Consider the following 115,343-nt stretch of genomic DNA (forward strand, 5'->3'; position numbering starts at 1 on the left):
TCAGCTCTGATGAAACTCAGCTTCAGAAGAAAAGCTACTCTCCGGAGGAGACAACTGCAGACTATATGCTTAAGGATATGATGCAGCGGATGAACAGCCAGCAGACAGATTCGCAGAACCGGGTCAGTCTGCTTCCTGAAGGAGTACAGATGAATTACAGTGTAGAAGAGGACGTGCTGGTGGTCAACTTTAACAGTCAGTACAGCAGCATGAGCCGCGCCAGGGAATTACTTGTGCGGACAGGTGTTGTGAAGACTTTCCTTCAGGTTCCGGGGATCAATTCTGTGCGTTTTACAATAGAAAATGAAGATCTGACAGATTCCAGGGGACAGGCTGTGGGAAATATGACTGCAGATACCTTTGCCGAGTTCACAGGAACTGAACCGGATGCCTATTGCAGCAATACCTTTACGCTTTATTTTACTGATAAGAGTGGTCAGAAGCTGGTAAAAGAACAGCGTACTGTGCGGTATAAACGCAGTATCCCCAAAGAGAGGATCGTTCTGGAACAGTTAATGAAGGGACCGCTGGAAAAAGGGCATTACCCCACAATTCCGGAGAATACGGAGGTTCTGAATGTGACCATAGCAGACAGGATCTGCTATGTGGCATTTGACGGAGTATTTTCTTCCTATGCGCTGGATGTATCGGAGAAAATACCGGTATATTCTGTGGTAAATTCGCTGCTGGATGCGCTGGATGCAGACAAAGTGCAGATTACGGTCGGCGGGAAGGACAGGCTGGATACCTTTGGTAAGAAGATGGAGCTGTATCATTTTTATGAAAGAAATGATAAGCTGGTAGTCAAGGAAAAAGAGTGATATTCATAAACGAAGAGGAGGCACAAAAGTGAGGAGACGCCCTGTGTGTATCCTGTGCATGCTTCTGGTTGTTTTTCTGTGTGTGACAGACTGGCTGGGATTTTCCCTGATAAGGGGGAATCCACTGCCACAGTCTGTGCAGACATGGATCAGAAAGCATCCGGAATCCACCATCTGCGGGGAGGTGGTCAGGTGCCGGGAGAATGAAGATTTTCAATCTGTATATCTTAGAAATACTTATCTTATTTACAATTCTGAAAAAGTTTCCATTGATAATATAAAGGTTTATTTAAAACAAAAAAAGAATCATAGCGGTAACAGTGATGTTGATAAACTTCTGGCAGGAAGTCTTGTTCTGGTGTCCGGAAAACTGGAAGAGGTGCAAAGCCCCACGAATCCGGGAGAGTTTGACAGTAAAGCATACTATGGCTGCCAGAGGATCTATTATGTGATGAAGAAAGGAAAGATAAAGAAGCAGTCGCAGAGTCATTCTGTATATGGGCAGTTCCTGATCGATATGCAGCAGAAATTTGCAGGTATTCTGGAGAAGACCTGTGGAATGGAAGCTGGAGCGTTTGAAGCAATCGTGCTGGGAGATAAAACAAATCTGGATCCGGAGTTGAAAATGCGTTATCAGATGGCAGGAATTATACATATCCTGGCGATTTCGGGGCTCCATATCAGTCTTCTTGGAATGGGACTGTATAATCTGCTGAAAAAAATCGGTCTGGGTATCTGGCCGGCAGGCCTGCTGGCGCTGGTGATCATGCTTCAGTATGGGATGATGACCGGAGGGACTGTTTCAACCATGCGGGCAGTATGTATGTTTTTACTTTCTGTAGGTGCAAAGATCGCAGGACGGATTTATGATATGCCTACAGGAATGGCGGCTGCGGCGATCCTGATCCTTATGGAAAATCCGGCGTATCTGCTTGATGGAGGTTTTCTGCTGTCTTTTGGATCGGTGATTGGGATTGGCTGTGTCTGGCCATTAGTGCAGGAGGGGATGGATGTATTAAACCGGAAAAAACGAAGTAAGGTTAATGAGAAGGGAAAAATCAGAAATAAACTTCTGATGTCATTTCTGGCATCCGGAGTTGTGCAGCTTACCACACTTCCCATAGTGCTGTGGCTTTACGGAGAAGTGTCGATGCTGGGGATTTTTCTGAATCTGCTGGTGCTTCCTACTGTGGGGATTGTACTGGGAAGCGGAACTGCCGGTGCATTACTTGGATTAGTCACTGTCAGAGGAGCGTTTCTGGCTGTTGTTCCGGGCAGGATTATTCTGAGAGGATATGAGTTCCTGACAGTGCTGTTGGGGCGACTTTCGTTTTGTACATGGATCGGCGGAAAGCCGGAAGTGTGGCAGATCGTTGGATATTATCTGGTTCTGGCAACAGCGGTGTGGATGTACAGAGCGGGTGTGAAGAAAAGTGAAAATGGTAAGATCTTTGCGTGGAAAATCCGGGCTGTATATGCAGGTATGGTATGCTTTGCAATTCTGCTGATCAGTTACAGACCGTATGAAGATTTCCGTATCGCCTGTCTGGATGTGGGACAGGGAGACGGAATTGTGGTGGAAATAGAAAACAGATGGAATATCCTGATCGACGGGGGCAGTACGAATAAGAATGAACTGGGAAAATATCAGCTGCTCCCATACTTGAAGAGCAGAGGGATTTCCAGACTGGACGGAATTTATGTTTCTCACACAGATGAAGATCATATCAGCGGGGTGCGGGAACTTCTGGAATTTGTTGAGAAAGATCTGACTTCTCTGCGCATAGAGAATCTGATCCTGCCCAAATGGAGCGATATTCAGGAGAATAAAAATTATCGGGAGCTGACAGAGCTGGCAGAGTCAGCGGGAGTCCGGGTGCTTACTATGAAAGCAGGAGATGAGATCAGATATGGAACTGTCAGACTGAAGGTTCTGTGGCCGGAGTCCACAGCATCAGGGAAGGAAGTAAATGAAGATGCGATGGTTCTGGAAATGATAAGCAAAGATTTCAAAGGGCTTTTTACCGGAGATATCGGAATGGTGACAGAAGAAAAACTGATACAGAATGGGTGTCTTGAAGATGTGGACTTCCTGAAAACTGCTCATCACGGTTCCAGATATTCTACAGGAGCAGAGTTTCTGGAAATCGTCAGACCGGAACTGGCTGTTGTTTCCTGTTCTGCAACAAACACATACGGGCATCCGTCGCCGGATACGCTGGAACGGCTGAAGAAGAGTGGAAGCAGAGTGCTGATCACCAGAGACTGTGGGGCGGTTACAATAGTCAATGGAAAATCTGTTTCTGCCTTTAACCGAATCAAGTAAGCCCCCTGTGGAGATGTGAAAAGCAATAAGCAGTAGGATTTTCAAAGTGGTTACGTTCACAGTAACTCAAAGCAAACAATGTTGTCATAATTATATACAGGTGTCTTGACACCTATATATCCGGGGAGTATAATTGCACAGACAAACGAAAATCAGGCATGATGTGAGGAAAGAAAGATGAAAGAACATTATGATGTCATTATTGTGGGAACAGGGGCAGCCGGACTGTACTGTGCGCTGAACCTTCCGGAGAAAATGAAAATCCTGCTTATCACCAAGCAGGAGGCAGACCAGTCAGATTCATTCCTGGCACAGGGCGGAATCTGTATGCTGCGCGGCGAAGATGACTATGAAAATTATTTTGAAGATACCATGCGGGCAGGACATTATGAGAATAATAAACGGGCAGTAGATCTGATGATCCGCAGCTCCAATGATATTATCAGAGATCTTCTGCGTTATCATGTGGATTTTGCAAGGGATGGTCTGGGAAATCTGGCATTTACCAGAGAGGGAGCACATTCCCAGCCAAGAATTCTTTTTCATGAGGATATTACAGGAAAAGAAATCACACAGACTCTCTTAACTGCTGCAAAAATAAAAGAAAATATTGAAATTTGTGAATATATGACTATGGTAGACCTGATCTCCAAAGACAATACAGTCTGCGGAATCATTGCAATGGACCGGAATGACCAGGCATTTCCTGTTTATTCTCAGTATGTGGTTCTTGCCTGCGGCGGAATCGGCGGGCTTTTTAAAAACTCTACCAACTTTTCGCATATTGCGGGAGATGGTGTGGGAATTGCAATGAAGCACCATGTGGAAATGGAAAATCTGGACTATATCCAGATTCATCCGACAACTCTCTATTCAAAGAAACCCGGACGGCGTTTCCTGGTTTCAGAATCAGTCAGAGGAGAAGGTGCTCTTCTGTATGATAAGAACGGACAGCGTTTTACAAACGAATTACAGCCGAGAGATCTGCTGAGCCAGAAGATTTTTGCCCAGATGGAAAAGGATGGAACAGAGTTTGTATGGGAAGATATGCGCCCTCTGGGAGAGAAAACAATTCTGGAACATTTTCCTCATATTTATGAACAATGCGTGGAAGAAGGTTTTGATCCGAGAAAAGAGCCAATCCCGGTTGTTCCGGCACAGCATTATTTTATGGGTGGGATCAAGGTAAATCTGGGAAGCAAAACTTCCATGAAGGGACTTTATGCGTGTGGAGAGACAAGTTGTAATGGTGTTCATGGAAGAAACCGTCTGGCAAGTAATTCTCTTTTGGAATCTCTGGTCTTTGCAAGAAAGGCTGCAGATGATATGATATTTGGACAGACACCGGAATATGTGCGGGCAGATGCAATTGATATGAATATGTATGAAAGCAGAGAAGAACTGCTTAATGCCTGCCACGAAACCGTATTAAAAGAAATTGAAAGGATGAAAAAGAGTCATGAATAGTATTACAATGAAAATGCAGGCAGACAAGCTGATCCGTATGGCGCTTCAGGAGGACATTACCAGTGAGGATGTTTCCACGAATGCAGTGATGCGAAGCGCAGTAAAAGGAACCGTAGATTTGATCGCAAAGGAAGACGGAATCATTGCCGGACTGGATGTATATGCGAGAGTATTCCAGATCCTGGATGAGAAAACAGAGATCAGTTTCAACTTTAAAGACGGTGATGCAGTAAAGAAGGGCGATCTTCTTGGAACAGTAACAGGAGATATCCGGGTGCTTCTTTCCGGAGAGAGAGTTGCCCTGAATTATCTCCAGAGAATGAGTGGTATCGCTACTTATACAAAACAGGTTTCAAAGCTTCTGGAAGGAAGTAAGGTAACACTTCTGGACACCAGAAAGACAACTCCGAACTGCCGTGTTTTTGAAAAATATGCTGTACGCATAGGCGGCGGATGCAACCACAGATATAATCTTTCTGACGGCGTACTGCTTAAGGATAATCATATCGGAGCAGCCGGAAGCGTAGCGAAAGCAGTAGCCATGGCAAAAGAATATGCACCATTTGTCCGTAAGATCGAGATTGAAGTAGAGACTATGGAACAGGTAAAAGAAGCAGTAGAAGCAGGAGCAGATATTATTATGCTTGACAATATGACACCGGAAATGATGAAAGAAGCAGTAGAGCTTATCGCAGGCCGGGCACAGACAGAATGCTCCGGAAATATCACAAAGGAAAATATCGCCAAAATCCTGGAAACAGGTGTGGATTTTGTTTCCAGCGGTGCACTGACACATTCTGCTCCAATCCTTGACATTTCCATGAAGAATCTTCATGCAATATAATAACATGGCAGCGAAGCTGTTTTGCAGCGGATAATTTGCTATAGGATTATATCGTGGAGAAAGGATGGGAAAGTATGAATACTGCTCAGAGAAGAACTGAAATTTTAAAGCTCCTTCAGCAGGAAGAAAAACCTGTGGCTGCCAGGGCGATGGCATCACAGTTCGGAGTAAGCAGACAGGTGATCGTGCAGGATATGGCTGTGATACGTGCATCTACACCGGGAATCCTGTCAACGACCAGAGGATATGTGTTGCAGCATGATAAAGATATTGCATGCACCAGGGAATTTAAAGTACGCCATGGGCAGGAGCATGCAGCGGAGGAACTGAATCTGATCGTGGACTGTGGCGGGCGGGTGAAAAATATCAGCATCAGCCACAGGGTTTATGGCCGTGTCACTGCAGAAATGGATATTCGTTCCAGACAGGATGTGAATGAATTTGTCCAGGCGATCAACAACAGCCATTCCAGTGTATTAAGCAGTGCTACTTCCGGGTATCACTATCATCTGATAGAAGCATCCAGCCAGGAAAGGCTGGATCTGATCGGAGAACAGCTGAAGAAAGCAGGTTTCCTTGCGCCACTTCAGCCCTGGGAAAAGGAAAAACATCATAACATATAAGTAAGAAAGGATTCAGAAGATGACAATAGCAGAAATTCAGCAGGAAATCCTGCGAATGAAAAAAGAACAGGATATCTGTATTCTTGCACACGCATATCAGGGTCAGGAGATTCTGGAAGTAGCAGACTATACAGGAGATTCCTATGGCCTGAGTGTACAGGCGTCCAAAAGAGACTGCAGCGGTGTGATCATGTGCGGCGTTCGTTTTATGGCAGAAACCTGCAAGATTTTAAGCCCGAAGAAGAGAGTATGGCTTGCTAATCCTGTAGCCGGATGTCCCATGGCAGAGCAGTTGGATCTGGAAGGTCTGCGTGAATTAAAAGCACAGTATCCGGATTATGCAGTTGTCGCCTATATTAATACAACTTCAGAACTGAAAACAGAATGTGACGTATGTGTTACGTCCTCATCAGCAGTTGAAATCTGCAAAAAGCTGGAGCAGGATAAGATTTTATTTATTCCGGATCCGAACCTGGGACACTACGTGGCAGAGAAGCTCCCGGAGAAAACTTTTGCATTTTATAAGGGCGGATGTCCGAGACATATCGTGGTCAGCGCAAAAGATGTAGAAAAAGCCCGCGCAGCACATCCGGATGCACTTTTCCTGGTACACCCGGAATGCCGTCAGGAAGTAGCAGAGCAAGCTGATTATGTAGGATCCACTACAGGAATCATGGAATTTGCAAAGAAATCTGAACATAAAGAATTTATCATCGGAACAGAAAACAGCATTGTAGAGCATCTTCAGTTTGAATGTCCTGATAAGAAATTTTACCCGGTTGCAGTACAGCTTACATGCATGAATATGAAGGTTACCACCTTAATGGACATCTACAACTGCCTGAAAGGACAGGGCGGGGAAGAAATCTTCCTTCCGGAAAATATCATGGAAGGCGCCGGAAGATGCATTCACAGAATGGTGGAGCTGGGCGGCTGAATAATAATCTGAAATTTTCTGCTGGCTATTATGTCATGGAATTGATACAATAAAAGTAACGTTACTGAGAACAGTAACAAAGTAACTGCTCTGCAGTCTGATATCTTGGTATCTGTGAATAGAACAACAGATTGCTGAACAGTTACAGACAAAACAGCCTCAGGAGTAGAAAATTGAAAAACATACAGGCAGACATTAAATCAGGAAATTTTAAACAGGTGTATCTTCTCTATGGAGAGGAAGCATATCTGAAACAACAGTATAAACAGAATCTGGTAAAGGCACTGAATCCGGATGGTGATACTATGAACTTCAATCACTATGAAGGCAAGGGGATTGATGTAAAACAGTTGATCGACCTCTGTGAAACCATGCCATTTTTCGCAGAGCGCAGAGTTGTTTTGCTGGAAGATACAGGTTTTTTCAAAAATAAGTGTGAGGAACTGGCAGATTATATGAAAGAGCTGCCGGACTATCTGTATCTGGTTTTTGCAGAAACGGAAGTAGACAAGAGAAACCGCATGTACAAAGCAGTAAAAGCCTGCGGAAGTATTGCGGAATTTATCAGACAGGATGAAAAAACTCTGATGCGCTGGGCAGCAGGGATCCTGGGGAAAGCCGGGAAAAAGATCACCCAGAGAGATATGGAACTTCTGCTGACCAAAACAGGAACTGATATGGGGAATCTCAGGATGGAGATGGAGAAGCTTATCAGTTATACAGAAGGCAGGGATGTGGTGACTGCAGAGGATATTGAAGAAATCTGCACCACCCAGACAACCAACAGAATTTTTGATATGGTGCGTGCAGTAACAGAGAAAAATCAGAAGCGTGCACTGGAACTTTATTATGATCTGCTGACATTGAAAGAGCCACCGATGAGGATCCTGTTTCTTCTTGCGAAGCAGTATCGCCAGCTGCTGTTGGCAAAACAGTTTGCGGCAGCAGGACTTGCGCAGACAGAAATAGCTTCGAAACTGGGAGTTCCCGGATTTGTTGTGAGAAACATTACAACATGTGCCAGAGCCTATACTATATCAGAACTGGAACAGGCAGTAAAAGATTTTGTGGATGCAGAAGAATCAGTAAAAACAGGACGACTGGAAGATAAGCTGAGCGTAGAATTACTGATCATTAAGTACAGCAGTAAAGTAAAATAAGAAAAACGGTAACTGCCGGATATTCTGGCAGTTACAAAAGATAATAACAAAAAAGACAGCCACATGACGGTGATGGCTGTCCTTTTTAATCATAAGCTTATAATTAAAAATTCAATCTATAATTAGTCAATGCTGTTAACAGCTTTAGCTAAACGGGCAACTTTTCTTGCACAGTTGTTTTTATGATAAACACCTTTGGATGTAGCTTTGCTGATTGTGGAAACAGCATCCTTTAATGCTACTTCTGCAGCTGCCTTATCTTTATTTGCTACTGCTGCTTCAACTTTCTTCATAGAAGTTTTAACTGCAGATTTGATTGCTTTGTTTCTTGCTGCTTTAGTTCTGTTTACTAAAATTCTTTTCTTAGCAGATTTAATGTTAGCCAATTCGTACACCTCCAATTTAATTCGATAAAATATTATTATACTCCTGTCATAGAAACAGACACGGGCGCTCCTATGAACATGCTTATATATATTATCTCAAATAATCTTCCTTGTCAATACATATTTCCATAAAAAAAGCTAAAAATAGATATAAAAGATTGTTATAAGAACGGAGCAAACAGTAACAAATATTGAATGAAGTACGGAGGGAAAAGAGATGTTGGATAATTACGGAATAAGAACAGACCTGGCGCTGGAGGCAACCGAACGGTTTACAGAGGAAAACGTAGAAGTCCGGGGAGTGGAGATCCACGAAGATTATAACGAAGAGAAAGATATCCGTACCACTGTGGTAAAGATCACCACAGAAAACGGTGCCCGAACAATGGGACGGCCCCAGGGAAGCTATATTACGATAGAAGCTCCGGGGCTTTCTGTACATGATGAGGATTATCACAGAGAAATTTCCCTGGAAATCGCCCGTCATTTACAGAATGTGATCAATCTGGAGCGTGAGCTGTCCATTCTGGTAGTAGGTCTGGGAAATTCAGCGATCACAGCCGATTCCCTGGGGCCTCATGTGGTAGAAAATCTTCATATAACGAGACATATGATAAGAGAGTATGGCCTGCAGAGTCTTGGAAAAGAAAAAATGCACCGTATCAGCGGAATTATCCCGGGAGTAATGGCGCAGACAGGGATGGAGACATCTGAAATCATACAGGGAATCGTGGCAGAGACAAAGCCGGACATAGTGATTGCCATTGATGCGCTGGCAGCAAGAAGCACCAGACGCCTGAACCGTACAATTCAGATCACAGATACAGGAATCAACCCGGGTTCCGGTGTAGGCAATCACAGAGTGGGGCTTACAGAAGAAAATCTGCAGGTAAAAGTGATCGGGATCGGAGTACCCACCGTAGTAGATGCGGCAACTATCGTCCATGATTCCATGGCACACCTTCTGGAAGCTCTGGAAGAGGCAGAACAGAAAGAATTTCTGGAAGAAATGATATCTCCTCATCTTCACACCATGTTTGTAACTCCCAAAGATGTGGATGAGACAGTAAAATACCTGAGCTTCACAATCTCAGAAGGACTGAACATGGCGTTTGAGGAAATAGGCGGCTGACCGGAAAATTGTTCCGTCAGTGTGAACAGGGTATAAATGGGAAAACATGGACATAGGATAAGTCAAGAGGTGATCCATGTGACAAACGTTCAGAAAGCGTTCTGCATTCTGCTTAGCATGTGCTTTTTTGCCACTCTGGCAGTATTGCCGGGGACATTTTTTACAGGAGAAAATGTGTACAGGCATCTGCCTCTGTACCGCTTTCTGGAAAAAAGAGCTCATACGAGTTCCTGTGAAGATCTTGAAACCTATAAAAAAATAGCAGGAGAAAACGGAAAATATCTGGGAGAGCGTGCACAGTCCGAACAATTGCTGGCAGAAAAAAACGAATCTGAAGAATTACAGACACCAGAATCTACACCGGTACCGAAAGAAACAGCAATTCCTTCGAAAATAGTAAAATCAGCGAAAATATCAGAGTCAGCGAAAATATCAGAATCAGAACAAACTTCAAAAAAATCAGACAAGACACCTAAACCGAAAAAGATAACTGCGTCACCGGAAAATCATGAAACGGACAAATCACAGAAGCCGCAAGAGTCAGCAGCGCAGAATGACCAAAATATTCAGAACAGCACAGAAACCATTGCTGCTGCAGTTCCTCATCCAATGATTGACCTGTCCCCCGAAAAACTGGCAGATTATAATTATCTTCTGGGACAATTCTATATCGTAGATTCCAACACAGAAGCAGATGCCGTACAGATCAATGCCGAAGATTTTCTGAAACAGGACTTAAAAATCACCAAAGAAACCGATACTCCTCAGATCCTGATCTATCACAGCCATTCTCAGGAAACCTTCGCAGATTCCAGAGAAGGAGAAGAATCCGACACGATTGTAGGAGTAGGAGATTATCTGACACAGCTTCTCACAGAAAACTACAGTTATCAGGTAGTCCATCTCAAAGAGCAGTTCGACATGGCAGGAGGTGAACTGGACCGCAGCGCCGCTTACGATTATGCCCGCGATTATCTGGAACCTTATCTTCAGGAAAACCCGGATATCCAGGTGATCATAGACCTACACCGGGACGGCATCCCCGAAGACCGCCATCTTGTAACAGAAATCAATGGAAAACCCACAGCCCAGATCCTTTTTTACAATGGACTGAGTTATACGACATCCAAAGGTTCCCTGGACTATCTGCCAAATCCCTACATACAGCAAAACCTGGCATTTTCCTTCCAGCTGGAATATCAGGCAGCCCAATACTATCCTCAATTTTACCGGGGAATTTACCTTGCAGGTTACCGTTACAATCTCCACCTCCGTCCCCGCTCCCTTCTTCTGGAAGCCGGAGCCCAGACCAACACTGTTCAGGAAGTAAAAAATGCCATGGAACCATTTGCCGACATCTTAGACAAGGTACTGCAGGGCTGAATTCCAATTACTAGTACATCGTTTTCGAAATAACTATACCACTCACTTGTCTGCGAATCCGATTGCACAGGTCTAAAAGCCTCAGCGTAGCCCGCTACGCCTGCGTTTTTATACCAGCACACTCGAATCCGCATCCTACGCGATTGGTATAGTTATTTACGAAACGATGTACTAGGATGTTTCTGGTTACTGTTCATATCTACTATCCCGCGAGGTGTGTGAACAGTAACAACAGTAACTGTTTCTGTGCGTCCAATGTAGATAAATAGATGACAAACCCTTCCCCCATATGTTATAATACAAAATTAGCAAACCCATCAATTACAGTATATAAGAAAGAACTCAGGAGGGAATTCCTTAATGATAGACCAGAGCAAAATCAGAAATTTCTGTATTATTGCACACATAGACCACGGCAAATCCACTCTTGCCGACCGAATCATCGAAATGACCGGCACTCTGACAGAACGTGAAATGCAGTCACAGGTACTGGATAACATGGAACTCGAAAGAGAACGTGGAATCACCATTAAATCTCAGGCAGTGCGAATCGTATACAAAGCCAAAGACGGCGAAGAATACATCTTCAACCTGATCGACACCCCCGGCCATGTAGACTTCAATTACGAAGTATCCCGAAGCCTTGCAGCCTGCGACGGTGCAATCCTGGTAGTAGATGCAGCTCAGGGAATCGAAGCCCAGACACTGGCAAATGTATATCTTGCCCTTGACCATGACCTGGATGTCCTTCCGGTCATCAACAAAATCGACCTGCCAAGTGCAGAACCGGATCGTGTGGTAAATGAAATCGAAGATGTCATCGGCCTTGAAGCCCATGACGCACCAAGGATTTCTGCCAAAACAGGACTTAATGTAGAAGAAGTCCTGGAACAGATCGTAACAAAGATCCCGGCACCTCATGGCGATGTAGATGCACCATTAAAAGCCCTGATCTTTGACTCCATTTATGATGCATACAAAGGCGTTATCGTATTCTGCCGTGTCATGGATGGCCGTGTGAAAAGAGGCACCCAGATCCATATGATGGCAACTGGCTTCACCACAGAAGTTGTGGAAGTCGGATATTTTGGTGCAGGTCAGTTTATTCCATGTGAGGAACTGACAGCAGGCATGGTAGGATACATCACTGCGAGTATTAAAAACCTTGGTGACACTCGTGTAGGTGATACAGTTACAGATAAGGAAAGACCATGTGCAGAAGCACTTCCGGGCTATAAGAAAGTAAACCCTATGGTATACTGCGGATTATACCCGGCAGACGGTGCCAAATACGGTGATCTGAGAGATGCTCTTGAGAAGCTTCAGCTCAATGATGCCTCTCTGTTCTATGAACCGGAGACATCCGTAGCCCTTGGCTTTGGTTTCCGATGTGGTTTTCTGGGATTGCTCCATCTTGAGATTATTCAGGAGCGTCTGGAAAGAGAATACAACCTTGATCTTGTGACCACAGCTCCCGGTGTTATTTATAAAGTATACAAAACTAACGGCGAAGTTATCAATCTGACAAACCCAAGCAATCTGCCGGATCCATCAGAGATTGAATACATGGAAGAACCAATGGTAAATGCCGAGATCATGGTAACAACTGAATTTATCGGTGCAATTATGGATCTTTGCCAGGAACGAAGAGGGCAGTATCTGGGAATGGATTATATGGAAGAAACACGTGCGCTTCTGAAATATAAGCTGCCGTTAAATGAGATTATCTATGATTTCTTTGATGCCCTCAAATCCCGCTCCAGAGGCTATGCTTCTCTGGATTACGAACTCTGCGGATATGAGCGCAGCGAGCTTGTGAAACTGGATATTCTGGTAAACAAAGAAGAAGTGGATGCTCTTTCCTTTATCGTACATGCAGATACAGCATATGAGAGAGGCCGTAAGATGTGCGAGAAATTAAAAGACGAGATTCCCCGCCAGCTTTTTGAGATTCCGATCCAGGCAGCTGTCGGAAGCAAGATTATTGCCAGAGAGACAGTCAGAGCCATGCGTAAGGATGTACTTGCCAAATGTTACGGCGGTGATATTTCCCGTAAGAAGAAACTTCTGGAGAAACAGAAGGAAGGTAAGAAACGTATGCGTCAGGTAGGCAATGTGGAGATTCCGCAGAAAGCATTTATGAGTGTATTGAAACTGGATGATAAATAAAGTATGAATGGTAACTATTCGGCAGCCTGCTGTCCACATAACTGTGAAGGTACTGAACAGTTATCTGTGAATAGTGCTCATCTCAACAGAAGGTTAAAATATTGAAGAAAATGATTAAGCGAAAAACAGTTATACTATGTATGTTATTGCTTGGAATTTCTGTCTCCGGATGTGGGAAAACCAGGGAGGTAGATGAAGCGTCCTCCAAAGTGATCCAGATCAGTGTTGCGCCGGAAGAGACAAGTCCCACTCCGGCACCGGATCAGGTAGCTTCCGCAGCAGTTACCACCAATGGTAATCTAACAATGGTAAATACGTATCTGGCAGAGCAGGATGCAGCAGGTATCTCATCTGCGGAAAGTTCAGACAGCCAAAGTGATGCCGACAGTACAGATAACAGTGTCGACTCAGCAGATAACAATGAGCAAGACAGCAGTACATCAGATACTGAGGAATAGAAAACAGGTCATAACAGGAGCAGATTACAATGGAGAGAAGGAATATCACAGATTCTCCCATGGAAATCTATATCCACATTCCATTTTGCGTAAAAAAATGTGATTACTGTGATTTCCTTTCCGGTCCGTCAGGTCCAAAGGAGCAGGCTGATTATGTAGATGCTCTGCTTGAAGAAATCAATGCAGCAGAAGAAGGAAAAGGAAGGAGTGTATCCTCTGTATTTATTGGAGGGGGCACTCCTTCTGTTTTGGATGAGAGATTCATAGGAGAAATTTTAAATCATATAAGACGAAAATTTCAGATTGCGGATCATGCTGAGATCACCATAGAAGTAAACCCGGGGACTGCAGACAGAAACAAACTGCAGGCATACAGAACATATGGAATCAACCGCCTGAGCATAGGTTTACAGTCGCCGGATGACAGAGAACTGAAGATCCTTGGAAGAATCCACAATTATGAGCAGTTTCTGGAGACTTACAGAAGTGCAAGAGAGGCAGGGTTCGACAATATCAATATTGATCTGATGAGTGCGATCCCGGATCAGACTTATGAAGGATGGATCCACAATCTTCGCACTGTTGCAGGACTGGATCCGGAACATATTTCCGCATACAGCCTGATCATTGAGGAGGGCACACCTTTTGCATCGCGGACGCTGAATTTGCCGGATGAAGATGCGGAGTACAATATGTATGAGGCAACAGCACAGATTCTGAGAGAATATGGCTTTGAGCAGTATGAGATTTCCAATTACGCAAAGAAAGGCAGAGAATGCAGGCATAACGTGGGCTATTGGATCCGACAGGATTATCTGGGGTTTGGCCTGGGAGCTTCCTCTCTTTATGGAAAGGAACGTTTTGCCAATACACAGGATATGAAAAAATATCTGGAAAACAGCAGAACTCCGGAAAAAATAAGAGAAAAAGAGCCGCCCCTCACCAGAGAGGATGAGATGGCGGAGTTCATGTTTCTGGGACTTCGTATGACCAGAGGAATCGCAAAAGCTGAGTTTGAGCGGCAGTTTGGCAGTGAAATAGATGCAATATACGGGGATGTTCTGAGAAAATATAAGTCAATGGGACTGCTTTTGGAAGAAAACGGAAGGATTTTTCTGAGCAGAGAAGGAATCCATGTAAGCAATTCCGTTATGGCGGATTTTTTGCCGTAAACGCCTTGACGAACAAATGTTCCTGTATTATACTGATGCCATGAGGATTGCGGGGCAGCGAAACTGCGCACAATCCATGAATATCATAACATACGAAAAAGGTGTAACTGTCAAGGTAAGAAACAGTTATTATTTATAAATGAGAAACAGGAGGCCCACAATGGCAGCAGATACAACGAAGAAGCACTTTATCAGGATCAGAGGTGCCAATGTTAATAATCTTAAGAATTTAAGTGTGGATATTCCCAGAGACAAGTTTGTGGTATTTACAGGACTGAGTGGCTCCGGTAAATCTTCACTGGCTTTTGATACCATCTATGCAGAGGGACAGCGCCGTTATATGGAATCTCTCTCTTCCTATGCAAGACAGTTCCTGGGACAGATGGAGAAGCCGGATGTGGAGAGCATCGAAGGTCTGCCGCCGGCCATTTCCATTGATCAGAAATCTACCAACCGCAATCCCCGTTCCACAGTAGGAACAGTGACAGAAATCTATGATTATTTCCGACTTCTGTATGCCAGAGTGGGAATCCCTCATTGTCCGAAGTGCGGAAGAGAGATTAAGAAGCAGACAGTTGACCAGATGGTAGACAGTATCATGTCTTTTCCGGAGAGAACGAAGATCCAGCTTCTGGCGCCTGTTGTGCGGGGGCGCAAGGGAACTCATGCAAAGCTTCTGGAGCAGGCAAAGAGAAGCGGATATGTACGTGTGCAGATTGACGGAAACCTGTATGAGCTTTCCGAGGAGATCAGTCTGGACAAGAATATCAAGCATAATATAGAGATTGTGGTAGACCGTCTGATCGTGAAGCCCGGGATTGAGAAAAGACTCTCAGATTCCATTGAGACAGTGCTGGATCTGGCAGAGGGCCTTCTGATGGTAGATACTATGGATGGAAATATTCACAATTTCAGCCAGAGTTTCTCCTGTCCTGACTGTGGTATCAGTGTAGATGAGATCGAACCGAGAAGCTTTTCTTTCAATAATCCTTTTGGTGCCTGCCCGGATTGTCTGGGACTTGGGTATAAAATGGAATTTGATATTGATCTGATGATCCCGGATAGATCTCTGAGTATCCTGGATGGTGCCATTGTGGTCACAGGATGGCAGTCCTGCACAAATGAGGGAAGCTTTTCCAGGGCAATCCTGGATGCTCTTGCCAGAGAATATGATTTCAGCCTGGCAACACCTTTTGAGGAGTATCCGGAGAAGATACAGGACATTCTGATCAACGGAACTAATGGACATTCTGTAAAGGTTTACTATAAAGGGCAGCGCGGAGAGGGCGTTTACGATGTGGCGTTTCCGGGGCTGATCCGAAATGTGGAGCAGCGTTACAGAGAGACAGGCTCTGATGCCATGAAGCAGGAGTATGAATCTTTCATGCGCATTACTCCGTGCAAAACCTGTAAAGGTCAGAGGCTGAAGAAGGAATCACTGGCTGTGACTGTGGCGGATAAGAATATTTATGAGGTCACCAATCTTTCTATAGAGAAGCTGAAAGCCTTTCTGGCGGATATGCAGCTCTCCGAGCAGCAGCAGCTTATCGGCAGACAGATTCTGAAGGAAATCAGGGCAAGGGTAAGTTTCCTGTCAGATGTAGGACTGGATTATCTTTCATTGGGACGTGCGACAGGAACTCTTTCCGGCGGCGAGGCGCAGAGAATCCGTCTGGCTACCCAGATTGGTTCCGGGCTGGTAGGAGTTGCCTATATTCTGGATGAACCGAGTATCGGACTTCACCAGAGGGATAATGACAGACTTCTTGGTTCTCTGATGAAACTGCGTGATCTTGGAAACAGCCTGATCGTTGTGGAGCATGATGAAGATACCATGCGTGCCGCAGACTGTATTGTAGATATAGGTCCCGGTGCAGGGGAGCATGGCGGACAACTAGTTGCCATGGGAACTGCAGAGGATTTGATGAAGAACGAGGATTCCATCACAGGAGCTTATCTGAGCGGAAAATTAAAAATTCCGGTACCTTTGGAGAGACGGAAGCCAACCGGTTTTCTTACTGTCAAGGGGGCGGCAGAGAATAATCTCAAGAATATCGATGTGAAGATACCTCTTGGGATCATGACCTGTATCACAGGAGTTTCGGGCTCAGGTAAGAGCTCTCTGATCAATGAGATTCTTTATAAACGCCTGGCAAGAGATCTGAACCGGGCAAGAGTGATTCCGGGAAAACATAAGGACATTCTGGGAACAGACCAACTGGATAAGGTTATCAATATTGACCAGTCACCTATTGGCCGTACTCCACGTTCCAATCCTGCGACTTATACCGGGGTATTTGACCAGATCAGAGATCTTTTTGCAGCAACAGCAGATGCCAAGGCAAAAGGATATAAGAAAGGACGATTCAGTTTTAATGTAAAGGGCGGAAGATGTGAGGCATGCAGCGGTGACGGTATTATCAAAATTGAGATGCATTTCCTTCCGGACGTATATGTACCATGCGAGGTCTGCAAAGGTAAGAGATATAACAGAGAAACCCTAGAAGTAAAGTATAAGGATAAGAATATTTACGATGTGCTGAATATGACGGTGGAGGAAGCACTGACTTTTTTTGAGAATGTTCCTTCTATTAAAAGAAAGATACAGACTCTTTATGATGTAGGACTTTCCTATATCCGGTTGGGACAGCCTTCCACAGAGCTTTCCGGAGGAGAGGCACAGAGGATCAAGCTTGCCACAGAGCTGAGCAAGCGCAGCACAGGTAAGACTATCTACATTCTGGATGAGCCTACCACAGGTCTGCATTTTGCGGATGTGCATAAGCTGGTGGAGATTCTGAAACGATTATCGGAGGGCGGTAATACAGTAGTTGTGATCGAGCATAATCTGGATGTGATTAAGACCGCAGATTATATCATTGATATCGGACCGGAGGGCGGAGACAAAGGAGGTACCGTAGTTGCTCAGGGAACTCCTGAGGAGGTGGCACAGTCACCGGTTTCCTATACCGGAAAATATGTAAAGAAATATCTGAAATAATCTTGAAATCATATTGCAGGACTTTCTTTTTAAATGGAAGTTGTATATAATAGAAGAGATTATTTATAGCAATTCTCGTAAATAATATATTTTGATCCGGCTTATCAGGATGTGAAGCCCTGTTGGACTGTTTTGATCGCATTATTTTATGGAGTTGTTATAACTAAACCGGATAAGTCCCCGGTAGAGACTGTAAAAAGTAATGATCAGTTGAAGGGGATGAGGAGAACGTAAGAACAGAAAGGGGATTTCCATGCCGACAAGTGATATTGGAATTGACCTGGGAACCAGGAACAGTCTGGCTTATTCTACAGGAAAGGGGCTTGTGCTAAATGAGCCTTCGATCGTAGTTTATGATAAAAATACAGAGAAGATACGTGCAATCGGTGAAGAAGCCCGTCTGATGGAAGGGCGCATTACTTCAGATATGGAGATCATCCGTCCCATCAGACAGGGCGTGATCGTTGATTATACAGTTACAGAGAAGATGTTGAAATACTTTATATCCAGAGCAATAGGAAGAAGAGCTTTCCGCAAGCCCAGGATCAGTATCTGTGTTCCCAGTGGAATTACAGAGATTGAGAAAAAGGCAGTGGAGGAAGCAACCTATCAGGCTGGTGCCAGAGATGTCTATATGGTGGAGGAACCTATAGCTGCGGCAATCGGAGCCGGGGTGGATGTGACCAAGCCCTTTGGAAATCTGGTCGTAGACATTGGAGCCGGAACTTCGGATGTTGCGGTTATCTCTCTTGCGGGGGTTGTGGTTTCCGCTTCTGTGAAAGTTGCAGGGGACACTTTTAATCAGGCTATACTGAACTATGTGAGAAAGAATCATGGACTTTTTATCGGAGAAGATATGGCAGAGAAGATCAAAATTCAGATTGGTACGGCTATAGAGGAATCAAATCCGAGAACAATGGAAGTAAAGGGGAGAAATGTGATCACCGGTCTGCCGAAGACAGTGACACTTACCTCAGAAGAAATACGTGTGGCGTTAAAGGATGCTACAAGCCAGATTGTGGAGACTGTTCATGGAATTCTGGAAAAGACACCGCCGGAACTGGCTGCGGATATTGTAGACAGAGGAATCGTACTTACAGGCGGCGGTGCCCTTCTTCATGGGATGGATACACTGATCGAGCAGAGAACCGGGGTAAGTACACTGACTGTGCAGGATGCAATGAGCGTGGTCGCAGTGGGAACCGGTAAGTATGCAGAGGTAATGGCACGTTTTGACGGATAAAGCAGGAGGTACTGCACAGTGCAGTGCCTTTTTGCGTTGTCAGAGGCTCAAAGAAGCAGGAGGTGTGGAGAAAAGCACATGAGTGAAACTGTCACAGGATACATAGATCATGTTATTTTCAGAAATGAAGATAACGGATATACAGTTATGGTACTGAAAGGTACAAAAAAAGAGGAAGAGCTGACCTGCGTGGGAAGTTTCCCTGCGATCACACAGGGGGCATCTATTGAAGCAACCGGAGTATATATCCATCATCCGGTATATGGCAAACAGTTTCAGATCAGTTCTTTTACAGAGAAGATGCCGGAGGATACATATGGAATAGAACGTTATCTGGGTTCGGGCGCCATCAGGGGAATCGGTGCTGCACTGGCTGCCAGGATCGTGCGGAAGTTTGGAGATGACACACTCCGTATCGTAGAAGAAGAGCCGGAGCGGCTTGCAGAGGTAAAGGGGATCAGTGAGAAAAAAGCCCGGGAGATCGCTGCGCAGGTAAGTGAGAAGGCAGAGATGCGAAAAGTAATGATCTTTCTGCAGAAATATGGGATTTCCCTGAACCTGGGCGCAAAGATTTATCAGAAATATAAGGAATCTGTCTATACGATCCTTCAGGAGAATCCTTACAGACTTGCGGAAGATATTTCCGGTGTGGGATTTAAGATTGCTGATGAGATTGCTGCCAGAGTCGGTATTCACGCAGACTCAGATTACAGAATCCGCAGCGGAATGCTGTATACTCTTCTGCAGGCTTCGGGAGAAGGACATACTTATCTTCCGAGGGAACAGTTATTTACAAGATGTGCCAGACTTCTGGGAGTAGATGAATCCTATATGGAGAAACATCTTATGGATATGGTTATTGACAGGAAGCTGGTGCTGAAAGAAAAAAGCGGAGAAACTATCGTTTATCCGGCACAGTATTATTATCTGGAACTGAACACTGCCAGGATGCTTAATGAACTGAATATTGTGTGTCCTGAGGATAAAGAGCTTGTCAGGCACAGAATTGAGCTGATCGAGAAAGAGACAGGAACTGTTCTGGATGAAATGCAGAAGAAAGCAATCACTGAAGCAGCGGATCATGGACTCTTTATTCTTACAGGAGGCCCCGGTACAGGTAAAACGACAACGATCAATGCGATCATCCGCTTTTTTGAGGGAGAAGGTGCAGAGATTCGGCTGGCTGCACCTACCGGACGTGCTGCAAAGAGAATGACAGAGACTACCGGATATGAGGCGCAGACAATTCACCGTCTGCTGGAACTGAATGGAATGCCGGAAGAAGAGAGGGACGGGCATTCAGCTAAATTCGAGAGGAATGCGCAGAATCCGCTGGAGGCAGATGTGATCATTATTGATGAAATGTCTATGGTGGATATCCATCTGATGCATTCTCTTCTTCTTGCAGTGGTAGCAGGAACCAGACTGATCCTTGTGGGGGATGAGAATCAGCTTCCGAGTGTAGGCCCGGGCAATGTGCTGAGAGATATTATCCGAAGCAGATGTTTCCATGTAGTGGAACTGACTAAGATATTCAGACAGGCATCAGAGAGTGATATTGTTGTAAATGCTCATAAGATAAATAAGGGAGAACAGGTTCAGATCAATAATAAGAGCAGAGATTTCTTTTTTCTGAAGAGATATGATGCAGATATCATTATAAGAGTAGTGATCGCGCTGATCCAGGAGAAACTGCCGCGCTATGTAGATGCCAAACCCTTTGAGATACAGGTACTGACACCTATGAGAAAGGGACTTCTGGGAGTAGAGCGGCTGAACCAGATCCTGCAGAGATACCTGAATCCGCCGGAAGACGGGAAATCCGAGAGGGCGGTTGGAGACCGGCTGTTCCGCACAGGGGACAAGGTCATGCAGATCAGAAATAATTATCAGATGGAATGGGAAATCCGGGGACGATATGGGGTTGTCATTGAGAAAGGCGTGGGAGTATTTAACGGAGACACCGGAATCCTCAGGGAAATCAATGAATTTGCTGAGACAGCAGAAGTGGAATTTGAGGATGGACGTTTTGCAATGTACTCGTTCAAACAGCTGGAGGAACTGGAACTTGCATATGCTATTACAATCCACAAGTCTCAGGGATCTGAGTATCCGGCAGTCATACTTCCATTGCTTTCCGGACCACAGATGCTTTTAAACAGGAACCTTCTTTATACCGCAGTTACCAGAGCAAGAAAATGTGTGACGGTTGTGGGAAAAGAGGAGACCTTTGCAGAGATGATACGCAATGAAAAACAGCAGAAGAGATACAGTGCACTGGATGAACGGATCAGAGAACTGAGTGAGACTACAGGGGATAATAATACAGATGGTGAAGAATGATATTGCAGACTGTGATCTGATGACTGAATAATAACAGAGAAAAAATTTATTCCGATAATATGAAAAAAACAGAAATACAGAGGATAGCAAAACAAAGAGTAAAATAGTGGAAGGAAATGGAAATGAAACGGTTTCTGAACATGGTTGCTGATATTTTTTACCCGAGATGCTGTCCGGTCTGTCAGAAAATACTGGCAGATCAGCGAAGGATGATCTGTCCGGAATGCGAGAAAGAACTTCGTCCGATTGGTCATCCCAGATGTTATAAATGTGGAAAACCCATAGAAACAGGGGAATACTGCAGAGACTGTCAGAAACACAGGCATATGTATGAACAGGGAAGAGGTATTTTTGTTTATGATGGCATAATGAGAAGATCTGTTACCAGATATAAGTACTATGGATGCAGAGAATACGGTGATTTTTACGCCAGAGCAATGTATCGATATGCACAGAAAGAATTGCGGGAATGGAAGCCGGATCTGATCGTGCCGGTTCCGGTACACAGGTCGAAGGAGCGGCAGAGAGGTTTTAATCAGGCTGCATATCTGGCGGAGAAACTCGGTCATTATACCGGGATTTCCACAGATGTCAATATTGTGCAGAAAGTTTTAAAGACAAAGTCGCAGAAAAAACTGAATGCTTTGCAGAGAAGAAAAAACCTGGAAAAAGCGTTCTGCGTGACCGGAGATGTCAGGGGAAAGAATATCCTGGTGATAGATGATGTGTATACAACAGGAAGTACGATCGATGCAATGGCCGGATGCCTGAAGAGAAAAGGTGCCGGAAATGTTTATTTTCTTACGGTTTGCATAGGCAGGAGATAAGAAAAAACACTTTTCATACATAATGATATATGTTACAATTAATCTGTATGATTATATGAATGATATCAGGTTGTTGCTGAGAACAGAGTGAACAGTAATAGCGGATTATAGCAAAAGGAAAAGCATACAGTAAGGAGTAATTTATGTTAAATGAAGAGAAGATAAAAATCATGAATAAACTTGCCATGTATGAACAGGGGGAAGGAAAGAAATATCTTCCGGTCAGCAGGTACTACCGTAGTGATTATATCGGACTTGCCATGATTAAGAATTTTTTCCTTGTTACGATTGGGTATTGCCTGATTCTGGCCGGTATCGCAGCATATTTTGCTGAATATCTGATAGATAATGTTCATAAGATGAACCTTGTTTCACTGGGCGTGGAAGTTATTCTGGGGTATGTGGCAGTGCTGGTACTGTTTTCTGTCCTGACATATATCCAATATACGGTGAAATACCACAAAGCAAAGAAAAGTGTGAAAAATTATTATGAAGAACTTACACAATTAAGTAAAATCTACGGTCGCGAAGATAAAAAATCTTCAGCCAGAGGAGTTACAGGAGGATATAAAAAATGACAGCATTACTCGAATTAAAACAGCGAATAAAGAATTTATACAGCCAGTATGAGATTTATATCCTGCCTGTCTTACGTTTCGTTCTGGCAATGGTTTATTTCATATGGATCAATACCAATATGGGATATATGAAGCAGATCGATAATATATTTATTGTTCTGATCCTTGCACTGATCTGTTCCATTCTTCCTTCAGGTGTAATGATTTTTGTAGGATTTGCCCTGATGGTCGCACATGGTTATGCACTGGGGATAGAAGTTGCAGGTTTTATGCTTGTGCTGATCCTGTTTATGGCAATTCTCTTCCTGAGATTCAGTTCAGACAATAATTTAGTACTTGTATTTACACCGCTTTCCTTTGGGTTCAGTGTTCCGACGCTTCTTCCTATCGGAAGCGGACTTTTGTGCAATGCGTTTTCTGCACTTCCTGCAGGCTGCGGAGTGATTATTTACTATTTTATCCGTTTTATACGTGTACAGCATAAACTTCTGGAAAACCCGGATGTTGCCATAGCTGACAAATTAAAACTTCTGACAGATGGAATCGTGCAGAACTGGGGAATGTGGATCACAGTGATTGCCTTTATCGCAGTGATTCTGCTGGTGAATCTGATACGTACCCGCTCTTTTGACTATGCATGGAGAATTGCCATTATTGCAGGTGGAGTTGTGTATGTTCTGATGATTATTGCAGGTGGATTTTATTTTAGACTGGATATTGATGTTGTTACGCTGATCATTTATACAGTGATCTCTGTGGTGATAGGATTACTTCTTGAATTCTTTGTATTTGGTGGTGACTATACCCGTACCGAGAGACTGGAATATGAGGATGATGAATATTATTATTATGTAAAAGCAGTGCCGAAAGCCTGTGTCACAACATCTGAAAGAAGTATAAAGAAGATTAACGGAAGTTCTGCAAAGGATGAAAGACCGGCACAGGATAACGTTGTTTCTTATGCGAATCCTATTTTTCATGGTGATGAGAAAGCAGTGACGACAGATGAGGCTGCAGCACCTGTAGAGAGAAAGAAAGATATTGACAGCGTGGATTTTGAGAAGAAACTGGAAGAATCATTAAAAAATCTGTAAAAAGCAGTTTCCGGTAACGATGAGACATACGAGCCAAAATTCCATTGCCGCAGGCAATCTGGAATGAATTTTGGCTACGTTACTGTGAACGGAGTGAACAGTAACACAAAATCCACTGAAAACATTTTCAACGATAAGATATATAAAAATGATAAGGAAAGGAGAGCCATATGCAGGATTTTTCAGGAAATTTGATAGAAACATTATCAAGACTGGCATTTCCTAAGATTGGGATTATAGATATCATACAGATTGCACTGATCGCTTTTTTTGTATATCAGTTCATGGTATGGATCAAATATACTCATGCATATACACTTCTGAAAGGAATACTGGTCGTTCTCCTCTTCATTCTGATCGCGTATATTTTCAGGATGAATACGATTCTGTGGATTTTTTCAAATCTGGCAAGTACACTGATCGTAGGTGTGATCGTTATTTTTCAGCCGGAGCTCAGAAAAGTTCTGGAACAGCTTGGACAAAAGCGAATCATGGCTTCACTGATACCTTTTGATGCAGGTAAAGAGGTGAAGGAAAGATTTACGGATAAAACCATCAGTGAGCTGGTCAAAGCATGTTTTGATATGGGAGAAGTTAAGACCGGAGCACTGATCGTAATTGAGCAGAATGAGCTGCTGACCGATTATATAAGAACAGGTATTAATCTGGATGCAATCCTTACCAGTCAGCTTCTGATCAATATATTTGAACATAACACACCACTTCATGACGGAGCTGTTATTGTAAGAGAGAACAGGATTGTGGCTGCAACATGCTATCTTCCACTGTCTGATAATATGGAACTGAGCAAACAGCTTGGAACGCGGCACAGGGCAGGTGTGGGGATCAGTGAGCAGACAGATTCTGTTACGATCATTGTATCAGAGGAAACCGGTCAGGTATCTGTAGCGCAGGGAGGAAAGCTGACCAGAAGTGTAAACAGTGCAAAACTCAGAGAAATCCTGGTCAGAGCGCAGAATAAGCAGGTTGTAGACAACAGCAAACTTCGCCATTTACTGAAAGGAAGAGTGAAGCATGAAGAAGCGAAAAATAACAGATAATATACCTCTGAAAATCATGTCTGTCGCAATAGCTGTTGTGCTATGGCTGATCGTTGTAAACATAGATAATCCGACAGGAACCAATTACTATACGCTCAATGATGTGGAACTGATCAACAAGGAATATGTGGAATCTTCAGATACCATCGGTAAGATGTGTATGCCGGAACAGAACCAGGATTCCATAAAAGTTGCGATCACTGCAACCAAGAAGATCAGAGACAAGATCAAAGTCACAGACATCTCTGCGGTAGCTGATCTTCAGCAGGCGGTAAGCCTGGATACAAATCCGGTTATGGTTCCTATTACCGTTACCTGTTCTGTACCGGGGGTATCTCCCAGTGATATCAAAGTTACTCCTCAGAATCTCAGTGTAAATCTTGATGAAAAAGAGACACAGGAGTTTGTGGTAAATGTCAGCAGAGGTGATACGAAACCGGGCAAAGATTATGAAGTAGGAAGTCTGACTGCCAGTCCGGAGAAAGTAAGGATTACAGGCCCGAAGACGCTGATCAATAAAATAGATAAGGTAAATGCTTCCATTGAACTGGATGGGAATACAGAGGATTTTACACAGGATGTAAACCTTACGATCATTGATAAGAATCAGGAGGTACTTACCGATTCTGAAATGAATTCATTGCGGATTGAGAATAATGCAAAAGTAACAGTGACTGCAAAATTATGGAAAATCCGTCAGGGAGTGCAGATATCTGCAGATTATGTAGGGACACCGGCTGAAGGATATCAGGTTGGGGCTGTGAGAACAGTGCCGGATACGATCAGTGTAGCAGGCAGTGCAGAAGGTCTTGAAAGTCTTGCGGATAATAATAATGTGATCACTATACCGGAAGACAGTATTGATATTTCCGGTGAATCCGAAGATGTGGAGAAAAAAATCAGTCTTACGAATCTTCTGCCGGACAATGTGAAACTTACCAGTGACTCCAGTGAAGATGTATGGGTGACTGTAAGTATTCTTCCGGCCGGAAGCAGAGAGTTTGAATTTCCGACTAAGAATATAGAGGTTAAGAATAAACCGAAAGATCTGCAGGTAACATTTGAGACTGCGCAGATAGAAGTGCGAATCAAATCAGATAACAAAGATCTGGATGATCTGAATAATGACAAAGACATTAAGGCATCTATAGATCTGGATGGCAAAAAAGAAGGAAGTTATGAAGTCCCGGTTGAGATAGTCTTGCCGGATGGTTATGAGACAGTGGAAGATGTGACTACGGAAGTAGTGATTTCATCAGGGACTGCTGTTGATGACAGTAAGGAAAACAAGGAATAAAAGAATTCTCCACTTACAGAAGGGGTAGTAACAATATAAGAGGAACAGTGAAATGGTCAGTAAAAAAGTGACAGTTAAAAATCCCACAGGTCTTCATCTGAGACCTGCGGGGATTTTGTGCAATGAGGCAATGAAATACCAGTCACAGATAACATTTGTCTACGATGGGGGCATGGCAAATGCAAAGAGTGTACTGAGTGTACTTGGTGCATGCGTAAAATGCGGAAATGAGATAGAACTTACCTGTGAAGGTGTTGATGAACAGGAAGCCCTGGATCATCTTGTTGCTGCTATTGATAGCGGCCTTGGCGAGTAGAAAGCTGCTGTGCACAAACAGAGTGAACAGTAACCATAAAGTAACATGAATAAAAGAGGAGGAACTTATTGTGAAAAGAAGATTAGTTGCGGTTACATTGAGTCTTATTATGACAATGGCAACTGTCAGTGAAGCAGGTGCTGCTGCATTTACTTCACCTGATACAGCTCCGGCTGTTGCCACACAGACAGATGCAGAAGAAGTAAATGTTACAGAAGAAACTTCTGAAACAGAAGCAGACGCTTTTTCAGATGGAGATGATGGGACAGCAGTACCATCACAGGAACAGACAGACGACGCATTTACAGCGGGAACGGATACGGCTGCTGCATTGCCGGACGAGACGCCGTCAACAGCAGATGCTACGGATGCCGTTGGAGCCGCTGTAGTGAAAGCTGAGGACTGGGTAAGCACAGAGAATGGCTTTAAACTGCGCAAACCTGCAAAAAATCAGGATACAGCAAATACAGATGATCAGAAAGCAGCAACAGCAGCACTACCCGATGAGGAGATGCTGTCTGAGACTGACGGATTCTCAGGAGATCAGACAGAATCATCTGAAACAGCAGTGGCTGAAACAGATACAACAGCTGTGACAGCAGAGGTTACAGCAATGGAAACACCAGCAGCAACGGATACAGTGTCTGTAACAAATGAAGAATTTTATACAGTGGCAGACGGAATTGTAAAGATCAGCACAGAGTATAAAGGGGAAACCCATACAGGATATTATCTGTTTGATGAAGAGGGAATCCTTGTAACTGGACAGGCTGAGGTAAAAGAAAAATCTTCAGCTGATGAAGAACCGACATCAGATGCAGCTCAGTCAGCAGGAGAAGATGCCACAGGGGAAGAAACAGAAGCCCAGGCAAATCAGTCCTATTTTACAACTGCAGATGAGGCTGTTGTTTATACCGGATGTGAAGGAGAAGCGATAACTCCATATACATCTACAGTAGGCCAGCAGGAGAAGAGTGTATGGAAATGGACAGGAACATATTTCCAGTACTACGATGAGAATGGTAATCTGGAGACAATTGCACAGCTTGAAGCGAAAGCAAAAGCAGCAGGTACATATACCGGATATTTCAAGATCAATGAGGATTATTACTGCCTTGATTCTGAAGGTAAGCCACAGACAGGAGAGATCACCCTCACAGTTAACGGCGAATCAAACCTGTATTATTTTGATCCTGCAAGCAGCGACATTCCCGGAAAAATGTTCCACAATGGATGGCTTCGTTCAGATACCACTAAGGGAGAGCGCTGGCTGTATTTTAAAAAGGGAAATATTCCGGCAGACATCGGTAAATATTATAAGCGTGGCGTAGTTGCCACAGCTATCCCGGAGAAAGGAACCGGAGATTACTTGCTGGATGCCAATGGATATGTTCTGAAATCAGTGATGAAGAAGGCTCAGAATGGTGCATATTACTGTACCGACAGTAACGGCCAGATTTATAGAAATAAACTTGTAAAATACGGCAATTTCAGATATTATTTTGGCTCAAACGGAAAGCGGGCAACCTGGACAAAGAGATGGGCAAAAGCAGGCGATCATTACTATTACTTTGGAAGTACTCCGGGTCGTGTTGTTGAGAAACATGGCTGGCAGAAACTTGTCAGCACCAGTGGCAAATTCCTTGGTTGGCTGTATTTTGATTCCAAGGGAAATCATTATACGGATAAGTGGACTTCCGCAGGTTATTATTTTAAACCATCAGGAAAGCTTGCAAGCGGTTTGACAGAAATCGATGGAAAGAAATATATATTTGAATCATCTACATCCGCAGAACACAAAGGTAAAGTATATAAGAGCACAATGGTGCGCTATAAAAAGAAATGGTATATCGCATCCTCTAAGGGAAGCCTGTATAAGAGCGGATGGAGAAAATACAGCGGCAATTACTATTATCTTAAAGAATGTGTGGTTCAGACAAATCAGTTTATGAAAAAGAATGGAGTAAACGGTTATCTGGATGCAAACGGTAAATATACAAGAGGATGGGTAATTGTAAGTAATGCTAAAAACCTGGTGAGATATATCGATCCGTCAGGAAACGGATTTGCAAGAAATAAGAGTATGAGAGTTAATGGAATTCTGTATTACTTTGACCGTAACGGATACCGTATCACTGATCTGACAAACAGATACAGAGGACCGTATTCTGTTCAGGTGGACAGAGTAAACGGAGTTATGACTGTTTATGCTGATTCAGCCAGAACAATTCCTGTTAAGACGATCAGGGTATCTGTAGGTTTAGCAGGAACACCAACTCCGACCGGTAACTTTACACTGAGCAGAAGCCTGAGGTGGCAGCCTCTTATGGGACCATCCTGGGGACAGTATGGAACTCATGTAGACGGTGCCGGACAGGGAGGAATCTTTGTTCATTCTGTAGCCTGCGGCCAGGCAAACTCATATAATCTTCCGGCAGTAGAGTACAATAAGCTTGGATCTCCCGCATCACATGGATGTATCAGAACCTGTGTGGCAGATGCGAAGTGGGTTTATGAGAACTGTAATGGCGCACCGATCAGTATTATTGATGGTAAATATAAAGCAGATGATGCAATGAAAGGACCTCTTGGAAAGAAAGCACTGACTCCGTTAAGAGGAGCTGCTAATTTTGATCCTACAGATCCGGCTGTCTGATCCGGATATTTCTGCCAGGATAAATAAACATAATTGCTTATAGAAACGAAATATGCAAAACGGCTGCACAGAGCAAGAAATGTGCAGCCGTTTTTGGGTATATATCAGGGATTATCTTGCGAAAATGTAATATAGTGTGTATAATATGTTAATAGTATTGTAATAAAATGGACGTTTATTAGAAGACAGGAGTAGAAAGATGAAAAGAGATTTTTTAAAAATCAGAAAAAGGCTTATTGTTGGTTGTCTGGCAGCTGCGATAGCTGTAGCGCAGCCTGTAAGCTCTGTTTTTGCAAATCCGCATTATGACAGACGTGATACAGTGGCTGAGGAGGAATTTATTTATTCTGCAAGAACTTCCGGTACAGAGTCATCAAGAAAAAAAGTGAACTCCAAAGCATGGAAAAAGATCAACGGTGTCTGCTATAACGGAAGTGGTGAAATCATTCCGGGTGCGATAACCAGAGGCATGGATGTCTCTGAATGGCAGGGCAATATTGACTGGAAACAGGTAAAGAGGTCTGATATAGATTTTGCGTTTGTCCGGATCTCCTATGGCCTGACTCACGAAGATTATACCTATGATGAGAATATGACAAATGCAGAACTTGCCGGAGTACCCACAGGCACCTATGTGTACAGTACAGCCTTATCGACAACTACCGCATTAAAGGAAGCACAGCTTGCCATCAGCAAAATGCAGGGTTACAAGGTTTCCTATCCGGTCGTATATGATCTGGAGGATGCAAAAGCAAGTAAGCTTTCTGCAAAAACAGTCTCAGAGATGGCACTGACCTTCTGCAATGAAGTGCGCAGGGCCGGATATTATCCAATGGTTTACTGCAATACCAACTGGTATGATAATTACATAGACTGGTCCTTATTATCAGGAGTGGATGTATGGATCGCAAGATATGGGGACACGATTCAGGCACCTGATAAGGAACGGTACAATTATACAATATGGCAGTCCACAGACGGTAACCGGGAAAGCGGACTGAATAGTACCAGCGGACTGGTAGCAGGAATTCCTGCAGGCAATGATGTTGATATGGATTTTGGCTATGTGGACTATACAAAGAAAATTACGCCGAGATGGAAATCTCTGCATTCCTATGTTCCGGCAATGAAACCCGATACAGGCAGCAATGATGGAAGCCAGGAACAGACAGGACTTCATCAGGAAAATGGAAAATACTATTATGTCAATGAAAATGGCGAACGTGTGTCAGATCAGTGGGTAACTGTAAATGGAAAGACCTATTATATCAGTTCTGATGGTTATGCTCTGATGGGAATGAAGAAAGTAGACGGGAAATGTTACTGGTTCCATACAAAATCCGGATATATGTTTAAAAACCGCCGCGTGACCAGATCTACCGGCGATATCTACTATTTTGGAAGCGACGGTGTACGTTGCGAGAATGGAATGTACAAAGTCAGGGAAAAAAGTGGGGAGCACACCTATTATTTCCGGAAAAACGGAAAAGCGTATAAGGGATGGCTGACACTGAATGGTAAAAAATACTATTTTTACAAAGGCAGTTCCGCACTTTCCGGTACGCGTGCCGAGAACATTACACTGACCAGTTCCAACAGGATTGTATCTGTGTTTGATGGAAATGGAGTGTGTACCAGACAATATAAAAAGCGGTAAAAAATATTGAAACATATAAAAAGATCCTGCAGCTGTGGCACTGATGGAAATTCTGCAACAGCTTCGGGATCTTTTTATGAAATTGCCGTAATTAAAGCGTATAGATCAGGATACCTGCAATGATGATCAGGTTTCCCATGATTTTTCCTTTCGTGATTTTTTCCTTCAGAATGAAATGAGAGAGAAGCAGGACAAACACATAGGCGGCAGTATCAATGACAGGACCATAGCGCATATCTACTTTTGTATAACACCATGTATTGAGGAGGAGGATCAGCATATATATGGTGTATGAGAGAATCACCCGGAAATTGAGATATTCCCTGATTCGGTTTTCGTATTTGATATTTGCGCTCTGTTTCAGAAGTATCTGTGAAACAGCGGAAAAAAATGTTCCGCTCAACATGATTAAAATAAATGTTCTATTCATATCTCTGCACCGTCCATACTCCAAATAAAACCACCAGAATACCTATGATATTCTGAATGGAAAGATTTTCATGAAAGATCAGCACTGCCCATATCTGCGACCACAGAAGATAAACACTTTTATTGGCATAGGCAGTAGACAAAGAGAATTTCTTGATGACCTGCTGCCAGGTGATGGCGTAGATTCCGCAGTTGGCTACCATCAGGAACAGGAACAGGTAAAGCAGAGGACTGCTGAGACCATGTTTATTATACTGAACAGATGCAGCTTTGGAAAAAACACTTGTCAGTGAAAACAGCAGGATATTCAGATGAAGTTGTATGTAGTCTTTGAGTTTTGACATAATACCTCCGGGCGATAATGGTATTTTACGGATTTCATCCAATAGAGCGTGTCTGAAAGCTGTCGGACAGTAACTATTTTACATAAAAAAGCAGGGAAGTCAAGGTTTGTGCAGCAGGAATCTTGAAAAGAAATGTTGAAAATGATATGATAAAAATGATTGCAAAAAGATGAAAAGAGAAAGGAAAAGCATATGAGCTTATATTCAGTGGTTGTTCCTGTATATAATTCTGAACATACACTGGGAGAACTATATACCCGTTTGGAGAAAGTATTCCGGGAAACTCTTAAAGAAGACTTTGAACTGATCCTGGTAGATGACGGATCAAAGGACAGATCTTATGAGATCATGACGGAACTCAGAGAAAAGGATCACAGGGTACGGATCATACAGATGGCCCGTAACTTCGGACAGCATCCGGCACTTCTGTGTGGATTTGCACATGTAAAAGGAGAGTTTGTGGTAACAATGGATGATGACCTTCAGCATCAGCCGGAGGAACTTCCGAAGATGGTCAGAACCATGCAGGAGAGACCGGATGTGGATGTTATCATTGCAAGCTATGAAGGAAGAAAGCATGGTCCGATACGCAAACTGGGAACGAAATTTTCTGTATGGGCAACTTCAAAGATGCTGGGAAAAGATCCGGATCTTCAGATCACCAGTTACAGGCTGATCCGCAGATTCCTTGTGGATGCCATGGTAAAAACAAATACATATCTTCCACAGATTGGAAACCTTCTGATCAGGAGTTCTAACCGTATTATTAATGTTCCGGTTCAGCATGCAGACAGAGCTTACGGAAAAAGCGGTTATTCCTTTAAGAGACTGCTGAAAGATCTGATTTATGATATCACGACACATACTGCATTTCCCCTTCTGCTGGTGAGAAATATCGGAATTGTCAGTTTCCTGATAAGTGTAGTTCTGTCGGTCTGTTATCTGGTAAGATATTTTACACTGGGCATATCTGTGCAGGGCTGGACTTCGCTGATGCTGGTTATGCTGGCGTTTTTTGGACTGATTTTGTTATCGATCGGAATTATGGGAATCTATTTAATGAATATTCTTAATGAGGCAAAAAAAATGCCCCATTATGTAATACGTCGGGAGGATACGGACGAATAATGAAGGAAATTGGCGGATATTTTCAGCTGGAAGAGATGCCGGGAGAGGAATATTATCCTGACCTGTACAGGGTCAATCTTGGAAGAACCGCACTGCTGTGGCTTTTGAAGAGCCGCAGGTGCAGGAAAATCCTATTACCGTATTTTCTGTGTGGATCAGTGGTGCATACCTGTCAGGAAAATCAGATAGAGACAGAATTTTATCATCTGAATGAGAAACTGGAAGTTCTGTATCCGAAAGAACAGCTTCCGGAAGGGGAATATCTTTATCTGGTTAATTACTATGGTCAGCTGTCTGATTCCCGGATATCAGAGTATAAAAAGATTTACGGAAACATCATAGTGGACCATACCCATGCATTTTTTCAGAAACCATTAAAAGGGATAGATACACTGTATTCCTGCAGAAAATTCTGGGGTGTCAGCGATGGCGCATATCTGTCAACAGATACCAGCCTGACAGAAAATAAGACTGTCGATTATTCTGCAGAGCGTATGAAACATATTCTGGGGCGTTATGAGCATAATGCCGGAACCTACTACAAAGATATGCTGGAAAATGCGGCAAAATATGACGGGATGGAGCTTCGGCAGATGTCAAAGCTTACACAGAATCTTCTGAAAGCTGTGGATTATGACAGAGCAAAGAAAAAAAGGGAAGAAAACTACCGGATTCTCGGAGAACTGCTTCCATCGGAAAGTATATTTAATCAGACTGTGCCGGAGGGACCTTTTGCATATCCGTATTTCCACGCTGATGGAATGAAACTTCGCAGATATCTTGCCGAAAAGAAGATATTTGTGCCGACTTACTGGAAAAATATAATTGAGAACTCTGAGACAAAAAGTCTGGAATATACCTGGGCTGCCAATATTCTTCCGTTGCCCTGCGATCAGCGTTACAGCGTGGAGGATATGAAATATATGGCTTCGGTTGTCAGAGAATGTGAGGAACGGATATGAAACATAAAGTGTTGATTCTGGGAACGCTCGGAGAATTTACAGAGCTGGTAAAGAAAGCAAAAGAGAAAGGTTATGAGACTGTTGTGTGCGACGGATATGCAGATGGTATTGCCAGAACGTATGCAGATAAGGCTTATACCATTCCTGTAACAGATGTAGATGCTATTGCCCTGATGTGCAGGGAAGAAGGTGTGGACGGGATCATCACATCATTTTCAGATCTGCTCCTGGAGTGTATGGTTAAAATTGCAGACAAAGCAGGACTGCCCTGTTATCTGAAACCGGAACAGCTTTCCTGGTACAGGGATAAATCGGCATGCCGGGATGTTCTGGACAAGCTTGGACTGCCGGCACCGGGATTTCGGAAAATATCTGTGGAACTGCTGAAACAGGGATCAGAAGAAGAAATACAACAGAGTATTGCAAATCTGCAGTATCCTCTGATCAGTAAACCTCTGGATAAATATGGTTCAAGAGGAATCTTTATTATTCATCATTCAGATGAAGTCAGAAAAAAAGCCCTGCAGACAGCGGAATATACGGACTGTCAGGAAATTCTGGTTGAGGAATACAATGACGGTTATGAGTTTAACATGATGACATGGGTAATGGATGGGAAAGTCAATGTGATCAGTATTGCAGATCGTGAGAAAACGGAAATGGAAGAGGGAATGCTTCCGCTCAGCACACGAAATGTTTATCCATCCCGTTTCCTGGCGGAGGTCGAAAAAAGTGCCACAGATATTCTGCAGAATTATATCCGCTATACCGGACAGACGGAAGGTGCATTATCCATGCAGTTTTTCTGGAAACCTGGCAGGGGCATTCAGGTATGTGAGATTGCAGGACGTTTCTTTGGATATGAACATGAGCTGACAGATATGGTTTATGGATTTCAGACAGAGGAACTGCTGCTGGATTATCTTTATGAAAAAGACCGGATAAAGGAGATGTTTGACCGTCATGATATTTATCATCCGGTAAAATATGGGGCTGTACTGTATTTTCAGGGACGACAGCTTCAGATTGCAGATCAGACGGCAGCCTGTGAGCTTGCAAAAGAAAAATGCGTTGTAAAACCCTGGATTTTTTATAAAGAAGGCGAACATGTGATAGAATATGGGCCGAATCCATATCTTGCATTGTATTATATAGAAACAGAAAACCGCAGGCAGCTGGAGATGGAGACTGAGAAATTTTTCAGTGAGATGAGTATCCGGGATCCGGAGGGAAGAGAAGTTGCCTACAGAAATAAGATACCGGAATACGAGAAGGAAAAGAAAACAGATGATTGATTTTAACAGACCTGCTTTTACAGGCAGGGAATTTGATTACATACGTGATGCGGTACAGAGAGGAATGCTCTGTGGGGATGGAGAATATACGAAAAGATGTTCTCGGTGGATGATGGATAAATTTCATGTAAATCATGTAATGCTTACCACATCCTGTACCCATGCTCTGGAGATGGCAGCCCATCTTTGCGACATTAAGCCCGGTGATGAGGTGATCATGCCGTCCTATACATTTGTTTCAACCGCAGATGCCTTTGTGTTAAAGGGAGCAAAGATTGTATTTGTTGATATCAGACCGGATACAATGAATATTGATGAGAAACTGATCGAGGCGGCAGTGACTGAGAAAACAAAAGTGATCGTCCCGGTCCACTATGCAGGGGTTGCCTGTGAGATGGATACCATTATGGAGATTGCAAAAAAATACAATCTGAAGGTTGTTGAAGACGCTGCGCAGGGAGTAGATGCCTGTTATAAGGGAAAAGCTCTTGGTACCATTGGAGATTTTGGGTGTTACAGTTTCCATGAGACAAAGAACTATACTATGGGAGAGGGCGGTGCAATCCTTTTTAACAGGGATGAATATCTGGAGAAGGCAGAGATCCTGAGAGAAAAGGGAACTGACAGAAGTAAGTTTTTCCGCGGACAGGTTGACAAGTACCGCTGGATAGATTATGGTTCTTCCTATCTTCCAAGTGAACTGAATGCAGCATATCTTTATGCACAGCTGGAAGCAAGAGATCAGATTTTTGCCAAAAGAATGGAGATATACAATTATTATCATAAAAATCTGGCTCATCTTGCACAGGAAGGTAAGATCGAACAGCCTTATGTGCCGGAGGAATGCAGCCACAATGCCCATATGTATTATATCAAGGTGCGTGATATACAGGTAAGAACCCGGCTGATTGCTTACCTTCGGGAAAAAGGAATCTGCAGCGTATTTCATTACGTGCCTCTTCATTCTGCACCTGCGGGACAGAAATTTGGAAGATTTTCAGGGGAAGATGTTTATACTACAAAGGAAAGTGAACGTCTGTTGAGACTGCCGATGTTTTATAATCTGGATATGGAGGATGTGAAGTATATCACAGATACCATAGCTTCTTTTGACGGATTCTGATAATCGTGTGCCGCAAGTTTGTTTCAGGAATCAACCTGTCGGTACATCGGACGGAAAACAGAGACATATATTAAGAGGAAATATTATGAAAAAATGGAAATATTTATTAAAGGTTGTTATGGCTGTGGGAGTCATTGCAATGACTGCTGTTCAGATCTGCACTGCTGCGGAAGGAACTGCGCAGGCTGCTGTTTCAGAGGTTACACCCGTATCCATTTCAACTAATGAGATTTCAGGCTGGCCTGCAGGTCCTGAGATCACATCTGAGACAGGGGTACTGATGGATGCAGACAGCGGAACTCTTCTGTACAGCAAGGGCGGAGATGAAATCCGTTATCCGGCAAGTATTACCAAAATCATGACACTGCTTCTGGCGGTGGAGAACTGTTCCCTGAAAGAAGATGTTGTCTTTACGGAAACAGGAACACGTGATATCAGTTGGGATTCCGGCAATATTGGAATGCAGGTGGGAGAAGTGATGAGCATGAGAGCATGCCTTTATGCACTTGTGATCCGCTCTGCAAACGAGGTCGCAGCCCAGATTGCAGAACATGTAGGCGGCACAGAGCAGCACTTTGTAGATATGATGAATGAACGTGCGGCACAGATCGGATGCACGAATACACATTTTGTAAACGCCAGTGGTCTTCCGGATCCTGATCACTATTCTACTGCACATGACATGGCGTTGATCATGCGGGAAGGTCTGAAGAATAAAAAATTCCGCAGGATCATCGGTGCTACAGATTATACGATCAAACCTACGAACATGAACAGTGAGCCAAGGGTACTGCATACGCATCATCCGATGCTTGCCCCGGAGAGCAGTTATCATTATGATGGCTGTATTGGCGGCAAGACAGGATATACCAGTGAGGCCGGAAACACTCTTGTGACAGCAGCAGGGAAGAATGGAACTACCTATATTACAGTGACAATGAAGGCGGCAGACCTTGCAGTTGCCAGTACGGATTCCACAGCACTGTTCAACTATGGTTATCAAAATTTCACAAAAGCACAGGTAAATGGTGGAGAAGTATCAGTTCCAAACGGAGTGACTGTGGATAACCTGACTGTTCAGGAGAATTCACAGAATGGAAATACAGTAGATGATTACTATTATAATGATTATCTTTTGGGAAGCGTTGAAGTTCCGGAAGCTACACCTACACCGGAACCTGCAGTGGATGCCCTTTCTGATACATCCGGAGGAAATACGGATCAGGCGGATCAAAATGAGAAAGCAGATACTGTCGGAGAAGAAAAAACTTCTGCGGGGATGCCGGAACTGCGAAAAATACTTCTGATCATAGGAGCGGCAATGCTTCTTCTTATTATCATTCTGAGCATTGCACTTGCAAAAAAGGAAAAAAGATATTATGGCTAAGTCTGCATATCATGTGGATTTATGCGAACAGATATAACAGAAACACAGAGAAAGCTAAAGAAAAGAGGAAAATAAAATGGGAAAAATCAAAGTTACAGAATGTGGTGGAATTAAGGGATTAAAAGTGGTAGAACCTACAGTTTTCGGAGATGCCAGAGGATATTTCATGGAAACCTACAATTACAATGATTTCAAAGAAGCAGGAATTGATGTCGAATTTGTACAGGATAATCAGTCAAGCTCACATAAGGGTGTACTTCGCGGACTTCATTTCCAGATCAATTACCCACAGGATAAACTGGTACGTGTTGTAAATGGTGAGGTATTTGATGTGGCGGTAGATCTTCGTGAAGGCTCAGAAACATATGGAAAATGGTTTGGAGTCGTACTTTCTGCTGAAAACAAGAAACAGTTCTTCATTCCGAAAGGATTTGCACATGGTTTTCTTGTACTTTCCGAGCATGCGGAATTTGTTTACAAATGCTCTGATTTCTATCATCCAAATGATGAGGGCGGCCTGATCTGGAACGATCCGGATATCGGAGTTGAATGGCCGATTCCGGAAGGAATGGAATTAAGCTTTTCTGACAAAGATACCAAATGGGGAAGCTTTAAAGAGTACCGTAAATAGGAGAATGAGCGATTGAATACAATTTTTTCTTTACCGATGGATATTTATAAGAACAGACGGCTTGTTGCAAAGCTTGCAAAGAATGATTTCAAAACAAGATATGCAGGTTCTTATCTGGGAATTGTGTGGGCGTTTATCCAGCCTGTGATCACGATCCTGGTATACTGGTTTGTATTCTCTGTAGGTTTTCGTTCCGGAACAGGGGATCTGGGAGTTCCTTTTGTTCTTTATCTGGTAGCAGGTATTGTTCCATGGTTCTTTTTCCAGGATGCGCTGATAGGGGGGACAAATTCTCTGCTGGAATACAATTATCTGGTAAAAAAAGTCGTTTTTAATATCAGTGTGCTTCCGGTAGTCAAGATCATTTCTGCTATGTTTGTGCATGCATTCTTTGTGTTGTTTACGATCATCCTGTATGCAGCGTATGGGAAATTTCCTGATTTCTATTATCTGCAGATTATTTATTACAGTGTATGTGTGTTCATTCTGGTATTGGGCTTATCCTATGCCACAAGTGCAATCGTTATTTTTTTCAGAGATCTGACCCAGATCATCAACATTGTGCTTCAGGTAGGAGTCTGGCTGACTCCGATCATGTGGATCGTTGAGGCTTCACCTCTGATGGGACATCCTGTGATCATGAAGATCCTGAAACTGAATCCGATGTATTATATTGTTTCCGGATACAGAGATACATTCCTGATGAAAACCTGGTTTTGGGAACATGCAGGATGGACGGTCTATTTCTGGATATTTACAATTCTGTGTTTCCTGTTCGGAAGCTGGGTATTTAAACGTCTGCGCATTCATTTTGCAGATGTACTGTAACTAGTACAGCGAATATTAATATAGCAGAAACTTAATTTTCGCTGTACTGGTAAGCGTGAAATAAGTCAGAAGAAGATGAAAAACACAGGAACATAACAGAAAGGAAATCACGTGGAGAACAAGAAAGTAATTCAGGTGAAGGATCTCACCAAAATGTATAAATTATATGATAAGCCTTCGGACAGACTGAAAGAAGCGCTGGGGCTTACCAGAAAGAAACTTTATAAAGAGCATTATGCACTTCATGATGTAAATTTTGATATTTATGAAGGAGAATGCGTGGGAATTATCGGAACCAACGGTTCCGGTAAATCCACGATCTTAAAGATCATCACCGGTGTCCTGACTCCCACAGCAGGGGAAGTAAAGGTAGACGGACGAATTTCCGCGCTGCTGGAACTGGGAGCCGGATTTAACATGGAATATTCAGGTCTTGAGAATGTATACCTGAATGGAACCATGATCGGTTTTTCAAAAGAAGAGATTGATGCCAGACTGAATGATATTCTGGAATTTGCGGACATTGGAGACTTTATCCACCAGCCTGTAAAGACTTATTCCAGCGGTATGTTCGTGCGTCTGGCTTTTGCTGTTGCGATCAATATTGATCCGGAGATCCTGGTGGTAGATGAGGCGTTGTCTGTGGGCGACGTGTTCTTTCAGGCAAAATGTTATCACAAGTTTGAGGAATTTAAGAAACAGGGAAAGACGATCCTGTTTGTAAGTCATGATCTTGGAAGCGTTTCCAAGTATTGTGACAGAGTTATTCTTCTGAACAAAGGGGTAAAGATGGATGAAGGTTCACCAAAGCAGATGGTTGACCTGTACAAACAGCTTCTGGTAGGACAGAATCCTGTAAAACAGAATGAATCTGACGGTACAGAGCAGATTGTGGCAGAGGACAGTGAAGGACTGGGAGATTTTCAGGTAAATCCCAATATGCTGGAATATGGAAGCCGTATTGCTGAGATCACAGATTTCAGAGTCATTGATGATAAAGGAAGATGTTCCAATACTGTTGAAAAGGGAAGCTGCTTCAAAATTCGTATGAAAGTCCGGTTTAATGAAGAGATTCAGGAGCCGATCATGGCATACACATTTAAAAATATTCAGGGTACGGAAATCACAGGTACCAATACCATGTATGAAAATGCAAAGATAGAACACTCCGGAAAAGGGGATATATGTACTGTAACATTTACACAGAACATGAACCTTCAGGGCGGTGAGTATCTCCTGTCATTTGGATGTACAGGGTATAAAAACGGAGATTTTACGGTATTCCACAGACTTTATGACGCATGTAACATAACAGTTATTTCCAGTAAAAATACAGTTGGATTCTATGATATGGATTCAAAGGTGGAAGTACGGTGCGAAGAACAGGTCTGAGAATGTTATGATGACAAATATCAGTGCGAAAAAATAATCAGCGCGAGGACTATATATGGAAGAAAAAATCGGGAAAGTAATTCTGGATACCACGTGCTATCCGGGAAAAGATCTATACAGTGATGGTGCGATAGAGGATGAAATGCTTGCAATTTCCAGAGATTTTGCACCGGAAGAATTTAACAGAGTGATCAGTGAGAGAAAGAGCTGGCCAATTCTTTATCATTTTTCTCATATCAGGGAGAATATTCTGAGCTGGATTCCCTTTACAGGAGAAGAGAAGGTTCTGGAGATTGGTTCCGGATGTGGTGCTGTGACAGGAGCTCTCTGTGAAAGGGCGAAGGAAGTTACCTGCATCGAGCTTTCTATGAAAAGAAGTAAGATCAATGCATACAGACATCAGGATCAGGATAATCTTAAGATCCTTGTGGGAAACTTTCAGGAGATCGAGAAAAACCTTACTGAGAAATACGACTATATTACTTTGATCGGTGTATTTGAGTATGGAGAATCCTATATCCGGAGTGAGAATCCCTATGTGGACTTTCTCAGGATCATATCAAAGCATCTGAAGCCGGATGGAAAGATCATTCTGGCCATTGAGAACAGACTGGGACTGAAATACTGGGCCGGATGTACAGAGGACCATTTTGGAACTTTATTCGAAGGAATCCAGGGATACCCCAAAACAAAAGGGGTTAAAACTTTTTCAAGAAAAGAATTTAATGGAATTTTGGAGGAAGCAGGAAACTTAAAAGCCGACTGGTATTATCCATATCCGGATTACAAATTTCCAATGACTATTCATTCAGACAGACATCTCCCTGCAAGCGGAGAGCTGCATATGAGGGACTACAATTTTGACAGACTCCGTCTGGATCTGTTTCAGGAATCTCAGGTGTATAATACACTTTTGAGCAATGATCTTTACCCGCAGTTTGCCAATTCCTTTCTTCTTGTGATCGGAAAAGAACAGCCACAGACAGCACCGGTTTATGTGAAGTTTTCCAATGAGAGAGATCAGAAGCTCTCCATTTATACGGAAATCAGTGAAGCAGCAGATGGGCAGCTGACTGTGAAGAAAGTACCGTCGCAGAAGAAAGCGGCAGCTCATGTACGGAATCTGGGAACTATCTGCGAAGAACTGACCGGAATGTATAAAGAAGAGGAAATTGAAGTAAACCGCTGCCGGATCAAAGGTGACTGTGCGCAGCTGGAATATCTGACAGGTATCACCCTGGAAGATAAGCTGGATCATCTTCTGGAAGAAGGCAGAACAGAGGAACTGGAGAAATTATTCTTCTCTTATATACAGAAAGTAAAGAATATTCATGAGAAGAAACCCTTTGAGAAAACACCGGAATTTGTAAGGGTATTTGGAAATGTAAACCTGCGTTCTGATCTGAAATGTACAGAAATATCCAATATTGATTTTGTTCCTGCAAATATTATCCTCTCTGAGAATAAAGTATCTGTGATCGACTATGAGTGGACCTTTGCATTTCCTGTACCTTCACAGTTCCTGGTTTACAGGATGATCTTTTATTATCTGGAACTGAATGACAAACGAGGAATACTTAAAGAACGGGATTTCTATGAGAAAGCAGGAATCCTGCCTGAAGATATAGAAGTTTATGTGGAGATGGAACATAATTTCCAGCAGTATATTCTGGGTGAGCATACAGCAATGAGAAATATGTATGCCCAGATCTCTCCGGGCCGGGTGGAAGTAGAAGATTATTACAGAGAAAAGAAACAGGAATCTCTGGAAATGCTTCAGATTTTCTGGGATAACGGAAAGAGCTTTAATGAGGCTGATTCTGTGAGATATCTGTTCAGAAACGGGAAAATTCAGACGGAGTTTGAACTTCCGGAGAATACCACAATGCTTCGCCTTGATCCGGGCGAAATGTCCAAGGGACTTAAAATTGTAAAGCTGACATGGGAAGATGAAAGTCAGGTAAAGTTTCACACAGATGGCTGTGAAGTGTCCTCCGGAGAATTCTATTTCGGCGGTGACGATCCGCAGATCATAGTAGATTCTGTTCCTGAGAACAGAAAGTCCATAAAGATTGAGATGGAGATCCTGGACCGGAAAACCACAGAAAAGAAATTCTGGAAAGTATATGCAGAGCAGAAAAGGGCAATGGAGCAGATGAGTCAGGAGCTTGCGCAGAAGAAAGCTCTGGTCGATCAGGTGGAAGGCAGTAAGGCATGGAAAGTGTATCGTGCCATCAAAAGGGTTTAGTTATGGGAAATATACTTTGGAGTGTAGATAAAAAAATATACAGTGACAAAGAAGATCATACTCTGGCCATTACCGGATGGGCGATAACCAGAAATCAGTCAGAATGTGATTTCATTCTTTATGGCTCGGGAAAGGAACTCTTCGTTCCTGAACCTTCGCGTTGTGAAAGAGCGGATGTTGCCAAAGATTTAAAAGAAACAAAAGATATAAAAGAAGTGGGAAATGTCGGATTCACAGTAAAGATACCGGAAATTATAAAACTTGCAGAAGAACATGAGAAACTGCAGCTTGCGCTGAGAGCAGGAGATGAAAAAGAAATCATCTGGGAAGCCACAGCTGCAGAAGTGAAGGACTTTTGTGAGGAAAGTCTTATTGAATATCATATTGATGAGGAACAGATCACACAGGAGAGTATCCTGACAGTCAGAGGCTGGGTTGTAAACCAGCTGGAGCCGGATGAGATATTTGTACAGGGTACAGATGGGAAGGTTCTGGAATGTACGATCACCAGACAAAGACGTCCGGACGTGGAAGAGGCAAAGGGGATTTCCGAAGAAGAGAAAAGAAATCTGGGATTCAGTATTACTGTCAATCTGGAGAATACAAACGATCAGAATATCTGCATCTGTTTCAGGGGAAAAGATGTACAGAAAATTTATACTGTAAATGTAAAAAAAATAAAACGGGAAAATACCGGACTGTATCAGCAGATGAAACTGCTGTCTCTGAAGAACAGGCAGAAGAATCAGGAATATATAAAGAAAAACGGTATTGGAAGATTTATCCGTTATGTGAGAAATTCCCAGCTTAAGGACGGAGATCAGGATTATGAAGACTGGCTGAAAGATCATGTCGCATTCCGAAAGGAATTAAAAAGACAGAGAAATGCTGTTTTTTCTTATTCACCGCTGATCAGTATTGTGATGGTGGTGACGGATACAGATGAACAAAGGTTAAAAAGTGTGATCGATGCTTATACAGAACAGACCTATGGTAACTGGCAGCTGTGTCTTGCAGATGCATGTGAGGGAGAGGAAACAGGAGAGTTTCTGCGGAAAAAATATAAAAAAGAGATCCGCCTTTCCTACAAGAAGGTTACGGAAAACAACGGCATTTCGGGAAATCTTAATGCATCTCTGAAACTTGCAATGGGAGAGTATGTTCTGTTTGCCGGTCAGGAGATCATACCTGAACCTGATGCACTTTTTCAGATGGTCAAAGCGATCACAGAGAAAAAAGCGGATATGATCTATACAGATGAAGATGAGATCAGCGCAGACGGAAAACATTATTCTGAGCCGGAATTCAAGCCGGATTTCAATCTGTTCAGATTAAGGGAAAATAATTATATCGGACAGTTCTGGGCAATCCGGAAGGAAATTCTGGAACAGGCCGGAAAGTTTGATCCGGAATATGATGGTGCACAGGATTATGATATGCTCTTAAGATGCAGTGAGCAGGCAGAGAATATTGTGCATATTCCAAAGATCCTCTGTCATTCCATGAAAGCAGAGAACCTGATCACAGAAGAACAGGAGAAGAAAAACTGGGAAGCAGGCAGAAAGGCACTGGAGGAGCATTACCGCAGGGCGGAGGTTTCTGCAACAGCGGAACTTGCAGACAAGAAGGGATGGTACAGAAGCCATCTGACTATTTCCGGCGAACCGATGATTTCTGTGATCATTCCAAGTAAAGATCACATTAATGATCTGGAACTGTGTATTTCATCCATAGAAGAGAAGACAACATGGAAGAATTACGAGATCATTATTGTTGAGAACAACAGTGTGGAAAAAGAAACCTTTGTATACTATGAGACACTGAAAAACAGATACCCAAATGTAAGGATCCTTACATGGAAAAAAGAATTCAATTATTCTGCGATCAATAACTTTGCAGTAAGAGAGGCGCAGGGAGAATATCTGCTGTTTCTTAACAATGATGTGGAAATCATTACAGAGAACTGGCTTGAAGAAATGCTTCAGCTTTGTCAGCAAAAAGACGTGGGAATGGCCGGTGCGAAACTGTATTATCCGGATGACACCATTCAACATGCAGGAGTGGTAGTTGGTCTTGGTGGAGTTGCTGCCCATGTATTATGTAAACTTCCCCGGGATGCGGAAGGATATATGGGACGTCTGCGCTGTGTGCAGGAGATAAGTGCAGTCACTGCCGCCTGCATGATGGTAAAGACTTCTGTTTTTAAAGCAGTCGGAGGATTTGACGAGGAGCTGAAGGTTGCATTTAATGATATTGATCTCTGTATGAAAGTGAGAAAATATGGAGTGAAAATTGTATTCACACCGTATGCAGAACTGTATCATTATGAATCCAAATCCAGAGGAATGGAAGATACACCGGAGAAACAGCTGCGTTTTTCCAGAGAAGTAAACTGTTTCCGGAGAAAATGGGAAAGAGAGCTCCTGAAAGGAGATCCTTATTATAACCCCAATCTGACATTAAACAACACAGACTGTTCTCTGAGAAAACAGGAGAAGAACGGAGATTAACATGCCTAAGGAAATATTTGAAGTAGTAAGAGAAAGATTTCATTTATCAGACAGGACACAGTATATTGTGCAGGGACACTGGCCGAAAGATGCGGTGATGGAGGCATATCTGGATCAGCACAAACTGAAGGTGTCTGTGAAAGAAAATGAAAATGTAAGTGCACTGGAACGTTTTAAAGATCCGGAGAAAATGCAGGGAATACAGATTACGGCAACTGTTCAGATACCGGAAAATCTGGAGGGGTATCATAAGCTTGTGATCTATGAGAAGTTTTCGGATAAAAAACATGTCTGGTTTTCCATCACTGCCGGTGAACTGGATAAAAAAAGAGATAAACCGCAGGTATATTTTGAAGAAGAGAGTGCAGAACAGGGAACTGTACGGATCAGAGGGTGGGCCATTGCACCGAAGCCTGTGACTGTCCGTATCTTTGATGCGGATAAAAAGCCGGTTGCCGCTGAAATCCAGAGAACAGACAGGGTGGATGTCAACCAGCTGTTTGAAGAAGCACAGGATCCGGGAAAGACAGGATTCTTCTCTGAGATCACCAACGTTTCGGGAAAATGCCTGTATGTAGTGTTTTATGCAGGCGAGAAGAAAACTGTACATGTGGTTCCTCTGAGAAAAGCTGATATTCTGGCAAAGAAATTAGACAAATATGTAGAAAAAGGAATCCGCTACTGGAAATCTCAGGGTGCGGCGGCTCTTGCTGAGAAGGTAGTGACAAAGGTTAAAAATGTACGTCAGGGACCGCCATCCTATCAGAAATGGATCAGACATCATCTGCCGGACAGGAACGAACTGGAGAAACAGAAGAAAACATCCTTTGGATACAGACCCAAGATTTCTTTTGTAGTACCGCTGTATAAGACACCGGAGAAATATCTCAGAAGACTGACAGAATCATTTCAGGAACAGACTTATTCAAACTGGGAACTTTGTTTCTCTGACGGAAGCGGCGCACAGTCACCACTGACGGAATTGTTAAAAGAACTGACAGCGAAGGATAACAGAATTAAATACGTTTCTCATGAGGAGTCGCTTCAGATTTCAGAGAATACCAACAGTGCCATTGAAATTGCAACAGGTGATTTCATTGCCTTTGCAGACCATGATGATGAGCTGACGCCGAATGCATTATTTGAATGTGTGAAAGCAATAAATGAGAAACCGCAGACACTGGTGATCTACACAGATGAAGATAAGATGTCTATGGATGGACATAAATTCTTTCAGCCGCATTTTAAACCGGACTATAATCCGGATTTGCTGTGTACGGTCAATTATATCTGCCATCTGTTTGTGGTATCACGAAAAGTAATTGAAAAAGTTGGCGGGCTGCGAAGTGAGTTTGACGGTGCACAGGATTATGATTTTGTGTTACGCTGTGTGGAAGCAGTAAAGGATGAAGAAATCTGTCATATTCCAAAAATCCTGTATCACTGGCGTTGCCATGAGGACTCCACAGCAGAGAATCCCGAGAGCAAGCTTTATGCCTTTGAAGCCGGAAGACGTGCAGTACAGGCTCACTATGAGAGAACAGGAATCCACGCAGAGGTTTTTAAGGGTGAATATCTGGGGCTGTACAGAACGAAGTTTATCAGAGATCATGATCCGCTGATTTCTATTATTATTCCGAATAAAGACCATATTGATGATCTGAAGAGATGTATGGAATCCATTGAACAGAAATCTACGTACAAAAATTATGAGTACATTATTGTAGAGAATAACAGTACAGATTCTGCTACTTTTGAATATTACAAAAAACTGGAGGCAGAGAATCCGAAGGTTCGCATGGTATACTGGGACGGAGTCTTTAACTATTCTGCCATTAATAATTATGGTGCATCTTTTGCAAAGGGTGAGTATCTGCTTCTGCTTAACAATGATACAGAGATCATTAATCCGGACTGTCTGGAAGAACTCCTGGGTTATTGCATGCGTAAAGATGTAGGCGCAGTGGGTGCAAGACTTTATTATGAGGATGATACGATCCAGCATGCAGGTGTTGTGATCGGTTTTGGCGGAATTGCAGGACACTGTTTTGTCCAGCAGAAGAGAGGTACCACCGGATATTGTCACAGAATTATCTGTGCACAGGATTACAGTGCGGTTACAGCTGCCTGCATGATGGTGAAGAAATCTGCATTTGATGCAGTGGGAGGACTTTCAGAGGAACTGGCTGTTGCATTTAATGATATTGATTTCTGCATGAAGCTGAGAAAGGCGGAATATCTGATCGTGTATAATCCATATGCGGAATTATACCATTATGAATCCAAATCCAGAGGCCTTGAGGATACTCCGGAAAAAGTGGCACGATTTAACAAAGAAATTGCCACCTTTGAGAAAAAATGGCCGGAGATCCTGGAGAACGGAGATCCTTATTATAACCCCAATCTCACTCTGAAGAGCCAGGACTTTTCTCTGAAAAGAATCTGAAGATGAAATTGCTATAAAATGAATGTGAAAGAAGATATGTTAAAGAAAAAGAAAGAGATCAATGAAAAAACAGAAATTTTCATTTTTGTATTTCTGGCGTTTATCCTGCTGACAACCTGGGCGATGACACAGCCTTTTAATTCAGGGCCGGATGAACAGATGAGATATTATGTTGCAGATTACATTTATAAACATCATGGAGCTCTTCCGGGGGGAGATGATCCGGCTGTCAGGAATAAAGTGTGGGGAATTTCCTATGCATATTATCCGGTTGTATCTTATATGGTGTCTGCATTATTTATGAGAATATCCCGGCTTTTTGCAGATCCGGGATACTCCATGTTCAAAATTGCACGTATGGCAGATGTACTGTTTGTCACAGGTGCAGTGTATTTTGTTGTAAAAGCTTCGGGCAAACTGTTTCCGAAAGAAAAATATTCCAGAGAAGTTAGATGGCTGTTTGCAGCACTGGCAGGATTTATGCCGCAGGCAATCTTTGTGGGAACTTATGTGAATACAGACTCACTGGCACTGCTGGCAGCAGCCATGATTCTGTATGCATGGGCCTCTTATCTGAGAGAAGACTGGACATGGAAAAACTGTATACTCCTTGCAGTGGGAATGGCCGTATGTGCATTGTCTTATTATAATGCATACGGTTGGATACTCTGCAGTTTTTTCTTCTTCTGTTTTACGGTATTACTCTGCAGAGAAGAAGCTTTTTCACAGAGAGTTCGTTTCCTTTTCAGCAGAGGAGCAGTGATCGCAGCAGTTACTTTAGTTCTCTGCGGCTGGTGGTTCATCCGTAACGCAGTTTTGTATAACGGAGATTTCCTGGGAAGGAAATCCTGTGCGGAATGTGCGGAAAAATATGCTCAGAAGGATTACAGACCTTCACTGTATCCGACGCCTGCAAAGCTGGGATGGAACTGGAAAGATATTATCCTTTATCAGGATCCCGGCTGGTATCATAACTGGATTCTGACAGTGTGTGTAAGTTTCATCGGTACTTTTGGACAGATGGAAATTTATATGCCATATACGGTCAGCAAACTGTATATGCTGTTCTTTGCTGTTGGGATCATCAGTGTATTTTTTGTAAAAGAGACATTTGATCTGAGAAAAAAAATGTATGTTGCACAGCGGAAAGCAGTTGGAAATGACAGATGGAAGATCAAAACAAAGGTGATATCCCGAGAGTGGAATAAAGAAGGTATTTTCCATTTGATGATGGTATTTCTGATTATGATTCCGGTATTTCTGTTTCTGTATTATGTTTATTACAGTGATAATCAGCCACAGGGAAGATATCTTATGCCTGCGTTATATCCTCTGATGTACTTTGTTACGCTGGGCTGGAATAATATTCTGACAAAAACAGTGAAAAATGAAAAGGTGCGGAGTTTGATATACAGAGTACTGACTGTACTGCTGGTGATTTCGCCATTTGCCTGCTGGGCATTTTTAATCTTGCCTTAAAAGAAATAAAGGGACTGCCGCATGAAAAGCTCTTGCGGAAGTCCCTTAAATTTATCTATTTTATCTATCAAAGAAATGGTTACTGTCTGGTATTCAGAAGTAGACTTCAGGATTTGATCACTTTGATCATCAGGAACAGGAAAAACAGCAGGAATGCTGCCCCGATCGCCCCGATGATATAATAAGGAGCAGTTGTATGGGAAGCAGAATATGCCTGTGCTGCCTCCATATTCTTCTGACCGGTTACTGCGGCATCATTTGTCTGCTGCTCTGCGTCTTCCAGAATCGCAGTTCCTACAGGAGTTCCTCCAAAGTAATACTGGCGTGTGATCTGTCCGTCAGAAGAAGTATCTTCTGTGGTCAGATTATCTTCTGTGGCACCGTTTGGTGCAATGACTGTACCACCGGAAAGACGGTTAAAATCATCGTCTGCGATGGTAAGGGGTGCAAAATTGTCAAAACCATAATTGAGAAGCGCGATCGCTTCATCATCGGTAACACCGGATGCGCCATTTAATACAATGCATACCAGCTTCATGTTATTTTTGGAAGCTTCACATACCAGGGTACTTCCGGAAGCTTCTGTGTACCCTTCCTTACCGCCGATACAGGGTTTATAATAACCGTCGCTGGTGCTGTTTATCATGGTAAAATTGTTTGTAAGTACACGTTCACCGCCGGAAACATTTGTTGCCGGAAGTGTATAGGAAGTAGTTGCTGCAATAGTGCGGAAAGTGTCATTTGCCATAGCTGCTTCCATGATCAGAGCCATATCATGGGCGGTGATATGCTGGTTCTCATCAGGAAGACCGGTAGGATTGGTAAAGACAGTATTGGTGCAGCCAAGTTCCTGTGCCCGGGTATTCATTATCTGTACAAAAGCATCCACAGAACCTCCCACATGTTCAGCTACCTGCAGTGCGATATCATTGGCAGAGGCAACCATGATGGCATATAAACATTGTTCCATGGTGAAAACCTCATCTAACTGTGAGGAAATATTGGCTCCTCCGTCAGTAACACCGGAAACACCGGTTGCAGTCATGGTTACCTGTTCATCCAGACTGCTGTTCTCAAGAGCAACCAGGCAGGTCATGATCTTGACTGCGCTTGCAGGGTAAAGGGGCTGATCTGCATTTTTGGAATACAGGACTGTGTTAGTGGAAGTTTCCATTACAATTGCTGCGGCAGACGAAATATCGGAAGCCTGGGGCCATCCGTCGATACCGTTGGTGACTACGACAGACGGATCTGCTGTCTGTGCGGCGGCGTCTGTATTCTGAGCTGTTTCTTCAGCAGCAGATACCGGAAACTGTGAAAACATGGTGACAGCACCAAGTCCCAGAGCCAGCAGGGCTGCAGTGATTCTTTTTTTCTTTATCATCATGGTATATAATACTCCTGTACATAAAAATGTTGAAAAGTAACTGTTCATTGTATGTGAACAGTTACATAAAAACGATAACATAAAAACAATAACAGTATAACACATTTCTCTCCTTTCTTGCAAAAAATATCATACAATGTTAAAATAAAAAATCATAGTAAAAATCGAGGTTATCATATGAGTAAAAAACCATCTGCAGGAGGAAAAATCCAGTGGACGAAAATGTTCAGGAAGCTTTCCCCCTATACGATCCGGAAAGGGTTCCGCTACATGAAGCATTATGGACTAAAGGAATTCTGGATCAGGCTGCATGAACGTTTTGAACCGGAAGAAGTACCATATGGTCCATGGTACCGGGCTTACATTCCGACGGAGGAAACACTGGAAACACAGAGGAAACAGAAATTTGATTATTCACCGCTAATCAGCATTGCAGTTCCGGCTTATCAGACACCTGTAGAATTTTTGAGACAGATGATAGAATCACTGATCGTTCAGACTTATTCAAACTGGGAGCTGTGTATCGTAAATGCAAGTCCTGACAATGAGGAGATGCAGAAAGTACTGGCAGAATATTCAGCCGGAGATTCCCGGGTAAGATTCTGCAATCTCAAAGAGAACCTTGGCATTGCAGAGAACACAAACCGCGCGTTTGCAATGACAAAAGGTGAATTTGTGGGGCTTCTTGACCATGATGACCTGCTGGCACCCAATGCATTATATGAGATCGTGAAAATACTGCAGGATCATCCGCAGGCAGATGCGCTTTATACAGACGAGGATAAGGTTACAACAGAACTGGACGAGCATTTTCAGCCACATCTGAAACCGGATTTTAATCTGGATCTCCTGCGTTCCAATAATTATATCTGCCACTTTTTTGTAGTGCGAAAGAGTATTGTAGAAAAGGCCGGAGGTTTCCGAAAAGAATTCGACGGAGCTCAGGATTACGATTTTATCTTCCGCTGTACGGAGAATGCCGGAGAGGTTTTACATGTTCCGGAAATCCTGTATCACTGGAGAACACACAAAGCCTCCACTGCAGATAATCCTGCCAGTAAAATGTACGCATTTGAAGCCGGCAAGAGAGCAATAGAAGCTCATCTTGAGAGAACAGGTACAGAAGGCGAGGTAAGCCATACACAGGATCTGGGCTTTTACCGGGTGAAATATCCGGTGCAGGGAAAACCTCTGGTGTCTGTTATCATACCAAACAAAGACGAGAAAGAGACTCTTCAGACCTGTCTGGAAATGCTGGAGAAGAATACCGGTTATCAGAATTTTGAAATCATAATCGTGGAGAATAACAGTACCACTGATGAGATTTTCCGATATTATAAAGAGCTTTCCGGAAACCGGAAGATCCATCTTTTGAGATGGGGAAAAGAATTTAATTATTCTGCCATCAATAACTTTGCTGCGGCACATGCAAAGGGAGAATATCTGCTTTTCCTGAATAATGATGTAAAATCCATCAATCCGGACTGGCTGGAAGAAATGCTTGGAGTGTGTCAGCGTCCGGAAGTGGGCGGTGTCGGAGCAAAGCTCATTTATCCGGATAATACAATCCAGCATGCAGGATGTGTGATCGGAATGGGCGGTATTGCGGGGCATATGTTCGTAGATATGCCTGCGGACCATACCGGCTATCTGCATAAGGCATCCCTTCTTCAGGATATGAGTGCAGTGACTGCCGCCTGTCTGTTGATGAAGAAAGAGGTTTTTGAGCAGGCAGGAGGATTTACAGAAGAACTGGCTGTGGCATTTAATGATGTGGATCTTTGCCTGAAAGTAAGAAAAAACGGCTATCTGATCGTATATGATCCCTATGCGAAGCTTTATCATATGGAATCAAAGACCAGAGGAGCTGAAGACAGCAAGGAGAAAGTGCGCCGTTTTCAGACGGAGATTGAATATATGCGATGTCACTGGATAGACATTCTCAAAAACGGAGATCCCTGTTATAACAAAAACCTGTCTCTTACCAAATGGAATTATTCTCTGAAGCCAATCCCGGGAATGGAGACAGAAGCAGGACAGAAAAAAGAGAAGACAGGGAGGAAATCATGCAGGAAGTATCAGTGATCATTCCGAATTTTAATGGGATGGCTTATCTGGATGGCGTACTTGCAGGTCTGGAGTGTCAGACTGTAAGCAATTTTGATGTAATTCTTGTGGATAATGGATCCAATGACGGAAGCTGCGCTTTTGTTGCTGCAAGGTATCCATGGGTCCATCTGATCGAACTGCCGGAGAATTTCGGATTCTGTAAAGCGGTCAATGAAGGGATCAGAGCATCACGTTCACCTTATGTACTGCTTTTAAACAATGATATTGAAGTAACGGAGAATTTTATAGAAGAAATGCTGTCAGCCATCAAAAGGCATCCCAAAGCTTTCTCCTGTGCTGCCAGAATGATTCAGTTTCATGACAGGGACAGGCTGGATGATGCAGGAAACTATTACTGCGCGCTTGGATGGGCTTATGCAAGAGGTAAGGGGAAAAATATCCATACCTATGAAAAGGAAGAGAAGATTTTTGCTTCCTGTGCAGGAGCTGCTATTTACAGAAAGAAGATCTTTGATGAGCTGGGATATTTTGACGAAGAACATTTTGCATATCTGGAGGACATGGACGTGGGATACCGGGCCAGGATCTACGGATATGAAAACTGGTATGCACCTGATGCCATGGTATACCATGTGGGAAGCGGTACCAGCGGATCCAGATATAATCAGTTCAAGATCCGGTATTCTTCCAGAAATAATATTTATCTGATATACAAAAATATGCCGGTGTTACAGATTATTATCAATCTTCCGTTTCTTGTTGCAGGATTTGGAATCAAAATTCTGTTTTTTGCGCTGAAAGGATTCGGAAGAGAGTATATTGCGGGAATTAAGAATGGATTCCAGATCAGTAAAAAAAATCATAAAATACCTTTTAAATTTCAAAATCTGTCAAACTATTTTAGGATTCAAGTTGAATTGTGGGTGAATATCTTCAGGCGTTTGTGCGGATGATAAGAAAGAAAGATAAATTTTTATTGCTTTTATAAAACAACTATTATAATATAGAAACGATAAAAAAATGAGGTGACAAAAGATTGCTAAAGGACAATGAAAAGAATTTCAGTCGTCTCCATATGATCATTGATGCAATTGTACTGGTACTGTCATATTTTCTGGCATGGCTGATCCGTTTTGTTGGTCCTATGGCAGCAACAGCAGTCAGAACCAGAAGCTTTCAGCAGTATATGCTGATGCTGGTTTTTATTGTACCGGTTTATCTGTTGTTGTATCAGGCTTTCACATTGTATACTCCCATGCGGATGCAGGGGCGTCGGCTTGTATTGGCTAATATTGTAAAGGCCAACTCGCTTGGGCTCCTTATTCTGATGTTTACATTTTACATGATAGATGAGAGCGATTTTTCCCGTTCTACTTATATTATGTTTTATGTAATCAATATTGTGCTTCAGTGGTGTGCACGAATGTTGATTTTCGCTCTTCTGAGAGATATGAGAGAGAAGGGACTGAATCAGAAACAGATGATCTGTGTGGGATACAGCCGCGCAGCAGAGGAATATATTGACAGAGTTCTTGCCAATCCTCAGTGGGGATATGTGATCCGCGGAATACTGGATGACAATGTTCCGGCAGGAACAGAGTACAAGGGAATCAAAGTTCTTGGAAGGATTGCCAATCTGAATATAATACTTCCGGAGAACCGGCTGGATGAAATAGCGATCACTCTGGGCTTAAGTGAATATTACCGCCTGGAAGAGATTGTAGCACTGTGTGAAAAATCCGGAGTACACACCAAGTTTATCCCGGATTATAATAAGATCATTCCGACAAAACCATATACAGAAGACATACTGGGACTTCCGGTTATCAATATCCGTTATGTACCGTTGAACAATACATTCAATGCACTGGTCAAGCGGGCGATGGACATTGCAGGATCTATTGTTGGAATCATAGTAACCTCACCGCTGATGCTGTTAATGTGTGTTATCATTAAGCTGACATCACCGGGACCACTGATCTATAAACAGGAGAGGGTTGGACTTCATAACCAGACTTTTCGGATGTACAAGTTCCGTTCCATGGAAGTACAGCCGGAATCGGAAGAGAAGAAGGCATGGACAGTAAAGAATGACCCAAGAGTAACACCCATCGGAAAGTTTATGCGTCACACCAGTATTGATGAACTGCCACAGCTTTTCAACATACTGAAGGGTAACATGAGTCTTGTGGGACCACGACCGGAGCGGCCGTTTTTTGTAGAGAAATTCAGAGAAGAAATCCCGAGATATATGGTGAAACATCAGGTTCGCCCGGGACTTACCGGCTGGGCTCAGGTGAATGGTTACCGCGGAGACACATCCATAAGAAAAAGAATCGAATATGACCTTTATTACATTGAAAACTGGAGCATAGGGCTGGATATCAAGATTATATTCCTTACATTTTTCAAGGGATTTATAAACAAAAATGCATATTAAGATAAGGGGAAAAAGGCATGGCTAAACCAGGAAAAAAGAAAAAAGTACTGTTTGTGCTTGAAATCATTGTACTGCTGCTGTTTATTGGCGGGCTGTATGTGTATGGACAGATTTCTTCCAGGCTGGATAAGATTGAGCAGCCGGAACTGAAAAAGGAAAAAATAGTCGTAAACCAGGAAGCACCAAAGATGACAGGCTACAAGACCTATGTGCTGTTTGGTATTGATACCAGAGGGGAAGGCTCCCAGTATTCTGCACAGAACAGTGATACCATGATCATTGTGAGTGTAAACAACGATACAAAAGAAGTGCGTATGGTTTCCGTATACAGAGATACACTTCTCAATGTTGGAGATGATACCTATACGAAGGCAAATGCAGCCTATGCGCTGGGTGGTCCGGAACAGGCGATCACTATGTTAAATACAAACCTGGATCTGGATATTTCCGATTATGCGACGGCCGATTTTTCTGCACTTGTAGAAGTGGTAGATGATCTTGGCGGTCTTGATATTCCGTTATCTTATGCGGAAATTGAACATATGAATAACTATTGCGTGGAAACATCCAAGCTGACAGGGAAAGATTACACTCCAATCGAGAAACCGGAGCCAAAGCCGGAAGATGAGGAAGCCATTGTAGGAACTTATCATCTGAACGGTGTACAGGCGACATCCTATTGCCGTATCCGTTATACTGCAAGTCTTGATATGGGACGTACAGAGCGTCAGAGACGAGTACTTGGAATGCTCTTTGACAAGGCGAAGATAGCGGGTCTTTCTTCTATTTTTAAGATTATGGATGATGTATTCCCGATGGTTACAACATCTCTTTCAAAACAGGATATTCTGGGACTTATTCCGACTCTGATCGGATATAAATTTACAGACAGCACGGGATTCCCGCAGAAGTTTAAATTCTCCAATATCAAGGGAAGTATTATTGTTCCTACTGATCTTGAGAACAATGTAGTTGAACTTCACAAGTTCCTGTATGATGATCAGGATTATACTCCGTCTTCTGAGGTAGTGGCCCGCAGTAATAAGATACTTGAGATCGTCGGCGGAGAAAGTAAGCTGGATGATGCAGCCAAGACTACGACACAGGACACTGATACCACAAATGCAAATGACACTTTTGTATGGTCCGGCGATAATACCTCCGGCAGTACGGATAACAGCGGCGATTATGATTATGACAATGATTATGATAACGGTGGTTATGATGGCGGTTATGATAATGGCGGCGGTGGCGATTATGATAACAGTGGTGATGACGGCAGTTATGATAATGGCGGCGATGACACCGGCAGTGACACTGGTGGTGGAGACTACGACGGCGGCGATGACACCGGCGGAGATGAGACCGGCGGCGACGATGGATTCAGCGATGATTCAGCAGCAGATTCCGGAGCAAGTTCTGAAGAACAGTAACAGGGAACTGCTATAAAAATATAAATAATAGAAAAGAGGACCATCTGTTGGAAAGGATGGTCCTCTTTTCAGATAAGGAGTGTTGAGGATGACGCATAAGGAAAAATATAATGACACTGCGACAGTTGATGTAATCATTCCTGCCTATCGTCCCGGCAGAGAATTTGGAGAACTGCTGCACAGGCTGGAAGAACAGGAATACCGTCCCCGCAGGATTCTGGTTATGAATACGGGAGAGCAGTACTGGAACAGAGAATGGGAGAAATGTCCGATCCTTGAGGTTCATCACCTGGAACAGAAGGATTTTGATCATGGCGGAACCAGAAGAAGGGCAGCAGAACTTTCGAATGCAGATATTATGATCTTTATGACACAGGATGCTCTCCCTGCTGACAGAAAAGTAATTGGAAATCTTGTCTGTGCTGTCAGTGAAAATCCGGGTGCAGGAGCAGCCTATGCAAGACAATTACCCAGGGCAGACTGTCGCTTTCTGGAACGTTATACCCGTTCTTTTAATTATCCGGAGCAGTCCTCGGTAAAGTCGCTGGCTGATATTGATAAGTACGGGATCAAGACCTATTTCTGTTCTAATGTGTGTGCGGCCTATGATAAAGGGATTTATCAGAAAACAGGCGGTTTTACAGAGCGGGCGATTTTCAATGAAGATATGATCTGTGCCGGAACAATGATTCAGAAAGGTTATTCAGTTGTCTATGCGGCAGATGCGAGAGTGTATCATTCCCATAATTATTCCGGAAGACAGCAGTTTCACAGAAACTTCGATCTGGGAGTATCCCAGGCAGAGCATCCGGAAATTTTTGAAGGAGTACCTTCTGAGGGAGAGGGAATCCGTCTGGTAAAAAGAAGCCTGGGCTATCTGATAAGAACGGGACACTTCTGGCTGATTCCTCAGCTGATCTGGCAGAGCGGAATGAAATATGCAGGATATTTCCTGGGGAAAAGATACAGAAAACTTCCCCGGAAAGTTGTTCTTGCATGTACCATGAGTCCATATTACTGGAACAGAAAATAAAGGTAAGCGGATAACCTTAAGACACGCCAATTTACGATAATTGTCACATTTTGAACACAATTAATTGATATACTGATTCCAGAGTTCAGGAGAAGAATTGCTGTAACTGTGCAGAAATAAAACAGTTACAGATCATTGTTTATTTCGGGGAGTGCTCCGATAAACAGTAATACAGGAACAGAAGGGAGCAGATTACATGAATGATGAAAGAAACCTGGGTGAAAAAACAGATGATTCCGGTCAGCAGCCCAGATATGAACATTATCAGTTCCATGAAGAACAGGGAACTGTTTTGAAACCATCCGGTCCCTCTGGACACAGAAGAAATCAGAATTCTTTTCAGAAAAAAGCAGGGACGACAATCGCACTGGCTGTGATCTTTGGCCTGGTGGCGGCAGTTGTATTTCAGGCGGCGAATTTTGCAGCAGACAGATTCCTGAATACAGGTAAGTCTTCGGTGCAGATTAAAACTACAGACAGTGTGGATCTTCAGGAAACGGCATCAGATGACAGCACTGCCGATAAGGTGCTGTCTGACTCTGAGAATGGAACAGTAGCAGCAGTGGCTCAGGCTTCCATGCCTTCTGTAGTTGCGATCACTACTGTCAGTGTTCAGGAAATACCAAGCTTTTTCGGATATAGTTCCCGCCAATATAAGAGTGCGTCAACAGGTTCAGGGATTATCGTTGGAGATAACGATGATGAGCTTCTGATCGCAACGAATAATCACGTGGTGGATGGAGCTACAACTCTGAGTGTCTGCTTTATCGGGGATGATGTGGCAAATGCAGAGACAGAGACTGTGAATGCGGGAGATAATGGAGATCTGAATGTAGAGGATGCGGTCAGTGCCAAGATTAAGGGTACAGATGCTGATAATGATCTGGCAGTAGTTGCGGTGAAGAAATCGGATATCCCTGAGGACACTTTAAATCAGATCAAGATTGCTCAGATAGGAAGTTCGGATGATCTGGCAGTAGGGCAGCAGGTAGTTGCGATCGGTAATGCGCTTGGATATGGTCAGTCTGTAACATCAGGTTGGATAAGTGCATTGAACCGGACGATTTCTACAGATGACGGAACGAACAGTACAGGACTGATCCAGACGGATGCGGCAATCAATCCGGGTAACAGTGGTGGTGCACTTTTGAATATGAAAGGCGAGCTGATCGGCATCAATTCTGCAAAATACGCAGACAGTGCTGTAGAAGGTATGGGATATGCCATTCCTATTTCCAAGGCAAAGCCTATTCTGGAAGAACTGATGAATCGTGAGACCAGGGAGAAAGTAGACAGCAGCAAAAAAGGATATCTGGGAGTAAGTCTTGCCAGTCTGACCACAGAGGCAATTGAGATGTATAATATGCCCACAGGCGCCTTTGTAAGAAGTGTGGAGGATGATTCTCCGGCACAGGAGGCAGGTATCTGTAAAGGCGACATCATCGTAAAATTCGACGGACAGAAAGTCAGTGATGGTGATGATCTGCTGGATAAACTGCAGTATTATAAATCGGGAGAGAAGATTGAGGCAGTTATTGCAAGAGCCACTAATGGGGAATATGAAGAAAATACTGTAGAGCTGACTCTCGGCACCAGACCGGACAATGAATAAAACAAAAGACATCGCCCATGCGGCGGTGTCTTTTATAATATTATCAGTGAACAGTAACCCAGGCAGGATTCTTTTTGTGTTTATAAAACTTTCATTTTGTTATAAGGGAATTGTATGATATAATTCAGTTAAATAAGCGTAATGATCCAGCAGCCTGCTATCCTGCAGGAGCACTGTACTGTTACGAATAAGAGGATATAGAAAGGAGTCATTATGAGCGAGAACTATAATGATGATGAAATAATAGACAGCAGCGAAGATACAGAGAAAAAGAGAAACAAATCCGAAAAATTCTGTTTTCTCTGCCGCAGACCTGAGAGCAAGGCCGGTCCGATGATCGAACTTCCCAATAACATACATGTCTGCACAGATTGTATGCAGAAGAGCTTTAATTCTATGAATCAGCAGTTTAATGAGGGTAAGTTCAATTATTCTGACCTGTTGAATATGCCGAATGTGAGTATGATCGATCTGGGCAGCTTCCAGAATCCGGTGCAGCAGCCAAAGAAAGAAAAAAAGAAAAAGAAACAGGAAAAACCGGTTCTGGATCTGAAAAATATTCCTGCTCCCCATAAGATCAAAGAAACCCTTGACCAGTATGTGATTGGTCAGGAGAAGGCCAAGAAAGTAATGTCTGTAGCGGTTTACAATCACTATAAACGTGTGGCAACAGATACAATGGATGAGATTGAAATTGAGAAATCTAATATGCTGATGATCGGACCAACCGGATGCGGTAAAACCTATCTGGTTAAAACCCTGGCGAAACTTCTGGATGTGCCGCTTGCAATTGCAGATGCCACTTCTCTTACAGAAGCCGGTTATATTGGCGATGATATAGAGAGCGTTGTTTCCAAACTTCTGGCGGCGGCAGATAATGATGTGGAGCGTGCCGAGCATGGTATTATTTTCATTGATGAGATTGATAAGATTGCCAAGAAGAAGAACACCAACCAGAGAGATGTCAGTGGTGAGGCAGTGCAGCAGGGAATGCTGAAGCTTCTTGAGGGAAGTGAGGTGGAAGTTCCTGTAGGTGCAAACAGCAAAAACGCAATGGTACCGCTTGTAACTGTTAATACACGTAATATTCTGTTTATCTGTGGCGGTGCTTTTCCTGATCTGGAGAATATCATTAAAGAAAGGCTGAACAAGCAGGCATCTATCGGTTTTTATGCAGACCTGAAGGATAAATATGATAATGATCCTCATCTGCTTCAGAAAGTAACAGTGGAGGATATCCGCAGTTTTGGAATGATTCCGGAATTTATCGGACGACTTCCGATCATCTTTACTCTGGACGGATTGAATGAGGATATGCTTGTGAAGATCCTGCAGGAGCCGAAGAATGCGATTCTTAAACAGTATCAGAAACTTCTTGCACTGGATGAAGTGAAACTGGAATTTGAAGACGGGGCGCTTCATGCAATTGCTGCGAAAGCACTGGAGAGAGATACAGGTGCCAGGGCACTTCGCGCGATACTGGAAGAGTATATGCTGGATATCATGTATGAGATTCCGAAAGATGACAGCATAGGAGAGGTTGTGATCACAAGAGAATACATAGAAGGAAACGGTGGTCCGAAGATCCTTCTTCGCGGACAGGAGCCGATCCTGCTGGAGGGTAGTCATTAATTAAAATAGTTTTGTTCTTGCATTATGAGGACAATAATGGAAGGGAGTAAATATTATGGGAACAGATTTTTTTGATGGATTAGTTAAGACATTTTCAAAAACAACGAAGGAACTGGGAAAGACAACAAGAGAATTAGGTGCCCGCGCAGAGCAGACGATCGAGGCACAGAAGATAAGAAGTAAAATCACAGGAGAAGAGCGCATTATTGAGAAAATCAAAGTTGATATCGGTGATATTGTTTACAGACGACATTCTCAGGGTGATGGAATTGATAGTGAGTTAAGTGCTTTATGTCAGGAGATTGATCAGCATTATCTGAAAATCAGGGAGTATAAGGATAATGCTGCGAACCTGAAAGGAGAGAAAATCTGCCCGTCCTGCGAGCGGGAGGTAGATATTAATGTAAGTTTCTGTCCGTATTGCGGAACGTCATGCCCGACTCCGGAACCGGCGAAGAATGTGGAAAATGACACTGTATCTTCAGATGAAGATGAAGATGGGAGTAATGAGCCGGAAGAAACACCGGCAGAAGAATTACAGCCGGAAGAACCAGAGACAGAGAAAACAGCAGAAACAGAACCAGCACAGGAACAGCCGGTGGAAGAAACACCAGTGGAAAAAGAAACAATGGAAGAGAAGTAAGTAACTGCAGGGTAAATTATTTTTACAGATTTACCAGATAATTACAGTATAATTAAAAATATGTTGCAAATTGATATGGAATATGATAATTTTATATCGTATCAAAAGGTATGAAAATTACGAACAGGAGAGGGAAAGATGAAAAACAGAAAATTAAATCAGTTATTAGTCGCAGGAATGATCAGTGCAGCTATGATGACTTCTGGTATCAGCGTTCAGGCTGCTGATTTTAGTGATGATACATCAACAGTAGAAGAACAGTCTGTTGGCTCAGCAGAAGAGGAAGCTCCGGAGGTAGAGGACGGATCTGAATTTCAGTCCGATGCTGCTGAAGCATCATCAGCAGTAGCAGTCAGTTCAGCGAACTTCCCGGATGCAAAGTTCCGCCAGTATGTTTTAGACAATATTGATACAGACAAGGATAAGAAACTTTCAGCGGCAGAGATCAAAGCAGCCAAGACGATTGATGTTTCAGGACTTGGAATTTCCAACCTGAAAGGTATTGAACGTTTTACCTATGCGACAGATCTGTTTGCGGCAAATAACAAACTTACTTCTGTAAATATTACAAAGAATACAAAAGTTGCATATCTGAATCTGAGTAATAACAGTCTTGCAGGAACTCTGGATCTCAGCAAATGCACAAATCTTCGTGTAGTGAAGTATGGAAGCAATAAACTGACAAAGGTAGTAATGCCTTCCAAGAAATATCTGAAGAATCTGGATTTCGTAGATGCAAGCTCCAATAAATTTACCACACAGGCAAATGCAGGACTGAACATCGGAGATACTGATTATGTAAAGAGTCTTTCAGAAGTCAATGCCTCCAATAATGCCATCACTTCATTTAACTGTGCCGGATTTCAGGGAATCCTTGATCTTAGAAACAATAAGATCACAAATCTGAAACTGGAAAACAGCAAGGAAGGATCTCAGGTAGTTTCCTTATACCTTGACGGAAACTCACTGAGTAAGACACCTTCTATTGACTTTACACCGGAATGGATTGCCGTACCTCAGCAGTTCAGCTGTGATGCAAAGGTTTCATCCAAGGTCAAAATGCTGAAGGCAACTGCATCCATCACATCTGCAACATGGGATCAGATCGTGGTAAACGTTGGTTCCAGTACAGATGATGCTTCTTACAAACTGGAGAAGAAAACAGGCAACGGTGCATATGAAACTGTTAAAACATGGGATAATGGTGATCTGGCTGACGCAGAGTTCGGAGAAGATTACACAGATAATGTGATTTCTACAGGAACAGTCTACACATACAGAGTTACAGCAACTGTACAGGTAAAAGATGCCAATAAGAACCTCAGATCCTGGTCAAATTCCGCAGAAGTGAAAGCTACAGCAACAGGTACAAAGCCGGCAATCTCTGTGAAGTCCACCAAAAAAGGTGTGGCAACCGTAAGCTGGAAGGCTGTTGCAGGTGCAGACGGATATGATGTTTACTGTGGATCATCCAAGAAATCCCAGAAGGGTACGGTTGTAAAAGGAACTACAAAGCTGACCGCAAATAAGACAAAACTGACAAGTGGTAAAACTTATTATTTCAGAGCACGCGCATATAAGATGGTAGGATCTGCAAAGGTATATACAGGTTACAGCGCAGTGAAGAGCGTGAAAGTCAAATAATACAAAAATAATTGAGAACAGTATAAAATCAAGCCGGCGATGTGAGAGCAGATATCTTTTACAGAGCCGGCTCTTTGATTATGGCAATTCCGTAAAATACTGTGGACAGTCCGGTATTGCTATAGATGAATTGTTATAGATGGGAGGAATGTCATGTGAAATATATCAGAAAGAGTTTCTTTTTATTTTGGTTGATAGCGGTAATGCTGTTTGGAACAGTATCGGCATCCGCAGCATCTGCAAAACCGGAAACACCGGTATTGTCCGGAACAGCAGCCGGAAACAGAGTGACTCTGAACTGGAATAAAGTAAAGAAGGCCTCCGGCTATCAGATTTTTCTGTATTATAAAGCCTACGGAAAATACAAATGCGTGGAAAGGATCAAGAACAGGAACATTACCAGTTTTACACTGACAGGTTCTGAAGATAAGCTCTACACTTATAAGATACGTTCTTATCTGAAACAGGGAAACAAAACTCTGTACAGCCCATCATCGAAAGCACTGGAGATAAAAACAGCTCCCGGAAAACCTGTGATCACCCGGATAAGAGTGAGAGAAGAAAGCGGAACCCTGATCAAATGGAAAAAAATCAAAACTGCAGAAGGATATCAGATATTCCGGTCAGAATCCGAGGACAGAGGATATAAAAGAATCAATATAGTTTCCGGCAATACAACATTCAGTTATGCAGATACAGGTGCTGTTTCAGGAAAGACTTATTATTACAGAATACGGGCATATGTACGAAATCAGGGAAATGTTGTATATTCTGAACTGAGTGATCCGGCAGAGGCGGTAATGCGAAAGACTATTATGATCGGAGATTCCAGAACAGATATGATGAAAGATGTTGTGGAGAACGATAACATCACATGGATATGTGAGGTTGGAATGGGGTATAAATGGCTTAGAGATACTGCCCTGAAGACCTTGCAGGAGCAGATGAAAGGAAATGAAGATATTTTTGTCTGGCTTGGTGTTAATGATGTATACAATATTTCAAATTATATCAGTCTGCTGAATGAGGAGATTCCAAAATGGAAAGCGCAGGGAGCGGATGCCTATATTGTGGCAGTGGGACAGGTAACCAAAGATCCTTATGTAACAAATGAGGAAATCGAAGATTTCAATGCCAGAATGAAAAAAGAAGTTGCCGGTGCGAAATATGCAGATCTTTATTCTTATCTGAAAAAGCAGGGATATAAGACAACAGACGGAACTCATTACGATAATGAAACCACATGGAAGATTTACCGTTATCTGATGTCTTTTGTGTCATAAGAACAGAAAAAAAGGAAACTGTATCAGTTTCCTTTTTTGAGTAAAAAAATAATGCAGAAGATGGGACTTGAACCCACACGATATTGCTACCACAGGCACCTGAAGCCTGCGCGTCTGCCAATTCCGCCACTTCTGCATTTCTTATTTATCAATCGCTCTCTCGCGACTGCTCATTTATAATAACCGATGTATGGATAAAAGTCAATAGCTTTTTTGAAATTTTTTTAATTTTTTTTACAGTATCATCAAAACGCACAATTTGTTACGTAGAAGTGTAAGCTTCTTCTGATAAACTGCGGAGCAGTTATCCGGTGTAGAGTTGCACAGAGAAGAGGATGATTTAAATTTTATAGAGGTATTTGGATGTGAGAAAGCAGTGAATGCATGTGATTGGATCTGCCTGAAATTACAAAAAAGTTTTTAATATCAACTTAATTATTTTTAGTACCTTATAAGGTTGAAAAAAGCACTTTGCTGTGATACAATCTTGAAGATTTAGGAAAAAATAAGTGATAGACACAATATAAAGATAAGAAAGGGAGATTGTATGAAAGCATTTCTGATATTAGAAGATGGCCATGTGTTCAAAGGTACAAGCATTGGTTCAACGAGAGACGTTATCAGCGAAATCGTCTTTAATACTTCCATGACCGGTTATCTGGAAGTAATGACCGACCCTTCCTATGCAGGACAGGCAGTATGTATGACTTATCCCCTCATTGGGAATTACGGAATTTGTTATGATGACCAGGAGTCATCAAAGCCATGGGTGGACGGCTTTATTGTCCGCGAATTATCCCGTGTCCCAAGTAATTTCAGAAGCGTGGACACGATTCAGCATTTCTTAACAAAGCATGATATTCCAGGTATTGCCGGAATTGATACCAGAGCCTTAACGAAAATCCTTCGTGAGAAAGGTACCATGAACGGTATGATCACCGTCAATGAAAATTATGATTTAGATACAATTATCCCCCAGTTAAAAGCATATACAACAGGTAAGGTAGTAGAGAAGGTAACATGCCGCGAGAAAGAGATTTTAAAAGGCGACGGTCCGAAAGTAGCACTTCTTGACCTGGGAGCTAAGAGAAACATTGCACGTTCCCTGAATGAAAGAGGATGTGAGGTTACAATTTATCCGGCACTGACACCTGCGGAAGAGATTCTGGAGACAAATCCGGATGGCATTATGTTAAGTAACGGCCCTGGAGATCCAAAGGAATGTACTTCTATTATAAAGGAAATAAAAAAATTATATGATTCTGAAGTTCCGATCTTCGCAATCTGTCTTGGACATCAGCTTATGGCTCTTGCAACAGGTGGAGATACTCATAAGATGAAATACGGACACAGAGGCGGAAATCATCCGGTCAAAGACCTTGCAACAGGACGTGTTTACATTTCTTCCCAGAACCATGGTTATGTAGTAGATGCTGAGGGACTTGAAGAGAAAAACATTGCAAAACCTGCATTCGTTAACGTCAATGACGGCACAAACGAAGGTATGGCATACGAAGGAAAGAATATCTTTACTGTACAGTTCCATCCTGAAGCATGCCCGGGACCGCAGGATTCCAGTTACCTGTTTGACAGATTTATGGATATGATGGGAGGAAATAAATAATGCCAAGAAATAAAGACATTAAAAAAGTACTTGTAATTGGTTCCGGCCCGATTATCATCGGCCAGGCAGCAGAGTTTGACTATGCAGGAACACAGGCATGCCGTTCCCTGAAAGAAGAAGGCATTGAGGTTGTTCTTCTTAACTCCAACCCTGCAACCATCATGACAGATAAAGATATCGCTGACAGAGTTTATATCGAGCCTCTGACAGTAGAAGTAGTAGAACAGCTTATCCTGAAAGAGAAACCGGACAGCGTCCTTCCTACACTGGGCGGCCAGGCGGGATTAAACCTTGCCATGGAGCTGGATGAGAAAGGTTTCCTCAAAGAACACAATATAAGACTGATCGGTACAACTGCCCAGACAATCAAGAAAGCGGAGGACCGTCAGGAATTTAAAGATACCATGGAGAAGATCGGTGAGCCGATTGCAGCATCCAAGGTTGTTACAACAGTAGAAGATGGTCTTGCATTTACAAACATCATTGGTTATCCGGTAGTTCTCCGTCCTGCTTACACACTCGGTGGAAGCGGCGGCGGTATCGCTCATAATGAATATGAACTTCGTGAAATCCTAGAGAATGGTCTTCGTCTTTCACGTGTAGGTGAAGTTCTGGTAGAGCGCTGCATCGCAGGATGGAAAGAGATTGAATATGAAGTAATGCGTGACAGTGCAGGAAACTGTATCACAGTCTGCAACATGGAGAACATTGATCCGGTTGGTGTCCACACAGGTGACTCTATCGTAGTTGCTCCATCTCAGACACTGGGAGATAAAGAATATCAGATGCTCCGTACTTCAGCCCTGAACATCATCACAGAACTTGGAATCACAGGTGGATGTAACGTTCAGTACGCTCTGAAACCGGACAGCTTTGAATACTGTGTAATCGAGGTAAACCCGCGTGTAAGCCGTTCCTCTGCACTTGCAAGTAAGGCAACAGGTTACCCGATCGCAAAGGTTGCAGCAAAGATTGCTCTGGGTTACACACTGGATGAGATCCCGAATGCGATCACAGGAAAAACATATGCAAGTTTCGAGCCAATGCTTGACTACTGCGTAGTGAAGATTCCGAGACTTCCATTTGACAAATTTATTACTGCAAAGAGAACCCTTACGACTCAGATGAAAGCTACCGGTGAGGTTATGAGCATCTGCCATAACTTTGAAGGCGCTCTGATGAAAGCAATTCGTTCTCTGGAACAGCATGTAGACAGCCTTATGTCCTACGATTTTACACAGCTTACAGATGAAGAACTTCTGGCAGAACTGGAAATCGTAGATGACCGCAGAATCTGGAAAATCGCAGAAGCAATCCGCCGCGGTATGCCGCAGTCCATGCTTCATGACATTACCAAGATTGATATCTGGTTCATTGATAAGCTGGCAATCCTTGTTGGAATGGAAAATGCACTTAAAACCAGAAAGCTTACAAAAGAGCTTCTTCTGGAAGCAAAGCGCATGGAATTTCCGGATTATATCATTGCTCGTCTGACAGGTAAAACAGAAGAAGAAATCAAAGCTCTTCGTGAAGAATACCAGATCAAAGCAGCATACAAGATGGTTGATACCTGTGCTGCAGAGTTTGCGGCAGCAACACCATATTACTATTCTGTATACGGCGATGAAGGCACAGAGAATGAAGCAGTAGCAACACCGGATAAAAAGAAAATCCTGGTACTTGGTTCCGGTCCGATCCGTATCGGTCAGGGTATTGAGTTCGACTTCTGTTCCGTACACTGTACATGGGCATTTGCAAAAGAAGGCTATGAGACCATTATCATCAACAACAACCCGGAAACAGTAAGTACAGACTTTGATATTGCAGATAAACTGTATTTCGAGCCTCTGACACCGGAAGATGTTGAGAATGTAGTAAATATCGAGAAACCGGACGGAGCAGTTGTACAGTTCGGTGGTCAGACAGCTATCAAATTAACAGAAGCACTGACAAAGATGGGCGTTAAGATTCTCGGAACATCTGCGGAGAACGTAGATGCAGCAGAGGACCGTGAGCTCTTTGATGAGATTCTTGAAAAATGCGAGATCCCGAGACCAAAGGGACAGACAGTATTTACTGCTGAGGAAGCTAAGAAAGCAGCAAATGAGCTGGGTTATCCTGTTCTGGTTCGTCCTTCCTATGTACTTGGTGGTCAGGGCATGAGAATCGCTGTAAGCGATGAGGACGTAGAAGAGTATATTGGTGTGATTAACCAGATTGCACAGGAGCACCCGATCCTTGTTGATAAATACCTGATGGGTAAGGAAATCGAAGTAGATGCTGTATGCGATGGCGAGGATATCCTGATTCCTGGTATCATGGAACATATCGAGCGTGCCGGAATCCACTCCGGTGACAGTATCTCCGTATACCCGGCTAAGACCATCAGCGAGAAAGCAAAAGAGACAATTGCAGAATACACCAGGCGTCTTGCAAGAGCACTGCATGTTATCGGTATGATCAACATCCAGTTCATTGTTCTTGGAGATGATGTATATGTGATTGAGGTTAATCCTCGTTCCAGCCGTACTGTACCGTACATCAGCAAGGTAACAGGAATTCCGATCGTTCCTCTTGCAACGAAGGTAATCCTTGGATACAAGCTGAAAGACATGGGCTATGAACCGGGACTTCAGCCGGAAGCAAAACACTATGCGATCAAGATGCCTGTATTCTCATTTGAGAAGATCCGCGGCGCTGATATCAGTCTTGGACCGGAAATGAAGTCAACAGGTGAGTGCCTTGGTATTGCTGAGACATTCAATGAAGCGCTTTACAAAGCATTTATCGGAGCAGGTATCCGTCTTCCGAAACATAAAAACATGATTATCACTGTCAAAGACGAAGACAAACAGGATATCATCCCGATCGCAAGAAGATTCGAAGCACTTGGATACAGAATCTATGCTACACTGGGAACTGCAAAAGTCCTCAAAGAAAACGGAATCAAAGTTATCCGTACAAATAAGCTGGAGCAGCCTGCACCGAACCTTATGGACCTTATCCTTGGTCATAAGATCGACGTTGTCATCGATACTCCGCCACAGGGTGTAGAGCATCAGAAAGATGGTTTCGTCATCAGACGTAACGCCATCGAGACAGGTGTCAATGTCCTTACTTCTCTGGATACAGCAGAAGCACTGGCAACCAGCCTTGAGAATACAGACCTGAACAATTTATCTCTTATTGATATTGCTACGATTGCAAGAAGATAAAGAACTGATAAATAATATGAAATGATGAAAAGCAGCCGTAATTTTCTCTGTCGGAGAAAAGGCGGCTGTTTTTATCTTATAGAATCAGCAGAAAAATACAGATTACAGTTGTATCAGTGGCATGGTGTGTAATATAATCATATGAGTATTTACAGTGAGTCAGATAGATATATGTGGGTCTTTTGCATTACTTATTATCTGGCAGAAACCTGTCTGATCCGGTTGAAAATCGTTGTAAATAAGAATAACAACAAAAAAGAAAACAGGAAGGGAAAGATTATGGATTTTATTGAACTGTTAAAGGTCATTTTCCTTGGGATTGTAGAGGGAATCACAGAATGGCTCCCGATCAGCAGTACCGGACATATGATCCTGGTGGATGAGTTCCTGAAACTGAATGTGACAGAGGATTTTAAGAATCTGTTTTTCGTAGTGATCCAGCTTGGCGCGATCCTCGCGGTTGTAGTTCTCTACTGGAACAAATTGTGGCCGTTTTATATCAGACCAATTTCAAAGAAACAGCAGGCAGTGCTTAACAGGCATGGTGCAGTATCCAGAGGAATTCTTACTTTTGTGGAGAAGTTCTGTGATAAAGAAAAATGGGTACTCTGGTTTAAAATTATAGTAGCCTGTATACCGACGATTGTTATCGCACTTCCGTTTAATGATGTCATTGAAGAGAAATTTAATAACTATGTAGTAGTTGCCATTGCACTGATCGTATATGGTATCCTCTTCATTGTCATTGAGAATTATAACAAGAGAAGAAGACCAACCTGTACAAATCTGGAAAATCTGTCATTTAAGACTGCACTCATCATCGGTCTGTTCCAGGTACTCTCCGTAGTTCCGGGTACATCCCGTTCAGGTTCCACCATTATCGGTGGTATCCTTGCAGGAACCTCCCGTACAGTAGCAGCAGAATTTACCTTCTTCCTGGGAATCCCGGTCATGTTCGGAGCCAGTCTTCTGAAAATCCTGAAATTCGGTTTCTCTTTCACAGGAACAGAGGTGATGATCCTGATCGTGGGAATGGTAGTGGCATTTGTAGTTTCCATTATCGCGATCAAATTCCTGATGGGATACATAAAGAAACATGACTTTAAGGCATTCGGATGGTACAGAATCGCACTTGGTATTCTGGTGCTTGGATACTTTATCGGAAAAACACTTCTTGGTTGTAAATAATGTATAAGAAAAGCCCTGCTGTATAAGCGGCATGTACGTCATAAGCGTATATCCCGGACAGCAGGGCTTTTTATTATGTTACAGGTTTCTTATATACAGATCATTTCGCCGGTATAAGAGGTATCATAACCTGTCAGATGATGAATCTCAGCTTTGAAATCTTCAGACTGTACAATTTCCACAAGAACAGAGAACCCCGGCTTTCTCACAGATTCCGCAGGAATTGCCAGATACATCTGCATATCAGTCACAGGGACGAAATCAAGTCCCGGAAAGTAACGTGCGATCATTTCTTCTCCAAAAGCAACATTCGCTCTGTGCTCAAAAACAGCAGATGCAGATGACATATCAGAGACAGCTTCATTTCTGTATCCGCTGATTTTTTCAGAAGAGATTCCCCGTTCTTTTAACAGACGGTCCAGATAAACCCTGCGGGCACTTCCCTTTTCACGATTCATAAAAACAACTTTCGGATCCGTCAGGTTCTCCACAGAAGAAATCTTTTCAGGATTTCCGGCCTGTACATAGAAGCCGACAGAGTATTTATATAAAGAAAGAAGTATCAGCGGGATTCCGGGAACCAGGTGACGGATATCATCTATATCCAGACTGGTAGCAGCGATATGTGCCTTTTCGAAATACAGGGAATAAAGTCCGTTATAGTCATTCATATGAGACTGCAGGACAGGAAGGCCATCAGGATGAGCGGACATTTTGCCGAGAAGAAGCTCCAGGGCGGCAGAAGTCTGGCCGCCTAAAATGATACCACTGGAATGAAGCAGATAATCTCTCTTCAGCAGAGAGCTCTCAGGTTCAAAATTAACAGAAGTGTATGGAATATCCTGCCCGCTTTCGGAATTGCCGGAACTGCTTCTGTTAAGATACTGTGTCAACTGATCTTCGCTGACCCTGAGTTGTTTTCCGATTTTGGAAGATTCCAGCTCACCGCGCTTGATAAGTTCATAGACCGTTGTCTTTTTGATCTTTAGACGGTCTGCGACCTCCTGAGCTGTGTAAAGTTTATTCATCAATACCTACCATGACATTAGTAGCCTTGATCACTGCATAAGCATCAGAACCTACTTTCAGGTTTAATTCTTCAACTGCTGCACAGGAGATGGTTGCTGTGATAATGTTTCCACCGCCGATATCAATAGAAACGATGGAGTTTACAGCTCCGTTATTGATACTTACTACTTTCCCTTTTAACTGATTGCGTGCACTTAATTTCATGATAATTACCTCACTGTTTATTATTTTTTTTCTATAGATTTATCGTTACTGTTCACACTCCACTATCCCGCGAGGTGTTTTGGCATGGATATGCCAAAATCCCGAGACATACAAGCCAAAATTCCATTGCCACAGGCAATCTGGAATGAATTTTGGCTGCGTTACTGAGAACGGAGTGAACAGTAACGATTTATCTGATACCCGATCAAAGGCCGGAAAGTTGTTTATGGCAGTAAAAATAAGGCTTTCGACCTTTTATCATTTACATGATAACATATACAAATAAAATTGACAAGAATACAAAAGTTTTGTACAATAGATACAAAAGGAAACAAAACTGAATAAAACAAAACGAAACTAAATGAAAGGCGGTAAAAATATGAGAAAGAAATTAATTGCAGCAATGATGGCAGGAGTACTGAGTGCAGGAATGTTCAGCACAGGAGTTTTCGCAGCGGGTACAGACTTAAAAGGTGAAGTCAACACATTCATCGCAGCAAGCTTAAGCAATGCAATGGAAGAAATCCAGAAAGACTTCAATGAGACATATCCTGATGTTGAAATCCTCTACAATGCAGACAGCTCAGGCACATTACAGACACAGATCGAAGAAGGCGCACGCTGCGATATCTTCTTCTCAGCAGCTGACAAGCAGATGGACGCTCTGGTAGACGAAGATCTGGCTAAGAAAGATACGGTAGAAGATATCCTTGAGAACAAAGTCGTTCTGATCAAACCTAAGGATGGAGAAACAAAAGTTACAGGATTCGAGAACATCACAGATGCGGCCAACATCGCACTTGCAGGTGACAGCGTTCCTGTTGGACAGTATTCCAGAGAAATTTTCGACAATCTTGGAATTACAGATGAAGTAAATAAGATGGAAATCAATGAAGGTAAAAATGTATCTGAAGTTCTTGCTGCAGTAAGTGAAGGAAGTAATGAGATCGGTATCGTTTATGCTACAGATGCAGCTTCCGTTGCAGATAAAGTAGACGTTATCGCAGAAGCTCCGGCAGATGCACTGAAGACACCTGTTCTCTATCCGGTAGGCCTTATCGAAGACAAAGAGGCATCTGAAGATGATACAGCAGCTACAGAAGCATTCCTTGAGTACATCAAATCTGACGACGCTATGAAAGTATTCGAGAAATACGGATTCACAGCATACAAAGCAGATGATGCTTCCGAAACAGATGATAAAGATGCAGAAGCAACAGAAGAAGCAGATGACACAGAAACAAATGCTGAGACAGAGACAACAGAGGAAGCTAAATAAGAATGAGTGAATTTCTGGCAGAAATAAACTGGAGTCCCTTGTGGATTTCATTGAAAACAGGTTTCACAGCGACTGTGATCGCGTTCTTTCTGGGAATATTCTTTGCGAGACTGGTAATGAAGATGAAACCTTTTTCCAGAGGCATACTGGATGGTATTCTGACCATGCCTCTGGTACTTCCCCCGACAGTGGCCGGTTTCATTCTGCTTTTGCTGTTCAGTCTGAGACGTCCGTTCGGGGCATTTCTGCTGGATAATTTTGACATTAAGATCGTACAGACCTGGAAGGGCTGCGTGATCGCAGCATCTGTAATTGCGTTTCCACTGATGTACCGAAATGCACGCGCTGCATTTGAACAGGTGGATGTGAATTTAATCGCAGCAGGCAAGACACTTGGCATGAGTGACAGAAGAATCTTCTGGACAGTTGTCATGCCGACAGCAGGACCCGGAATCGCATCCGGTACAGTCCTTGCCTTTGCCAGAGCAATCGGAGAATACGGTGCTACATCCATGCTCGCAGGAAACATTCTTGGCAAGACCAGAACCGTTTCCGTTGCCATTGCTTCGGAGACTGCGGCAGGAAATTATGGCATGGCCGGTTTCTGGGTAGTTGTGATCTTGATCATTTCATTTGTGATCGTTGCGGCGATCAATATCGTTTCCGGTAAGGGAATGAAGATGGGCAGGTGGATGTAATGGCAGTCAGTGTGGATATTGAGAAGAAACTTCATGGCTTCACTCTGAAAGTAAAGCTGGAGAGTGATGGTTCTCCAATGGGGATCCTTGGAGCATCCGGAAGCGGAAAAAGTATGACTCTGCGCTGTATTGCAGGAATCCAGACACCGGACTCAGGAAGAATTGTTGTAAATGATAAAGTTCTTTTTGATTCAGAAAAGAAAATCAATCTTAAACCGCAGGAGAGGAAGGTCGGCTATCTTTTTCAGAACTATGCACTTTTTCCTACCATGACTGTAGAGAAGAATATCGCATGCGGATACAGAGGAGATAAGAAACATCTTAAGGCAAAAGTGGCAGATTACATAGAGCGCTATCAGCTTAACGGGCTGGAGAAACGTTATCCGGGACAGCTTTCCGGAGGTCAGCAGCAGCGTGTCGCACTGGCACGAATGATGATCGGAGAACCGGAAGTCATCCTTCTGGATGAACCGTTCTCAGCACTGGATGGATATCTGAAAGATATCATGCAGCGTGATATGCAGAACTTTCTTAATGAGTACACAGGTGATATGATTCTGGTCACTCACAGCCGCGATGAGGCTTACAAGTTCTGCGGACATCTGACAATTCTGGACAGCGGTCAGGCACTTACTACAGGAGAAACCAAGAAACTCTTTGAACGACCCGGTATTCTGCAGGCAGCCAGACTGACAGGGTGTAAAAATTTCTCAACTGTACAGAAAATGGGAAAACACAGTATTTATGCAGTGGACTGGGATTTGATGCTGCAGACCAAAGATGTGGTGCCGGATGATGTTACGCATGTGGGAATCCGCGGTCACTGGATGAAAGGTGCATCTGAAGGCGGAGAGAACCACATGGAAGTGGAAGTTATGGAATATATTGAAACGACCTTTGAACATCAGTATTTACTGAAGAACAAGAAAGGTGGAGACTGTCAGCCGGTCTGGTGGATGTGCCCCAAAGGAAATTTTGAGGAAGATCCGCATGCAAAAGTTCCGAAATATATTCATTTTCCGGAAGAGCATCTGATGCTGCTGAAAGAAGCGAAATAGAATATATAAGAAATAATAAAAAGCGTTGTATTTTCAACAGAGATTTCTGGTGAAGATATAACGCTTTTTTAACCGAATCAAGTAAGTCCCTGCGGAGCCAGTTATTCGGTGTAGAATCGCGTAGCCACGTAGCTGTAAGAGTCTGCCGGTTTGATCACGCAGATGGATGTTATCAAATTGTCTGAGAAATCTATGACGGATGATTTTTAGAATATTTTATGTAGTCCACAACCATCATCGCCAGTTTAAATGTTAATGCATCCTCAAATGCACGGATATCCAGTCCGAATTTTCTCTGCAGCTTCTCAAAGCGGTACACCAGAGTATTTCTGTGTACATAAAGCTGTCTGGAGGTCTCGGAGAGATTCAGGTTATTTTCAAAGAAGGTACGGATGGTGATCAGGGTTTCTTCGTCAATAGAATCCAGAGTTTCCTCTTTGAAGATCTCGTCGATAAACATTTCACATATGGAAACAGGAAGCTGGTAGATCAGTCTGCCGATTCCAAGCTGGTTATATCCGAATACATTTTTATCTGCGTAGAAAATCTTGCCTACTTCAAGGGCTGTATGTGCTTCCTTGTATGCGTCTGGAAGCCTGGAAATATCCTCTGCCAGATTACTGTATGCAACCCATGCGGAAGTCATTGCTTCTGTATTTAACATATCTACAAGCATATATGCAATTGATTCCAGATCCTCATAAGTTTCTGTAGACTGTAATTCTCTGATGATGATAATCCCTGTATCATCAATAGCTGTGATGAAATCTCTGGTACGGGCAGAGAAAATATTCCGGATCGTAGCGAGAGCGTTCTCATCCTTGGTCTGTTTGGTTTCCACAAGAAATACGGCACGCTGAACAGAAGTTGCAATGTGCAGTTTCTTGGCGCGGTTAAAGGCATCTACATCGGAATAACTACCAAGGAGAAGATTCTGCATAAAGGTATTCTTGTCGCTTTTCTCTGCATAGGCAGCCAGGAGACTCTGTACCTGGCATACGGCCAGCTCTCCGATGGTAGCAGTACTTTCTGCTTTTCCCCATACGATCAGAATATAGGAGATGGAATGGTTCTCCATGATCTTATACAGGCAGCAGCTTGTATTGGAAACACACAGGGCACTGCTTTGGCGAAATTCTTCCAGTTTTGATTCTGCAGGAAGTTTTTTATCGCAGGTAGAGAGAAAGATATGGTTATCAGAATCCAGCAGACAGAAATCAATCTGGCTGATATTCTTCCAGTCTGTCAGGCATTTCTGTAAAATCTGTTGTATTTTCATTAGGTCAATCCTTTCTTTTGGGGTATGAATCAGCTTATAGCAATCCTTGCAAATTGTCTGATCGAAGTAATCAGGCAGCCAATTCTATATTATAACATAAAAACCCGGGGAAAACTCCCCGGGTTTATTAAAGATTCCTGAAAATTAGTTGCAGATTGTAAGTTCTGTTTCTTTATCAAAGAAATGAGATTTTTCCATATCGAATGCGAATTTGATCGGATCACCGGTCTTAGCTGTTGTACGAGGATCAACTCGTGCTGTAACCTGAGTTCCGTTTACGTCGAAGTATAAGAATACTTCAGCTCCGAGAAGCTCGTAAACTTTAACTACGGATGTCATCGGTGCGCTTGGAGAAGCTTCGATGAACATCTGGGAATCATGGATATCTTCCGGACGGATACCGAGAACAACTGTTTTACCTACATAGCCGCCATCTTTAAGAGCTTTTGCTTTAGCAGCCGGGATAGCCAGTTCATGATCGCCAACTTTAGCGATAAGGTTGCCGCCTTTTTCGGAGATAACAGCGTCAAGGAAGTTCATCTGCGGAGATCCCATGAATCCTGCAACGAATAAGTTGCCTGGTTTCTGATACAGGTTCTGAGGTGTATCTACCTGCTGAACAACACCGTCTTTCATAACAACGATTCTGGTACCAAGAGTCATAGCCTCTGTCTGGTCATGTGTTACATAGATGATTGTAGCACCCAGTCTCTGGTGGATCTTGGAAATCTCGATACGCATCTGTACACGAAGTTTAGCATCCAGGTTGGAAAGAGGCTCATCCATAAGGAATACCTTAGGATTACGTACGATAGCACGTCCCATAGCAACACGCTGTCTCTGACCACCGGAAAGAGCCTTCGGTTTACGATCAAGAAGTTTCTCAAGGTCAAGGATTCTTGCAGCTTCACGAACTGCTTTATCAATCTGGTCTTTCGGAACTTTACGAAGTTTAAGTCCGAATGCCATGTTATCATATACTGTCATATGAGGATACAGAGCGTAGTTCTGGAATACCATTGCGATATCACGGTCTTTAGGCTCTACATCGTTCATAACTTTGTCACCAATCTTTAATGTACCGCCGGAAATTTCTTCCAGACCGGCAATCATACGAAGTGTAGTAGATTTACCACATCCTGAAGGTCCTACGAAAATGATGAATTCTTTATCTTCGATCTCCAGATTGAAATCTTTAACTGCCTGGAAACCATTTGGGTAAGTTTTGTTAATGTGCTGTAATGATAAGCTTGCCATGATTATTATTCCTCCAAAATTATTTCATATTGTTTTTGCTGATTGATTACTCGTTTCTTTCATCTGTAGATAGTATAGCGAAAAGGAGGGGGGATGGCTAGGGAAGAATCGTACAAAGATTTTTTTCGTTTCTTGTCATTCTGACGAAAAGCCGTAACCAGTATCTGGGGATTCCGTCAAACTGTCAAAAGACATAAGAAAAACGCAGGACAAAATGACGAAATTCTGTCTGCGTTTCTCGAAATTGGAGTTAAAATATGGTTCTTTTTTACTACCTGTTACTCAAAGTATATATAAGATTATGGTTTGGCTGAATCAAGTCAAAAATCTCTGACAATATGAAGGAACGGATGAGAAGAGACGAATATCGGGCTAAAATTACAGGAGGATCAGAAAAAGCAAATCATCAGGAAGCATTTTGCGCAAATTCTGTGTTGACCAGTTCTGTATACGGTGTACGTTCTTTCAGTTCACCTGCATCTTCCAGGATATCCTGCAGCAGTTCAAAACCATCCTGCCCGAACACCAGATTTTCTTTCCAGGTGTCCTGATCGTAATAACGTTTTACAATGGCTGTGATGGTATCCAGATCTGTTTCAGGGAACTGTGGCTCGATTACTTCTGCAATCTCCTCTGGAGTATGGCTCTGAACGTAGTCCATACCTTTCTGCAGAGCATCAGTGAATTTCTGCATGATATCAGGATTTTTTTCCATATAGCTGGTTTTGGCACTGTAGGAGGTATAAGGCACATAGCCGGAGTCAACACCAAGGGATGCCACGACATACCCAGCGCCCTGCTTTTCAAGAGCAGTAGCAGACGGCTCAAATTCTACAGTGAAATCTGCCGAATCATCTCCTGTAAAAGCAGCCGCAGTAGCGCCGAAGTCAATGCTCTGGTCAATAGACAGATCTTTCTGAGGGTCAAGGCCATTCTGCTTCAGAATATATTCAAATACCATTTCCGGCATGCCACCTTTGCGTCCGCCCAAAACTTTCCTGCCTTTCAGATCTTCCCATTTAAAATCCGGCATTTCTTCTCTTGCCACAAGGAAATTTCCGGCCCGTTGGGTAAGCTGTGCAAAGTTTACAACAGGATCAGTAGCTCCTTCCTGATAGGCATAGATAGATGCTTCTGCTCCCATAAATCCGATGTCCGCCTCGCCGGATATGACGGCAGTCATAGTTTTATCTGCCCCAAAGCCAGTTATAAGCGTCATATCAAGCCCCTCATCTTTAAAATATCCCTCTTCGATTGCCACATACTGCGGTGCATAAAAGATGGAATGGGCTACTTCATTTAAGGTAACTTTTGCAAGCTTCGCCTCATCTTTCTTTGCAGCAAACACTCCCAGCGGCAGTGCAGTCACCGCCAGAACGACTGCTGTCGCTAGTGAAATCCATTTTTTATTTTTCATGCAGACACTCCTTTACCGACTTCTTCTGTTAGAGTATGCATAATTAATTAATTGGTGACCAGGGGGGACATACAAAGTATCGCAAAACACAGCCTCCATGATTCCTTTTGTTAGGATATGCCCCCAAAATCAACTGCTAATCACGATCAACTTTCCCATTAGTTAAAAAATATGAATTTTATTTAACAACAATTCAATTGTGTCCAATTTCCAATCATGCTATGATTTAATCACAAAAGCTTTTGAAATTTCAATCAGGAGAGAATTAGGATGAATATTGGAAGTGTGATAAAAAAATATAGAAAAGTGTCTGGTTTCACCCAGGAGGAAATGGCAAACCGCTTAGGAGTAACTACCCCAGCGGTGAATAAATGGGAGAACGGGAACTCCAATCCAGATATTGAACTGTTAGCACCTATTGCAAGGCTGCTACATATTTCCCTTGATACCCTATTGTCTTTTCATGAAAATCTGACAGACGTTGAAATTACAGAACTTATTCAAGAAATGGACAAAATGTTTTCGGTAGAAGGTTACGAAAAAACCTATCAATGGGCAGTAAATATCATAAAAGATTACCCTAACTGCAACATGCTAATCTGGCAGGTGGCGGTGATGCTTGACTCGCGAAGAATCATAGGTCAGTGTGAGCACCCCGATAAGTACGACGAACAGATTAATTTCTGGTACGAAATAGCACTAAATGACAAGGATGAAAAAATCCAGCACCATGCGGCAGATTCTCTGTTCGGATTCTACTTGCGAAAAGGGAATTATGAAATGGCAGAAAAATATCTGAATTATTTTTCCGACTATGATCCCATGAAAAAACTAAAACTTGGACAATTATACATGGAACAGGAAAAAACAGAAGAAGCATATGAAAAGCTGGAAAATGTCGATACAATCTGTGATTTTCAGAAATCAAGATTATATAAACATATAAAATTTCAAGACGCAGAAAATCCATATGCTGAAGAAATGAAAAAAGAACTGATTGCAGGCTTCCAAAATGAAGAAGACTTTGCTTATATGAAAGGCTATAAACCCTGGAAAAAACTATTAGCAAAGTATTGATTCTGATTATGTTTATTGCAAAATAAAAAGCTCTATCCATTCGGAACAGAGCATTTATAGATGAAAGAAATTATTTGGCAGGCGTCGCGGCTCCTGCATCTCTTTTAACACCTCAAATAATCTTAGATTTATAATAACCGGAACCTACCAACTTGTAAACAATAAATATACTATCATGTGAACAGTAACTTTCTTTGACAGAACACATTACAAAGATAAAAATAGATATTGACAAGGAGTAATTGAACCAGTATTATATAAGTACAAAGAAGTCTTTTTCCGGAGTGAGAAAGATATTATTACTTATTCAAAGGAAAGGGGCTCTGGACGAGTTCCTTTTTACATTTCATAAAACTTGATTGTAAAACATATACTATGAACACAAAGTAGCTCTGGATAGGATATTCAGAGTTGTAAAAACGGCGGAAATATCATTGCTGGTATTTCCGCCACTTCTTTTATAGATTCTCCGCGCTATTTAAAGTGGTTTTTGTAAGCATCTTATCATCTGTGCTGTCTTTTTTCTCTGCAAATGCTGTCACAGGAAGTGAAGTCACAGCAAGCACAACGGCAGCTGCCAGCGTGATCCATTTTTTATTTTTCATGCAGATACTCCTTTAACAACCGTAGCAAGAATTCCCTCACCTCTATAGGGACGCCACTGAAAAAGTCTTTATTTTGCATAAAGCAGTACAATATAAAGTGTTTTTATTTGTTTTAATCTACTATATAATGTGTATAAAAATAGTTTTTCAGTGGCGTCCTATAGGTGATGGGATGAATTGCACATTCGAGCATGTCTGCTCAAATTCATAAAAAATCACAAAAACACTTGTTCTGATACAATAAATATATTATAATAGAAAAAGAACAATATGCTCTTGAAAATTGGACGGTCGAAATAAACAATAAGTGAGTGTACATAATAATTCTCATTCTGTGTTGTTAGCTGATCATGGTTATGAAATATAGCAGAAAGATGCTGGACGATAAGATGTCAGAGAGAGCAAAAGAAATCTTTGAAATATAGCACCTGTTGGAACAATCCATCAGTATATAGAAAGTCAGGGTGAGAAAGATAAACCGGGCAGTAAAAATAAGGATTTATCCCAATAAAGAACAGATAACTCAGATAGAAAAAACGATCGGCTGCAGCCGTTTTCTCTATAACCGGATGCTTGCGGATAAGATCCGTTATTATCAGGAAGAAAAAAAGATGCTGAAAAATACGCCGGCCGGATATAAAAAAGAATATCCATGGCTGAAAGAAGTGGATTCTCTTGCGCTGGCGAATGTACAGTTAAATCTGGAAGGGGCTTTCCGGAAATTTTTCCGGGAACCGGGAGTGGGATTTCCGCATTATAAATCAAAAAAACATTCGCGGAAATCCTATACAACGAATATGGTAAATGGGAATATCTGTTTGCAGGACAGATTCCTGAAACTGCCAAAGATGCAGCCGGTAAAAATAAAACTCCACCGTATGATCCCGGAGGGATGGAAGCTGAAATCAGTGACTGTGAGCAGGGAACCGTCCGGAAAATATTTTGCCAGCCTGCTGTTCGACTGTGAAAACCAAACAGCGGAGAAAAGACAGGCGGAAAAATTCCTGGGGATGGATTTTGCCATGCATGGGATGTGTGTATTTTCTACCGGTGAAAGAGCCGGATATCCCATGTTTTACCGGAATGCAGAGAAAAAACTTGCCCGTGAACAGAGAAAACTTTCCAGATGTGAAAAGGGCAGCCGTAACTATCAGAAACAGAAGAAAAAGGTTGCTTTATATCATGAAAAGATAAAGAACCAGAGGAAGGATTTCCAGCATAAGCTCAGCCACAGCCTTGCAGAAGACTATGACGCAGTATGTGTGGAGGATCTGAACCTGAAGGGGATAGCCGGAGGCCTGCATTTCGGAAAAGGGATACAGGATAACGGATACGGTCAGTTCCTTTCCATGCTTGGATATAAGCTGGAAGAACGCGGAAAATATCTGATAAAAGTAGACAGATATTTTGCATCCAGCAAGATATGCAGTGTATGCGGGCATAAAAAGAAAGAACTGGCATTATCAGAACGGACATACCTGTGCGAATGTGGAAACCGGATGGACCGGGATGTGAATGCGGCGGTCAATATTCTGAAAGAAGGAAAAAGAATATATAAAAAATGTGCATAATAGCACAGAAAAGATCCGTAACCGGATAAAAAAGAACCGCGGGACACGCGGGGATAGCCTGTTTTAGCTTTGCCCTGAAGGGCAATCGAGCAGGAAGCCCCCACTTCAAAATCTGTAAGATTTAAGTGGCGGGAGCATGTCACGAGATTTCTGCTCTTAGAATATGCTGCAAATCTCAAATGGTGTATGCGCTAACTGTTGTCATGCATAAAAATATGTGTTAAAATAACCACCGAAACTGGTTCGAAACCCTCCCAGTATAAAAAACTAGGCAAAGTAAAAAATATTGCGGTCGCTTATGAGTTATCATAAGCGGTCTGTTTGCTGATGCTTTTGTTTATTGAGGGATAAACAAAAGTATTTTTTTTGCTTTGACAGAAAGGAATTAAATGAAAAAAAGAAAAGTAATTATTGATTGTGATCCGGGGATTGATGACAGTCTTGCGATTATGCTTGCACTGAAATCACCGGAGATCGAAGTGATCGGAATCACCATTGTGTGTGGAAATTCACCGGTGGAGATGGGATTTGGAAATGCAAAGAAAATCCTGAAGCAGATGAATCGTCTGGATGTTCCTGTGTACATTGGGGAAAGCACTCCCTTAAGGCGGGATTACGTGAATGCTCTGGATACTCACGGAGAAGACGGGCTTGGAGAGAGCTTTCTGCCTGAAGTAACCGGTTATCAGCAGCAGATCAGTGCTGTGGATTTTCTGGCTGATGTATTGAAAAAAGAGAAAGTATCCATAATCGAACTGGCACCTATGACCAATCTTGCCAGACTGATCCAGAAGGATAAAGAAGCATTTTCCTGTATTGAGGAAATTGTTTCCATGGGCGGCAGCTTTAAAAGTCATGGAAACTGTTCACCTGTTGCAGAATACAATTACTGGTGTGACCCGGACGGCGCTTCCCTGGTGTATGAGACACTCCATCAGAATGGTCAGAAAATCCATATGGTGGGGCTGGATGTGACGAGAAAGATTGTGCTCACGCCTGATCTGCTGGAGTATATGTGCCGTCTGAATAAAGAAACAGGGGAATTTGTAAAGAAGATTACGAAATTTTATTTTGATTTTCATTGGGAATGGGAGCATATCATTGGCTGTGTGATCAATGATCCCCTGGCAGTGGCATATTTTATCAATCCGGAACTCTGCAAAGGCTTTGATTCCTATGTACAGATTGAAACAGAGGGGATTTCTCTTGGACAGTCTGTTGTGGATTCTATGAATTTCTACCGGAAAACTTCAAATACAAGGGTGTTGACTGAGGTAGATGTGTATGGATTCTTTCAGATGTTTCTTTCAAGGATCCTAGATCAGGAACCGGAAGAACTGGATATTTTACAAGATTTAATACGAGGAGATTTAAAATGAAAACTGAAAAAATAAGTGTACAGAAGATCTGTATGATCGCTTTTGCTATTTGCATTAATTTTGTGGGAGGACAGATTGCTTTATTTCTGAAACTTCCTATTTATCTGGACAGTATTGGAACTGTATTTGTGGCTGCTGTTCTGGGACCCTTTTATGGAATGCTTCCTAATCTGCTCAGCGGCCTGCTGATGGGAATGACTGTAGATATTTATTCCCTGTATTATGCACCGGTAGGAATTCTTCTTGGTTTTGTGACAGGTCTTGTGTACAGAAAATTCCAGCCGAAAAAGTGGCAGATATTTCCGGCTGCTCTTGTGATCACACTTCCATCTACTATAATCAGTTCCTGTATTACGGCATTTTTATTTGGAGGAATCACTTCTTCCGGATCCACTGTTCTTGTACAGCTTCTGGCAAAAACACCTCTTGGAATGGTAGGAAGCTGTTTTGTAGTTCAGTTTATCACGGACTACATTGACAGGGTTCTGTGTATTGCAGTAGCAGCAGTTCTTATTACAGCGTTGCGTAAAAGTATGAAGGAGAATTTTGCTTGATGAAAGTCCTGATCACAGGCACAGCATCCGGGATCGGGAAGGACTGTGCAGAATTTTTCCTGAAAGAAAATCATGAAGTCTATGGATTTGATAAAAATATATCCTCGATCCAACATCCGAAATATACTCATTTCTGTCTGGATATCAGAGACAAAAGCTCTTATCCGGAAATCGGACAGGTAGATATTCTGATCAATAATGCAGGGGTTCAGAATGGCGATGATATTGATGTAAATCTGAAAGGGACGATTTCTGTTACAGAACATTACGGCATTCATCCTAATATTTATTCTGTTATTATGATCGGATCAGCAAGCGGGCATACAGGTTCTGAATTTCCGGAGTATGCAGCAAGTAAAGGAGGGGTCCTTGCTTACACGAAAAACGTGGCTATGAGGATAGCTCCTTATCAGGCCACATGCAACAGTCTGGATTTCGGTGGGGTTATGACTGAACTGAACCGGCCGGTGATGGAGGATGAAAAGCTCTGGGATCAGATCATGGAACTCACACCTCTGAAACGATGGATGTCTGTGGAAGAGGCAGCAGAGTGGATTTACTTTATGGCGGTAAAAAACCGTTTCTGTACAGGCCAGAACATTCTAATTGACGGTCTGGAGGCCGGAAACTGCAATTTTATCTGGCCATAGAGTGGGTCTGAAAAATCATTCCTGCGATCTACTGTTATTTTGTGCCCGAATATGATAAAATGAGAAAATAGTGATAAAGATATTTCAAAGATAGAGAAAGTATTTAACAGGAGGCGCAAAAATATGGATATCAAAGAACAGATTCATGGATTAACAGAGGAGATGCTTACCAATCTGGGAAGGCTGGTTGCCATTGATTCTCAGCTTGGCACTCCCGCAGAGGGGAAGCCTTTTGGAGAAGGACCTGCCAAAGCACTGGAAGAAGGTCTTAAGATTGCACAGGAGCTTGGATTTAAGACAGTCAATCTGGACAATTACTGTGGTTATGCAGAGATGGGTGAGGGTGATGAGATTGTTGGTATTGCCGGACATCTGGATATCGTACCTGTAGGCGGCGACTGGAGTTATGATCCTTTTAAACTGACACGCGAGGGTGATTATGTTTACGGTCGTGGAACAACAGATGACAAGGGACCTGTTCTGGAAGCTCTTTATGCAATGAAGCTTCTCCGCGATTCAGGTGTGAAGCTGAATAAGAGAGTACGTCTCATTATGGGATGTAACGAGGAAACAGGTTCCAAATGTATGGAACATTATAATGAAGTGGCAGAAGAATTATCCTGCGGCTTTACCCCGGATGCCAGCTTCCCGTGTATCCATGGGGAAAAGGGACTTCTGCAGATGATGGCTTATTCCAAGAACACGAAAATCATCTCTGCAGATGGTGGTTTTGTTTTTAACGCAGTGTGTGATTCCTCCACAATAGTTGTTCCTGCCGAAGAGGGACTGAAGGAGAGACTGGAAGCTGTACTTGCAGAGACAAAGCTTCAGGAATATAAGGTAACAGAGGAAAATGGACAGATCAGTATTTATGCAAAGGGAGTTCCGGCACATGCCAGTACTCCGACTCTTGGCGTCAATGCAATAGGTGTTACTTTTGAATGTCTCGAGAAAGCAGGATTTAAGGACGATTTTGTGGAATTCTATAATACACATATCGGCACATCCTGCGATGGTGAAGGCATTGGACTGAAATTTGCAGATGAGTATGGCGAACTTACTCTTTGCAACGGTATGATCAAAACAGAGAATGATGTGATCTCCTGTACAATTGATATCAGAGTACCTGTAACACTGAAATCAGATGAAGTCCGCAGGATGTGTGAGAGCAGACTTGATGATGAGAATGGACGTATAGAGATCCTGGGAATTGGTGATGCCTTATTCTTCCCAAGAGAATCTCCGCTGGTAAATGCTTTATACAAAGCTTACACAGATGTAACAGGCGATACAGAGAACAAGCCGATGGTGATCGGTGGCGGCACTTATGCAAAATCTCTTAAAAATATCATTGCATTTGGACCTGAGAAGCCGGGAATTGATTATCGTATCCACAGTGCAGATGAATTTATTCTCGTATCCGGTATGGAAGAGGCAGTTCTGGTTTATATGGAAGCAATCAAGAATCTTCTGGCAATCTGATGAAAAATGATAGAGCAGTTATTAAATGGAGAGCAGAACATGAAGGCAGCAGTATTTTTCCCTGGTATCGGGTATCATTGTGACAAGCCGCTTTTATATTATTCACGAAAGCTGGCGCAGGAATGTGGCTATGAAGAAACAATTGCATTAAGCTATACTTATGATGGCGGAAATATCCGGGGAAATGAAGAAAAAATGCAGCAGGCATTCGAAAGCCTTTATGAACAGGCAGAGAAAAGTCTTTCTGCCATTGACTTTGACAAATATGATGAAATATTATTTGTCGCAAAAAGCGTAGGCACGATCATAGCATCCGCATATGCAGAGAAACACAGCATCAGATGCCGGCAGATACTATACACACCATTGAAATACACCTACAATTTTGCTCATAGAGAAGCCATTGCCTTTATCGGAACTTCAGATCCATGGAGTATTGTTTCTGAAGTACAGGCTCTTTCACAAAAACAGCAGGTGCCAATGTATACTTATGAAAATGCAAACCATTCACTGGAAACAACAGATACACTGGAAAACCTGAAAATTCTCCAGGATGTTATGGGGAAAACCAAGGGATTTTTGGAGAGGAAATAAGAAAAAGCATATAATCATATTGAGTAGATATGGGTGGAGAAGTGTCAAGAAACTATTTCTTGACACTTCTTTTTGCTCCATGCTATACTCAATTACACAAACTGTTATATGTGAAAGTGGTTTCCATAATGTCTTTTTAGGTGGTGATGTGAATATGAACTTTCAAGATCAGATACAGCAGATTTTTGGAACAACAGATATTCATGAACTGAAGCAGATATCCAGAGATGCCGACAATTACAGATGCTTGAATGCTGATATGAATAACAGCATTATTTCTGAAAAGAAAAAAAATACCGGAAGGAAAAATTCGTTTACAGAAGAACAGTTGGCACATATTTTGGCACTGCAGGACCGGGGAGAAAAAATTACAGATATTGCCAGACAGTATCACGTTTCCCGTCAGACGATTTACAGTCAGATAAAGCGAGCCTATAATTTTTCTGATGATCCGGATGTGAAAATGCGTATGAATTTCATGAATCATGATGATCTGTGTACAACGATAGATATTGATTTCAGGCATGAAAAAATTAAGATTAAAAACTATACAGATCAGATTATTTTCCGGGCATTTGGAGTTGTAACTGATCCGGATTGGGCTGATTTTGAATATTTTCTGGAAGAACGCTGTTTTCCTAGAACACGCGATCACAGGAAAGATATTCTGAGAGAGATGGGGCTTCCATTTTATGATCCGTTATTAATTATTGAAAAAACACAGGGGCGCATGTCAGATGATCATCAATGGATTATGATTCTAAAAAAGGAGGGCTGATCAAAAATGGAAATTCGCAATTTTGATGCATATTCTCCCTTGCATAAGAGCGGTCATACTTCCAAGGGAGATCAGCTCAAATGGAAAATTGATGACAGGTGGTATAAGGCTGATTATATGGGATATGAAGGTTTATCTCAAGTTCTTGTATCTGACCTTTTGCAGAAGAGTACCTGTCCTTTTCCTTTTGTTGAGTATGATGCAGCTGTAATTGAGTATAATGGGAAAATATTTCAGGGCTGTTCCAGTTTGGATTTTCTGAAAGCAAATCAGGTTCTGATTCCGCTGGAAAAATTGTATCGTCGATATACAGGTGAAAGTCTGGCAGTAAAGCTCTCAGATTTTGCGGATGTTTCAGAACGCATTCAGTACCTGGTAACTCAGGTGGAAGAAATTACTAAAATAGATAATTTTGGAGCGTATCTGACTGCAATGCTGGAAATAGATGCGTTTTTCATGAATGAGGACAGACATACCAACAATATTGCGGTCATTTATAATGAAAAAACACAGAAATATGAACTGAGTCCTTTTTTTGATCAGGGACTTTGTATGTTTGCCGACATAAATCAGGATTATCCTATTGATCAGTCATTGGAATATTGTCTGGAAAAAATTGAGGCGAAGCCATTTAGCTCTGATTTCGACATACAGTTGGATGCAGCAGAAGAACTGTATGGCGTTCAGATTGGTTTTCAATTTACATTCAAAGATATTCAGATATACTTACAGAAGAATTCGGAAAATTATCCCAGGGAAGTAATAAGACGTGTGGAGCAGCTGTTAAGAAGGCAGATGCGTAAATATGGGTATCTGATGAAAAAATGATATTACAGAGAGTGTATGAAGTTACAGGCAGGTAAAGGATAAAAAAGTCACTTACCTGCCTTTTCTGGTAAACTTTTTGTAACGGCTGTGAGGCGGAGACTGTCAAATCAGTCAATGATACTATACTGCATCATTTCATAATGTAATCTGCATCCTTCTGTGATGTCAAAGGGCAGAAGCGCCCGTGCTACGAGCTTTAATTCCTCTTCAGGCAGATCTGTTCTGCGAAGATGTGCATAGTCACCATCAATAGATTCTACAATATAATCACAAACTAACATAAAAATCCTCCACTTTATATTTTGCGTAACGCAATGATCATATCTATAGAATACCACAGAGGAAAAGGGTATCACAAGTGCCTTCAGATTATATAGACATAAAAAGAGGGCAGTGTTATAATTTTTCCTAAAGAAAATGCATATGGGAGGTATCGCAATGTCTAAAGTTGTAAAGCTTTCATCCGTAATGGAAAGGGAAGAAAAATTAAAGGAAATCTATGAAGGTCTGGAAGAGATAAAAGATCAGCTGACAGCACTGATCGATGAGTATGAAGAAGAGGAGACACACACAGGAAAAGCAGATGAACTGATCGAAGCCCTGGATGCCCTTGAAGATGCTTCGGAAACTATAGAGGATGTGCTGGAAAATTAATGAGGGAGAAAGCATATTTTCACCTGCCCGGGCTGTTTGAGTTTTATGAACTGTATCGGATGTTTTTGCCATTATATCGGGAACACAGGGAATATTTTTATGACTGGTGCGAAATAGGTTCCGTATATGGTGCTCCGGCAGACTGTGTCTGGGGTGGAGGCAGGGCAGGCTTCGGAGAGAATGATCCGGAGGAGGTTCTTGAACTGATGCAGGAATATGGGATTTCTGCCCGACTGACTTTCAGCAATTCCCTGCTTCGCCAGGAACACCTTTCAGACAGAAAATGCAATGCACTGTGCCGGTTGTTTGAGAGAAACAGAGAACCGCGAAACGGTGTGATCATTTATTCAGAACTGCTTTTGGAACATCTTAAGGAGCAGTATCCGGGACTCTATTTTGTTTCCTCCACTACCAAGGTTCTGACAGATTTTACACAGCTTGAGGAAGAAATCAGGAGAAAAGATTTCCATTATGTTGTGCCGGATTTCCGGCTAAACAAGGCTTTTGATAAGTTGAATACATTGTCTCAGGCTGAGAAGGACAAGGTAGAATTTCTCTGCAATGAATGCTGCTGGTTCGGCTGCAGGGACAGAAAAGTCTGCTATGAAACGGTCAGCCGTAAAAATCTGGGCGAAAACTGCCCGGAGCATCACTGCAAGGCACCGGACGGGTCGAGAGGCTATCTTTTTTCAAAAGCTATGGAGAATCCGGGGTTCATTGGAATCAATGATATCCGGGATATCTATCTTCCAATGGGATTTTCAAATTTTAAAATAGAAGGAAGAGGACTCGGAAGTGCTCTGATACTGGAATTTCTGCTCTATTACATGACCAGACCGGAATACCAGATACATGTCAGAGAAAAAATCTATCTGGACAGTATGCTGGATCTGTTTTGAGAGATTTATACCACCGCATTGTGTTACTATATGACAATGCGGTGGTTTTTCTGTCTGAAAAAGTATGTAGATACCAGAACTCGGTTGCCGTAGCAGTGAAGTTATCAAAATTATTCCGGAAACAGTTGACATAGCATACGGGTTCCTTTATTATATAGATAACCGATATATAGACAATCTATACAATGGGAGGTGAATACCATGGCTATTGAAAAATCACTGGTTTCCGGGAGTATGACAATGCTTATACTGAAATTGCTGTCAGAAAAGGATATGTATGGATATGAGATGATCGATACATTGCGGCAGAAATCTCAGAACGTGTTTGAGCTGAAAGCAGGAACGCTATATCCATTACTGCACAGTCTGGAGGATAAGGGATTTCTGACAGTATATGAACAGGAGGCAGCCGGAAAGACTAGAAAGTATTACAGCCTGACCAGACAGGGAAGGGGATTTCTGGAAAAGAAAGTTGAGGAATGGAAAGAGTATTCTGCAGCAGTGACCAACGTGCTTGTAATGGAGGTGTGATCTATGGACGAATATCTGAAAACATTACTGGAACAGATTCGCTGTAAGAAAGCGCGGCCTTATGTAAAACAGGAATTTCAGGATCATATAGAAGATCAGATCGAGGCAAATATGCAGGCAGGCATGGATCGTGAACAGGCAGAGAGGGAAGCTGTCCGGGATATGGGAGATCCTGTGGAAACAGGAATCTCTCTTGACAGTGTCCACAGGCCTCAGGTTGCATGGAAACTTCTGGGGATAATCGTTCTTATCAGCATTGCAGGCGTTTTGATACATGCAGGGATTGCCGGAAAAATCAGTGAGAACGCTGCGGCCGGTTCGGACAGATATGTGTTCCATGTTGTGATCGGACTTGCAGTTATGATGATTTTATATCTTCTGGATTACACTGTACTGGCAAGATTTTCGAAAATAATTGCTGTCATTTTACTGTTTGCCTGTCTGGTTACCTTGTTGGGTGGCTATCAGTTAAATGGGGCAAGATACTTCATTGTACTGCCGGGAGGAAGAGGAATATCCATGCAGACTCTGATGCTGTTTTATGTTCCCATATATGGAGCAATTTTGTATAAATATCATGGATGGGGATATAAGGGCTTGATGAGAGCAATCATATGGATGATTGCACCGGTTATATTGGTCTATGCCATGCCGGCACTTATGACAGCTTGTATGATGTTGGTATCTATGCTGGTTATGCTGACAATCGCAATTCAAAAGAACTGGTTTACTGTGAGAAAAAAGAGGGCCATGTGCGGAATCTGGGCTGGTTTTCTGGCTATGCCTGTAGCAGTTTTTTTGCTCAGGTATCTGAGCAGCAGCCTGACAGAATATCAGATCGCACGTATACAGGCTATTTTTTCAGGTGGTGGAGAGGAAGATTATTTCACCGGAATGCTACATTCATTCTGGCAGCAGAATAAATGGATAGGGAAAAGTGAATCAGATGTAATGGGAAATCTGCCGGCTTTTAATGCGGATTATATTTTGACCTATCTGTCATCTGTATATGGAACAATTGCAGCCGTGCTTTTATGCTGTGTTCTGGCAGTTTTGATTTTCGCAGTTTTTAACACTTCCATGAGGCAGAAGAATCAGCTTGGAATGATGATGGGATGTGGATGCGGAATTGTATTCCTTGTAAACTTTTCCATAAATATCCTGGAAAATCTGGGTGTATTTCCACAATCAGTAACATTTCTTCCCTTTTTATCAGCAGGAGGAAGCTGCATTATAGTTTCCTATGGACTGATGGGGATTGTACTGAGTACATACAGATATAAAAATATCTATCCACGGCATCTGAAAATAGGTTTTAAATTTGATAAAACCAAAGCGAGAAAAGCCCTGTATGTCTCAAAAATGTCCATGTGCATATTGACAGGAGGCACTGTTGCTGTTATGTGCATTGCCATATATTGGGATTTGTGCAAGGCTTATATGAATATTCCGTTTAAAATTATAGCCATTGTACTGATATTGCTTCTGGTTGGAAATATGAGAAGGATTGTGCAGTACAATGAAATGAACAGATAGAAAATGTAAAAAAACTGTATTAAAAAAAATACCGCCATTATTGATTGTGATAAGTCAATATGGCGGTACTTTTATCCATTAATTGTCAGGAGTGATTGTCTTGCGGTATTTTTCACGTTTATCTGTCGGAACCTCCAGAGCGTTCATTGCCTGATCAATGGTCAGGTTCATATTTTTCATAAGTTTTTTGATAGAGTCGGTTTCTTTAAGTTCAATACCCTTTTCCATGCCCTCATCCATTAACATCTGTCCAAGTCTGGTCATTCGCATTACCTCCTTAATTTCGTCTAACTCAGCTCTGTCTAAGAACTTGTCAGCCAGTGTATACAACATAGCGGTTGCCTTTTCAGCACTCAGCTCAATATTGGGCTTTGCCAGACAAATTGCTTCTTTAAACATATCCTTGCGGCTCATTTTTCCGGACATCAATGGTGTCAGGGAAAGAGCTGCGTAATCATCTTCAGTAAAAACGTCACCGTTATCCTGCTTCTGCTTTAATTTCCGGAATACTTCATCTGCATTCTTATCTTTCAGATAAATCGGTTGCACTCTGTAAGTATATAACCCACAGTCCAGTTCAGATTTCACATTCGTAATCCCGCCGGAATAAATGACGTAAGTAATAACTTTCTTCCCTGTCTTGTTGGAATATACTGCATCATATGCATGGAATCTTCGCAAATCCGCTTCTTTTTTATCTGTAGTCTGAAACTCTGTATGTATATAGAAACCACCCGTAGTCAGAAAGGTAAAGTCCATATACAAAGACTGAATTGTCAGTTCCACCAGTTCTGTTGGTCCGATTTCTTCATACTGGTAATCAATTCCCAGAGTCTTAAGAATCGTATTCCGAAAATAGTCGAAGCCCATCTTCATAACAGCATCTTCGTGTTTAGCGTTTGCCATAAGGTACTCCCTTATTCGTTAAGTATAGTCCTCATTCGTGCCTTGAAAATGCCTTCGGCTGTTCTTTTTGCTTTTATCATTTGTAAGGATTTCCGTTTGTCCTCCTTTATATGCCTATTTTATCAGAATACACTCCATTTCTCCAGTCGAAATTTTGAAAAGACAGGTTGACTTTTCGACAGTGTATTATTTACTCTGGAAAAAGAAAATTATTTTTATTAAAACTGCAACTTTACCATTCAAAATCCGTCTTATCTTATGAAGGCAAAAAAAGAAACATGAGGTGAAAAAAGTGGAAGATACAGTAATTATCAATTTGTATTTTGACAGATCAGAAAAAGCCATACAGGCGACCGAAGAAAAGTATAGCAAGTACTGCTTCAGTATTGCCTGGAATATTCTGTATGATAAGGAAGACTCCGATGAATGCGTCAATGATACATGGTTGGCTGCATGGAATTCTATACCACCCAGAAAACCGGCAATTCTGTCTGTTTTTCTTGGAAAAATAACCCGAAACCTGGCAATTGACTGTTTTCGCAGGAAAAAAGCTGCAAAACGGTCAACAGAGCACATATTAGAATTATGCAAAGAACTGGAAGAGATAGAGGATGTAACAGCATATTCTTTGAATGATGAAATTCAGAGAAAAGAGATTCTGGAAATTCTTGAAAAATTTCTGGAATCCCTGAAAAAAGGTGACTGTGACATTTTTATACGACGCTACTGGTATATGGACAGCATCAGCGAAATTTCAGCCCGTCATGGAATTTCAGAAAGCAGAATCAAATCCAGCCTCTATCGAAGCAGAAAAAAACTATGGGAAAGGGTGAAGCATTTATATGGAAAAAGGATTTAAGACATTAGAACTGCTTGGTGATCTGGATGATAAATATATTTACGAAGCTTCCAGACCATGGAAAAAACAGCATCATTTTTTCCATATACAAAGGAGTTGGAAAACAGCAGTCGCCGGGATCATATTGCTTATTATGGTTGGATGCACATTAAGATATCAGGAAGATGTAAAAGCAGCATTACAGAGAGTAACTTCATGGATCGGACAGGCATTGGGAATTAAGAACGGTGATACCGATTCTTATACAAATGTTGTAGGAAAAAGCATTTCAAGAGATGGAATCACCATAACATTAAATGAGATTGTGATGGACAGCAAAAATTTATGGATTGCGTATTCCGACAGCGAAGATTCAGACGCAGATATGAAGGATGCGGTGGAAGACAAACTTTTATATACAGAAGTATGCATTAACGGTCAGGAAATTCAGCAGGGCTTAGGCCAAAGAACAGTTAATGCTTTCTCAGAAAATCCAATAACAGTGGAAGATTTTACAATCGGAAAAGAAGTCAACACTGAGGGAACTGTAAACATAGAGTTTAAAGTCTGGCCGATTGCAATGGACGATGCTGATACATGGGAAAATGTTCAGAAAACACAGGCTGATACAGAACCTTATACATTTAAACTTAAAACATCAAAAGAAGAGCTGGAAAAAAACACTGTGGATTTAAATCTGAATCAGAATATTAAAATGGATTCCAATGTCCTGAATCTCACAGAATTCAGATGGAATCCATTTGAAAGTACAATTTACGGAATGTATCATGGAACAGTATATATTGACAGTGATTATTATCTGATTGGAACAGACGATCAGGGAAACAAAATCTGCTATCAGGAAACAGGAAGAAATGGTCAGGAAACTATGTTCCGGCAAACGATAGGTCTATATCCCGGATACGAAGAAATCGCCCCGGAAGCAAACACAATCACATTACAATTATATGAAGTAAAAAACGACACAGCGCATCAGGTGTCTGAAGAAAAAATGGATAAGGATCCCTCTGATGATATCTACGAAGAATCCACAGTCTATGTATATAATGAGGGAGAAAGCCCCACAGATGACGCAATACCAATAGGAGACAAGTTTACAGTACAGATAAGATGAAAATGAAGAAGACATATTATTTAAACAAAGATGTTCTGCCGACAATCCCGGTACCACATGATTGTATAATTAAAAAAATCTGTATAGAGCACAAATGGCTAATATTTACCTTTGACAATGATACATCCTATTATGATTCTGTCAGAAAACTTAGCCCAAACATCAGGAATTTGATTTTGAAATATCATCTAAGTAATCCAGAAGACTTTTCTGTATATAAGTGTAGTAAAACTTTAAAACGAATCTTAAATAAAGAATGCTATATACGCCAGAATACCAGGAAAATTACAAAATTACCCCGCAAACGTCTGGAATATTTGTACCATAATGTAGGATACTGTTCGATTATAACTAAGTTGCATTCAGATGCTCCTGTTATGATAGATGCAGGGGTTGATTATCTGGTATATGAGTGGATAGAATAGTATGACTAATGAAGTAAAATATATATCTTTGTAGACGTTACATCTTCGAAACGTTATACTATTTCCATAAACTAATCGAGGTGATCCCAAAATGAAAAACAAAATCCTGGTAATCGAAGATGACAGAGCAATTTCCGAATTATTATGTATGAACCTAACCATAGCTGGATACGAAACAGTAGCCGCCTACGACGGAATAGAAGCCCAGCGCCTATTGCTATGGAATGAAGATGCAGACCTTGCAGTTGTCGATATTATGCTTCCCGGCAAAGATGGCTTTGCTCTGATGGAAGATTTCCGCGCAAAGAATCTCCCGGTGATCTACCTTACTGCAAAAGATGACGTAGCATCCAAAGTAAAAGGCCTGAAACTCGGTGCAGAAGATTATATGGTAAAGCCTTTCGAAATGTTGGAATTTCTTGTACGGATTGAAAAAATCCTTGAAAGAACCGGCCGTGCAAAGAGAATTCTCACAATCAAAAATATTCAGGCAGATCTCCAGAGCCATCAGATTCTGAAAGATGGGATTCCCGTAAACCTGAAACCACTGGAATATGATCTCTTTATCCTGCTCTTACAGAACAAAAACATCGCACTTGGAAGAGAAGAACTATTAAAACGTGTCTGGGGCGAAGAATATCTGGGAGAGAGCAGAACTGTAGACGTGCATATCGGCCAGCTCCGCAAGAAACTGGAGTTGTACGATGAAATAAAAACAATCCCAAAACTTGGCTATCGACTGGAGGACTAACCGCTATGAAGTTGTGGAAACGGACAGTAGCACTTATGCTGATAACACTTTTGTGCTCTCTGATACCGGTCGGTGTCCTGAGCCTGTATGTCACAGGAAAAAGAAGCCTGAATAATGCTGCTGAAATCTATGGACGACAGCTTGCAAATGGAAAAAATCTCCTGGAACAATTTTGGGACAACAGTAAATATGAGCAGATGTCAGAAACAGGAAAAAAATCTTATCTGGAATTCCAGTTTCTGAGATGCTGCGGTGAGAAAATGCTCCTCATTAATTCCGAAAGTAAAGAAGCCGTAGTAAACCGCACAGATTATGAGATTGTCAGCATGGATAATCTCGGTTTAAACAACAAAACGGATTCCTATGAGTACAAAATCCAGAAACTGAATCACAAATACTTACTTTTACAGCATGCGCTGCTTACAAATCCAGAGGGTTACGAAGTACTTTCAGTCCGTGATGTTACTTCTATGTTTACGGAACTGAGACAGACGGCAGCCTGGTTCCTAGGAATCTATCTGGCAGTATTTTGCATTGCTGGTCTGTTTATCTATCTAATGATGAAGCGGACCGTACAGCAAATGGAAAAACTGCAGGAAATAGCCGGAAAACAGGAAATGCTTATGGGAGCACTTGCCCACGAAATGAAAACACCTCTTACTTCTATTATTGGATATTCAGACACTCTGCGGCATGTAAAACTAAACGATGAACAAAAAGACCGTGCCTTGGAACATATCAGCCGTGAGGGAAAAAGACTTGAAAAACTTTCCGGAAAAATGCTCCAGATGCTGGGGCTCCATCAGAATGATTCAATAAAAATGGAGTCACACTCTATAGGAGAACTGCTGGAACATGTAGTTCAGCTAGAGGCAGAACAGGCAGCGCAGAGACAGATACAATTACAGACAGAATACGAAGATTTTTCTATGAAAATGGATGATGAATTAATGGAAAGTCTTTTTGTAAATTTGATAGATAACGCTCTCCGTGCTACAGAAGCAGGAGGTCGTATTACCGTAAAAGCATATAAAGAATCGGGTAGGAAAATTCTGGAAGTTGCAGACAACGGTCGGGGAATCCCACAGGAAGAACTGGGAAAAATTACGGAAGCTTTTTACATGGTAGACAAATCCAGAAGCCGCCAGGAGGGCGGAGCAGGACTTGGACTTGCGTTATGTGTAAAAATCGCAGAAGTTCATGGAGGCAGACTGGACATCACAAGCCAGCTTGGAACAGGAACGAAAGTAAGAGTAATATTTGATAAAAAAAGATAAGGATTTAACCTGATCAAACAAATATTCTGCTTCAATTATGAATAACTGACCGATCCAGACGGATTCACTCGTTATTACATGGACAATATTAAACAGATGAAATTTACAACTTGTTTACATCTTGATGAATACATTAGAAGTACAGTATGGTACTCTTTTCTTATAAGAAGAGGGTACCTTTTTTAACTAAACTGCGAAGCAGATGATTTTATCCGCTTGACTGAATCAGGAATGTAAAGAATGCGGATAATTTTATCTGACTGACCAAATTAAGCAGCAAAGAAAATATTTTATCTGCTCAGCTACATATGCGAAAGGAGGAGAAAGAAATGAAGAAAATAAAAATATTTGTGGGAGTTTTTTTATGTATGAATCTTTTTACAATATCAGGATGTGATAAGGTCATTCATTCTGCTGTTGTAGAAGAAAAGGATAAGACTGCTGCAAAGAAAGAGGAAAACAAAGAGAAAGAAACAGTTCAGAAAACAGTCACTGAACAGGTGCAGGCTCCGAAAACCTACCAGACAACCATCCAGTCCGATCTAAGATCCGCAGAACGAACAGATCAGGAAAATCCTATGAAATTTACCCTGACAGCCGATGCTCCGATAGAAGTGCCGGATGTGGGTGCCATATGCCTGAAAAATGTAAAAAAAATGACAATTTCTGAAGAAGAGCCACAGAAAGTACTGGATACTTTTGCCAAAGGGCAATTGTTGAAACAAGACTATGATGGATTGGCAGAAACATATGAGGTGGATGGACTGACGTACCAGTATACAGGTACATTCCCCGATTTAGAAGCATTTAGTTTTTGGGAAAAATATGCTGCGTTTGATGATGTGAACGAAGAAAATATGTCTCAGGATGAGAAAAAACAAAGAGCAGAACGATTTCAGAATTATATAAAAGCAGGAAATCAGAATATGACTGATGATGGCGCAGAAAATTATGTAAAGGATATTGTTTCTGGAGAATGGCACCTGTTTGACAGTGCATCAAAAGAACTCACAGAAGAGAACTGCACTTTGGAAAAGACCTCTTTTTTCTTTGAAAGAATGGTCGATGGTGTACCTGTTAATTATATACGGAATTCTTATCTGCCATATGATGAATTATCCCGTCCCTGGATAGATGAAGACGATAATTTTCATGAAGCGCAGTGCGATGTGTGGGATAATGAATCGCTGACAATGATTTTCTGCAGCGGAACACTTCAGAGTTTCCAACACAGTGATCCAATTGAGGTATCAGATGCTTCGGACGAAGCATTGTTTCTTCTGCCATTTGATGAAGTCAAAGATATTTTTGAAAATACGATTACCATGCAGATTATGACAGAACAGGAATACCATTTGCCGGCAGTAGATGGCATAAGTTTCTGTCGTTATCCATCTGTTGATGCGCAGAGTGTTGAGATGACAATAACTAAAGTTCAACTGGGATATATGCGTGTGCGGGAGGGTAACAGCAGTACAGAGGGAAGTCTGATTCCGGTATGGGATTTCTATGGAACCTGGAATTCCCAGGAACCGGCCTATGCAGATGGCGGTGATGAAATGGTTATAGACAGCGTTACTATGGATCGCATCGGTGTACCGCTTCTCACAATCGATGCACGAGATGGCAGTGTCGTACAAAGAGTACAGAGCGGACCATCTACTACGTTTCCTGGTGGTATTGGAGAATGTGAATAAACCGTAATAAAAAAAGTGCAGTGTTTATCTGGTTAAAATAGAAATGAAACCGGAAATATGGTATGATTGGGACAACAATTAAAACCAGAGCGTGTTTGAAAATAATTTCTACAATCTGCATGCTCCAGACATTAAGGAGGATACAACAATGGATGCAAACATGAAAAAAAGAAACGAACTTTTGGCAAAAACAGTGATCAAGGGACTGGAATCCCGCAATATGTCCGGGTATTATGCACAAGATAAAGAAGCAGCATTAAAGCAGGCCCTGGAACTAATCCCAAACGGAAGCACAATCGCCATGGGCGGATGCATGAGTGCACATGAGATCGGTCTGGTTAAAGCTTTGCAGGATGGAGATTATAATTATATTGACCGCGCAAAGCTTGAACCTCGTGAGGGACTTATGGCAGCCTATGATGCAGATTTCTTTTTATCCAGTGCCAATGCAGTCACAGATGATGGTGTTCTTGTCAATATTGATGGCAATTCCAACCGTGTATCCTGCATTGCCCAGGGCCCGAAAAAAGTAATCTTTATTGTAGGTATAAACAAAGTCTGTCCGGATCTTGACAGCGCAATGAAGCGCGCCAGAAATGTAGCAGCTACAGCTAATGCACAGAGATTTGATATCAAAACTCCATGTAAGGAAACCGGAAAATGCTTTGACTGCAAATCCCCGGATACCATCTGCTGTCAGTTCCTGATTACCAGATATTCCAGACATAAAGACAGAATCCATGTGATTCTGGTAAATGATACGCTGGGACTTTAACCGAATCAAGTAAGTTCCCTGCCTCGATTACGAATATCGGATTGCCCCCGAATAATAAAAAGAACAGTCTCATTGACGTATAATAAGTCAGAGGGGCTGTTCTTTTTTGGAAAATAATAGGTCTGAAAAAGTCAATATCTGTATCATGTAAATCAATTCCGGAATGGTTTCTGATATAGAATTCTAATATAATATCCATGCGGCAGAAGGATAACCATATAAAAGAACAGATGCAGGTTAGAGCGTGTCTGAAAAATCATTCCCGCAATCTGCACGCCCCACTTTGCGGGATATTTCACCCGAATTCAGTTGCCGTAGCCCGCTACGGCGCCCTCATCCGGGCAAAATATCCCACAAATTGTGACGCACATCTTGCAGAAAGCATTTTTCAGACACGCTCTAGCACTTTTGCAGCTTAAGAGAATTGTATTCACCGGGATTGCATCCGAATTGTCGGTGGAATGCCCGGGCAAAACGGCTGGCGTTGCTGAAGCCTGTCATATCTGCAATCTGGATCATAGAATATTGACAGCTCTGAACCAGAGGCAGACTTTTGTTGACACGATATTCTTCCAGATAGCCGGTAATTGTTTTGCCGGTCATTTTTTTGAACAGGCGGCAGCAGACCTCTTTGGACAGATGAACCTGGTCTGCCAGCTCCTGCAGAGAGATTACGGATTCAAAATGCGTATTAAGATAATCCAGCATCTGTTCCAGCCTTTCCAGTTCCAGCTGGTTGGCTGGAACAAATTTTGCAAGATCATTCTGGTGTTCGCAGAGAATCATACCGAAAATTTCACAGAGAAGCCCCTTGATCTTCAACTCATAACAGAAGGTCTTCTGATCAAAGAGGGCTTCTGTTTCATTGAGCTTTTGGATTACAGTCCGGGTACATGAGTTTCCGGAAGTAAGAAGGATACAGGGGACAGAAGAATTCTGGAGAAAAGGGCGAAAGCATCTGCGTTCCACATCACTTCCGTATTCGCCGCATATGAAATCCGGACGTGCCAGAAAGGTACTGTATCTGGCATGATCATTATTTGGTGAGTGACAGCTATGGGGTACATTTCGGTTCAGAAGAAGAACATCTCCAGGTCTTACAGTATAGCTTTTCTGATACACCTGATAGATAGCTTCCCCTTCTCTGGGAAGACTGATCTCCAGGTCATTGTGCCAGTGGATAGGTACACTTTTTCCCTCAAATGCCCACAGGTCATCATGATTAACGGTCATGGGAAAACCGACAGTTCCATGTTCACAAAGTTCGCGGTTGGTTTCATCTACAAGAATTTTACGCATAGCCATATTACAGTTCTCCGATTTTATTATATGTACGCTGTGATGAATTGCTCACAGAAGCATGATCATCAACACGATCTGACAATTTATCACAGGATATATTCATTACAATGCTTGTTATAACCACAATTATAACGTTGGTATGCACATCGTGCAAGGAGAGGAGTAGGAAACATGGCAAGATCAAAAGAAATGGATCTGACTACAGGTAATCCGTTCCGGTCACTGCTGAAATTTGCGATTCCTGTAATTCTGGGAAATCTGTTTCAGCTTTTTTATACACTGGCGGACTCTGTGATCGTAGGAAAAACGCTGGGAGCAGACTCCCTGGCAGCAGTAGGTTCCACCAGTATTATTATTTATTTTGTATTCTGTTTTATTAATGGATTCACAGGTGGATTTGGTATCTGTCTGGGACAGAAATGTGGGGCAAAGGATGAAAAAGGAATGCGTAAGAGCGTTGCGGTTTCCGCACTTTTGAGTATTGCCTTTACAGTAGTGCTGACACTGATCTGCTGTCTGCTTTCTCATCAGATCCTGCGCTGGATGCAGATTCCTGCTGATATTTCCGGTGAAGCATACGACTATATGTTTGTGGTTTTACTTGGTACAGGTGCTACCGTTTTCTACAACATGATCTCAAATATGCTCCGCGCATTGGGAGACAGTAAGACACCATTGTATTTCCTGGTATTTTCATCTGTATTAAATATTTTTCTTGATATTCTGTTTATTGTACCGTTTCATATGGGGGTGGCTGGTGCTGCATGGGCGACTATTCTGTCACAGTTCCTTTCCGCAGTGCTGAGTCTGGTTGTAGGACTGAAGAATTTTCCGATTTTGCATCTGCACAGAGAAGATTTTACAGATTTAAAAGACACGGCAGTCCTGCACCTGAAGACCGGATTTCCTATGGGATTCCAGATGTCTGTCATGTGTATCGGACAGCTTGCCATGCAGGCAGTGGTAAACTCACTGGGTACTGCAGCAGTTGCAGGATATACCGCAGCATCGAAAGCAGACCAGCTTTCTGTACTGGTAAACAATGCAATGATGACCGCAATTTCCAACTATGTAGCTCAGAACTTTGGTGCAGGCAGATGGGACCGTATCCGTCAGGGCGTGCGCGCCTGCCTGATCCAGACAGAAGCATTTAACCTGATCATGTGTATTGGAATTCTGCTGCTGAGACATCCGATTGTAAGAATGTTTCTCTCAGATCCCACAAAAGAAATCTATCACTATTCAGATATGTATCTGACGATTGTAGCTCCCTTTTACTTTGTGCTTGGGCTGTTGGCAGTATATCGTACATCCATCCAGAGCATGCAGAATGGCAAAGCACCTTTTGCTGCATGTATGATTGAATTGGTTATGCGAATCGCTGCAACAGTAGGTCTTTCCGGAATCATTGGATATACATCTGTATGTATTGCCAGCCCAATGGCGTGGATCGGAGCCTGTGCACTTCTGATCCCGGTTTACTATAAGATGATGAAAGGAAATTGTGCAGCATTACTGAGAACGGAGTGACGAGTAACAAGATTTTGAGATAACAGCCGCAAGGTGACACTTTACAATGGAAAAACGGATAAAAATGTGCTATGCTATCTATCAATAGACAGAAATCCGTTGATTAAGGAGAGTGAATTATGCGTTTTGTAATTCAGAGAGTAATGCATTCAAAAGTGACAATTAATGGTGAAGTACGAGGCCAGATAGGCAAGGGCTTTATGGTTCTTATCGGAGTAGGAGAAGAAGATACCGTTGAAATCGCAGATAAAATGATCCATAAAATGGTTAATATGCGTATTTTCGAAGATGAAAACGGTAAGACAAACCTTGGCCTGAAGGAGGTGGGCGGAAGTCTTCTGCTTATTTCCCAGTTCACATTATATGCTGACTGTAAAAGAGGAAACAGACCTTCCTTTATAAGAGCAGGGGCCCCTGACATGGCTGAAAATCTGTACAAATACATAATTGCCAGATGCAAAGAACACATTGATATTGTCGAGCAGGGAGAATTTGGGGCAGATATGAAAGTGGAGCTTGTGAATGACGGTCCCTTTACAGTCATATTGGACAGTAATGAATTATAATTATCTGTAACTGTTCAGTATTTTACGGCAGATTGCTGGATGATTATCATTATCTATAACAAGAAAAAGATATGAAAAAAGCAGTTATAAATTATCAGAAAACAACAGGAATTGCAAGAGAGGAGCAGATTTATGAAAATCGGATTTATCGGATGCGGAAATATGGCTTCTGCCATGATCAGTGGTATGCTGAAAAAAGGACTTTATAAAAAAGATGAGATTATTGTTTCCAATCTTACAGAAGAAGGAAGCAAACGAAGCAGAGAAAAGCTGGGAGTGGTTACAACCCTGGATAACCATGAAGTGGTAAAAAACACAAAACTGGTTTTCCTGGCCGTGAAACCGCAGTTTTATGAAGAAGTGCTGAATGAAGTAAAAGATGAACTGACACCGGAACACACAGTTGTAGGCATTGCGCCGGGGAAAACTCTTGCCTGGTTAGAAGAAAAATGTGGACAGCCTCTGAAAGTGGTAAGAATGATGCCGAATACTCCTGCTCAGGTTGGGGAGGGTATGACTGGTGTATGTGCCAATGAGAAAGTATCGGCAGAAGAACTGGCTCAGATCTGTGAGATCACAGACAGCTTTGGACGTACAGAAGTAGTTCCGGAGCGTCTGATGGACGCAGTAAGTGCTGTAAGCGGATGTTCACCTGCATATGTTTTTATGTTCATAGAAGCAATGGCAGATGCTGCGGTAGCCCAGGGAATGCCAAGAAAACAGGCTTATCAGTTTGCTGCACAGGCTTTACTTGGAAGCGCAAAAATGGTACTGGAAACAGGCATGCATCCGGGAGAACTGAAGGATATGGTATGTTCACCGGCCGGAAGTACCATTGAGGGAGTAAGAATCCTGGAACAGAATGGATTCAGAAGTGCTGTTTTTGAAGCTCTGAATGGAGCTGCTGAAAAAGGTAAAAAGATGTAATCTCAGTAACTCTAAGGCTCTGAAAATCCGCTAAAACCATAAAAAATCCGCTCAAACTCGCCGCAAAGTGGCTCAGACAGTGAGCGGATTTTTTATAACGCGAATTTCCAGAACCTAAGAGTTACTACAATTCCTGCAAATACATATTAACAGAACAATATTTCGGAGCTGTTTTATTTTATTATAAATTTCCCTGACTCAGACGACTGTTATGATATTTACCGGAGTTCGTAACATCTTCGCCAAACCATACGGGTGGATTATAACTGAGCGCCTGTTCTTCAGAAGAAAATTCCACTTCTGCGAGATAGAGTCCTTCATAAGGAGCATCAAATACATCCAGTTCAATGGTGAGTCCATCTTTTTCCGGGATAAGATAGCGGGTTTTGGAAATGAGGATTCCGTCAGCTTTTGGACGCATATGTTCATAGGATTCTTTGGTAAGTGGAAGATTATATTCCTCGCGGGTCATAAGACCTTTGGATTTATAGGTAAGATAGTAGTTATCATCCTCTTTGCGGATACGGACTACCGGTGCGGTGGATAAGTAACCCTGTTCCAGTCTGTGATGTGGATAAGAATTAAGATCTGCAGGCAGATTTTCTTTGGATATTAAAAATTTGCGTTCGATTTCCATGAGAAATGTTCCTCCTTAAATATGAAATGACAGTACAGTTTTATGATTATGATAACACTTATGGTGAGTATGAGACAAGAAAAATATGTGTGATATTGAGAAAATAGAACTTATGTGGTTACTGTTCACTGGTAATATCCCGCGAAGCGTTTTTTGTGAGCGAAGGTCACAGAAAACCCGAGATATCCTGACGATAGAATAGAATAAAAATATGGCTTTGTGGAATAGCTTCGCAAAGCCATATTTTTATTATAAAGAATGAATATAACCAACAACTTTAATATTATGTTGGAATATTTGAAAAATGGAGATATAATATTTGTAAGTGCGTAGCTGTAAATATTTCTCACGATCATAGTTGGAGATTATGCACTGATATTCAGAGGAGGCCGTATGAAATCAGATACAAAAAAATATTATAAAATACCACAGAAAATGCTGGAAATCTTCCTTGCGCGTGGTTATCAGGAACTTAGAGTGGAGGATCAGAGCCTGTTTGATCCGTATTATGACAGTATGAATGATCACTGGTCAGCCAACACCAGCTTTTTGAATTTGATTGGATGGAGGGATTCCTATCCCACCTACTTCAAAATAGCAGAAGGGCTTTTAATCAATATTACATATTTGAATACAGAAGGGTATCCGGTAGCTGTTCCGTTTGTAGGAAACTATACGGAGGAAAAGATAAAGAAAGTTATGCAGATCCTGAAGGAAGATTTTGCGGGATTTGATGCACAGCTGATCATTATGGATGTGGTTCCATGGATGCTTCCTTATTATGAAGCCAGCGGCATTCAGTTTGAAATAGAGGATAACCGTGATTATATGGATTATACTTTTACGCCTGAGCAGTTTCTGGCAGGTATGGATATGCAGGATGACCGTTACCGTTATAATTATTTCAAACGCAGATTTGCATATGAGACAGAAGAGATAACCCCTTTCCATCGGGAGGAGATCCGGGAATTTATGGAAAGGGAATGGTGTGGGGAGAAAACTTGTGAGGAGTGCCACTGTGGCTGCCTGCTCCGGGTGATCGACAACCTGGTTCCTGTTTTTGATAAAATCAGGATCAATGGAATCCTTGTAAGAGTAGAGGGAAAAATGGCAGGACTTTGTATTGTGAGCTGCCGTAACGGACTTGGCGTATATCAGTATAAAAATGCAGTTAACCGGATCAAGGGAATTAATGAGTATTTGTTGCGGGAAAGCTTTGAACGATATCTGCAGTCTGCAGATACGATCAATTACACAGAAGATATGGGAGTTGAAAATCTGCGTTATTATAAAGAGCATATGGCGCCTGCCCATACTCTGCTATCAAAACTTACATTAACAGAAAGAGGTTAAGGTGCATGGAACATAAGAGAAAAAAACAGTGGATTTTAATAATTATGCTGCTTTTGACAGTATGTTCTGTTTTTGTAGTGTATGCAGGCAGGGAATGGATGTTTACCAATCCTTTTAAACCTTATACATTTTCTTCAGTATCCTATGCATCCGGAGATGGGGATGGATGTACTTATGTGATTGATGATTCCAACAGGAAAATATTGAAAATATCTGCTGACGGAAGGCTTTTATGGCGGGCATGTGCCTCTGATAAAAGTTTTCTGAGTGCTGAGCGGGTTGTGGCAGACGGAGATGGGAATGTGTATCTTCATGATGTCCGTATTGAGCAGGGAGTTCAGATTGCCAGTGAAGGAATCGTCAAACTGTCATCAAAGGGAAAATATATATCAACGGTTGCTTCTGTAGAAGCAGAGAAGGGTAGTGTAAGGCGCAACATTGTGGGAATGGTACCCACCGAGCATGGTGTGATCTACATGCAAAAGGAAAAGGAGGGCATTCTGGTCAGTAACACAGAACAGGGAAGCTCGAAAGTTTTTTCTGTTGCTGATGCGCAGGACAGGATTTTGTGTTGTGCTTATGACAGAGACAGTGATAGCCTGTTTTATGTGACTTATGACGGTAAAATTTATAAATATACAGACAGCGGACAGGATGAACTGCTCTATGACAGTGATACAGTTGACGGAAGTATTCCGCAGGAGATCAGTTACTCGGATGGAGTGCTTTATTCAGCTGATATTGGTCTCAGGGATATCATACGGATACCCTGTGATATGGAAAATACAGGAAGTACAGACAGACTTACTGTGGAAGAGTCTTTGAAGGAAAGAGAGATTGCATATCATGTGAGTGCACCGGGAACCCTGGTTTCCTCTACCAATTATTCTGTTATATTGTGGGATGGAGAGGACTATGAACAGTTCTGGGACATTCCGCTATCAGGAAAACTGCAGGTATGGAACTGCCTGCTGTGGGCTGCCTGTGCAGTGATTGTCGCTGCTGTTTTGTTTTTTGTGGTGACTTTGTTAAAGATACTGGTAAAAAAATTCAGCTTTTATGCAAAGATTACCATGGCAGTCATAGGGATTATTGTGGGAGTTGCGGCTCTGTTTATTGGCACCTTGTTTCCGCAGTTTCAAAGTCTGCTGGTCGATGAAACCTATACAAGAGAGAAATTTGCCGCATCAGCAGTAACAAACAGACTTCCTGCAGATGCATTTCAGAGGCTGGAAAAGCCTTCTGATTTTATGAATGAGGATTACAGACAGGTCCGGCAGGTAGTAAGGGATGTATTCTTCTCGGATTCTGACAGTTCACAGGATCTGTACTGTGTACTTTATAAAGTAAAAGACGGAACGGTTACCCTGGTCTATACCCTGGAGGATATCTGTGTGTCCTATCCCTATGACTGGGAATATGAAGGCACAGATCTTCAGGAGGTTATGGAGCAGGGGGCTACAAAAACCTATGCTACAAACTCAAGCTCCGGAAGCTTTGTATTTATCCATAGTCCCATCCGGGATAAAAGCGGAGATATTATTGGGATTATAGAAGTCGGAACAGATATGAACAGTCTGACAGAGAAAAGCAGAGAGATCCAGGTGTCTCTGATCATCAACCTGATCGCAATTATGGTAGTATTTTTCATGCTTACCTTTGAGGTGATTTATTTTATAAAGGGAAGGCAGGAACTGAAAAGACGAAAACAGGAGGAAGACAATAGCAGACTTCCTGTGGAAATTTTCAGATTTATTGTATTTCTTGTTTTCTTTTTTACAAATCTGACCTGTGCGATTCTTCCCATCTATGCAATGAAGATTTCTGAGAAGATGTCAGTACAGGGATTATCACCGGCCATGCTTGCAGCAGTTCCTATATCTGCAGAGGTGTTATCCGGCGCCATTTTCTCAGCGCTTGGCGGAAAGGTAATACATAAGCTTGGGGCAAAGAGATCTGTTTTTGTAAGCTCTGTACTGCTTACAGCAGGACTTGGATTGCGAGTGGTTCCCAATATATGGCTGCTTACTTTAAGCGCCCTGCTTCTTGGAGCAGGCTGGGGAGTATTGCTTTTACTTGTCAATCTTATGATCGTGGAGCTTCCTGATGAGGAGAAGAACAGAGCCTATGCCTATTACAGTGTATCCTCCCTGAGCGGTGCAAACTGTGCAGTTGTGTTTGGTGGCTTCCTTCTGCAATGGATGTCCTATACAGCGTTGTTTGCTGTCACTGCAGTACTCAGTGTGCTGCTGTTTCTGGTAGCAAATAAGTATATGAGTAAATATACTTCAGATAACGAAGAGGAGAACTGCGAAACAGAAGATACACATATGAATATTGTTCAGTTTATCTTTCGTCCGAGGATTATTAGTTTTTTCCTGCTGATGATGATTCCGCTTCTAATCTGTGGATATTTCCTGAATTATATGTTTCCTATTGTTGGTTCTGAATGGGGACTTTCGGAAACCTATATTGGATATACCTATCTTTTAAACGGAATTTTTGTACTGATCCTGGGAACTCCTCTCACGGAATTCTTTTCCAACAGAGGATGGAAGCATTTGGGGCTTGCAGCAGCTGCGTTTATTTATGCAGCAGCTTTTCTGGAGGTGGCAATGCTTCAGAATATACCATCTCTTCTGATCGCACTGGCATTGATTGGAGTTGCAGACAGCTTTGGGATTCCATTACTTACCAGTTATTTTACAGATCTGAAGGATGTAGAACGGTTTGGATATGACAGAGGACTTGGGGTTTACAGCCTGTTTGAGAATGGTGCACAGTCTCTGGGTTCCTTTGTGTTTGGCTATGTGCTGGTCCTTGGTGTAGGCAGAGGCCTTATCTTTGTGCTGATTCTTGTGAGTGTGCTTTCAGCAGCTTTCCTGATCAGCACCACATTTGCAGCACACAGAGACAAAAAGGAGGTCAAAGAACATGGAAAAAAGACGAAAACTGAATGTTGAGCTGATTAAATTTCTGATCGGTTCCATGCTGGTGGTTGGGGTTTTAATGCTTCTTGGAAGTTCTCTTGTGAATAACAGACAGTATAGAAAACTCTATAATGATAAAGCGCTTGAAATCGCGAAGACGGTATCAGATCAGGTAAATGGGGATTTTATCGAAGAACTGTGTAAAGAGATAGATACGGAAGAATTTGAACAGATCCAGAAAGAAGCAGTAGCGGCTGATGATGAACAGCCAATCATAGACTGGCTTAAAGAGAAAGGCATGTATCAGAATTATGAGAGGATAAATGAATATCTTCATTCTATACAGGCAGATATGAATATTGAATATCTGTATATTCAGATGATCCAGGATCATTCCAGTGTGTATCTGTTTGATCCTTCGTCAGGTTATCTGACTCTTGGCTATAAGGAAGAGCTTTCGGAAAGATTTGATAAACTGAAAGGAAACGAACGCCTGGAGCCTACTGTGAGCAGGACAGAATTTGGATGGCTGTCATCTGCGGGAGAGCCGGTACTTTCATCTGACGGAGAAAAATGTGCAGTTGCCTTTGTAGATATTGACATGACAGAGATTGTCAGAAATACCATTCGTTTTACTGTACTGATGGTATGTCTTTGCATTCTGATCATCCTGGCTGCCGGTATGGGCATATCCAGAAAAATCAAAAAGAGAATATCCAGGCCTATTGAACTGCTTACAGAAGCAACACACAAATTTGGCAATGGCGAGGAAGGGTATGCTGAGAACAACATCGTAGATCTTGATATTCATACCAGAGATGAGATAGAAGAACTTTATCACGCAACCCAATCCATGCAGAAAAGTATTATTAACTATATGGATAACCTTACCCGGGTGACTGCTGAGAAGGAACGTATCGGAGCAGAGCTGAACGTGGCAACACAGATCCAGGCTTCCATGCTTCCATGTATATTCCCTGCATTTCCTGACAGAGACGAGATGGATATTTATGCGACCATGACACCGGCAAAGGAAGTTGGCGGAGATTTTTATGATTTCTTTATGGTTGATGACAGGCATATGGCGATTGTTATGGCTGATGTTTCCGGCAAAGGAGTTCCGGCAGCCCTTTTCATGGTTATCGGCAAAACCCTGATCAAGGATCATACACAGCCGGGCAGAGACCTGGGAGAAGTCTTTACAGAGGTCAATAATATTCTGTGTGAATCCAATGAAAACGGAATGTTCATTACAGCCTTTGAGGGTGTGCTGGATCTTGTGACCGGTGAATTCAGGTATGTAAACGCCGGACATGAAATGCCGTTTGTTTACCGCAGGGAAACCAACACCTATGAAGCCTACAAAATACGTGCTGGTTTCGTCCTTGCAGGGATAGAGGACATCGTATATAAGGAACAAAAGCTTCAGCTGAATATCGGAGACAAAATATTCCAGTATACAGATGGAGTGACAGAGGCAACGGATAAGGACAGGCAGCTGTACGGAATGGACAGACTGGATCATGTTCTGAATCAGCAGTGCTTAAGCAGTAATCCGGAAGAAACTCTGAAGCTTGTAAAGGCGGATATTGACGCTTTTGTAGGAGACAATGACCAGTTTGATGATATTACAATGCTGTGCCTTGAGTATACAAAGAAAATGGAGAATCAGAGACTTTTGAATAACTGTTGATGCTGTGAAGTGAAGTGCGGATATGTGACTGGAAATATAAAAAAGAAAGCGGACAACAGAATGGATCATACAGACGAATACATAAAAGAAATCTCAGAAAAAATCGACAGTAAGAAAGACTATTATGCTGAAATCAGCAATAAGATCTGGGAATTTGCAGAGCCCAGATTCCAGGAATACAGATCTTCTGAATTGCTGCAGCATGTATTAAAACAAGCAGGGTTTTCCATCAAAGCAGATCTGGCAGGAGAGAAGACTGCATTTATTGCAGAATATGGATCAGGAAAACCAGTCATAGCATTCCTTGGAGAATTTGATGCACTGCCGGGACTTTCACAGAAGGCAGATGTAGCAGAAAGAATTCCTGCAAATACTGGTAGTTGTGGTCATGGATGCGGCCATCAGCTTATCGGAACAGGAACTCTTGCCTCTGTCATTGCATTAAAAGACTTTGTGAAAGAACACAACCTGCAAGGCACAATCCGTTATTACGGCTGCCCTGCTGAAGAAAATGCAGGCGGCAAGGCCTTTCTTGTACGTGATGGCTATTTCAATGACTGTGACCTGGCTCTTTGCTGGCACCCGGAGCAGGGGCGGCGTGCATGTTATGGAAGTACCAAGGCAAATTTCAGAGTATTTTTTACATTTCACGGAACTCCGGCCCATGCATCCATGTGCCCTGAACTGGGGCGTTCTGCGCTGGATGCGGTAGAACTTATGGATGTGGGCGTAAACTATATGCGAGAACACATGATAGATGAAGCCAGGATTCACTATGCGATTACTGATACAGGCGGAGATGCCCCAAATGTAGTCCAGTCCAGGGCTCAGGTACTTTATGCTATCCGCGCCCCAAAGATCACCCAGGTAAAAGAACTCTATAACCGTGTATGCAACATAGCCAGGGGCGCAGCACTTATGACTGAAACTACTGTAGAAATACGCCAGGTAGCGGCATATTCAAACCTGATCTCCAGCAAAATCCTGGCAGATCACATGAATGCGTATCTGGAAAAACTGGGTCCGATCACTTACACTGAAGAAGAATATGCCTACGCACAAAAATTCCAACAGTCCCTCTCAGATCAGGACAAAAATCAACTCCCCACAATTGCCCGGGACTACTTCGGCCCCAAAGCTGCTGAAGTAATGAAAAAACCAATCTTTGAGCCAATGGCATACCAGAATTTGTACAGTGATCTCAAATACTCCACTGATGTGGGCGATGTAAGCTGGCTGGTACCAACCGTCCATCTCAACATCCCAACATTCGCAGCAGGAACCGCCCTCCACTCCTGGCAGGCAGTAGCCCAGGGAAAATCCTCGATCGCTCAAAAAGGAATGCTCTACGCCGCTAAGATCATGGCTCTCACAGCCATAGACTTCCTGCAAAAACCAGAGTTGGTAAATAAAGCCAGAGAAGAACTGACAAAAACCCTAAACGGTGAAACATATCCCAATCCATTGCCGAAAGACTTGAAACCAGAGATATGGTAAAAGCAGAAAGCTCCAAACAAACATTGTAACTCCAAACAAAAAATGCTATAATCCATTGCAGAAAATAGGATAAAATTTTTACAAAACAAATTAATCAGGAGGGACCTAAAATGAGCAAAAAAGTATACATTTTCCTCGCCGACGGCTTCGAAGACATCGAAGGCCTCACAGTAGTAGACCTTCTCCGCCGCGCAGAAATCGATATCAAAACTGTATCCATCAAAGAAACCAAACAGATCCAGACATCTCACGGTATCACCATGCTCACTGATACAACATTCGCAGAAACAGACTTCGCAGATGCCGACATGCTTGTCCTCCCGGGAGGAATGCCGGGAACCAAATATCTTGCAGGATACAAACCACTTACAGACCTTCTGACAGATTTCAACAGCAAAGGCAAAAAAATCGCCGCTATCTGTGCTGCACCAAGTGTATTCTCAGGTCTTGGATTCCTCAAAAACCGCAAAGCCACCTCTTATCCGTCCTTCATGGAAATTATTGCAGGAGACGGTGCCAATACCAGCGAAGACAATGTGGTAGTAGATGGAAATATAACCACCAGCCGTGGTCTGGGAACAGCTGTAGACTTCGCACTTTCCCTGATTTCACAGCTTGAAAATGACGAAAAAGCAAAAGAAATAGCAGAATCAGTGGTATATACCCGCTAAATCGTCCTCAAACCCTTATTTTTATGCGAAAAAACACTAGCACTTTTGGATTTTTTGTGCTATACTGCTACAATGACTGTAAATATATAATTGAGTTATAGAGAGGTCTCCCGCTTCTGCAACAGTGGGAGCGGAGCTTAGACTTAAATATATAGAAATAGGTAAAAACTGTGAATGATATAACGCAGCTGAAAAACCAGTCGCAATCATAACCTGAAAATTAAGGAGGAACATGTAACATGAGTTTACAGGTGGAAAAAATGGAAAAAAACATGGCTAAACTTACTATCGAAGTTGCCGCTGAAGATTTAGAAAAAGCAATGCAGAATGCATACCAGAAAGCAAAAGGAAGAATTTCCATCCCTGGATTCCGTAAAGGAAAAGCTCCAAGAAAAATGATCGAGCAGATGTATGGCAAAGGAGTATTCCTTGAAGATGCTGTTAACGCTCTGATTCCGGAACACTACAGCAAAGCATTAGCTGAATGCGAACTTGAGATCGTTTCCCAGCCGACAATCGACATTACACAGGCTGAGCCTGGAAAAGCATTCATCTTCACAGCAGAAGTTGCTGTTAAACCGGAAGTTACATTAGGTGATTACAAAGGTGTAGAAGTACCGAAAACTGAAATCACAGTAACAGACGAAGACGTAGAAGCTGAACTCAAGAAAGAGCAGGAGAAAAACTCCAGAACAATCAGCGTAGAAGACCGCGCAGCTCAGTTAAATGATATCGTAACAATCGACTTCGAAGGATCTGTAGACGGAGTACCTTTCGATGGCGGACAGGCTACAGAGTATCCTCTGACACTTGGTTCCAACACATTTATCCCGGGATTCGAGGAACAGCTTGTTGGTGCTAAAGTTGGCGATGATGTAGACGTAAAAGTTACATTCCCTGAAGAATATCAGGCAAAAGAACTTGCAGGTAAAGAAGCAATCTTTAAATGTGCAGTTAAGAAGATCGAAGCAAAAGAACTTCCTGAACTGGATGATGATTTTGCAAAAGATGTCTCTGAGTTCGATACACTTGCAGAGTACAAAGAGCATGTAAAAACAAACCTTGAAGATAAGAAAGCAGACGAAGCAAAACGTGCAAAAGAAGATGCAGCAGTAGATAAAGCAATCGAAAATGCACAGATGGATATTCCGGAAGCTATGCTTATGACACAGTGCCGTCAGATGCTTGATGATTTCAGCAGAAGAATGCAGTCCCAGGGATTATCCATGGATCAGTACTTCCAGTTCACTGGCATGACAGCTGACAAGATGATGGAAGACATGAAACCACAGGCATTAAAGAGAATCCAGACAAGACTGGTTCTTGAGAAAGTAGCAGAAGTTGAGAACATTCAGCCAACAGAGGAAGAAGTAAATGAAGAAATCTCCAAGATGGCTGAAGCATACAAAATGGAAGCTGACAAGTTAAAAGAATTACTTGGAGAGCGTGAACTTGAGCAGATGAAGAAAGACATGGCTGTACAGAAAGCAGTTACTGTTATCGCTGACGCTGCTAAGGAAGTTTAATTTTAAAGTAATCGAATTTTAAGAACCGGAAAGAGACAGGCTCAGATGTCTACCTCTTTCGGAAAAAAGTCAGCCGCGTAAATGGAGGCGTTTATATGAGTTTAGTACCTTATGTCATTGAACAGACAAGCAGGGGAGAGAGAAGCTATGATATCTATTCAAGGCTTCTGAAGGACAGAATCATTTTTCTTGGTGAGGAAGTAAATGATGTGAGTGCAGGACTGATCGTATCACAGCTTCTTTTCCTGGAAGCAGAAGATCCTGGTAAAGATATTCAGCTGTATATCAACAGCCCGGGCGGTTCCGTAACAGCCGGCATGGCGATCTATGATACCATGCAGTATATTAAATGCGATGTTTCTACCATTTGTCTTGGAATGGCTGCCAGCATGGGTGCCTTTCTTCTGGCAGGCGGTGCAAAAGGAAAGAGATTTGCTCTTCCGCATTCCACTATCATGATCCATCAGCCATCCGGCGGTGCGCAGGGACAGGCAACAGAGATCCAGATCGTGGCAGATCATATCGCACAGACAAAGAGAACTTTAAATGAGTTATTGGCTGCAAATACCGGTCAGCCGATAGAAGTTGTTGAGCGTGATACAGACCGGGACAACTATATGACTGCTGAAGAAGCAAAGGCATATGGACTGATTGACGGTGTAGTCATGCATAAATAATGCGAAAGATAAGACTCCTGTGAATCGTCACAGGAGTCTTATTAGTTAGTATAGAGAAAGGACAGACATAAATTCATGGCAGAAAAAATGAGAGAAGGAAAAGTAAGATGCTCCTTTTGCCAGAAGACAGAAGATCAGGTAAGAAAACTGATCGCAGGTCCGGATGGTAAAGTATTTATATGCGACGAGTGCATTGGCATCTGCTCAGAGATCATGGAGGAAGAATTAAATCCTTATGATGACGAGGTTTTGAATTCTGATATTAATCTGTTAAAACCGGAAGAGATCCATGCAGTTCTGGATGATTATGTAATTGGTCAGGATGCAGCAAAAAAGGCTCTTTCCGTTGCTGTTTATAATCACTATAAAAGAATTCTTGCGTCAAAAAATTCTGATGTAGAGCTTCAGAAGAGTAATATTCTGATGCTTGGACCTACAGGTTCAGGTAAAACTCTGCTGGCTCAGACACTTGCCAGACTTCTGAATGTACCGTTTGCTATTGCAGATGCTACTA

Annotated in this window: 95 protein-coding genes, 1 tRNA gene, 2 pseudogenes and 1 riboswitch (2 of these 99 running past the window's edge); of the genes and pseudogenes, 82 read left to right on the forward strand and 16 right to left on the reverse strand. The window is 42.3% G+C overall.

What is annotated here, in order from left to right; genetic code table 11:
• From ACESZG_RS06345 to holA, 7 genes are all read left to right on the forward strand, one after another.
• Positions 1-821, forward strand: the 3' portion of a protein-coding gene (locus ACESZG_RS06345; RefSeq protein WP_118338559.1) for a GerMN domain-containing protein. It extends 121 nt beyond the left edge of the window; 821 of the gene's 942 nt are visible here — the last part of the coding sequence; its start codon lies beyond the left edge, outside the window; its stop codon occupies positions 819-821.
• Between the two features lie 28 nt (positions 822-849).
• The gene (locus ACESZG_RS06350) at positions 850-3,147 is read left to right on the forward strand and encodes a DNA internalization-related competence protein ComEC/Rec2 (RefSeq protein ID WP_118338558.1); all 2,298 of its coding nucleotides are present in this window, start codon (positions 850-852) and stop codon (positions 3,145-3,147) included.
• A gap of 177 nt (positions 3,148-3,324) precedes the next feature.
• Positions 3,325-4,614 carry an L-aspartate oxidase gene (locus tag ACESZG_RS06355; protein ID WP_025578522.1) on the forward strand — a complete coding sequence of 430 codons (1,290 nt, stop codon included), beginning with the start codon at positions 3,325-3,327 and terminating at the stop codon, positions 4,612-4,614.
• On the forward strand, positions 4,607-5,458 hold the full coding sequence (gene nadC / locus ACESZG_RS06360) for a carboxylating nicotinate-nucleotide diphosphorylase (RefSeq protein ID WP_055053023.1): 852 nt from the start codon (positions 4,607-4,609) through the stop codon (positions 5,456-5,458). Before ACESZG_RS06355 ends, nadC begins: the two co-directional genes overlap by 8 nt.
• A gap of 53 nt (positions 5,459-5,511) precedes the next feature.
• Positions 5,512-6,081, forward strand: coding sequence for a transcription repressor NadR (locus tag ACESZG_RS06365; RefSeq protein WP_227194289.1), 570 nt, complete (start codon positions 5,512-5,514; stop codon positions 6,079-6,081).
• A 19-nt stretch (positions 6,082-6,100) separates the two neighbouring features.
• Positions 6,101-7,018 carry a quinolinate synthase NadA gene (gene nadA / locus ACESZG_RS06370; RefSeq protein ID WP_055053021.1) on the forward strand — a complete coding sequence of 306 codons (918 nt, stop codon included), beginning with the start codon at positions 6,101-6,103 and terminating at the stop codon, positions 7,016-7,018.
• A gap of 173 nt (positions 7,019-7,191) precedes the next feature.
• Positions 7,192-8,178 (forward strand): DNA polymerase III subunit delta, encoded by a 987-nt coding sequence (holA, locus tag ACESZG_RS06375; RefSeq protein WP_008706160.1) that lies wholly within the window; start codon positions 7,192-7,194, stop codon positions 8,176-8,178.
• A 122-nt stretch (positions 8,179-8,300) separates the two neighbouring features.
• Here the strand turns inward: holA and rpsT are convergent, their stop codons facing one another.
• Entirely contained in the window at positions 8,301-8,564 is a 264-nt protein-coding gene (rpsT, locus tag ACESZG_RS06380) for a 30S ribosomal protein S20 (RefSeq protein WP_020993497.1), read from the reverse strand.
• Positions 8,565-8,781: 217 nt separating this feature from the next.
• Between rpsT and gpr the strand changes: the two genes are divergently transcribed.
• From gpr to ACESZG_RS06460, 16 genes are all read left to right on the forward strand, one after another.
• Positions 8,782-9,696, forward strand: a complete 915-nt coding sequence (gene gpr, locus ACESZG_RS06385; protein WP_022380109.1) for a GPR endopeptidase — start codon at positions 8,782-8,784, stop codon at positions 9,694-9,696.
• A gap of 78 nt (positions 9,697-9,774) precedes the next feature.
• Positions 9,775-11,079, forward strand: a complete 1,305-nt coding sequence (locus ACESZG_RS06390) for a stage II sporulation protein P (RefSeq protein WP_243101536.1) — start codon at positions 9,775-9,777, stop codon at positions 11,077-11,079.
• A gap of 360 nt (positions 11,080-11,439) precedes the next feature.
• Positions 11,440-13,248, forward strand: coding sequence for a translation elongation factor 4 (gene lepA, locus ACESZG_RS06395; RefSeq protein WP_022380111.1), 1,809 nt, complete (start codon positions 11,440-11,442; stop codon positions 13,246-13,248).
• A 101-nt stretch (positions 13,249-13,349) separates the two neighbouring features.
• Positions 13,350-13,706: a hypothetical protein gene (locus tag ACESZG_RS06400; RefSeq protein ID WP_025578510.1), complete on the forward strand. Its 357-nt coding sequence runs from the start codon at positions 13,350-13,352 to the stop codon at positions 13,704-13,706.
• Between the two features lie 29 nt (positions 13,707-13,735).
• Entirely contained in the window at positions 13,736-14,878 is a 1,143-nt protein-coding gene (gene hemW, locus ACESZG_RS06405; RefSeq protein ID WP_373217788.1) for a radical SAM family heme chaperone HemW, read from the forward strand.
• Between the two features lie 160 nt (positions 14,879-15,038).
• Positions 15,039-17,879, forward strand: coding sequence for an excinuclease ABC subunit UvrA (gene uvrA / locus ACESZG_RS06410; RefSeq protein ID WP_022380114.1), 2,841 nt, complete (start codon positions 15,039-15,041; stop codon positions 17,877-17,879).
• Between the two features lie 253 nt (positions 17,880-18,132).
• Positions 18,133-19,122, forward strand: a complete 990-nt coding sequence (locus ACESZG_RS06415; protein WP_008706145.1) for a rod shape-determining protein — start codon at positions 18,133-18,135, stop codon at positions 19,120-19,122.
• A 78-nt stretch (positions 19,123-19,200) separates the two neighbouring features.
• The gene (locus ACESZG_RS06420) at positions 19,201-21,465 is read left to right on the forward strand and encodes an ATP-dependent RecD-like DNA helicase (protein ID WP_008706143.1); all 2,265 of its coding nucleotides are present in this window, start codon (positions 19,201-19,203) and stop codon (positions 21,463-21,465) included.
• Positions 21,466-21,587: 122 nt separating this feature from the next.
• The gene (locus ACESZG_RS06425) at positions 21,588-22,292 is read left to right on the forward strand and encodes a ComF family protein (RefSeq protein ID WP_008706142.1); all 705 of its coding nucleotides are present in this window, start codon (positions 21,588-21,590) and stop codon (positions 22,290-22,292) included.
• A 143-nt stretch (positions 22,293-22,435) separates the two neighbouring features.
• Complete coding sequence (locus ACESZG_RS06430) at positions 22,436-22,870, forward strand: hypothetical protein (protein ID WP_008706141.1); 435 nt, start codon at positions 22,436-22,438, stop codon at positions 22,868-22,870.
• On the forward strand, positions 22,867-23,964 hold the full coding sequence (locus ACESZG_RS06435; RefSeq protein ID WP_008706140.1) for a hypothetical protein: 1,098 nt from the start codon (positions 22,867-22,869) through the stop codon (positions 23,962-23,964). Before ACESZG_RS06430 ends, ACESZG_RS06435 begins: the two co-directional genes overlap by 4 nt.
• 170 nt (positions 23,965-24,134) lie before the next feature.
• A complete protein-coding gene (cdaA, locus tag ACESZG_RS06440; RefSeq protein ID WP_022380116.1) occupies positions 24,135-25,025 on the forward strand; it encodes a diadenylate cyclase CdaA in 891 nt (296 codons plus the stop codon).
• Positions 25,000-26,322, forward strand: coding sequence for a YbbR-like domain-containing protein (locus tag ACESZG_RS06445; RefSeq protein ID WP_008706136.1), 1,323 nt, complete (start codon positions 25,000-25,002; stop codon positions 26,320-26,322). Before cdaA ends, ACESZG_RS06445 begins: the two co-directional genes overlap by 26 nt.
• Positions 26,323-26,374: 52 nt before the next feature.
• The gene (locus ACESZG_RS06450) at positions 26,375-26,638 is read left to right on the forward strand and encodes an HPr family phosphocarrier protein (RefSeq protein ID WP_022380118.1); all 264 of its coding nucleotides are present in this window, start codon (positions 26,375-26,377) and stop codon (positions 26,636-26,638) included.
• Between the two features lie 70 nt (positions 26,639-26,708).
• A complete protein-coding gene (locus tag ACESZG_RS06455; RefSeq protein ID WP_055053015.1) occupies positions 26,709-29,294 on the forward strand; it encodes a L,D-transpeptidase in 2,586 nt (861 codons plus the stop codon).
• Between the two features lie 199 nt (positions 29,295-29,493).
• Positions 29,494-30,951, forward strand: a complete 1,458-nt coding sequence (locus tag ACESZG_RS06460) for a GH25 family lysozyme (protein ID WP_373217792.1) — start codon at positions 29,494-29,496, stop codon at positions 30,949-30,951.
• Positions 30,952-31,042: 91 nt separating this feature from the next.
• Here the strand turns inward: ACESZG_RS06460 and ACESZG_RS06465 are convergent, their stop codons facing one another.
• Both ACESZG_RS06465 and ACESZG_RS06470 read right to left on the reverse strand, forming a co-directional pair.
• Complete coding sequence (locus ACESZG_RS06465) at positions 31,043-31,381, reverse strand: EamA family transporter (RefSeq protein WP_008706130.1); 339 nt, start codon at positions 31,379-31,381, stop codon at positions 31,043-31,045.
• On the reverse strand, positions 31,374-31,724 hold the full coding sequence (locus ACESZG_RS06470) for a hypothetical protein (RefSeq protein WP_008706128.1): 351 nt from the start codon (positions 31,722-31,724) through the stop codon (positions 31,374-31,376). The genes ACESZG_RS06465 and ACESZG_RS06470 overlap by 8 nt, the downstream gene beginning before the upstream one ends.
• A gap of 192 nt (positions 31,725-31,916) precedes the next feature.
• Between ACESZG_RS06470 and ACESZG_RS06475 the strand changes: the two genes are divergently transcribed.
• From ACESZG_RS06475 to ACESZG_RS06530, 12 genes are all read left to right on the forward strand, one after another.
• Complete coding sequence (locus ACESZG_RS06475) at positions 31,917-32,852, forward strand: glycosyltransferase family 2 protein (RefSeq protein ID WP_008706126.1); 936 nt, start codon at positions 31,917-31,919, stop codon at positions 32,850-32,852.
• Positions 32,852-33,814: a hypothetical protein gene (locus ACESZG_RS06480; protein WP_008706125.1), complete on the forward strand. Its 963-nt coding sequence runs from the start codon at positions 32,852-32,854 to the stop codon at positions 33,812-33,814. Before ACESZG_RS06475 ends, ACESZG_RS06480 begins: the two co-directional genes overlap by 1 nt.
• Complete coding sequence (locus tag ACESZG_RS06485; protein WP_020993493.1) at positions 33,811-35,109, forward strand: acetyl-CoA carboxylase biotin carboxylase subunit family protein; 1,299 nt, start codon at positions 33,811-33,813, stop codon at positions 35,107-35,109. Before ACESZG_RS06480 ends, ACESZG_RS06485 begins: the two co-directional genes overlap by 4 nt.
• On the forward strand, positions 35,102-36,232 hold the full coding sequence (gene rffA / locus ACESZG_RS06490) for a dTDP-4-amino-4,6-dideoxygalactose transaminase (protein WP_055053014.1): 1,131 nt from the start codon (positions 35,102-35,104) through the stop codon (positions 36,230-36,232). The genes ACESZG_RS06485 and rffA overlap by 8 nt, the downstream gene beginning before the upstream one ends.
• Positions 36,233-36,317: 85 nt before the next feature.
• Positions 36,318-37,619 (forward strand): D-alanyl-D-alanine carboxypeptidase family protein, encoded by a 1,302-nt coding sequence (locus tag ACESZG_RS06495; RefSeq protein WP_020993492.1) that lies wholly within the window; start codon positions 36,318-36,320, stop codon positions 37,617-37,619.
• 76 nt (positions 37,620-37,695) lie between these two features.
• Positions 37,696-38,250, forward strand: coding sequence for a dTDP-4-dehydrorhamnose 3,5-epimerase (gene rfbC, locus ACESZG_RS06500; RefSeq protein ID WP_008706119.1), 555 nt, complete (start codon positions 37,696-37,698; stop codon positions 38,248-38,250).
• 12 nt (positions 38,251-38,262) lie between these two features.
• Positions 38,263-39,078 (forward strand): ABC transporter permease, encoded by an 816-nt coding sequence (locus ACESZG_RS06505; protein ID WP_008706116.1) that lies wholly within the window; start codon positions 38,263-38,265, stop codon positions 39,076-39,078.
• A gap of 111 nt (positions 39,079-39,189) precedes the next feature.
• Positions 39,190-40,470: an ABC transporter ATP-binding protein gene (locus ACESZG_RS06510; RefSeq protein ID WP_008706114.1), complete on the forward strand. Its 1,281-nt coding sequence runs from the start codon at positions 39,190-39,192 to the stop codon at positions 40,468-40,470.
• A gap of 55 nt (positions 40,471-40,525) precedes the next feature.
• Positions 40,526-42,718, forward strand: coding sequence for a bifunctional 2-polyprenyl-6-hydroxyphenol methylase/3-demethylubiquinol 3-O-methyltransferase UbiG (locus tag ACESZG_RS06515; RefSeq protein ID WP_008706113.1), 2,193 nt, complete (start codon positions 40,526-40,528; stop codon positions 42,716-42,718).
• 2 nt (positions 42,719-42,720) lie between these two features.
• Positions 42,721-45,228 carry a glycosyltransferase gene (locus tag ACESZG_RS06520; RefSeq protein ID WP_082433139.1) on the forward strand — a complete coding sequence of 836 codons (2,508 nt, stop codon included), beginning with the start codon at positions 42,721-42,723 and terminating at the stop codon, positions 45,226-45,228.
• 1 nt (position 45,229) lies between these two features.
• Entirely contained in the window at positions 45,230-47,674 is a 2,445-nt protein-coding gene (locus tag ACESZG_RS06525; RefSeq protein ID WP_055199723.1) for a glycosyltransferase family 2 protein, read from the forward strand.
• Positions 47,675-47,692: 18 nt separating this feature from the next.
• Positions 47,693-49,153 (forward strand): glycosyltransferase family 39 protein, encoded by a 1,461-nt coding sequence (locus ACESZG_RS06530; RefSeq protein ID WP_227310973.1) that lies wholly within the window; start codon positions 47,693-47,695, stop codon positions 49,151-49,153.
• Positions 49,154-49,259: 106 nt separating this feature from the next.
• Here ACESZG_RS06530 and ACESZG_RS06535 read toward each other — a convergent pair whose 3' ends face one another.
• A complete protein-coding gene (locus ACESZG_RS06535; RefSeq protein ID WP_227310975.1) occupies positions 49,260-50,540 on the reverse strand; it encodes a D-alanyl-D-alanine carboxypeptidase family protein in 1,281 nt (426 codons plus the stop codon).
• A 177-nt stretch (positions 50,541-50,717) separates the two neighbouring features.
• Between ACESZG_RS06535 and ACESZG_RS06540 the strand changes: the two genes are divergently transcribed.
• The 10 genes from ACESZG_RS06540 to ACESZG_RS06585 all read left to right on the forward strand — a co-directional run bounded on the left by ACESZG_RS06540 (position 50,718) and on the right by ACESZG_RS06585 (position 64,330).
• Positions 50,718-52,625 carry a glycosyltransferase gene (locus ACESZG_RS06540; RefSeq protein ID WP_055199724.1) on the forward strand — a complete coding sequence of 636 codons (1,908 nt, stop codon included), beginning with the start codon at positions 50,718-50,720 and terminating at the stop codon, positions 52,623-52,625.
• Complete coding sequence (locus tag ACESZG_RS06545; RefSeq protein WP_118610474.1) at positions 52,607-53,563, forward strand: glycosyltransferase family 2 protein; 957 nt, start codon at positions 52,607-52,609, stop codon at positions 53,561-53,563. The genes ACESZG_RS06540 and ACESZG_RS06545 overlap by 19 nt, the downstream gene beginning before the upstream one ends.
• Positions 53,564-53,646: 83 nt before the next feature.
• Positions 53,647-55,050: an undecaprenyl-phosphate glucose phosphotransferase gene (locus tag ACESZG_RS06550; protein ID WP_055053009.1), complete on the forward strand. Its 1,404-nt coding sequence runs from the start codon at positions 53,647-53,649 to the stop codon at positions 55,048-55,050.
• 17 nt (positions 55,051-55,067) lie between these two features.
• Positions 55,068-56,483, forward strand: coding sequence for an LCP family protein (locus ACESZG_RS06555; RefSeq protein WP_144137270.1), 1,416 nt, complete (start codon positions 55,068-55,070; stop codon positions 56,481-56,483).
• A gap of 88 nt (positions 56,484-56,571) precedes the next feature.
• Positions 56,572-57,516 (forward strand): glycosyltransferase family 2 protein, encoded by a 945-nt coding sequence (locus tag ACESZG_RS06560; RefSeq protein WP_055053007.1) that lies wholly within the window; start codon positions 56,572-56,574, stop codon positions 57,514-57,516.
• 196 nt (positions 57,517-57,712) lie between these two features.
• On the forward strand, positions 57,713-59,128 hold the full coding sequence (locus tag ACESZG_RS06565) for a S1C family serine protease (protein ID WP_144137269.1): 1,416 nt from the start codon (positions 57,713-57,715) through the stop codon (positions 59,126-59,128).
• Positions 59,129-59,341: 213 nt separating this feature from the next.
• Positions 59,342-60,760 (forward strand): ATP-dependent Clp protease ATP-binding subunit ClpX, encoded by a 1,419-nt coding sequence (gene clpX, locus ACESZG_RS06570; RefSeq protein WP_008706095.1) that lies wholly within the window; start codon positions 59,342-59,344, stop codon positions 60,758-60,760.
• Between the two features lie 55 nt (positions 60,761-60,815).
• Positions 60,816-61,403, forward strand: a complete 588-nt coding sequence (locus ACESZG_RS06575; RefSeq protein ID WP_055059808.1) for a zinc-ribbon domain-containing protein — start codon at positions 60,816-60,818, stop codon at positions 61,401-61,403.
• Positions 61,404-61,541: 138 nt separating this feature from the next.
• Positions 61,542-63,047 carry a fibronectin type III domain-containing protein gene (locus tag ACESZG_RS06580; protein ID WP_055059809.1) on the forward strand — a complete coding sequence of 502 codons (1,506 nt, stop codon included), beginning with the start codon at positions 61,542-61,544 and terminating at the stop codon, positions 63,045-63,047.
• Positions 63,048-63,202: 155 nt separating this feature from the next.
• Positions 63,203-64,330 carry a fibronectin type III domain-containing protein gene (locus ACESZG_RS06585; RefSeq protein ID WP_226852738.1) on the forward strand — a complete coding sequence of 376 codons (1,128 nt, stop codon included), beginning with the start codon at positions 63,203-63,205 and terminating at the stop codon, positions 64,328-64,330.
• 52 nt (positions 64,331-64,382) lie between these two features.
• Here ACESZG_RS06585 and ACESZG_RS06590 read toward each other — a convergent pair.
• Positions 64,383-64,466: transfer RNA gene (locus tag ACESZG_RS06590), tRNA-Leu, on the reverse strand.
• A gap of 411 nt (positions 64,467-64,877) precedes the next feature.
• Here ACESZG_RS06590 and ACESZG_RS06595 point away from each other — a divergent pair.
• The 3 genes from ACESZG_RS06595 to ACESZG_RS06605 all read left to right on the forward strand — a co-directional run bounded on the left by ACESZG_RS06595 (position 64,878) and on the right by ACESZG_RS06605 (position 70,357).
• Positions 64,878-65,954: a carbamoyl phosphate synthase small subunit gene (locus ACESZG_RS06595; protein WP_055059811.1), complete on the forward strand. Its 1,077-nt coding sequence runs from the start codon at positions 64,878-64,880 to the stop codon at positions 65,952-65,954.
• Complete coding sequence (gene carB / locus ACESZG_RS06600; RefSeq protein ID WP_008706090.1) at positions 65,954-69,169, forward strand: carbamoyl-phosphate synthase large subunit; 3,216 nt, start codon at positions 65,954-65,956, stop codon at positions 69,167-69,169. The genes ACESZG_RS06595 and carB overlap by 1 nt, the downstream gene beginning before the upstream one ends.
• Before the next feature lie 279 nt (positions 69,170-69,448).
• Positions 69,449-70,357, forward strand: coding sequence for an undecaprenyl-diphosphate phosphatase (locus ACESZG_RS06605; protein WP_008706089.1), 909 nt, complete (start codon positions 69,449-69,451; stop codon positions 70,355-70,357).
• A gap of 89 nt (positions 70,358-70,446) precedes the next feature.
• Here ACESZG_RS06605 and ACESZG_RS06610 read toward each other — a convergent pair whose 3' ends face one another.
• Both ACESZG_RS06610 and ACESZG_RS06615 read right to left on the reverse strand, forming a co-directional pair.
• Complete coding sequence (locus tag ACESZG_RS06610; protein ID WP_055059812.1) at positions 70,447-71,385, reverse strand: helix-turn-helix transcriptional regulator; 939 nt, start codon at positions 71,383-71,385, stop codon at positions 70,447-70,449.
• Positions 71,378-71,590: a molybdopterin-binding protein gene (locus tag ACESZG_RS06615; RefSeq protein WP_008706085.1), complete on the reverse strand. Its 213-nt coding sequence runs from the start codon at positions 71,588-71,590 to the stop codon at positions 71,378-71,380. Before ACESZG_RS06615 ends, ACESZG_RS06610 begins: the two co-directional genes overlap by 8 nt.
• 379 nt (positions 71,591-71,969) lie before the next feature.
• Between ACESZG_RS06615 and modA the strand changes: the two genes are divergently transcribed.
• The 3 genes from modA to ACESZG_RS06630 are packed head-to-tail and all read left to right on the forward strand — an operon-like array spanning position 71,970 to position 74,625.
• On the forward strand, positions 71,970-72,869 hold the full coding sequence (gene modA, locus ACESZG_RS06620) for a molybdate ABC transporter substrate-binding protein (protein WP_020993485.1): 900 nt from the start codon (positions 71,970-71,972) through the stop codon (positions 72,867-72,869).
• A 2-nt stretch (positions 72,870-72,871) separates the two neighbouring features.
• Positions 72,872-73,567 (forward strand): molybdate ABC transporter permease subunit, encoded by a 696-nt coding sequence (gene modB / locus ACESZG_RS06625; protein WP_020993484.1) that lies wholly within the window; start codon positions 72,872-72,874, stop codon positions 73,565-73,567.
• On the forward strand, positions 73,567-74,625 hold the full coding sequence (locus tag ACESZG_RS06630) for a sulfate/molybdate ABC transporter ATP-binding protein (protein WP_020993483.1): 1,059 nt from the start codon (positions 73,567-73,569) through the stop codon (positions 74,623-74,625). The genes modB and ACESZG_RS06630 overlap by 1 nt, the downstream gene beginning before the upstream one ends.
• A gap of 190 nt (positions 74,626-74,815) precedes the next feature.
• Here the strand turns inward: ACESZG_RS06630 and ACESZG_RS06635 are convergent, their stop codons facing one another.
• From ACESZG_RS06635 to ACESZG_RS06645, 3 genes are all read right to left on the reverse strand, one after another.
• Positions 74,816-75,904 (reverse strand): CdaR family transcriptional regulator, encoded by a 1,089-nt coding sequence (locus tag ACESZG_RS06635; RefSeq protein WP_055059813.1) that lies wholly within the window; start codon positions 75,902-75,904, stop codon positions 74,816-74,818.
• A 144-nt stretch (positions 75,905-76,048) separates the two neighbouring features.
• Positions 76,049-77,161 carry an ABC transporter ATP-binding protein gene (locus tag ACESZG_RS06640; protein ID WP_055059814.1) on the reverse strand — a complete coding sequence of 371 codons (1,113 nt, stop codon included), beginning with the start codon at positions 77,159-77,161 and terminating at the stop codon, positions 76,049-76,051.
• 406 nt (positions 77,162-77,567) lie between these two features.
• The gene (locus tag ACESZG_RS06645; protein ID WP_055059815.1) at positions 77,568-78,578 is read right to left on the reverse strand and encodes an ABC transporter substrate-binding protein; all 1,011 of its coding nucleotides are present in this window, start codon (positions 78,576-78,578) and stop codon (positions 77,568-77,570) included.
• 270 nt (positions 78,579-78,848) lie between these two features.
• Between ACESZG_RS06645 and ACESZG_RS06650 the strand changes: the two genes are divergently transcribed.
• The gene (locus tag ACESZG_RS06650; protein WP_055059816.1) at positions 78,849-79,655 is read left to right on the forward strand and encodes a helix-turn-helix transcriptional regulator; all 807 of its coding nucleotides are present in this window, start codon (positions 78,849-78,851) and stop codon (positions 79,653-79,655) included.
• A 458-nt stretch (positions 79,656-80,113) separates the two neighbouring features.
• Here ACESZG_RS06650 and ACESZG_RS06655 read toward each other — a convergent pair whose 3' ends face one another.
• A complete protein-coding gene (locus tag ACESZG_RS06655) occupies positions 80,114-80,260 on the reverse strand; it encodes a hypothetical protein (protein WP_226852976.1) in 147 nt (48 codons plus the stop codon).
• Between the two features lie 464 nt (positions 80,261-80,724).
• Here ACESZG_RS06655 and ACESZG_RS06660 point away from each other — a divergent pair, with 464 nt between their 5' ends.
• The 8 genes from ACESZG_RS06660 (at position 80,725) to ACESZG_RS06695 (ending at position 88,096) form a co-directional block, all read left to right on the forward strand.
• Positions 80,725-81,831: an RNA-guided endonuclease TnpB family protein gene (locus ACESZG_RS06660; protein WP_370864614.1), complete on the forward strand. Its 1,107-nt coding sequence runs from the start codon at positions 80,725-80,727 to the stop codon at positions 81,829-81,831.
• 232 nt (positions 81,832-82,063) lie between these two features.
• A riboswitch (PreQ1 riboswitch) is annotated at positions 82,064-82,108 on the forward strand.
• A gap of 112 nt (positions 82,109-82,220) precedes the next feature.
• Positions 82,221-83,210, forward strand: a complete 990-nt coding sequence (locus ACESZG_RS06665) for a nucleoside hydrolase (RefSeq protein WP_055059817.1) — start codon at positions 82,221-82,223, stop codon at positions 83,208-83,210.
• Positions 83,207-83,764 (forward strand): ECF transporter S component, encoded by a 558-nt coding sequence (locus ACESZG_RS06670; protein WP_008706068.1) that lies wholly within the window; start codon positions 83,207-83,209, stop codon positions 83,762-83,764. The genes ACESZG_RS06665 and ACESZG_RS06670 overlap by 4 nt, the downstream gene beginning before the upstream one ends.
• A complete protein-coding gene (locus tag ACESZG_RS06675; protein WP_373217802.1) occupies positions 83,764-84,414 on the forward strand; it encodes an SDR family NAD(P)-dependent oxidoreductase in 651 nt (216 codons plus the stop codon). Before ACESZG_RS06670 ends, ACESZG_RS06675 begins: the two co-directional genes overlap by 1 nt.
• Positions 84,415-84,537: 123 nt before the next feature.
• A complete protein-coding gene (locus ACESZG_RS06680) occupies positions 84,538-85,896 on the forward strand; it encodes a M20 family metallopeptidase (protein WP_008706063.1) in 1,359 nt (452 codons plus the stop codon).
• 39 nt (positions 85,897-85,935) lie between these two features.
• A complete protein-coding gene (locus ACESZG_RS06685) occupies positions 85,936-86,490 on the forward strand; it encodes an alpha/beta hydrolase (RefSeq protein ID WP_373217804.1) in 555 nt (184 codons plus the stop codon).
• A gap of 154 nt (positions 86,491-86,644) precedes the next feature.
• Positions 86,645-87,268 (forward strand): helix-turn-helix domain-containing protein, encoded by a 624-nt coding sequence (locus ACESZG_RS06690; RefSeq protein WP_022379881.1) that lies wholly within the window; start codon positions 86,645-86,647, stop codon positions 87,266-87,268.
• 6 nt (positions 87,269-87,274) lie between these two features.
• Complete coding sequence (locus ACESZG_RS06695; RefSeq protein WP_373217806.1) at positions 87,275-88,096, forward strand: hypothetical protein; 822 nt, start codon at positions 87,275-87,277, stop codon at positions 88,094-88,096.
• A gap of 107 nt (positions 88,097-88,203) precedes the next feature.
• Here the strand turns inward: ACESZG_RS06695 and ACESZG_RS06700 are convergent, their stop codons facing one another.
• A complete protein-coding gene (locus ACESZG_RS06700; RefSeq protein ID WP_008706056.1) occupies positions 88,204-88,377 on the reverse strand; it encodes a hypothetical protein in 174 nt (57 codons plus the stop codon).
• Between the two features lie 157 nt (positions 88,378-88,534).
• Here ACESZG_RS06700 and ACESZG_RS06705 point away from each other — a divergent pair, with 157 nt between their 5' ends.
• The 4 genes from ACESZG_RS06705 (at position 88,535) to ACESZG_RS06720 (ending at position 91,716) form a co-directional block, all read left to right on the forward strand.
• Entirely contained in the window at positions 88,535-88,750 is a 216-nt protein-coding gene (locus ACESZG_RS06705) for a hypothetical protein (protein WP_022379879.1), read from the forward strand.
• On the forward strand, positions 88,750-89,649 hold the full coding sequence (locus tag ACESZG_RS06710; RefSeq protein ID WP_347462812.1) for a hypothetical protein: 900 nt from the start codon (positions 88,750-88,752) through the stop codon (positions 89,647-89,649). Before ACESZG_RS06705 ends, ACESZG_RS06710 begins: the two co-directional genes overlap by 1 nt.
• Positions 89,650-89,850: 201 nt before the next feature.
• Positions 89,851-90,180, forward strand: a complete 330-nt coding sequence (locus ACESZG_RS06715; RefSeq protein ID WP_019160773.1) for a PadR family transcriptional regulator — start codon at positions 89,851-89,853, stop codon at positions 90,178-90,180.
• A 3-nt stretch (positions 90,181-90,183) separates the two neighbouring features.
• Positions 90,184-91,716, forward strand: coding sequence for an FtsW/RodA/SpoVE family cell cycle protein (locus tag ACESZG_RS06720; RefSeq protein WP_368210999.1), 1,533 nt, complete (start codon positions 90,184-90,186; stop codon positions 91,714-91,716).
• A 78-nt stretch (positions 91,717-91,794) separates the two neighbouring features.
• Here ACESZG_RS06720 and ACESZG_RS06725 read toward each other — a convergent pair whose 3' ends face one another.
• Entirely contained in the window at positions 91,795-92,622 is an 828-nt protein-coding gene (locus ACESZG_RS06725; protein ID WP_055059820.1) for a hypothetical protein, read from the reverse strand.
• Between the two features lie 292 nt (positions 92,623-92,914).
• Here ACESZG_RS06725 and ACESZG_RS06730 point away from each other — a divergent pair, with 292 nt between their 5' ends.
• From ACESZG_RS06730 to ACESZG_RS06755, 6 genes are all read left to right on the forward strand, one after another.
• Positions 92,915-93,481: an RNA polymerase sigma factor gene (locus ACESZG_RS06730; RefSeq protein WP_368210998.1), complete on the forward strand. Its 567-nt coding sequence runs from the start codon at positions 92,915-92,917 to the stop codon at positions 93,479-93,481.
• Positions 93,465-94,595, forward strand: a complete 1,131-nt coding sequence (locus ACESZG_RS06735; RefSeq protein ID WP_368210997.1) for a DUF4179 domain-containing protein — start codon at positions 93,465-93,467, stop codon at positions 94,593-94,595. The genes ACESZG_RS06730 and ACESZG_RS06735 overlap by 17 nt, the downstream gene beginning before the upstream one ends.
• 516 nt (positions 94,596-95,111) lie before the next feature.
• The gene (locus ACESZG_RS06740) at positions 95,112-95,771 is read left to right on the forward strand and encodes a response regulator transcription factor (protein ID WP_368210996.1); all 660 of its coding nucleotides are present in this window, start codon (positions 95,112-95,114) and stop codon (positions 95,769-95,771) included.
• 5 nt (positions 95,772-95,776) lie between these two features.
• A complete protein-coding gene (locus tag ACESZG_RS06745; protein WP_368210995.1) occupies positions 95,777-97,048 on the forward strand; it encodes a sensor histidine kinase in 1,272 nt (423 codons plus the stop codon).
• A 329-nt stretch (positions 97,049-97,377) separates the two neighbouring features.
• Complete coding sequence (locus ACESZG_RS06750; protein ID WP_373217811.1) at positions 97,378-98,745, forward strand: DUF6034 family protein; 1,368 nt, start codon at positions 97,378-97,380, stop codon at positions 98,743-98,745.
• Between the two features lie 148 nt (positions 98,746-98,893).
• A complete protein-coding gene (locus ACESZG_RS06755) occupies positions 98,894-99,520 on the forward strand; it encodes a lactate utilization protein (protein WP_019160780.1) in 627 nt (208 codons plus the stop codon).
• A gap of 152 nt (positions 99,521-99,672) precedes the next feature.
• Here ACESZG_RS06755 and ACESZG_RS06760 read toward each other — a convergent pair.
• Positions 99,673-99,879, reverse strand: a pseudogene (locus tag ACESZG_RS06760) (DUF6783 domain-containing protein).
• Between ACESZG_RS06760 and ACESZG_RS06765 the strand changes: the two are divergent.
• Positions 99,829-99,939, forward strand: a pseudogene (locus ACESZG_RS06765) (DUF6783 domain-containing protein); the annotation flags it as partial. The pseudogenes ACESZG_RS06760 and ACESZG_RS06765 overlap by 51 nt on opposite strands.
• Here ACESZG_RS06765 and ACESZG_RS06770 read toward each other — a convergent pair.
• Complete coding sequence (locus ACESZG_RS06770; protein WP_055058345.1) at positions 99,920-100,825, reverse strand: AraC family transcriptional regulator; 906 nt, start codon at positions 100,823-100,825, stop codon at positions 99,920-99,922. The pseudogene ACESZG_RS06765 and the gene ACESZG_RS06770 overlap by 20 nt on opposite strands.
• A 168-nt stretch (positions 100,826-100,993) precedes the next feature.
• Between ACESZG_RS06770 and ACESZG_RS06775 the strand changes: the two genes are divergently transcribed.
• The 3 genes from ACESZG_RS06775 to proC all read left to right on the forward strand — a co-directional run bounded on the left by ACESZG_RS06775 (position 100,994) and on the right by proC (position 103,845).
• Positions 100,994-102,352, forward strand: a complete 1,359-nt coding sequence (locus ACESZG_RS06775; protein ID WP_055054184.1) for an MATE family efflux transporter — start codon at positions 100,994-100,996, stop codon at positions 102,350-102,352.
• A 119-nt stretch (positions 102,353-102,471) separates the two neighbouring features.
• Positions 102,472-102,918 carry a D-aminoacyl-tRNA deacylase gene (gene dtd / locus ACESZG_RS06780; RefSeq protein WP_008706007.1) on the forward strand — a complete coding sequence of 149 codons (447 nt, stop codon included), beginning with the start codon at positions 102,472-102,474 and terminating at the stop codon, positions 102,916-102,918.
• A gap of 132 nt (positions 102,919-103,050) precedes the next feature.
• Positions 103,051-103,845 carry a pyrroline-5-carboxylate reductase gene (gene proC / locus ACESZG_RS06785; protein WP_008706006.1) on the forward strand — a complete coding sequence of 265 codons (795 nt, stop codon included), beginning with the start codon at positions 103,051-103,053 and terminating at the stop codon, positions 103,843-103,845.
• Positions 103,846-104,026: 181 nt separating this feature from the next.
• On the opposite strand, the gene ACESZG_RS06790 is transcribed toward proC, so the two are convergent.
• A complete protein-coding gene (locus ACESZG_RS06790; protein ID WP_008706005.1) occupies positions 104,027-104,482 on the reverse strand; it encodes a CYTH domain-containing protein in 456 nt (151 codons plus the stop codon).
• Between the two features lie 393 nt (positions 104,483-104,875).
• Between ACESZG_RS06790 and ACESZG_RS06795 the strand changes: the two genes are divergently transcribed.
• From ACESZG_RS06795 to clpX (ACESZG_RS06830), 8 genes are all read left to right on the forward strand, one after another.
• A complete protein-coding gene (locus tag ACESZG_RS06795; protein WP_008706003.1) occupies positions 104,876-105,835 on the forward strand; it encodes a phosphatidylglycerol lysyltransferase domain-containing protein in 960 nt (319 codons plus the stop codon).
• Positions 105,836-105,840: 5 nt separating this feature from the next.
• Complete coding sequence (locus ACESZG_RS06800; RefSeq protein ID WP_373217814.1) at positions 105,841-108,798, forward strand: MFS transporter; 2,958 nt, start codon at positions 105,841-105,843, stop codon at positions 108,796-108,798.
• On the forward strand, positions 108,770-110,458 hold the full coding sequence (locus ACESZG_RS06805; RefSeq protein ID WP_349062943.1) for a PP2C family protein-serine/threonine phosphatase: 1,689 nt from the start codon (positions 108,770-108,772) through the stop codon (positions 110,456-110,458). Before ACESZG_RS06800 ends, ACESZG_RS06805 begins: the two co-directional genes overlap by 29 nt.
• A gap of 60 nt (positions 110,459-110,518) precedes the next feature.
• A complete protein-coding gene (locus ACESZG_RS06810) occupies positions 110,519-111,955 on the forward strand; it encodes a M20 family metallopeptidase (RefSeq protein ID WP_373217816.1) in 1,437 nt (478 codons plus the stop codon).
• A 110-nt stretch (positions 111,956-112,065) separates the two neighbouring features.
• Positions 112,066-112,626: a DJ-1 family glyoxalase III gene (locus ACESZG_RS06815; protein ID WP_373217818.1), complete on the forward strand. Its 561-nt coding sequence runs from the start codon at positions 112,066-112,068 to the stop codon at positions 112,624-112,626.
• 239 nt (positions 112,627-112,865) lie between these two features.
• Positions 112,866-114,152 carry a trigger factor gene (gene tig / locus ACESZG_RS06820; protein ID WP_008705993.1) on the forward strand — a complete coding sequence of 429 codons (1,287 nt, stop codon included), beginning with the start codon at positions 112,866-112,868 and terminating at the stop codon, positions 114,150-114,152.
• A gap of 95 nt (positions 114,153-114,247) precedes the next feature.
• Entirely contained in the window at positions 114,248-114,829 is a 582-nt protein-coding gene (gene clpP, locus ACESZG_RS06825; protein ID WP_008705991.1) for an ATP-dependent Clp endopeptidase proteolytic subunit ClpP, read from the forward strand.
• 75 nt (positions 114,830-114,904) lie between these two features.
• Positions 114,905-115,343, forward strand: partial view of an ATP-dependent Clp protease ATP-binding subunit ClpX gene (gene clpX / locus ACESZG_RS06830; protein ID WP_055058351.1) — the 5' end (the start) only. It continues 878 nt past the right edge of the window; only the first 439 of its 1,317 coding nucleotides appear in the window; its start codon is at positions 114,905-114,907; the stop codon falls past the right edge of the window.

Source organism: Blautia sp. Marseille-P2398 (assembly GCF_964240315.1).
Classification (GTDB): Bacteria; Bacillota; Clostridia; order Lachnospirales; family Lachnospiraceae; genus Blautia_A; species Blautia_A wexlerae.

Bases quoted from the DNA above. Each gene is read 5' to 3' on its own strand.
- ACESZG_RS06665 (WP_055059817.1), top strand. From the start codon at position 82,221: ATGAAAAAAAGAAAAGTAATTATTGATTGTGATCCGGGGATTGATGAC.
- ACESZG_RS06530 (WP_227310973.1), top strand. From the start codon at position 47,693: ATGAATGTGAAAGAAGATATGTTAAAGAAAAAGAAAGAGATCAATGAA.
- ACESZG_RS06425 (WP_008706142.1), top strand. From the start codon at position 21,588: ATGAAACGGTTTCTGAACATGGTTGCTGATATTTTTTACCCGAGATGC.
- ACESZG_RS06715 (WP_019160773.1), top strand. From the start codon at position 89,851: ATGGCTATTGAAAAATCACTGGTTTCCGGGAGTATGACAATGCTTATA.
- ACESZG_RS06650 (WP_055059816.1), top strand. From the start codon at position 78,849: ATGAATATTGGAAGTGTGATAAAAAAATATAGAAAAGTGTCTGGTTTC.
- ACESZG_RS06800 (WP_373217814.1), top strand. From the start codon at position 105,841: ATGGAACATAAGAGAAAAAAACAGTGGATTTTAATAATTATGCTGCTT.
- ACESZG_RS06815 (WP_373217818.1), top strand. From the start codon at position 112,066: ATGAGCAAAAAAGTATACATTTTCCTCGCCGACGGCTTCGAAGACATC.
- ACESZG_RS06485 (WP_020993493.1), top strand. From the start codon at position 33,811: ATGAAACATAAAGTGTTGATTCTGGGAACGCTCGGAGAATTTACAGAG.
- ACESZG_RS06535 (WP_227310975.1), bottom strand. From the start codon at position 50,540: ATGATGATAAAGAAAAAAAGAATCACTGCAGCCCTGCTGGCTCTGGGA.
- proC (WP_008706006.1), top strand. From the start codon at position 103,051: ATGAAAATCGGATTTATCGGATGCGGAAATATGGCTTCTGCCATGATC.
- ACESZG_RS06445 (WP_008706136.1), top strand. From the start codon at position 25,000: ATGAAGAAGCGAAAAATAACAGATAATATACCTCTGAAAATCATGTCT.
- lepA (WP_022380111.1), top strand. From the start codon at position 11,440: ATGATAGACCAGAGCAAAATCAGAAATTTCTGTATTATTGCACACATA.
- ACESZG_RS06545 (WP_118610474.1), top strand. From the start codon at position 52,607: ATGCAGGAAGTATCAGTGATCATTCCGAATTTTAATGGGATGGCTTAT.
- ACESZG_RS06635 (WP_055059813.1), bottom strand. From the start codon at position 75,904: ATGAAAATACAACAGATTTTACAGAAATGCCTGACAGACTGGAAGAAT.
- ACESZG_RS06595 (WP_055059811.1), top strand. From the start codon at position 64,878: ATGAAAGCATTTCTGATATTAGAAGATGGCCATGTGTTCAAAGGTACA.
- rfbC (WP_008706119.1), top strand. From the start codon at position 37,696: ATGGGAAAAATCAAAGTTACAGAATGTGGTGGAATTAAGGGATTAAAA.
- uvrA (WP_022380114.1), top strand. From the start codon at position 15,039: ATGGCAGCAGATACAACGAAGAAGCACTTTATCAGGATCAGAGGTGCC.
- ACESZG_RS06415 (WP_008706145.1), top strand. From the start codon at position 18,133: ATGCCGACAAGTGATATTGGAATTGACCTGGGAACCAGGAACAGTCTG.
- rffA (WP_055053014.1), top strand. From the start codon at position 35,102: ATGATTGATTTTAACAGACCTGCTTTTACAGGCAGGGAATTTGATTAC.
- ACESZG_RS06645 (WP_055059815.1), bottom strand. From the start codon at position 78,578: ATGAAAAATAAAAAATGGATTTCACTAGCGACAGCAGTCGTTCTGGCG.
- ACESZG_RS06745 (WP_368210995.1), top strand. From the start codon at position 95,777: ATGAAGTTGTGGAAACGGACAGTAGCACTTATGCTGATAACACTTTTG.
- ACESZG_RS06775 (WP_055054184.1), top strand. From the start codon at position 100,994: ATGGCAAGATCAAAAGAAATGGATCTGACTACAGGTAATCCGTTCCGG.
- ACESZG_RS06520 (WP_082433139.1), top strand. From the start codon at position 42,721: ATGGGAAATATACTTTGGAGTGTAGATAAAAAAATATACAGTGACAAA.
- ACESZG_RS06695 (WP_373217806.1), top strand. From the start codon at position 87,275: ATGGAAATTCGCAATTTTGATGCATATTCTCCCTTGCATAAGAGCGGT.
- carB (WP_008706090.1), top strand. From the start codon at position 65,954: ATGCCAAGAAATAAAGACATTAAAAAAGTACTTGTAATTGGTTCCGGC.
- clpX (WP_008706095.1), top strand. From the start codon at position 59,342: ATGAGCGAGAACTATAATGATGATGAAATAATAGACAGCAGCGAAGAT.
- ACESZG_RS06710 (WP_347462812.1), top strand. From the start codon at position 88,750: ATGAGGGAGAAAGCATATTTTCACCTGCCCGGGCTGTTTGAGTTTTAT.
- ACESZG_RS06605 (WP_008706089.1), top strand. From the start codon at position 69,449: ATGGATTTTATTGAACTGTTAAAGGTCATTTTCCTTGGGATTGTAGAG.
- ACESZG_RS06750 (WP_373217811.1), top strand. From the start codon at position 97,378: ATGAAGAAAATAAAAATATTTGTGGGAGTTTTTTTATGTATGAATCTT.
- ACESZG_RS06475 (WP_008706126.1), top strand. From the start codon at position 31,917: ATGAGCTTATATTCAGTGGTTGTTCCTGTATATAATTCTGAACATACA.
- ACESZG_RS06680 (WP_008706063.1), top strand. From the start codon at position 84,538: ATGGATATCAAAGAACAGATTCATGGATTAACAGAGGAGATGCTTACC.
- ACESZG_RS06640 (WP_055059814.1), bottom strand. From the start codon at position 77,161: ATGGCAAGCTTATCATTACAGCACATTAACAAAACTTACCCAAATGGT.
- ACESZG_RS06355 (WP_025578522.1), top strand. From the start codon at position 3,325: ATGAAAGAACATTATGATGTCATTATTGTGGGAACAGGGGCAGCCGGA.
- ACESZG_RS06560 (WP_055053007.1), top strand. From the start codon at position 56,572: ATGACGCATAAGGAAAAATATAATGACACTGCGACAGTTGATGTAATC.
- ACESZG_RS06740 (WP_368210996.1), top strand. From the start codon at position 95,112: ATGAAAAACAAAATCCTGGTAATCGAAGATGACAGAGCAATTTCCGAA.
- ACESZG_RS06515 (WP_008706113.1), top strand. From the start codon at position 40,526: ATGGAAGAAAAAATCGGGAAAGTAATTCTGGATACCACGTGCTATCCG.
- nadC (WP_055053023.1), top strand. From the start codon at position 4,607: ATGAATAGTATTACAATGAAAATGCAGGCAGACAAGCTGATCCGTATG.
- ACESZG_RS06565 (WP_144137269.1), top strand. From the start codon at position 57,713: ATGAATGATGAAAGAAACCTGGGTGAAAAAACAGATGATTCCGGTCAG.
- ACESZG_RS06480 (WP_008706125.1), top strand. From the start codon at position 32,852: ATGAAGGAAATTGGCGGATATTTTCAGCTGGAAGAGATGCCGGGAGAG.
- ACESZG_RS06690 (WP_022379881.1), top strand. From the start codon at position 86,645: ATGAACTTTCAAGATCAGATACAGCAGATTTTTGGAACAACAGATATT.
- ACESZG_RS06575 (WP_055059808.1), top strand. From the start codon at position 60,816: ATGGGAACAGATTTTTTTGATGGATTAGTTAAGACATTTTCAAAAACA.
- ACESZG_RS06460 (WP_373217792.1), top strand. From the start codon at position 29,494: ATGAAAAGAGATTTTTTAAAAATCAGAAAAAGGCTTATTGTTGGTTGT.
- ACESZG_RS06430 (WP_008706141.1), top strand. From the start codon at position 22,436: ATGTTAAATGAAGAGAAGATAAAAATCATGAATAAACTTGCCATGTAT.
- ACESZG_RS06540 (WP_055199724.1), top strand. From the start codon at position 50,718: ATGAGTAAAAAACCATCTGCAGGAGGAAAAATCCAGTGGACGAAAATG.
- ACESZG_RS06685 (WP_373217804.1), top strand. From the start codon at position 85,936: ATGAAGGCAGCAGTATTTTTCCCTGGTATCGGGTATCATTGTGACAAG.
- ACESZG_RS06670 (WP_008706068.1), top strand. From the start codon at position 83,207: ATGAAAACTGAAAAAATAAGTGTACAGAAGATCTGTATGATCGCTTTT.
- ACESZG_RS06615 (WP_008706085.1), bottom strand. From the start codon at position 71,590: ATGAAATTAAGTGCACGCAATCAGTTAAAAGGGAAAGTAGTAAGTATC.
- ACESZG_RS06795 (WP_008706003.1), top strand. From the start codon at position 104,876: ATGAAATCAGATACAAAAAAATATTATAAAATACCACAGAAAATGCTG.
- ACESZG_RS06720 (WP_368210999.1), top strand. From the start codon at position 90,184: ATGGACGAATATCTGAAAACATTACTGGAACAGATTCGCTGTAAGAAA.
- ACESZG_RS06735 (WP_368210997.1), top strand. From the start codon at position 93,465: ATGGAAAAAGGATTTAAGACATTAGAACTGCTTGGTGATCTGGATGAT.
- ACESZG_RS06470 (WP_008706128.1), bottom strand. From the start codon at position 31,724: ATGTCAAAACTCAAAGACTACATACAACTTCATCTGAATATCCTGCTG.
- ACESZG_RS06555 (WP_144137270.1), top strand. From the start codon at position 55,068: ATGGCTAAACCAGGAAAAAAGAAAAAAGTACTGTTTGTGCTTGAAATC.
- modB (WP_020993484.1), top strand. From the start codon at position 72,872: ATGAGTGAATTTCTGGCAGAAATAAACTGGAGTCCCTTGTGGATTTCA.
- ACESZG_RS06525 (WP_055199723.1), top strand. From the start codon at position 45,230: ATGCCTAAGGAAATATTTGAAGTAGTAAGAGAAAGATTTCATTTATCA.
- ACESZG_RS06655 (WP_226852976.1), bottom strand. From the start codon at position 80,260: ATGAAAAATAAAAAATGGATCACGCTGGCAGCTGCCGTTGTGCTTGCT.
- hemW (WP_373217788.1), top strand. From the start codon at position 13,736: ATGGAGAGAAGGAATATCACAGATTCTCCCATGGAAATCTATATCCAC.
- gpr (WP_022380109.1), top strand. From the start codon at position 8,782: ATGTTGGATAATTACGGAATAAGAACAGACCTGGCGCTGGAGGCAACC.
- ACESZG_RS06805 (WP_349062943.1), top strand. From the start codon at position 108,770: ATGGAAAAAAGACGAAAACTGAATGTTGAGCTGATTAAATTTCTGATC.
- ACESZG_RS06790 (WP_008706005.1), bottom strand. From the start codon at position 104,482: ATGGAAATCGAACGCAAATTTTTAATATCCAAAGAAAATCTGCCTGCA.
- ACESZG_RS06675 (WP_373217802.1), top strand. From the start codon at position 83,764: ATGAAAGTCCTGATCACAGGCACAGCATCCGGGATCGGGAAGGACTGT.
- ACESZG_RS06420 (WP_008706143.1), top strand. From the start codon at position 19,201: ATGAGTGAAACTGTCACAGGATACATAGATCATGTTATTTTCAGAAAT.
- modA (WP_020993485.1), top strand. From the start codon at position 71,970: ATGAGAAAGAAATTAATTGCAGCAATGATGGCAGGAGTACTGAGTGCA.
- ACESZG_RS06465 (WP_008706130.1), bottom strand. From the start codon at position 31,381: ATGAATAGAACATTTATTTTAATCATGTTGAGCGGAACATTTTTTTCC.
- ACESZG_RS06610 (WP_055059812.1), bottom strand. From the start codon at position 71,385: ATGAATAAACTTTACACAGCTCAGGAGGTCGCAGACCGTCTAAAGATC.
- ACESZG_RS06495 (WP_020993492.1), top strand. From the start codon at position 36,318: ATGAAAAAATGGAAATATTTATTAAAGGTTGTTATGGCTGTGGGAGTC.
- ACESZG_RS06705 (WP_022379879.1), top strand. From the start codon at position 88,535: ATGTCTAAAGTTGTAAAGCTTTCATCCGTAATGGAAAGGGAAGAAAAA.
- ACESZG_RS06810 (WP_373217816.1), top strand. From the start codon at position 110,519: ATGGATCATACAGACGAATACATAAAAGAAATCTCAGAAAAAATCGAC.
- nadA (WP_055053021.1), top strand. From the start codon at position 6,101: ATGACAATAGCAGAAATTCAGCAGGAAATCCTGCGAATGAAAAAAGAA.
- ACESZG_RS06435 (WP_008706140.1), top strand. From the start codon at position 22,867: ATGACAGCATTACTCGAATTAAAACAGCGAATAAAGAATTTATACAGC.
- ACESZG_RS06770 (WP_055058345.1), bottom strand. From the start codon at position 100,825: ATGGCTATGCGTAAAATTCTTGTAGATGAAACCAACCGCGAACTTTGT.
- ACESZG_RS06725 (WP_055059820.1), bottom strand. From the start codon at position 92,622: ATGGCAAACGCTAAACACGAAGATGCTGTTATGAAGATGGGCTTCGAC.
- ACESZG_RS06450 (WP_022380118.1), top strand. From the start codon at position 26,375: ATGGTCAGTAAAAAAGTGACAGTTAAAAATCCCACAGGTCTTCATCTG.
- tig (WP_008705993.1), top strand. From the start codon at position 112,866: ATGAGTTTACAGGTGGAAAAAATGGAAAAAAACATGGCTAAACTTACT.
- clpP (WP_008705991.1), top strand. From the start codon at position 114,248: ATGAGTTTAGTACCTTATGTCATTGAACAGACAAGCAGGGGAGAGAGA.
- dtd (WP_008706007.1), top strand. From the start codon at position 102,472: ATGCGTTTTGTAATTCAGAGAGTAATGCATTCAAAAGTGACAATTAAT.
- cdaA (WP_022380116.1), top strand. From the start codon at position 24,135: ATGCAGGATTTTTCAGGAAATTTGATAGAAACATTATCAAGACTGGCA.
- ACESZG_RS06580 (WP_055059809.1), top strand. From the start codon at position 61,542: ATGAAAAACAGAAAATTAAATCAGTTATTAGTCGCAGGAATGATCAGT.
- ACESZG_RS06630 (WP_020993483.1), top strand. From the start codon at position 73,567: ATGGCAGTCAGTGTGGATATTGAGAAGAAACTTCATGGCTTCACTCTG.
- ACESZG_RS06700 (WP_008706056.1), bottom strand. From the start codon at position 88,377: ATGTTAGTTTGTGATTATATTGTAGAATCTATTGATGGTGACTATGCA.
- ACESZG_RS06755 (WP_019160780.1), top strand. From the start codon at position 98,894: ATGGATGCAAACATGAAAAAAAGAAACGAACTTTTGGCAAAAACAGTG.